This window comes from Halonotius roseus (assembly GCF_006861655.1).
Taxonomy (GTDB): Archaea; Halobacteriota; Halobacteria; order Halobacteriales; family Haloferacaceae; genus Halonotius; species Halonotius roseus.
In genome coordinates this window covers 688,418-784,635 of record NZ_SESI01000002.1, presented here as the reverse complement: position 1 = coordinate 784,635, position 96,218 = coordinate 688,418, and the positions used below count along the sequence as shown (strand labels likewise).

Sequence of the window (96,218 nt, the reverse complement as noted above, 5' to 3'; positions counted from 1 at the left end):
GTAGGGCCCGGAATCTTGTCTCAGATTCCGTCTCCGGGCTCTGACTCTCATCACCCGTACCGATTACTGGCACGGTGGGCCGTTACCCCACCGTCTACCTAATCGGCCGCAGCCGCATCCTTCAGCGGTATCTTTCGTAAACACCGCATTCCAGCTGGTGTTTCGTATCAGCTATTAGCCTCAGTTTCCCGAGGGTATCGCTGACTGAAGGGTAGCTTGGCCACGTGTTACTGAGCTATGCGCCGCGAGTCTAAACTCGCTCGACTAGCATGGCTAAATCGAATCCCAATAGCAATGTCCTCCGGCAGGATCAACCGGAATGTATCCAACTGTCTCGGAGAGACAGTTGGGGGTTGGCGGGAACGATCCTCTGACGAGGATCGGTCACCAAATGTGTCTCATTGCATGGTCTGTGTTCGGGGCCACGCGAGCGATCGGGTGGCACCGAACTACCAAGGCTAACGTCGGATCCCATCTGTACGGCGTACCGCAGGGGTGGGATCCCCATTGTGTCGGATCTGAACGTATCCGACTGGGCCGTATAAGCCCGTCGGATCAGTTGTGGTCGACTCGCGTCGACCACGCGTTCTGACCCATGCGAGTGCTGACCGATTCGAACGGTCGGCGGCTCGCGGTGTGTTTTGCTGCATTCCAGTTGAACGCCCTGTTATACTTAAGGGCGTTGTTTTGAACTGGGAGCCGTCCGGCGATTCCGGACGACCATGGTGGCGCGCGTTTCCGCACACGACCAGTGCATCCTATCGAAGACGAGGTTTATACAAAAGGCCGTCGAAGCGAACCCGCCACGTCATGCGGTTTCATGCGCCGAACCCACATGGAGAACCACGGAGGACGGAAATGAGAGTAACGGGAACGGTGAAGCGGTTTCGAGGGCGTTAAGCGACTCTCATCGACACGAGGAACAAGTCAAACGAAGGATGTAGCGCGGCTGGAGGTCGAACGGTCATCCCCTGTATCGCACAGACGGTCGCGCCGGATGATTGCCGCGCAAGCGGACGGTCAGTGTGAGCGAGACAAAACGCTACCGAAACCGACAGCCATCGAAAGAACACGAGGCCGCCACGTCGGTAACGCCGATCACTCGTCGAGGTGTTCGATGCCTTCTTTGGAGACGTTTGCCTCGGTGATCTCATCTGGCATCCAGTCGGGTGAGTTGTCAGGGGCTGTCTCCTCCCAGGCCCAGCCCTCGTATTTGTGTACCTTGTCGGTGCCTTTCTCACGGAGTTCGAGCGATACCCGATCGGCAGCCGCTTCCGAAGGGGCTGGGTCGAGCCGCCGGGCCGCCTTCAGGGCGGCCTGCCGGGGGGTGTTCCCCGAAAAGACACTGTCTTCGGTCCCGTCCGCCTCGCGGAGTGCAAAGTTTCGCTTACCGTCTTCACGTACCATGGTTTGTGGCTCCATGCCAACCGAGGACATGCATTGATATAAATATATCGGGGATTTGAACACTCAACGAGCGATCCTTTAAATACGATCACACGCGGGCCGGGAGTTCTGGTCGGTGGTTCTGACAGCGACACGATCCAAACAACGGCGGCGGCAGCATCGGCGAACACCCGATGGATAAAGCGGTAACAACAGTTATATGGAGTCTGTGGCGAATGGGGATAGACACCGGCGATGGTTCGGAAAAAGAAGCTGAGTCCAAGTGGGGCCAAAGACGACGACGGTGAGTACCACAACGTCCACGTCAATCTACACGAAGACGAGCTTGCGGTCGCCGGCATGGAGATCGGCGACGAGGTCTTCGTGCGGGTGCGCGAGGACAAGATCATCATCCAGAAGGCCGACCCTGACACCGTCGAACACGACTTCTAACCCGGAGCCAGCCACTCGGTTTCAGCGTCCGAGGGGAGACGAACACCAACCGACCAGCCCAACGAGCGGTTCGTCGGATTGATAGCGGTCGATCCCGGTAGCACACCTAATGACCCTCTATGAGATGGCGAAACCGGCACTTTTCGCTCTCCCGCCGGAGACCGCCCACACCGCGGTTCACCGACTTCTGAGAGCCGTTCAGGACACCCCGATCGCGGACAGCCTCCGAAACCGCTACCGTGTCGACGACGACCACCTCCGACAATCCGTGTTCGGTCTCGATTTTCAAACCCCGGTCGGCGTCGCCGCCGGCTTCGACAAAAACGCCGAGATCCCGCGAGTGTTGGCCGATCTCGGCTTCGGCCACGTCGAGGTCGGCGGCGTCACCGCCGAGAAACAGCCCGGCAACCCCAAGCCGCGCATGTTCCGACTCCCCGAAGACAACGCGCTCATCAACCGAATGGGATTCAACAACGAGGGTGCCGACCGGATCGGCCAGCGACTCGACAGTGAGCCACAGCCCGACGTACCGCTCGGTGTCAACATCGGGAAGTCGAAATCAACACCACTAGAGGAGGCAGCCGACGACTATCTGTACACCTACGAGCGTGTCGCCGACACGGGCGACTACTTCGCGGTCAACGTCTCCAGTCCGAACACGCCGGGGCTGCGCTCGCTACAGAACCGCGAGTCGTTGGAGGAAATTCTGGGAACGCTACAGGATGCGGGAGCCAGCCCGTTGTTGGTCAAGCTCTCGCCGGATCTCCCGGACGGCGCGGTCGAAGACGCGCTGGGGGTCGTCGACGATCTCGGACTCGACGGCGTCATTGCGACCAACACGACGACGAGCCGGCCGGAGAGTCTCCAAAATCCGAACAAGGCCGAAACCGGCGGGCTCTCCGGCAAGCCAATCGAAAGCGAGGCGACCGATCAGATCCGCTTTATCGCCGAGCGCACCGACGTACCGATCATCGGCGTCGGCGGCGTCAGCGATGCGGCAGGAGCGTACGAGAAGATACGCGCGGGCGCGAGCCTCGTCCAGTTGTACACCGGCCTCGTCTTCGAAGGGCCGAGCATCGCCCGCGACATCAACGAAGGACTGCTCGATCTGCTGGAACGCGACGGCTTCGACTCCGTCGACGAAGCAGTCGGTGTCGACCTGGGGTAACCCGAAACGCGCGTTTGAGCGTCCACAAACTATTCTTGCGGATCGGTTGTGAGCCCCGATATGGACAGACGACGGTTCCTCGCGTCGGCGGCGATCCCGCTTGGAATCACGACAGCCGGCTGTTCGTTCGGTACCCAAACCGTCGAACTCGACGCGGAAACCGAACGACAGGACGAGGGTCGCCAAAACGAGACGTATCTCGTCTACCAACACGACGGTGAGGAGGTTCGGGTTGTCGGGTTCAGTCAGGGCGCGTTCCCGGCGTCGCTGGACGAGCAGTTCGGACTCGGACTATTCATCGAGTACGACGAGGCAACGACACTGGAGTCATTCCGGTTCGATCTCCGCGCGCCGCCGACCGGGGAGCCAGCCGACATCTATCTCGGCTCGCCCGCCGGAGAAGCGTGGCCGTATCTAACGTACGGGCAGGTCGACGGTGAGGAGTCGATACGGATCGCACTGGCGGACGCAGTCGACAGCGTCGACGAAACAGTGTTTATCAACACGGTTATCGACCCGAGGGCGGCTCCGGTCGAAGCGATCACTATCGACATCGGGATCGAACTCACCGCCGAAGGCACCGGAACGACCTACCGCGCGGAAACAACAACGACGTTCGAGCCGGAAACGCGAGCGGACGCACAGCCAACGGACGAGAGCGGCGAAAACGCCTCGAACAGCTGACTACACCTCGGAAACGATCACGATAGCGTCGCCAGCTTCGAGCATCTCACCCTCGCCAGCGTAGCGTCGCTCGCGGTTGACCTCGAAGAAGTCCGGGCCGAGTTCCTCGCCGGCGACGTGGAGTTCGTCGTCGGTGAGGTCGTAGTCGCCAGCCTCGATCCCGTCTTCCAGATCAGGAACCTGGGAGCCGTACTCAGGGCCGACCTTCGAGTAATCAAGGCTGATATCGGCGATGACGGATTCGATTTCGGGCTCGCTGTCGAGGACGGTCAACTCCTCGACGTGCATCACGCCGCGGATGTCGTCCTCGAATCCCTCGATCGGCCCGTAGACCTCGACGGCCGACAGCGCGGCGTTGAGCGGGAGCTGCTGGTCGCTCTTGTATTTCCGGAGCGCGCCGACGACCGCCATCGCGGCGGCCCCACCCTCGCGGTCAGCGTCGATGCCGAGCGGTTCGGGCCACACCGACTGGTGGATGCTCGCGTCGGCGTCGTACATGTCGCGGTAGAGCTCCTCGGTGACGTGCGAGAGGAGGGGGGCAAACAGTTTGAGGAACCGCTCGTGAGCCGTCCGAAGCGTGTAGGCCGCCGACTGATCGCCACCCTCGTCGAGTCGCTGTTTGGCGATTTCGAGATAGTCGTCACAGAAGGTGTTCCAGAAGAAGGTGCGGAGACCGTCGCGGGCTTTCGAGAACTCGCGGTTTGCGAGCAGGTCGGTCAGTTCCTCGATTTCGGCGTCGAGTTCCGCCAGCAGCCAGCGGTCGAGGGCGGCGAGGTCGTCGGGCCGGTCGACCGGCTCAGGCGCGAGCGAGTCGACGAGCTTCGAGGCGTTCCAGAGCTTCCGGATCAGTTTCTCGCCCGCGCGCAGGCCCTTCTCCTGATACGGCAGGTCGTCGCCGATCGCGCTGCCGGCCGCCCAGAACCGCGCGGCGTCGACCGGATACTCGTCGAGGACGGCGTCGGGATCGACGACGTTCCCTTTCGATTTCGACATCTTTTCTCGATTCTCGTCGAGCACCATCCCGTTGATCATCGTCGTGTCGAACGGCACCTCGCCGGTGTGTTCGTAACACTTGATGACGGTGTGGAACAACCAGAAGGAAATGATGTCGTGGCCCTGCGGCCGGAGATCCATCGGGTAGATCTCGGGTCGATCCATCGTGAATTCTTCATTTTCTTCGTCCCAGTCCCAGCCGGCGTTGATGAGGGGTGTCAGCGACGACGTGGCCCACGTGTCGAAGACGTCGTCCTCGGGGACGAGTTCATCGTGGCCACACTCAGGACAGCTATCGACCGGCGGATCGTCCGAAAGCGGATCGACCGGGAGGTCGCTTTTTTCTGCGATAACCTCGTGATCGCAGTCGGCGCAGTACCACACCGGGAACGGGATGCCCGAGGATCGCTGCCGGGAGATACACCAGTCCCACTCCAGACCGTCGATCCAGTGCTGATAGCGGGTAAACATCTTCTCGGGGAACCACTCCATCTCGCGGCCGGCGTCAAGGTACTCCTCGCGTTTGTCCAGCACCTCGACGTACCACTGCTCGGTGACGCGATACTCGACGGGCACGTCGTCGCGCTCGTGAACCTGCACGACGTGGTCGATCTCCCAGCGGTCGCGGAGTTGCCCGGCGTCGTCGATATCCTCGACGATGGCCTCGCGGGCTTCCTCGGTGCTCATCCCTTCGTAGTCGCCGGCGAGGTCGGTCATCGTCGCCGACTCGTCGATGGCGACCCGGAGGTCGAGGTCGTGGGCTTGGTACCACTCGATATCAGTCTGGTCGCCGAAGGTACAGCACATCACGACGCCGGTTCCCTTCTCTCGGTCGACGCGGTCGTCCTCGTAGATCGGGATCTCGTGGCCGAACAGCGGGACGCGAGCCGTGCCGCCGACGAGGTGGGCGTTGCGGTCGTCGTCGGGGTGGACGAACATCGAGACGCACGCCGGGATGAGTTCTGGGCGGGTCGTCGAGATGACGATGTCGTCGCCCGGTTCGGTCGGCGTCGGGTACTCGTAGTCCTCGTCGCTGACGGCGTCAGAGTCCGGCTCGCTACCGCTCTCGACGAGTTCGAAGGCGATATCGTTGAAATAGGATTGCTCCTCGTGGTCTTCGGTTTCGACCTGCGAGATGGCGGTTTCGCAGTCGGGACACCAGATCGCCGGAGCCTTCTTGCGGTATTCGCGGCCCTGATCGTAGAGATCGATAAAGGAGAGCTGGGAGACGCGCTGGACTTCGGGCGAGATGGTCTGATAGGTGTTGTTCCAGTCGATGGAGGTGCCCATCGCCTGCATCTTCTCCGTAAACTCTTCCTCGTAGTCGGCACAGACTTCGCGGCATTTCTCCTGGAACTCGTAGCGGTCGAAGTCCTGATGGCGGATGCCGAGTTCAGATTCGGTGAGACGTTCGGAGGCAATCCCATTGTCGTCGTAGCCGAAGGGGTAGAACACGTCGTGGCCCTGCATGCGCTCGAAGCGGGCGACGATATCCTGGAGGATGGAGCCGTAGACGTGGCCCCAGTGGAGGCTGCCCGAGACGGTCGGCGGTGGGGTGTCGATAGCGAACGTCGTGTTCGGGTCGGTCGCGTCGTCGGGGTAGGCGTACGTTTCGTCGTCGAGCCACTGCTGTTGCCATTTGGGCTCGACGGCGTCGGGGTCGTACTCTCCGGTTGGCATTGCGGGAGGGAACTCGCCGCGGGGACTAAGGTTAATCGACTTCCGAACGCGCGGTCGACCGATAGCGACCATCCGTCAGGATCAGCCAGCCGATCAACCGCCTTCCTGGCGGACTGAAAGGGCGAGGCACTCTCGACGAACCCCGGCGATGCAAGCACCGCAGCGAACGCAGTGAGTGAGGAGCGAAGCGAGCCGCGGGAGTCGAGAGAGCCGAGGGCTTTCTCTGTTTCAGCCGTTGTTTCGGTTGCGTCTTCGATTACTGCGTATCGACACGAATCCTTATGCGACGAGAGGCCAATACCCCAGTCAGTGTTGAGCGCGTTTTCGTGGCCGGCGGCCGCCTCGCTGGCCTCTGGGCTGCTCTCGGTGGGGTTTATCGCGTTCGTTTGGCCCTACCGCGAGGAGGACGGCGCGAGGCTGTTCATGGCGATGATCGGGGCCATCACGCTGTGGGCGGTGTCCTACGGCGTCGCGCTGCTCGTTTTCGATCCGACGCTCCGCTTTTTGCTTGAGATTCCGATCTGGCTGGGTACCTGTTTCACGAGCCTGCTGTTTCTGGCGTTCGCCCTCGAATATACCGGGCGGAAGGACGCGGTGCGGTCGCCGGCGATGGGCGCGCTCGTCGCGCTGATGGTCGGCTTTGTCGCCCTGATCGCAACGAATCCACGGCATCAACTCGTCTGGCAAAACTACCGGATCGAGCCAACGCTCGGTGCGGCGACGGTCGCCCACACGACCGAGGCGTGGCTGTTGCTCATTTTGATGACGCTGATGATCCTCACGGCTGGTGCGGTACTCATCCTCATCGAGACGTTCATGAGTTACGGCCAACTGTATCGCTCCCAGACGCTCGCCCTTGCGCTGTCGCCGCTCCCGGTCATCCCCGGAATCCTGCTGTGGCTGTTCAACGTCGGCCCCGTCCCGAACCTTAATCTCGCGCCACTGCTGTTTCCGCTGCATCTCGGGCTCGACATGTACGCCTTCTTCCGGCGCAACATGTTCGAGTTGACGCCCGCGGCCCGTCGGACGGGCGATCAAACCGCTATCGACGATCTCGGGATCGGCATCATCATCGTCGACGACGACCAACGCGTCATCAACGCCAACGATGCGGCGACAGCGATCGTCGAGACACCGAAGCCGGATTTCCTCGGGAAATCACTCGATAGCATCGAACTCGAAATCGATCTCGCGGGCGACGACCAGCGCATTCGCCACGGCGACACCAGAACACGCGATTACGCCGTCACCGTCTCGCCGATCGAGGATTCGGCCGACAGCACGGTCGGCCACACGATCACCCTCCAAGACATCACGACCGAACGCCAACGCGAGCAGCGACTCGCCGTGCTCAACCGTATCCTCCGGCACAACCTCCGCAACGACCTCAATGTCGCCAGCGGCTATCTCGAAGTTGTCGCCGACGGCGTCGACGACGAGGGGTACGCCGACATGCTCGAAACCGCGAAACGCAACACCGACAGTGTGCTCGAACTCGGCGACAAGGCCCGGATGGTTGAGCGAACGCTGGAAACCGAGGACATGGGAACCGAGCCGATTCCAGTTGCCGATCTTGTCGACCACATCGCCGACCAGCTCGTCGCCGATCACGGCGGCAGCGTCGCCAACGAGGTGTCCAAGGCGTTCGCCGTCGAGACCAACCGCCAACTCCTCGAAAGCGTGCTGGCGAACCTCATCGAGAACGGCCTCGAACACGGCGGCTGCAGCGTCACCGTCTCAGCGACGACCACAGGATCGACCGCGCGGATCGAGGTGAGCGACAGCGGTGATGGTATTCCAGAGCACGAACTCAGCGTGATCGAGGAGGGCAAAGAGACAGATCTCGAACACGGCAGCGGGATCGGGCTGTGGCTCGTCGAGTGGGGCGCGACCGCACTCGGCGGGAACGTGAGCTACGAGATCGATGCGACAGGGACGACCGCGACCGTCGAACTCCCTGACGTTGTCGACAGCGAGTAAATCGAGTGGCTGGCGCAGTTACGCGTCGGGGAGCAGTTCGTTCGTGTAGAGGTCGGTCGTTGGCAACTCCTCGGCCGGGATCGGTTCCCCGTCGACCGTGGTGAGAATGTCGGTGTCGGCAAGCCATTCGACGAAGGCATCCCATCGGTCGTGGGTCATCGTCCCCCACCCCCCATCAGCGGTCAGATACGCGTCAGTGAGCTCGCGTTGGCTCTCGCGGAGGAAATCGGGGTCGCCGTTGTCCATTCCCTCGGCCGTCTCGCCGAGGATCTCGGCGGCCCGGTCGGGGTTGTCGACCGCGAACTGGTAGCCGCGGGCTGTCGCCGCGAGGAAGTCGCCGAGGGCGTCGCCGTCGTCGATCGTCTCTGGCCGAGCTAAGAGGAGAGGTGTGTAGCCGTACGGGACATCATACTCATCGAGATAGAAGGCGTTGAGATCGATCCCATCGCGGGCCGCGAGGACGCCCTCCCACGGCATGAACACCCAGGTCGCGTCCGCCTCGCCGTCAAGCAGGGTGTTCCAGATGCCGAGTTTCGGCGGCGTACTGATGTCGATATCGCCGTCGCCGCCGTCGTTGCGGACGAGTTGGCGGACGATGTGATCCTCGAAGCGGGCGTCGTAGGAGGCATAGCGGTGACCGTCGAGCTCGGCCGGCCGGTCGAGGCCGCTGTCGCCGAGGGTGACGATCGCGCTTTTGTCTTCCTGGCAGACCGCCGCGACAGCCGTCAGCGAGGGGTAGTCGGGGTGGGTCTGGTAGCTGATGACACTCTCGGAGGGCGCGATCGCTAGTGTCACCTCACCGGTGGCGACCTGCTTTGCCGGCGTCGTCTCGTAGTCGTCGTCGGCCGGCGAATGGATCGACACGTCGAGGCCGCGGTCGGCGTAGTAGCCCTCCGCGAGCGCGACGTAGAATCCGGTGTGGTTCGTGTTCGGTGTCCAGTCGAGTGCAAGGTCGATCGCGGTCATTTGTCGGTGGTACGACCGGGCGATGAAAAAGATCGGTGGTCAGGCAGGCAGTCAATCACTCGGTCAGGCAGCGTCGTTGCCGGTGGCAGTGTCGTTATCGGCGTCATCGGCAGCCGCCGCCAGCAGTCGTTCGTAGACCGGCCACGAGGAATCGCCAGCCGGCGGCTCGGTCGGCTCGCCATCGTGGACGACACCGCTTCCCGACTCGGTGCCACCAGACTCAACATTCCCGATCACGGCCGCGGTCGTTCCGCGGTCGCGGAGGGCTGCGAGGACGTCGTCGGTCGCGTCAGGGTCGACCGCGAGCAGCAGCGACCCCGAGCTGGTGGCGCGCCAAGGATCCATCTCAAGGGTCGAACACACCGCGGCCACATCGTCGTCGATCGGAACCTGGTCGGTGTCGACGCGGAACTGAACGTCGGCACCGGCGGCCATCTCGTGGCACGCGCCGAGCAGCCCGCCTTCGGTGATATCGTGCATCGCCGACACACCGTCGATCCCGGCGATAGCGCGGGTATCGCGGACAACACCGAGCTCGTCGAGCATCGCCGCCACGCGAGCAAGGCGGTCGTCGTCGCAGTCGATCACGTCGGGGAACAGCGAGGCAAATAGCGCGGCGGCTTCGACCGCGGGGCCGGTCGTGATGATGAGGTCATCGCCGACGCGAGCCCCATCCGGGCGGACGATCGCGTCGTGGTCGCCGACGGCCATCGCGGTCGCCGCGCCGACCCACGGGAACGAACAGCCGGCATAGCGGGCGGTGTGGCCGGTGACGATGTCGACGCCGAGTGCTTCGCATTCGTCGTGGATCGCCCCCCAGACCGCGGCAAAATCGTCGTCGCTGAGATCGGGTGGGAGCGTGAAGCCGACCGCGAGATGTGAGGGATCAAGGCCGGAAACGGCGACATCCGCCAGCACGATCCGGACGGCAAACCGGCCAGCCCGTTCGAAGCCGAGCCCAGGCAGGATCGAAACCGGATCGGTGGCGACAGCGAGAGCCTGCCCGCCGATATCGAGGACGCCGAAGTCGACGCCGTGCTGGGGGCCGAGGGCAGTCTCCGCGCGGTCGGCCCCGAGCTGTGGGTCGATATGCTCCCGGAAGAACGCCCGCGAGATCTTGCCGGTTCGGGGCATTACTGCAGCGCGTCAAGCCGGAACTCGAAGGCGGCGACCGGGAGTTCCAGATCGTGTTCGACCAACACCGCGGGATGAACCTCGCCGATGACGCCGACCGTCTGGCCGTCAATCACCACGTCAGCAACCCGGCCGTCGATGAACGTCGGGTGGTCGGTCGGTGGCGTTTCGAGGTTGACACCGAAGTCGTCGCAGAGGGCAGCGAGTCGCGCTTTGGCGTCCTCGTAGGTCGCATCGTTGCGCGCCAGCACCGCGCTGATCGAGCGTCGCTCGGCGACGTTCGTGTTCTCGCTCTCGTCGACCTCGGCGGCGAGGCCGATCTCCGCGAGATCCTGGGGGTAGGCGCGGTGAGTGTTGTTCTCCAAGACCATGAGCAGCGACGGCAACACCCAGGTGCGGAGTTGGGTGTAGTCCTCGCTGTAAGGGCCGGTGATCTCGACGGCCTCGCCCGCGCCGACGAGCCGGCGGTCGGTGTCGTCGATAGTCGCGCCGGGCTCGATGTTGAGCCGGTCGTAGTTCGCCTCCGCGGAGATCATATGGAAGTTCAGCAGATCCTCGAAGCCGAGGCCGACGAGGCTCGCCCGGGTCGCGTCTTCGAGTCGCGTGCGGTCGTGGCGACCGCCGACGGTGCCGATATCGGGGTACCGCGGCTCCAACTCGTTGAACCCGTAGGCCCGACCGAGGTCGTCGATGAGGTCGATCGGGTGGAGCACGTCGACGCGGTAGGGCGGGATCTCGACGGCGTAGACGACGCCGTCGGTAGCGTCAGCACCGTCGTCCACGTCACCAACATCAGCAACAGCGTCCACATCATCAGCGTCGTCAACGACCGACGCCGACAGGCCCGCGCGTGCGAAGAGATCGACTACCTCGCGCTGCTCGAAGTCGACACCGAGGATCGTCTCGATGCGGTCGTGGGCGACGTGTTTGGTGTCGATCCCGAAATCCGGGCGGACGAGTTCGCCACCGACATCCTCGTAGGGGCCGGTCGCGGTCGGGTAGTCGATTTCGACCTCCTCGATGGTGCCGCCGCGAGCTGAGAGCGCGTAGCAGATGATATTGCAGATGTGGTCGATTGTCCACTGGTCGGTGCCAGTGAGTTCGATCAGCAGATCCCGGGACTCGGCTTCGACCTCGGTCCGGCGGCCGTTGATCACCGGCGGGAACGAAAACAGCCCGAGATCGTCGTAGATCGCGGGATAGCGGTCGAACCCATCGAGGAGGTCGCCGAACTTGTCGCCGATCGGGTGATCGGTGAGCACCTCGGCGGGTGTCATCTCGCTGTCGGCATCAAGTGGAACAAACCGGTCGCCGTCGGGGTCGATCCCGCGGTAGGTGATCGAGTGGCCGCTATCGTCGTCGCCGAGGCCCGAACCCTTCAGCATCGTCAGATCGTGGATGCCGATGGCCGCCTTCGCGCGTTTGCGACCCATCGTCGCGTGCAGTTTCTCCTGGAGTTGGATCAGCGATTCCAGCACGTCCTCGGTCATGTTCACGTCGCGGACGATGGCTCCCGTGACGTAGGGGCGACCCTCGGGGACGGTGTCTTCGACTTCGTACGTCCAGTCGGGGTCGTTCGTGTCGGGGACGTAGACGCCGGTGTCGTCGCCGTACTGATACCGCAGCGAGCGGGCGACACCCTCGACGGAGAGCCGATCAAGTCGGTCGGGCGCGAATTCAAGTTGGAGTTCACCCTCGTCGGTTTCGCCCTCGAATTCGAGGCCGAGGTTGAACAGATCGTCCTTGAGTTCGTCGTCCGATTTCTCGTCGTGGCCGGTGAGTTCCCGCAGTTCGTCGGGGTCGACATCAACGACGGGCATTATTGGAGCACCTCCGTTTCCCGCAGCAGTTCAAGATCACACAGCGTCCCGTGGACATCGCGGATGTCCTCGAAGCCATACATCAGCATGAGCAGCCGTTCGAGCGCGAGCCCCCACGCCATCACGTCGGCTTCGATGCCGAGGGGTTCGAGCACCTCAGGGCGGAACAACCCGGAGTTGCCGATCTCGACGATCTCACCCGTTGTGGGGTGGGTGCCGAATAGCTCGAAGGATGGCTCCGTGTAGGGGTTGTAGTGGGGTTTGAATTTGATATCGGTGATCCCGAACTGAGCGTAGAACTCCTCGAAAGTGCCCATCAGATCCCGAACGGAGAGATCCTCAGCCAGCACCCAGCCCTCGATCTGGAAGAATTCGAGGAGGTGGGTCGGATCGAGCGTGTCGTTGCGGTAGACCTTCTCGACCGAGAAGTATCGCTGCGGCGGCTCGATGTCCGCGCCAGCGAAGCCGGAGAGATAGCGCATCGACAGTGACGTGGTATGGCCCCGGAGGGCGACTGCTTCGGCGAAATCCCGATCCCACGGCGAGTGGTAGCCGTCGCCATCGTCGCCAACACCCTCGCGGTGGGCGGACTCAACGCGATCGACGAGTTGGTCGGGGAGGTCTTGGATCGGCGGTACGTCAAGGGCGAAGCGATCCCAGTGGGTTCGGGCCGGGTGATCCTGCGGCATGAACAGGCAGTCGTTGATCCAGAAGTCGGCGTCGGCGTGGGGGCCGTCCATCTCCTGAAAGCCCATCCCGACGAGCACGTCCTTCGCGCGGTCGGCCGTTTGGCGGAGAATGTGTTTGCGGCCGCCCTCGATTTCGGGGGCGTCGGCTTCGACGTTGTACTTGCTGAATTCCACGTCTTCCCACTCGCCGCTGGTCAGCATCTCCGGCGTGAGTCGGTCGATCGTTTCGGCGGTCTCGATGCCGGCCATCAGCGCGTCGACGGCGTCGTCGGTGAGCGTGATCTCCCGGACGGTGTGTTCGTGCTGGACGAGCAGATCGCGGCGTTCGAGTTGGTCGAGGAGGTCGGCGTCATCGACGCTGCCGCCGTCGGCGAGCGTGGCGAGCGCGTCGGCTTCGGGATCGCTGTCGGGATCAGCGTCGAGATCGGCGGTGACGCTGCCCGAGTCGATTTGGCCGTACCCCTTGCGTGCGAAATTGGCCAGCGCGATGTCGACTTCGGGGCCTTCCAGCCCGGCCGCGCCGATGAGTTGGCCCAGTTCGACGGCCTCGTCGTCGGCCCCGGCGTCGATGGCCGCGCGATAGAGCCGGATTTCGGGGAGGCCATCAGCGAGATAATCGTGGGCCTCGTCGGTGAGATCGGCAGTGGTTTCGGTGCGTTCCGTGATCGTGACCAGCCCGTCGTCGCGGAGATCGAAGGCCGCGCGGGTGACGGATTCCGGCTTCAGGTCGGTGGTATCGGCCAGCCGGTCGACGGCTGTCGCTTCGGTCGCCGAGGCGGCTTCCAACACCGCGAGTTGTGAGTCCGGGAGTCGCATACAGTTGTTGTCGGGTGTCGGTGGGGTCGTCAGTTAGCAGTTGCGAAGACAGCGGAGGCCGTCGCGGCGAAACCGAGATCAGGAGAAGCAAAGAAAGCGGATTATTCCTCGGGTTTCGCGTCGGCCGTCTCACCATCGGGAGCCGGTTCATCGCCATCGGCAACGTCGCCCTCGGCGGTCTCGGCAGTCTCCGCGGCCTCGTTTCGGGTTTGTTTGAGCGCGTCGACAGCGGAATCGGTTGATTTGACCCGGGTTTCGGTCGCGCCGTTGGGGTCGAGTTTCGGTTCCTCGCTTGGCGTGTCGTCGGTCTCTGCGTCGGCTTCGCTGGCGGCGTCGCCGCCGAAGCCGAGCCACGATTTGAGTGTTGCAAGCAGTCCCATCGTTAGTAGTGTTTAAACAGGGTCGCGCGAACGTCGTCTTTGGTGCGGGCCGATTCAACGCTGCCGTCCGGGAGTTCGACCTCATAGCGGGCGTCGCCATCGGCCGAGTGCCACTTGTCGCTGTGGGTGTCGAGCAGGCTCAACATCGCGTTGAGTTGGCCGTCGTCACCGGCCTCGCCGTCGGCATCGCTACCGTCGTCGCCAACGGAATTATCGCCGTCAACGTCACTCTCGGTGTCGTCGTCGCTGTCAGTATCGACAGCGTCTGTGGCGTCGTGGTCGGCCGCCGACTCTGCGTCGCTGTCCGGGTCGGGAAAGTCGACATCGACGGGCGCGAGCGGATCGGTGTAGCGGCGTTCGGTCGCGTCGAGGATCGCCGTCACGAGTTCCTGTTTGGTCATGTTGCTGCGGCCAGAGATGTTGTACTCGGCGGCGATGGTGTAGAGATCCATCGGGGTCTCGACATCGTCGTCGCTGTGCTGGCGGTTCCGCTCGTTGAGGCGCGCTTCGAGTTTGTCGCGCGGGAACGGGTCGGCGTCGCCGTCGTCAGCGGCGGCCGCAACGTCGGCCTGTCGTTCGGGATCATCGACAGCGTCGGCGAGATCGAGCAGATAGGCCAGGGTATCCGACAGCGTGACCGAGGTGTAGCTGTCGGCGTGGGCGTCGGCGAGTTCCTCGCGCAACGCGGTGATGCGGTCGTGGTGGTCGTCGGTGATATCGAGTGATGGCATATCAGGAATCCTCGTGGAACCGCTGGAGGGCGTCCTCCCAGCTCTCGACGGCTCGCGGCTCGCCGGAGTGGTCGGCCTCAACGCCGACGTAGCCGCAGGCCTCGCAGGTGAAGGCCTCGACATCCGACAGCGCGAACGTCGTCAGGGCCTCGCCACACCGTGGGCAGTCCGGTTCCACTGTTGCTCGGTTTGTACTCGTCGCCGGAGAGCTAAAGTACTGGGGTCGGGGGAACAATGATTACAGTCGGGCTGAAAGCTCTCCCTATGAGTGAGGCGACCGACTCGAACCAACTCCTCCACTACTACCGGCAGTATATCGGCGATCCCGACCGCACGGTTGACGTCTACGCCGGCTTCGGACTCTTCTTCCTCGGCTTGGGACTCGGCATCGCCGGCATCCTCGTGTTCCTCTACAGCGCGACGCTGAGCGGAACGGCCTACGGCCTCCGACAGGTCGCCATCGTCAGCGGCGCGGTCGGCGCGCCCGCGCTGTTGGGTGGGATCGTCGTGTTACTCCCCGTCGACCGGCGGATGCTGCTGGTCGCCGCGAGCGGGAGCGTGATCTGTGCGGCCGGGATCGTCAGATTCGTCGGCGTCTATCCGAACGATTTCAACGTCTCCGTCGGGCCGGATTACGCCCCGCAAGTCGTCGGTATCTACAGCGTCGGCATCGTCGTCGTGATCGCGGCGACGGCCGCCGCACTCGTCGCCCACCAGGTCGAACGGGCGGCCGGCACAGTCGCCACCGACAGCGAGGCCGACGGCGACGACGCAGACGACAAGGAGACCGTCACCGACGAGCAGGTTCGGGCCGACATCGACGGCGCGCTCGACGACGCCGAACTCTCGTGGGGTGGCGTCGCCAAAACGGAGACACGAACCCTCAACCTCGATACGAGTGCCATCGACGACATCGACAGCTCGAACATGCCGGATTCGGGGAACGAAACCCGCACCGCCGACGGCAGCGTCAACGACGCCGTCTCACAGCTCAAAGGCCTCCAAGGCGGCGAAGTCGAAACCGCCAGCGGCGAGGGCACCGACGATCAGGCGGCCGCGTTACGTGAACTCCGCGAACAGCAGCGCGAGGACGAAGCGGCCGCGGCAGCCGAGGGCGGCATCGTGGATCGGATTCGCGGGCTGTTCTGATCTCGAATCTACAGGTTATGCTGATCTCGAACCCGCAGCCTGTGCTGACGCCGCCGCAACGACGCCGAGCCGGTGGAAACCAAACCCGTCAAAATCAGCCACAGCGACCGCAGAACCCCTGCTCGCGTCAGCGACATATACCCCCTACGAAAACTTATGTGGATCGGCTTTGAAGCTCATCTATGGCAAAAGGACTGGACGTTGGCACCATGAATATTCTCTCCGCGCGGCAGGAAGGCGCGGAAACTGTCTTCGTACAACAGCGGAACTCGTTCGTCGAGATCGAGTACAGCGATATGGCCGAGCAGATGCTCTCCCGCAGCGAGGTGCTCCACATCCGAAAGGACGACCAGGTGTACGTCGTCGGTGACGACGCGCTCAACTTTGCGAACATCTTCAACGAGGAGACCCGCCGGCCGATGCAGCACGGCATCCTCTCCAGCGACGAGTCCTCGGCGATCCCGATGATCAAACTCATCACCGAACAGGTCGTCGGCGAGCCCTCGAAACACGACGAGCGGCTCTACTATTCGAGCCCGGCTGACCCCATCGACTCGGAACTCTCGACGCTGTACCACGAGAAAACGCTGGAATCGATGCTCGGCGACATGGGGTATAATCCCGAGCCGATCAACGAGGGGATGGCCGTCATCTACTCCGAACTCGCCGACAACAACTTCACCGGGCTGGGGATCAGCTTCGGCGCGGGGATGACCAACGTCTGTCTGGCCTACTACGCGGTGCCGGTGATGAAGTTCTCCATTGCCCGCGGGGGCGACTGGGTCGACGAGCAGACCGCCCAAGCGACGGGGACGCCAGTCGACAAGGTGACCTCGATCAAAGAAGACGACTTCGAGTTGGACTTCCAGACCGATGTCGGCGGCGTCGAGGGCGCGCTCGCCATCTACTACGAGAACCTGCTGGACTACGTGATCGAGAACATCACCAACGAGGTCGACGAGGAAGACGTCGAAGAGGGCCTCGACGTGCCGGTCGTCGTCACGGGCGGCACCTCCAGCCCCAACGGGTTCGAGGATCTGTTCGCCGACCACCTCAAAGACGCGAACATCCCGTTCTCGATCAGCGGCGTCCACTCACCCGACGAGCCGATGTACAGCGTCGCCAGCGGTGCTCTCGTGGCCGCCCGCTCAGAGGAGGAAGAGGAAGGCGAAGCGGGCGACGACAACGGCGGCGACGGCGAGGAGTAACGCTCACGGCGACAACAGCACCAGCGATTTTTATTAACGTTCCAGTCGAAACAACAGTTCTATTTGGAGAAACGCTAGACGAAAACGGGTCGGATTGCTAATCAAACCCAGATCATTTCGAGTGGAACTCGACAGAAGAGTGAACAAAAACGGGCGGAGCGGCCGCGGAACCACATAGAGAAACCATTGCCGGGATACTGCGAATTAATTCCGACCATGTCATTGGTTGATATTTGTTAAGGTGGCTACTTGACCAGATGTGCCAGCGCGGTGTTATTCGGATCAATCTCCTCGATGAACCGAAGCAGCCGCTGTAGTGCTCCAGGGTCTTCCTCAATGTTCGTTAGATAGTGAGCCATTCCCTGAAGGGCTCGATTCTGTTTGTGATAGTCCCACAGCTGCAATCGCTGTGCGAGTTGCTCGTCAGTGAGAACGTTGACATCCGCTTCCCTCAGCTCTGTGATCGCGTCGTCGGATGCAGACCGACAGATAGCGACAACGATAGTCGTTGCATTCTCCGCCAACTCCATCATCGATCCCAACTCGCTTTCGACGTTTTGGCCATCGATGGCTCGATCTTTGACTTCCACAGAGAGCACGAGATCCGGCCCTTGATAGCCGTCGATGTCCCCGTAGCGGTTTTGTCGAGAGGAGCCAGTTCGAACTTTGCTTGCTTCCAGCGAGAGATGCGGCCACATCGCTGTCACGTACCCATACGCCCATGCTTGGTAGGTCAAGCCACCCTCCTCGTCCGGATGGCTTCTGTCGTACTCATGAAGCACTGCCTCAAACGGCGAAGGGAACGGTGGTTCCCGCTGGGTGATGTCTTTTCTTTCCAACTGTTCGAGACCGTAATCGAACAGCCGCTGGGTTGCGATGTACCGACCATCACGGGAGAGTTGAAACGCCATCGCTAACAGATCCGTGTACCGTTCCCACTCGCCGGTATGGTGGCCGGGAGAACTCGGGAAGTTCGTGCGTTTCAAATCCTCACGAAACAGGTCGATGACGGCGTTTTGGACGGGGCGAATCGCGTACTTTTCACCATCATGCGTGATCGTCAATGTCGATTTGACGCTCGCCTGATCGTAGCGGGACAAAATATCATCAGCACCGACATCAGGATCGAAACCCGAAACCCATTCGTCGGTCTGGGAAAGCTGCTCGGCGATCATCAAGAAGTCTATCGCAAGTCCGAGTGTCCCTTTCGAACTGACGAACTCGGATTGCTCCGCCGCGATCAGTTGCTCGATCACGGCCAGTTCTTCGTCTGAAATGGTCGAGTCGTCCGGTTCTGTCTGTTGTGAAATCGATTTCTCGTCTATATACTCACGCGGAAAGTAGTCAGACAGAAACCGAGTAATCGCCTCTCGTTCGGATGGTGTGCGTTCAGTCATTCTCTCCCTCTTCGTACTCGTCAAGCAGTGTTGCGACCGTTTCGCCGTGTTCCGTGAGTCGGTACAGCCGAGTTCGTGAATCAGTCCCGTAAGCAGATACGACATCCCTATCCGCTAACTCGCCGAGACCACGGCTGACGTGTGAGACGTGTATATCGTGCGTCTCAGCGATTTTCGTCGGGTTGGATGGGCCTGATGAGAGTTCACTGACGATCAGTCGTCGGTACCGCGAACCAACGATATAGGCCAGCGTATCATATGGATCAGTCCCGTCAGTGTCTTCGGAGTTCAATCTCAAATCCACTCAATAGCCAGCAGAATACCAAGAATAAAGTATCTATTTACCATATATTTACCAACGCGAGCGGTGGCATGATACGAATCATTAAATACGGAATCGACAAAGAGTGTAGTAAATGGACGAGTCCAAACTGACATACGTCGATCTGTTCGCCGGGGCTGGCGGGCTGTCTGTTGGTCTCGAAAACGCCGGCTACGAACTCGTCCACGCTGTCGAGATCGATGAAGACGCGAGAGAAACGTTTGCTGCGAACCGAAACAGCATTTCAACAGCTGACCTCACAGGCGACATTCGAGATGTCGAGTCGGACGATATTACCGAGGAAGTAGGGACGGAATCAGTCGACTTAGTCGCTGGAGGGCCACCGTGTCAAGGGTTTTCAGAAGTCGTGAGTCCCGACGGTTCCGACGAGCGAAATCATCTTTTTACCCACTTTATCGACTGGGTAGACAAGCTCAGTCCGAAAGCAGCCCTCTTCGAGAATGTCCGTGGGATGGAGAACACTGCAGACGGAAAATTCCTCGACGCAGTAAAGAAATCCTTCGGCAGCATCGGTTACAACGTCACAACTCGAATCGTTACGTCATCTGATTTCGGCGTTCCCCAGCATCGACGCCGACTTGTTGTACTCGCATACAAACAGCCTCGACTCACCCACCCGCTGGAAGGGTTCGAACTTGACCCAGTGGAGACGGCAAGCGTGATAGACGGTATCGGTGATCTCCCGAACGTGGCTCCGGGAGAGGAGATCACTGAGTACGATCAAATACCCGAAACCGTGCTACAGGAAGATCTTCGTGGTGACAGTGAAACCCTGACCGGGCACGAAGCAGCCAGACACTCCGACGAGATGGTCGAGATGATTTCACACATCCCCGACGGTGGAAACAGAACTGCGATTCCTGACGAACTACAACCCTCTTCTGGCTACCACAATTCATACTCCCGACTCGATTCAACTGAGCCAGCGGTTGCGATCACCTCGAATATGTCGAAGCCGTCTAGTGCCCGTTGTATCCATCCGTTCGAGGATCGGGGGCTGACGCCACGGGAAGGAGCCCGACTCCAAACGTTCCCGGATAAGTACGAGTTCCACGGCGGATTGGTCGCTCGCCGCCAGCAGATCGGAAACGCAGTCCCACCCTATCTTGCCGAAGCTTTCGGTTACTATCTCAAACAGGCCGTCTTCGACGTAGAGCTAAGCGAATCGGATCACGAACGGATTCAGTTGCTGCGAAGCGGCGCGATGGCACCGTCGGAGTTCCGCAACAGAAAGAGCGAGATCAGTGGGCCGAAGCAGCAAGCAACGTTCGGAAAAATCAACTGAGCCTGCAGTAGCAGACGAGGAACATCGATCTCAGTGTGAGCCGCCCGGGCCTTTCCGGTCAGAGTCGAGAACGATATCGAGGTCATCGAGCAGTTCCCGTGCTTCCTCGCGTTTCTCTTGGTGCTCTTTCAGGAACTCCTCCATCAGCGTCGCCGCCTGTTCCTTGCAGTCGCCACAGAGTCGCTCACCGCCGACACATTCCTCGTAGACCTCCTCGACTAATCCATCGTCATCGTTGGCGAGTAGGTAGGCGTACAGCTCATAGACCGGACAGTCGTCGGCCTCGCCGCCGAGCTCGCGCTGTTTTTCGGCTGTCTCGCGGCCGCCCGTCGTCGCGGATTTCACCTTGTCGTAGCCGTCTTCGGGATCATCGAGCAGGCTGATGTGGCTGGCCGGGATCGACGACGACATCTTGCCGCCGGTCAGGCCGGTCATGAAGCGGTGGTAAATGGAGGAAGGCTGGATGAAGCCGTAGCCGCCGTTGTCGACTTCGACCTCACGGGCGAGTTCTTCAGCCGCCTCAAAATCGAGGTCGAAGGCGTCGATGTGGCCCTCGTAGACGCGCTTTTCGCCCTCGATGGCATCGATCATCGCCTCGAAGGCGTCGTCGGGGCCGTGGCGGTGGAAGAACCGGACGCGCGGACGAACCGGCTCCTTGCCAGCCTCACTCAGCTTGTCGATCGCTGAATTTCTGGCAGTCGTAAGTTCAGGGTCGACATCGTGGCCGTCCAGCCAGTCGGCGGCGTCCGCACAGCGAACCATTTCGTCGCTGTCGAGGTCGGCCACGAGGGCGTCGTAGGCGCGACCGATCAACTCCCGTTCGGCGGCGTCGGCCTCGAAACTTGCGTAGGCCTCGCTGACTTTGAAGAATCGCATTCGAACCGCGAGATCCCGAGCGAGACGAACGTGGGGATCTTGGTCGGGGCCGACCGGGATCACCGTCGGCTTAGGACCGTCGACCAACTGCGGGTAGAGCATGTCGGCCATCTGGGTGACAACGCTCTGCATGTGAGAGACACTGGTCTCGCCGCCGAAGCCGTAGATCGAACCGAACTCCGCAAAGCGGGCGTTCGAGCCGAGTTCGAAGGCGAGATCCTGAAGCTCTCGATTTTGGGATTGGCGGTAGAGCGTTCCCTCCTCGGCATCGAATCCGAGGGCAAGCAGACTCAGCAGATAGCTCTCGGTGTGTTCGTCGATCTCGTCCCACGTCATCCCGCGGGCGGAGTGAGCCTCCAGATCGGCGATCAGGGCGTAGGCGTCGGCACCCTGCTGTTGATGCCAGATGATCTCATCGAAGACGAGTTTGTGGCCGATATGCGGATCGCCGGTCGGCATAAAGCCCGAGAGCGCGGCGGCGGGCTCGTCGTTGGCGAGGGCCTCAACGACGGGCGAGTAATCGCGGTGGCCGAAGATGACCCCGCGGCGCATGAGGTAATGCGGGTTCGGCACGTCGCCGAGCAGATTCTCAAACTCCTCGATGCCGAACTCCTCGAAGAGCTTGCGGTAGTCGGCGATCGTTGACGATCCCCACGGGTCGATGGTCGTCTCCTCAACGCCGCCGTCGGTTGTGGCGACCGGGTCGGTCGCGCCGGCTCCGGGCGTTCCATCGTCGTCGTGAGGGGTATCGTCGGTCATGGTGTCAGGCGGCTCACCGCAAGCCAGTCTATCTCCCCGTTCGCGCCGGTCAGCGCAAAAACCATTCGTTTCCGAACCCCGCCGGCGAGCCGCACATCGAGAGACAGCTCGCGGGGATCGAAGGCGTGATCGGCCCCAACAACGCGAACGAGTCGCTCGGAGTGTGGAAGGTCATCGACTGATTCGACTGTGTTGTAGGTGCGGAAATCCGCGCCGAATTTGTAGCCTGTTTTCGGCACCACGTCCTGCTGGCGGAGCCGGCGGTAGACCGCCAGCCGGCGATCGAACCGCTCGCCTTCGACCCGCCGGCCCTGTTCGCGGATCGCGGTGTAGCTGGCCGGCGTATCGGCGGAGCCATCGGTGTCGTCCACGTCATCGAGTACCAGCTGTCCCTCGACAGCGAGGGCGGCGGCCTCGACGAGTGAGAGTTGAACCGCGCTGTCGATGATCGCCTCCCGCGCCTCAAGCGGTTGCCCATAGAAGCCGTGCTCGTAGAACCCATCGGGAGCATCCCAGACGATAACACGATCACCGATGAGCGAGCCGGCGATGCCGGCCGGCGGGCTGTAGGTCGTCCCGCCGTCGAACTCGGGTGTGGTGGTTTCGAGATAGCTGATCTCACTTTCCTCGTCGACGACCGCGAGGGTGAGATTCGCAAGCTCGTCGGCCGGGAGCGACTCGCGCTCCCCGACGACGGCGATTCGGTAGGCGGGTTCGCCGTCTCCGGGTTTTGTGCCCCGAGGGGGGACGATCAGATCGATCAGATCGTCGTCGACCGCGTTGCCGTCGGCCGTGTCGACGCCGCTGGCGACCGGGTCGACACCGGGCCAGCCCGCGCGGGCGGGCGTGAGATAGAATCCTCGATCGCGGAGGTCGGCGTAGACGAGAAACCGGAGGGCAAACCGCTCGGCGGCCGCCGCGGAGGCGACGAAAAAATCCTCGAAGGAGAGGCGACCGGCGGAGCCGTCGTGGTCGACGACAGCCGTGAGGTCGCCACGGAGCAGGAGGTGGGCGGCCTCAACGCGGGCCAGGCGGATCTCGTTGCCGTCGGCCGGCCGGCCGTAACCGCGGGCGTCGTGGAACTGCTGGCGGGCGTTGCCGCCGACCTCGACGACGCCGTTGCGAAGATGTCCGTCCATACCGAAGGGGGCGGCGGCGAGGCCAAAGGGACACCGATCCAAGAACGAGTGGTGCCGCCGCCAGCGGCGGAGTCGCTACACGAGCGGAGCCGTTACACAAGCGGGAACACGCCGAGCCAGCGAAGAAAGGCGAACAGCAGGTCGCCGTAAGTGAAGGCGACAAGGAGGCCGGCAAACATCGGGACGACGAATGGAAGCCCCGGCGAGACCCAAACCGTCTCGTCGTCAGTTGTCGCCAGCAGTTCGAGGCCGTCGCGGAGTTGTTCCGGGTCGGTGCCGTAGGTCGACCGATCGATCGACTCGAAAAACTGGTCGACACCCCACGGGTCATCAAGATTCTCGGCGGTAGCGTCGCCATCGACTGTCGGGACAGCGTCGGCATCGTCCCAGTCAAGATCGTCGTCGATGTCGCTACGGCCGTCGGTCGGCTCGCCGGTCGCCTCGATACTGGCCGGATCGCGGGCGACATCGGGGGCCGCCCGGAGCGCGGCTAAGGGAAGGCCGCGCCAGCGAAGATACATCCGGAGGGCATCAAGATCAAGCCCGCTGTGAGTGAACCCATCCGGCGTTTCGAACAGTCGTCCGTGACGACTCGGCAAGGAGTCGATTCGGACTGGTCGCGCCAAAACCATGACCGCAGGCTCGATTCGCCCGCGGAGTAGATTCCCGAGGCCCAAGCCGATCGGCGCGACCACCGCGAGGATCACCGCGTTTGTGAGCACCGTCAACGAAAACACGCCGATCGTCGTGTCGACGATAGGGAGTTCCAGCCCGCCGAGGGCGTAGGTCGGGAACGTCGGGAGGAGAACGGCGAGGGCGATCATCGCCTTCGCGTCAGCCGCGCCGAACGCACCGAACCACCAGAAGGCGTAGCCAAGCGGGGCGACAAACAGGAGGCTGATCCCGGCACGGATCAGGAAGGCTTGGCCGCCGGGATCGCCAAACACGAACAGTTGGGCGGCTTCCCAGACGAGCAGGAGGCCGCCAAGGATGACCAGCGGTGGCCACACCCGATTCGGGATCCGGCGGGTGTGGATGTCGCGCCAGGCGGCCCACCCCAAGACCGGAATCACGAGGAGTCGAAGCAGATCCGGCAACGTTGCAACCATTACCACAGTTCGGAACCGCATCACCCATAGGTGTTTAGGTGTCAGATAGCGGCTCCGGGTGCGGCTCACGAGTGACGATCCCTGTGGCGGTGTTCAGATAAGAACAATCAACCAGGCGGGTCGGGTGACCGACCAGCCGACTTCCTGGTGGACTGAAAGGGCGAGGCTCTCTCGGCGAACCCGGACGACGCAAGCACCGCAGGAGTGAGCAACGCGAACGACGAGGAGCGCAGCGAGGCCCGGGAGCCGAGAGAGCCGAGGGCTTTCTACACCTGCTGCGCTCACACGACTGCCTATCTGAACAGTACCGATCAGTGTCGCCCTGAATTTTATGCGGGTAGATGTGATATACGATCACATGGATGTCCGGGACGCCGTCGAGGAGGACGCCGAGTCGATCGCGGCACTGGCCGACGTGCCGGCGGATGTCGTCCGGAACCTTGTGCACGATCGCAGCGTCCGGGTCGCCGAGCGGAAACAGGCCGGCAACGATCCCAACGCCGATACCGACGCACTCGAATCCGAGCTGTTGGGGTTCGTGAGCTTCGATGTCCACGATCAGACCGTCCACGTCACACAAGTCGGCGGAACGAAGGAGGCCTGTGAGCGACTGCTGAGCGAGCCGGTTCGGTTCGCCGCCAGCGAAGGACTGGATGTGGAGCTGTTAGTCGAACAGACCGCGACCGATCTCCAGACAGCCGCCCAGGCCGCGGGATTTCAGGAGGCCGGCGACGGGCCCGTCTTCCGTGGGTCGGCGACGATCCGGTACTACCAGGAGCCCTGATCGGGGAAACAGAAAGGAATCCTGATCGGGGCGGAAACAGGACGATTGCTTACACCTCGCTCACGCGAACTTTCGAACCGTCATATCGAGTGTGTCGAGATCGACGATCGGAGCGTGGGCCACGTCGGGGTCGATGTTGACCTTCTTTTGGAAGGCGGTTTGGGCCTGCCAGCAGCCGCTGTTGACAGCGAGGACGTTGTGGTATTTGCCCCAGCCGAGTTTGTGAACGTGGCCGGTGTGGAAGATGTCGGGCACCGTGTCGATTGTGAGATAGTCCTTTGTTTCGGGTGCAAGTCGCATCTTGCCGCCGTACTGAGGGGCGACGTGGCGTTTTTTCAGGAGAGAGTACATCGCCTTGTGTGGCTCGTCGTAGCTGGCTTTGTCCTCGGGATGTTCGGCGATCACCTCATCCAGCGAGACGCCGTGATACATCAGCACGGAGACGCCCTCGATGGTGACCGTCGAGGGGTTGCCCGTGATCTTCGGATCGTGGGCCGACATGATGTTTCGGAGCTCCTCGTCGAAGCCAGGTTGGGGTTCGGCCAGCCGGACGGCGTCGTGGTTGCCGGGGATCATCACGATCTCCATGTCGCCGGGGACGGCTTTGAGATGCTCCGAGAACGCTTCGTACTGATCGAAGATATCGATGATGTCGAGCTCCTCGTCCTGATCGGGGTAGACGCCGACGCCTTCGACCATGTCGCCGGCGATCAGGAGGTATTCCACAGCCTCGGCGTCCTCGGTGTGGAGCCAGTCGGCAAAGCGGTTCCAGGCGTCGGCCATGAACTCCTGGCTGCCGACGTGGACATCCGAGATGAGCGCGGCCTGAACGTGGCGGTCGGCCGTACTCGGGCGGAAGGTGCGGGGCACGTCGGGGAAGTGAATCGAGTCGGTGAACAGGATGCCCGAATCGTCAGCGAGGGTGCCCTGTACCGCGATACACTCATCGAGAAGGAGTTCGTCGACCAGCTCGGCGATCGGCCTGTCTTTCATCACGAGCGCGGGAAAGGTTCCGGTTGTGTCTTCGAGTTCGATCAGCCAGTGGCCGCTGGCCGTCGAGCGGATGTCGTTGACGAGGCCGATCATCTCCGCGTCGCTGCCGCCCGGCATGTCGGCGATGGCCGTTGCCGGGCGGTGATTGACGCGGCTTTTGAGGAGCTTTGAGAGCTGTTCGTAGCGATCCCGGAACGTCGTCACGAACTGGCTGTACTCGCCGGTGCCGGTGCTGCGACCGGTGATGTCGCCGGTGATCTCGGCGGGTGTCGGGTTCCGATTTTGGGTGTGGTCGGCGGTTCCTGTTGGTTCGGCAACCACTTCTTTACGCCCGGTCGATTTCGACCCCTCTGTTTCGTGTGGAGATTCGGACGTAGTCGGTTGGTTTTCCTGTGTTGTGGTTGGAGTCGAAGATGTGGTGTTTGGGCGTGCGTTTTGGGGGTTTTCAGGCTGTGAGTCGGTGGTTTCGGGTGTCTCTGCAGGAGTGGATTGAGCAACGGCCGCGCCGGTAGCAACGGCGTTGCTGTCGAGACAGGCCCGGACATCGCTGCTCGTGATGCGGAGGGTGTCGTCGCCGGCCGCCGAGACGACGGCCTCGATAGCGGCAGCTGGATCGCCCGCGCGGGCGAGCAGGGTGACCGCCTCGCGGTCGGCGTTGTAGCCGTGGCGGGCCAGCGTCTGGACGATCCGGGAGGGCGTCTCGGATGGCACTGTCGGCATCTCGGGATCACCGGGCAAAAACATGCCGGGAGGCGGAGCCACCGATGGGCCGAACAGAGAGCTGGCAGGTCGATGATCGACGGGTCAGAAGTTTCAAACGCGGTGCGGGTGAAGTGACTGGCAATGAGTGATGGTGATCGGCAGCCGGCTGCCGAGTCGGAACCCGACGAGGAGTCGTGGTTCCAGCGGCTCCGCGGGGCCGACGACGGGCCGCTGTTGTTCCTTCGGGAACTACTGCTCAGCCTCTCGATCGTGGCCGCCATCGGGCTCGTGCTCTTTGCGGCGACCGGGGTCTGGCCGCCGATGGTCGCCGTCGAGAGCAACAGTATGGATCCCAACATCAACAAATACGACCTCGTCGTTGTCAGCGAGCCGGGTCGGTTTGCGCCGGGGGAAGCCAACGATCAGGGGCTCGTGATGGGTGAAACAACCGACACCAGCTACGAGTCGTTCAACGAACCGGGGAGTGTGATCGTCTATGACTACCCCGGCCGTGTCGGCTCGCCGATCATCCACCGAGTGCGGTTTCAGGTCGAGGATGGCGAAAACTGGCACCATCGGGCATCGTCTGACGCGATCGATGCCGAAAGCTGTGCGGAGTTGACAAACTGTCCGGCCCCCCATGCGGGCTACATCACGAAAGGCGACAACAACCGGCGGTACGATCAGGCAAACGGGGTTGCGCCCGTGGTGAAACCGGAGTGGGTCAACGGGGTGGCGCGGTTCCGGATCCCGTATCTCGGTCGACTCCGATTGGCGTTGCTCGGAACGGCACACAGTGGTGGGATTAGTGGGACGGTCTCCCCTGGTAGCGGGATGATCAGCGGTGGCGGGATGATCAGCGGTGGCGGGATGATCAGCGGTGGCGGGACAGTCGGGTCGGTTGCGGGATAGCAGTCGACGGATAGTTTTGCGATAACGACGACGGGGGTGAGAAGGGGACTCAGTTTTGCTACGGCTCAGTTGTCGAAGCGGGCTTGCACAAACGGTTGCACGTCGTCGATGTTGCCAAGTCGGGAGTCAGACAGCAACACAGCCTCGGTTTCCTCAAGCGGCACCGAGAGGCTCATCTCCTTCGTGCGCCCGTAGCGACCCTTCGAGACGACGACCGCGTTGACGATGCCGAGCATGTCGAGTTCGCTGATGAGGTCGGTGACACGGCGTTGGGTCAGCACGTCGGCGTCGATCTCCTCACAGAGGCGTTTGTAGATGTTGAACACCTCGCCGGTGTTGATGTTGTGGACGCCGTTCTGTTCCAGCAGAATGATCGAAAACAGGACGATCTTGCTTTGCGTCGGGAGCGTGCGGACGACCTCGACGACACGATCGAGTTCGATCTTATCCTGGGCCTGCCGGACGTGTTCTTCCTCAACGATGTCGGCCTGGCTCCGCTCGGCGAGTTCGCCGGCCGTCCGAAGGAGGTCGAGTGCGCGGCGGGCATCGCCGTGTTCCTGGGCCGCAAACGCCGAACACAGCGGGATCACGTCGCCGGTGAGCGCGTCGGGTTTGAACGCGACCTCGGCGCGGTGTTGGAGGATATCGCCGAGTTGGGTGGCGTCATACGGGGGGAAGACGATCTCCTCCTCGCCAAGCGAGGATTTGACGCGGGGATCGAGGAAATCGGTGAACTTGAGATCGTTCGAGATCCCCATAATCGAGATCCGGGAGTTCGTCAGCTCGTTGTTCATCCGCGAGAGATTGTAGAGGGTGTCGTCACCGCTTTTCTCGACGAGTTTGTCGATCTCGTCGAGCATGATGACGACGACGCGCTCGTTGTAGTCGACGGCCTCGAAGAAGGTGCTGTAGACGCGGTCGGTCGGCCAGCCGGTCATCGGGACGGGCTCCATCTCCTCGGCGTCGGCCTCCAGTGCCTCGATGCGCTCGTCGACGGCGTCGACCGAGGTGTACTGCTCGGTGGCGATCGGGAGACTCCCCTCGGGAGCCGCCTCGGCGTCGGTTTCGGCATCCGGGATCGAGACCGTCGTGTCGTCGGCGTTGGTGTCGCTGACGGCGGCTGTGGTGTCGGAGCCACCCTCGGCGAGCTCCTCGCGGACGGTTTCGAGTGCGTCGATCCGGGACTCGATGAGCGCGACGTTCTTTTCGATGAACTTGTTGGCGAGCTGTGCGAGCACGCGGTACTGGGTGTCAGTAACCTCGCAGTTGATATACTCGACCTCACAGGGAACGTCGTATTTTTCGGAGGTCGACTCCAGCTCCTGGCTGACGTACTTTGCGCTCGCGGTTTTGCCGGTGCCAGTTTTCCCGTAGATCAGGATGTTAGAGGGCGTGTCACCGCGAAGCGCGGAGACGAGGATCGTCGCCATCTGGTTGATCTGGTCGTTGCGGTGGGGGAGCTCACGCGGGGTGTAGGATGGGCGAAGAACCTCCTTGTTCTCGAAGATCGGTTCCCCGGAGAGCAGATCGTCGAACAACCCCTCGCTGTCGTCGGCGTCGTCCGGATCGGGATCGAGATCGAAATCCAGATCGGTTGAGGCGGTCGATCGGTCACGGCTCCAATCGGCGTCGGCAAGGTCGAGGTCGTCAAGCGATCGATCGGCTGACGGGATCGGATCCGATGCCAACACCGACGACGGGTCGGTTGCGGAGTCGTCGATGTCCGCCTCAGACGGGTTTGGCGTTGTGTCCGATTCAGACGGGTTCAGCGTTGCATCCGACTCAGCGGCGTCTTCTTCGGGCGTGTGGTCAGCTTCATCGTCTGTGGAGGTCGCCTCTAGTTCAGCCTCTGTGGAGGTCGCCTCTGGTTCAGCCTCTGCGGAGGTCGCCCCCGCTTCAGCTGTGCCCGGCGAATCAGACGGCGATGTCGACTCGGCGTCAGGTGTCGACTCGGTGTCTACTGCCGGCTCAGTATCCGGTGTCGACTCAGTATTCGATGTCGACTCGGTGTCGCTCAGTTTATCGTGTTGTGTGTGATCGTCCGTCATTGATCCCGTCCCATCGTCTTGTGTTCCGTCTTCTACCCTTTGTTTCACGTGGAATCGTCAACAGGAACACCCGAAATCGGCTGAAAAACGGCGGAGAGCGTCGTTTTTGCCGGATCGGGGACTGATGACGTGTTCAAATGATGCAGGCGAAACAGAGGGAGACATAGTACAAAAACGTTCTCACTTTGGATACTATTTGCCGATATCTCATGTCAGAGTCTCCACGATGGTGAGCTCAGTAGCGAAGATGGGTCGGTAGCGACATCGAGATCTGACCACGGGGGTGTCGTTCGGAGCCTCGGTACATTATGAGCCTCGGTGTCGATACTGACTGAGAGGCAAACTCGGCATTGTTCAGACTGCTATCGATTGTTCAGACCACTGTTCAGACCACTAATCTACCAGCTGTTTACACCCCCACCCCTTCGTTTCGAGTGGAACACGGTGGTAGGGTGTCGACTCATTCGTCTGTTTATTTTTTGTAGTTTATCTAGTGTCTAATACAACTAACTAACCAAATAAAATAATTTTATTTCTGCGCAGTACGGGTATTGTTTCTCAGTATACTATATGAATATTTTGGTGCTAGATACCAGTCTCAGACCCCCTTCGTGATTGTAGTTCCACCCGAAACAAAGGGGTGGGGGGCTAGGCAAGAGGCAAGATAACGGTTGGCAGGATCGATGCGTTCTCACCGAAACGGGCTCCCACCACGTCAGCTTCACCAAAACGGGTTCTTACCCGATTACGGGCAGCCACCGAATCACAGGTACACACCATCGAACAGTATCGCAATACAACACAACAGCATCGCCTACCAGCTCTCCAACCAAATCTCTCCCTTCCCCAGCGAACGCTCTCAGACAGAGCCACCCCTTGTCGGTTGAATCCGGCCGCTCACCCCTGTCTGACGCAGTGTTTAAGTGTTCCCGGGCTGCAAGATGCGTCATACGCCCTTCCACGCGAAACAGGGGAGGTGCGGGAGTGTCAGGATGGGTCTACTCACAAATCTCAGGGACAGCGTCTCGCGGGTCACCGACCGGCTGTTCGCGTCCGACGATCCGAAACGGATCGGGATCTACGGACCGCCGAACGCCGGAAAGACGACCCTCGCAAACCGTATCGCACGTGACTGGACTGGCGACGCCATCGGCCCCGAAAGCCACGTTCCACACGAAACACGCCGGGCACGACGCAAGGAAGGCGTCGATATCGAGCGCAACGGCCGCTCGGTCACCATCGACATCGTCGACACACCGGGTGTCGCCACCAAGGTCGATTACAAGGAGTTCCTCGATCACGACATCGAGAAGGACGACGCGATCCGTCGCTCCCGAGAGGCGACCGAAGGCGTCGCCGAAGCCATGCACTGGCTCCGGGAGGACGTCGACGGCGTCATCTACGTCCTCGATTCGACGACCGATCCCTTTACGCAGGTGAACACGATGCTTATCGGCATCATTGAGAGCCGCGATCTCCCGGTGCTCATCTTCGCCAACAAGATCGACCTTGACGAGGCCGATATCAAACGCGTCGCCGACGCCTTCCCCCAACATGAGACCGTCCCACTGTCGGCCCTTGAGGGCGACAACATGGACGAGGTGTACGACAAAATCGCGGAGTACTTCGGATAATGCCTGAAGCAACACCCTCGGATTCCACGACGGAATCGCAAAACGGTGTCCAGATCGACCTGATTAGCGGGTCGCGGATGGAGGGGCTTCGGAGCATGGAGAAGATCCGACTCATCCTTGATGGCGTCCGCGATGGCAACATTGTCATCCTCGAAGAGGGTCTTTCGCCCGACGAGGAGTCGAAGCTCATCGAGGTGACGATGACCGAGATCAGCCCCGACGAGTTCAGCGGGATCGAGATCGAGAGCTACCCCCACGAGGAGGCGGCCGACCAGAGCTTCCTCGACCGCCTCATGGGTCGGGAATCCACAAAGAAGCTGACCGTGATCGGCCCCGCAAACCAGATCGAAACACTGCATAAGGACGACCAACTCATTAGCGCGCTGGTCTCCCGGAAGTAGCGTCATGCCCCACCAGTGTACCAACTGCGGCCATGTCTTCCCCGATGGCTCCAAGGAGATGCTCTCAGGGTGCCCGGACTGCGGCGGCAACAAGTTCCAGTTCAAACAGGGCGCGGTCGACGATGTCGGTGACGACGCCGACGAGCAGCAGATAACGATCGACGATTCCGCCGCGGGCGACGATTCTGCCGCGCCCGATGATTCTGCCGCGGCCGATGATTCCGTGACACCCAACCCGGAGCCGGCCACAGAACCCACTGGCACGACCGATGCAGATTCCGCTGGGACGAGCGATACGACCGACCCAACCGACGCCGAAGTCCTCGATGACGACCGCTCGCCGGGCGGCGAATCACCGGCCCAATCGAGTGCCCGCTCGGATATCGTCTCCGACGACGAACTCCCCGATTCCCCGCCGCCGGCTGACGATTCGGCGGCAACACCAACTGACTCGCAGCAACCGACAGATCAGTCTACCTCCGACGCTGGCGACGTAGGTGAAGCGACGGCCGACGAGGCGACATCGTCGAGTCTCGACCAACTTCGACAGGAACTCAACGACCAGTTCGAAAGCATTCGGATCGTCAGCCCCGGCCAGTACGAACTGAACCTGATGGAGCTCTATGACCGCAACGAGTACATCATCTCGCTGCGCGAGGACGGCCGCTACGTCATCGAAGTCCCCGACGGCTGGGGTGCTGACGAGCCAACGTAACGACCGCAAAAAATCGTTTTTACGTCTACGCCAACGGCGTTCGCTCGACGACCGTCCCATCGACGGTCGGGTACTGCTCGACGATCTCGCCTTCGCTCACGTCGCCGTCTTCGACCATCTCTTCGAGCAGCCACCAGGCCAACTCGACGTGGTCGGATTTGACGGTGTAGAACTCCTCGGGAACCCCCAATTCTTCCAGTCGAGCCTCCGGCTCCCACGTCTTCCCGTAGACGAGCGTGCCGTCGTCGGTGATCTCGTCGAACTCGCGGCCGATGACGCGGGCCATCCGCTTCAGTCGGTTGCGGTGCTGGGCGGCGTCCTTGAACACGCTCGTACAGAAATAGACGCGTTCGTGATCGCCCATCGTCTCCAGAATCTCCTCCTTCGAGCCGTCGACGGCGGACATGTGACCGTCTTGGAGTTCGTAGCCCTGCTCCTGCATCCGGCGGTAGTTGCCGTCGCTCATCTCGAACTCGTTGATATTGCAGAACTCCGCCGCGCCCTCATTGAGGAATTCAAGGAACTCCTCCTCGGCACGAATCCCCGGAATCTCGAAGGCGGGCGTCATCCCTTCTTCGCGGGCGATATGGAGGATTTCCTCCCACTCGGTTCCATGTAGGTCGCCCCACTGTTCGTACGGTGGGTGGAACCGAATCTCGTCGAGCCCGGCTTCCGAGAGCCGCCGCATGTTCTCGCGGCCACCCGTAATACCGGTGTAAAGGTGGGTGTGGTGATCCTCGCCGAACTCGTCTTTCAGCAAGCGGAGGTAGCGACAGGTCTTCTCCATCGCTTCTTGCGGTTCGCCACCGGTAATCGAGGTGCCCAGCGCGTCCATCCGGTGGGCCTCCTCGATGATGTCCTCGTCGTCCTCGACGAGGCGTTCGTTGGCGTAGACGTCGGTGACGTTCTTGCGGTTTTCCCCAAGCGGACAGTAGAAACAGTCCCGCTGGTCACAGTAGCCGTAGACGAAAAGCACCATCTTCCCGCCTTTGGCGCACTGTTCGCAGCCTTTGGAGATCATCAGTTACCCACCCTATCGCTCCCCGCCACAAAAACCGTCCGAAACGTCGATAGCGCAACCGAAACCGGTGTCATACTGGCTTTGTGCTTCTTGTGTCCGCTAGCTTCCCCTGCCGTTTATCCGCCATCCCGCCCACTACCAACCATGGATTCCACACGTCGCCGTCTCCTCGCAGGTTCCGCCACCTTCGGTCTCGCCTCGCTGGCCGGCTGCTCCGCTCTCGATTTCGCCCTCGGCAACGAGTCGCTCAGTTTCGAATCCGATGCCGCCGTCGTCGCCGAGGCAACGCTCTCCGAAAGCCCGTATCAGGAGTCGAATCGCACCTCGGATACGATCACCCGCACCTTCGAGGCCGGCGGCCAGAGCCGCGAGGTCGAGGTCACCAATCAGATCGCCGAGTACGACCGCGGGTTTTCGATCCTCGGTCAGGAGTACCGCTGGGCGATGTTCACCGTCCTCTCGACACCGCAGGTCGAGGTGTTCGGCGAGGCGTTCAACCCTGTCGCCGATATGTCGACCGACGACCTCGTCGCCATGATTCAGGATCGCTACGACCAACTCGGCAACATCGAACGCGACAGCACCCGCTCGGTCGATCACCTTGGCGAGTCCGTCGAGGTCGTCCGTTACCGCGCCGAGGGGCGGTTCACCGAGGCCGACATCGAACTCGATCTCACGCTGCATATCACCACCGCCGTTCCAGTCGGTGAGGATTTCGTCGTCTGTTTCGGCGTTCACCCTCGGCAAGTCGACGAAACCGATTCGATCAACACCCTCCTTGACGGCGTCGAACACACCGCCTAACCCGGTGGCAACCCGCGGCGTTCGCTTACGGGAGTACGAAAAAAAGCCCGTGCTTTAGCGCGGATAAATCCGACACTCAACGACACAAACCACCGTTGACAGTACGGCTTGATATTCCAACAGATACTTGTTACAGCATATTTGATTACATATGTAATGGTCACGGTGACTGTCACCGCGAAGTTCCATAACCCATCCCTCTCACGACGGAAAGAGTGGCAACACGCCGCTCGACTCTACCGTGACACCAAACAGTTCTGTATCGACGGATGGGAGAACGGCGACTTCGGGAAGTCCGTGACCACAGCCAGCATCGACAACGACCTCTACTCGGCTATCCAGAACCAAGCCATCCGAGAGGCCAAATCCGACCACAGTGAGGATGGAGATGTTCGCTACCGAGAGAGTCAGCCGTTCGCCGTCAACAACCAGAACTGGGAGATCGACACGACAGAGAATGGTACGGTTGTCGTTGGACTCCCGTGCATCTCTCAGTGGTGGTACACCCCAATCGAAGTGTACGACGACATTTCAGACGACGTTCAACGGCTCGTTGACGGTGACGCCGACAAGAGTCGTCTACAAGTCTACCGTCGCGGAGACAACTGGTACTGTACGTTCAACATGGAATACGATGCCGATACGTCGGGCGAGACGCCAATCGGTGTCGATATTGGCGAACGGCATATCCTCGCGGTGACGGCCTACGGCGAAAACGAGTCGATGCTGGTGTCTGGTGGTGAGGCGAAGTACGTTCGACGCAAATATCGTTCCCTACGCGAGTCGCTTCAACAAGCGGGTGCGCTTCGCGCACGAAACCGTGTGGGTGACAAAGAACAGCGTCGAATTACGGACTTGAACCACAACCTCTCCCGCCGTCTCATCACGTTCGCGGAACAGTTTGAGAACCCTGTCCTTCGGATGGAAGATCTCGAAGGCATCCGCGAGAACAGCTCGTGGTCGGGCGTTCACTCGTGGCACTTCCACCAACTCCAACAGTTCATCACGTACAAGGCCGAACGTGCTGGTATCCGCGTCGAGAAGGTTGACCCATACGATACCAGCCAGCGGTGTTCGGAGTGCGGTTCAATGGGAACTCGTGATGGCGATCACTTTTCATGTTCGGAGTGCGGTCGTGGACGCCACGCCGACCTGAACGCTTCGGAGAATATCGCACAACGGGAAGGAGAACCATGCACGGCGTAGCAGTCCGGCTGACGCGACCCGTGCTACCTCGCTGGCTGAACAACCAGTCGTCTTTGACGCCCGCTGTACGCGGGGAGGAAGGCCCCATTGACAGGGCTGTACGCGCTGGAAAGCACACCGTTGGTCACAACTCGGTGGCGACCGTCGACGTTCCACGCGAAAGCGTCCCTGAGAACCGAGGAAACGCGCAACCTGAATATCCCCTTCGGGGAATCCTCGCCCTTTAGCGCGGGGAGGATGTCAACCCCAGAAAAGCCTTAACCGATCGCTCGCGTACCTTCGTATGCATGCTGCTCGTCCTCTGTATCGACCTCGATGATGATGTCGGCCGGAAAACCGACATCGAAACCCCGGTCGTCGGCAGCGATGCGGTTCGGGAGGCCGCCATCGCCCTGGCGACCGTCGATCCGGAGGACTCCGATCTCAACGTCATGTTCCAGGGGCTCTCGACATACGATTCGCTGCAGGCCGAGGACGACGAGGCCGTCGAGGTCGCTGTCGTCACCGGTGTCGAGGGCAACGATGTCACCGCCAACCGCACCATCGGCGACGAGATCGACACGGTGCTGGCGGGCCTCCAGACCGGCGAGGAGGTCAGCGCGATCGTCATCACCGATGGAGCCCAAGACGAGTCGGTGATCCCGATCATCCGCTCGCGGATGCCGATCGACGGCGTCCAGCGCGTCGTCGTCCGGCAGGCCCAGAACCTCGAATCGATGTACTACACCATCAAGCAGGTGTTGGCCGATCCCGAGACCCGCGGGACGATCCTTGTGCCGCTCGGGGTGCTCCTGTTGATCTACCCGATGGTCGTTATCGCCGGCGTGTTCGATGTTGCCGGCGCGGTCGTCCTCGGCCTCCTGTCGGCTCTCTTGGGCCTCTACACCCTGTTCCGCGGTCTCGGTCTGGAGGACAGCATCGACGCGACCGCCGACCGGATTCGCAACGGGCTGTACGCCGGCCGGGCGACACTGATCACCTACGTCGTCGCCCTCGCGCTCGTCATCGTCGGCGGCGTCCAGGGCGTCTCACTCGTCGAGACCGTCACGGCAGCCGGCGACGATGCGGGTGCCATCGTCACCACCGCCGCGGCCTTCGTCCACGGCTCGGTGCAGTGGTTTGCGGCCGCCGGGATCACCAGCAGTCTCGGCCAGGTCACCGACGAGTATCTCGCCGATCGCTTCCGATGGCGGTATCTCAACGCGCCGTTTTATGTCGTCGCTATCGCCATCGTCCTCTACGGGCTGTCGGGCTTTCTGCTCCCGGATATCGCGGGGATCGCCGCCTTTACCCTCCCGGATCTGGCGATCGCGCTCACCGTCGGGACGCTGTTGGGCGTCCTCAGCACGCTCACCTTCGCGGTTGTCGAATCCCGGTATCCGGCGACGCCGGAACCAGCCTGATCAGCCATTTGCGACCGCTGTCGGCTACCGATCGGCCAGCAGCTCGCTCGCGGTCACGAGCGCGTCGAGTTCGAGATCATGCTCGGCCAACGCCTCGGCCGCGCCCTCTTCGCGGTCAACGACGACGAGCACGCGGTTTACGACCGCGCCGGCCTCGCGCAACGCTTCGGCGGCCTCGACCGCCGAGGTGCCGGTCGTAGCGATATCCTCCAGTACGACGACCTCCTCGCCCTCGTCCAGCCGGCCCTCAATTCGGTTACCCGTTCCATACTCCTTGGCCTGCTTGCGGGCGATCACGTAGGGTCGACCGGTTTCGACGGCGGTCACCGCGACCAGCGGCACCGCCCCGAGGGCGACGCCGGCGAGCTTCGGTTCGTCGATTTCGGCGGCAAAGGCCTCCGCAATCAGTTCCAGACACTCCGGGTTGGTCTCGAAGAGGTATTTGTCGACGTAGTAGTCGCTGGTGCCGCCGTGGGAGAGTTCGAACTCGCCGTACTGCACCGCGTCGGCGTCGCGTAAGGCATCGATGAGTGCCTGATTGGTCATACGCGCACTCGGCCAGCCGGCGGCTTAAACGGGGTGGATCTCCGTGTTCCCCCGCAGCTGCGACCTACTCCGCCCGCTCATCCAAAACGTGAACGTGTCGCACCAGCGATCCGTGCACCCGTCGCTTGAACCGTTTCTCGACAGTCCAGCCCGCTTTTTCTGCGGCATCATCCCACGCTCGATCGGCGACGACAACCGCTCGCGGTGCGATCCGCCGGGCCTCCCGGAGCGCGCCACCGACCAGCTCATCCAACTCGTGGCGGGCGATCTTTGATTGGCGGCCGTAGGGGGCGTCGAAGACGACCGCGTCGGCAACATCGTCGATCAGGGCGAGCGCGGTCGCGTCGCCGCGGAGGACGCTCACGTTGCCGTCGAATCCCTTGTCGGTCTCCTCGCGCAGCCCCGCCAGATTCTCCCGGCTCCCGCGGGCCATCTTCCACTGGGCGTCGATGCCGATCACGTCGCTGCCGACGAGGCCGGCCTCCAACAGCAGCCCGCCGGTGCCGCACATCGGGTCGACGACCGTGGTTTCCGGGCCGGCTCCCGCGATGTTCACGAGCGCACGCGCATCGAGCGGGGCCATACTCCCGGGCTGGACAAAGGGGCGATCCGTGGGTCGTCGCTCGCCGTAGTCCCGCCGGCTCTCGACAGCGAGCCAGCCGATGAGGCAGCAGTTGTCGTTGTCATCGTCTGCGCCGTTATTGTCATCACCGTCTGCGCCGTCATTGCCGTCACCGTCTGCGTCGTCATCGTCCACGCCGTCATCGCCCGCAAACAACACCCGCAGTTCGTGGTCGGGATTGTCGAGATCGACCGCAAAGCCACGGTCGACGAGGACACCGCCGAGCTGCCGTTCGGCCGCTTGCGTGCTCACGCCTGTTTGGCTTCGCACATCACGGGCTCGCACGGCAACCGACCCCTCGCGGTCGATCTTCGCTGCTCGGAGCGCGGCCGCCGCGGCCTCGATATCGGCGTCGGTTGTGGCAATGAGCTCGCTGGCGGCATGCGTGTAGGCGAGTCGCCGGACGCCCTCGGTGTCGATCCCGCGGGCGGTCGCCACCCCGCCGGCAACGACATCGACTGCACTCGCGGCCGAGCCGGCCTCGTAGGCCGCAAACGCGTCCTCGTCGCCGGCGAGTTCCAGACAGTACACGCCTCGGTACAGTCGTAGATCGCGTTTCAGCGTGTCGATTCTGGGGCCCGCAGCTATCGCCCAATTCGGTGTCAGCCATCGTCCAACCCGGTGTTCTCTTGTCGGTTCGCCCGTCACTCGGTGTATGGTGCTCCCCGCTGTCGACCTCGGATGGTGGTTGCTTGCGGTGCTCTGCTATGGGGTCGGTGACTACGTGACAACGGTCGTCGCTGTCCGGCGGTATGCGGTTGTTGAGGCAAACCCGGTCGTCAGCCGACTGCTCTCGCGGCAGCCCGGGCCGATCGGCTTTGCCGCCCTCAAATTCGCCACGCTGGCGGTCACGTTTGCGGGCTATCTTCTCATCGCCGACAGCCCGATCGCGGTCGGGGTTCCGATCGCTGTCGCGGCCATCGGCGTCGTTGTAACCGTCTCGAACCTCCGGGCGATCAGGGGGAGCCGTCGGCTGGATGAGCGGGTCAACTGAGTCGATCGCTGCTCTTGTCGTCGCGTTGCCAAACGACAGATTCGACATCCCCCGGGGTCTGTATCTAAGTATGTCGGTGGCTGGATCGTCGTTGTCGGCCGCACTCACCCTGCAAGCAGCCCCGAGCCCGACGGCCATCCTCGGCACCGTCGGGCTGTTGGCACTCTTTTTGTCGATCACAGCCCACCTTGCAGCCCGGAACGTCCTCGGCGATGTCGCCGTCATCAAGGCACTCGGTGTCGGCGTCGGCCCCGCGGTTGTCTCGACCGGAACGGCGTTGCTGTCGCTGCCGGGCCCGCTTGGGATCCTTCTCGCCCTCGCTGTCGACGCGGTGGCGATCCAGCTGCTCTATCGGCAACCACGCCGAACAACCGGGTTGATCACCGCGATCCACGCGATCATCACGGTCATCCTCGGCACGGTCGTCGGCGGAGCGGTGATCCTCTATATGAGCGCGCCGGGCTGATCTCACTGCCCAAACTGTCCCGCAGCTATTCGACGAGGCGTTCGATCTCGGTCACCAAAATCCCGGTCGCGCCCGCGGCCTTCAGATCGTTGATGACCTCGAAGACCTCGCGTTCGTCGACGACGACGTGAACCGCCAGGTCGTCGCTGCCGGCGACATCCATCACCGTCGGCCCGCCGAGTCCTGGGATCACATCTTTGACGGCCTCTAGATCCTCGCTGGCGACGTTCATCATCAGGTACCGCTTGTCGTCGGCTGCCAGCACGGACTCAAACGCCGTCACGAGCTGTTCGACCTTCTCGTCGTCGGCTGTCTCGGGGCGAGCGAACAGCCGCACCGAGCTGTTCAACACCTCGTCGATGATCGCCAGTCGGTTGACCGCGAGCGTCGTTCCCGTCGAGGTAATATCGACGATGGCGTCGGCCATCTCGACGTGCGGCGTCAACTCAGTCGCGCCCGTGACCTCGACGATCTCGGTGTCGATGTCCTGTTCGTCGAAATACTCGCGGGTGACGCGCGGGAACTCGGTGGCGACGGTTTTGCCCTCCAACTGTTCGGGCTCAGTGATCTCACCGTCCTCAGGAGCCGCCAAGACGAGCCGGCACTGGCCGAACTCAAGATCGACCAGTTCGTCGAGGTCGGTGCCGGACTCCCGTTCCTGATCGACCCCGGTAATCCCGACGGCGGCCGCGCCGTCGGCGACGTACTCCGGGATGTCGGCGGCGCGGGCGAACAGCACGGTCACGTCGGGATCGACCGTCTCGGCGTAGAGCTTCCGCTCGGCCCCATTTTCGATCCGTAACCCGGCGCGTTCGAGTAGTTTCACCGTCGGCTCGTGGAGACGCCCCTTGTTGGGCACGGCGATGCGCATACTCGCTTCTCTCGGTGACAGGGCAACTGTCTTTCCCTCTATACGTGACAGTCTTTGACTGCGCAGTTGTATCAAAAACGTAGATGTAGAAAGCCCTCGGCACTCTCGACTCCCGCGGCTCGCTGCGCTCCTCACTCGCGTTGCTCGTTGCGGTGCTTACGTCGCCGGGGTTCGTCGAGAGTGCCTCGCCCTTTCAGTCCGCCAGGAAGTCGGTTACTCGGCTGGTCGAGCGGGAATGTGGAGCGGAACCGCTATGGGGCCGTCGGCCGCAGTCGGATGTATGATTGCTGCGGCCGCCATCCCGCTACAGGCCACCATCGATCCGTTGTGGTTTGTCGTCGCCGCCGTCGTCCTGTTTCTGGCGTTGGCCGCCCTCGGCCCACGGGTGTCGCTGTCGCTTCGGGAGACGCGGTCGCCAACGACCGACGAGCAGGAGAGTCTCGATGCGTTGCTCGCGGCGGTCGATATCGATCCGACGGCGATCCACATCTCCGAGACGGCCGATCCGTCGTCGATCAAGATCTCGCTTCACGGGCTGCCGGGTCGCCGCCAGCTGTTGCTTACGGAGGGATTTTTTGACAGCCTCGATGACGCGACGGCGACCGCGTTGCTGACGGCCGAAGCCCAGCGCGGCCGCCTGTTGTATCTCGAATACCGCGCGTTTGCCGCCGCGGTCGTCATCGGTGTCGCCACCGCGATGTTCGGCGGCTTGATCGCGTTTTCAAACGGGCTGTTCGTCATCGCGGCTGCCGCGCTCGTCCTCTTCTGGATCGGTCGGCAACTCCAGTTCCGCGCGGATCGAGCGGCCGCCGACCGCGTCGGTGCCGACGCGCTGGCCGACGCCTTCGAGGCGGTCGCCGATCACCGTGGCGTCGAGCCCGAGGGGGCGACGTGGCAGACGTATTTCGAGGTGCAGCCGCCGCTCGGCCAGCGGATCGACCGGCTGCGCGCGGGCGAGTGACCCACTGTTCCGCCGGATAGTCGGCCTACTCCCCGTCTCCGACAGCCTGCCAGAGTGAGTCAGTCCGCGTGCGGACGCCATTGACGACGAGTTTGAGAACAGCTTCGAATTTGCTCGACCACGTCCGATTCTCACCGGGCGTCGCGGCATCCGGTGGCGGATGGAAGTGATCCCGGTCGTTGTGCTCGTTCGGATGTCGATCCCATCGCTGAGACCACGTTCGATCCGGCCAGTCTTCCTGATAGTGAATCCTGAAATCGCCGTTCGTGTACCAGCGAATATCCAGAAACCGACGGTCGATCCGAGTGGGTGTGGCTGCCGCGGTCAGTGGTGCCTTCAGTTCCGTCTGTCCGTCAGCAATGACGATTTCCGCGGTCTCGATCTGTGGCGCGGTACGAAGCCGATCCTGAATCGCTTCGAGGACAGCACGGTCGACCTCGGGGACACGCTCCTCGCCAGTCATTGCCGAACCGGCGGACTCGAATCACCCGCTTGGAGCTGTCGGGCTTGTTCGTGTCGCCGAAGTTCCGAGCGCGCCGTTTGCCAGTCGGTCAGCTCCGCGAACGCGGTTTCTGTCGAAATATCGCCCGGTGGGGTCAACGTATCCACCTCGGTCGGATTGTCGGCATCGTACCGCTGCTCGTACGTTTCAATCTGTTCGGTCAGCGACTGCACCTGCGATTGCAGCTCCGCAGCCGGTTTGCTCGCAAGCTCATTGATCCGACGCCACTCGAAGTACCGATCATTGCGCTCGTAGGTCGGTGGCTCGCCATCGTGTTCCGTGACAACGCCGAGCTTCGCGAACCACGCCAGATACTTCCGGGCGGTCTTGGGATCGCAGTCGGCGTCGTCGGCCACGGTCTGGGCTGTTGTCGGCTCGCGGGTCTGGATGACGGTGTTATACACGCGCTCCTCGGCGGAGGTCGCCGTATCGAAGGGGTTCTCGAAGGGTGGCGGCGCGTCACCGCTGTTGCTCATGGCTGGTGATTCCGTCTGCAGAGATATAATTCTTTGTCACAGATTTATTTCCTTTCGCCGCCAAGTCGCCCCGATTAAGAGACCGGCCCCGCAATCGCCGGTATGACCGATGCAGCCGACACCGTCGTCATCGAGGGCGGGCATGTCCTCACACCCGACTTCGAGGTGCGCGAGGCCGACGTACTGATCGACCGCGCGGCCGGCGAGGTGATCGCTGTCGACGATGATCTCGGTGGCGACGAAACGCTGGATGCGACCGACTCGCTGGTGATGCCGGGGCTCGTCAACGCCCACACCCACGTCGCCATGACGCTGCTCCGCGGCTACGCCGACGACAAGCCCTTGGATTCCTGGCTCCAGGAGGACATCTGGCCGGTCGAAGCCGAGTTGACGCCGGAGGACATCCGTGTCGGCACCGAACTCGGCCTCGTCGAGTTCATCAAGAGCGGGATCACCGGCTTCGCCGACAGCTACTTCGAAGTCCCCGAAATCGCCGCCGCGACCGAGCAGTCGGGTCTCCGCGCCAACCTCTGTCACGCGTTCATCAGCGTCGGCAAGGACGACGAAGGAGCCCGCGCCGACGCGCAGGAGGGCCTCGATATCGCCCGCGAATTCGACAGCGCGGCCGACGGCCGGATCACGACCGCGCTGATGCCGCACTCGCTGACGACCGTCGAAACCGAGTATCTGGAGGAGTTCGTCCCGCAGGCCCGCGAGGCCGGCGTTCCGCTGCACTTCCACGCCAACGAGACCGAAAACGAGGTCGACCCCATCGTTGACGACCACGGCGTCCGCCCGCTCGAATACGCCGACGACCTCGGGATGCTCACCGAGGACGACTTCCTCGCCCACTGCGTCCACGTCGACGAGACCGAGATCGACCTGCTGGCCGAAACCGGGGCGAGTGTGATCCACTGCCCCGCATCCAACATGAAACTCGCAAGCGGGATCGCCCCAATTCAGGAGCTGCTTGACGCCGGTGTCAACGTCGGCCTCGGCACCGACGGCGCGGCCTCGAACAACGACCTCGATCTGTTCGACGAGATTCGGGACGCGGCGATGCTCGGCAAACTCGCCCGCGGCGACGCCCGCGATGTCGCCGCGGAGTCAGCGGTGCGGATGGCGACCGAGGGCAGCGCGTCGGCCATCGGCCTCCCGGTCGGCGAACTCGAAGCCGGCGGGACGGCCGACATCGCTGTCGTCGATTTCGACGCGCCGCACCTGACGCCGGTTCACGACCACGTGAGCCACCTCGCCTACGCGGTTCGCGGCTCGGATGTTCGCCACACGATCTGCGACGGCGAGATCCTGATGGAAGACCGCGAGGTCAAGACGCTGGACGAAGCGGCGATCCGCGAGAAGGCGAGCGAACACGCCGCCGACCTCGTTGGGCGCGCCGAGTAATTCGTTCGCGCCGAGTAACCGGCTTCGGTACCGTTTTCACCGCCTGACGTGATGAACGCGTATGAGCACATCAGCGTATCCACCGGTCGCGTCCCACCTCGACGACCCCGAGGACGCGGCGTCCGAAGGTCGCCGCAAGATGGACTGGGCGCTCCAGCATATGCCCATCCTCCAGTCGCTCCGCGAGGAGTTCGAAGCCGAGCAACCGCTCGCCGGCGAAACCGTCGGGATGGCGATGCACGTCGAAGCCAAGACGGCCAACCTCGTCGAACTCCTGGCACTTGGCGGTGCGGAGGTCGCCATCACCGGCTGTAATCCCCTCTCAACGCACGACGACGTGAGCGCGGCCCTCGACACCCACGAGAACATCACCTCCTACGCCGTCCGCGGCGTCGACGACGAGGACTACTATGCGGCCATCGACGCCGTCATCGACCACGAGCCGACGATCACCGTCGACGACGGGATGGACATGATCGCGGCGATCCACGAGGATCACCCCGACCTCATCGACACCATCGTCGGCGGCTGTGAGGAGACGACGACCGGCGTCCACCGCCTGCGCGCGATGGACGACGACGACGCGCTCGAATACCCGGTCTTCGCGGTCAACGACACGCCGATGAAGACGCTGTTCGACAACGTCCACGGCACCGGCGAATCCTCGCTGGCGACGATTGCGATGACGACGAACCTCTCCTTCGCTGGCAAGAACGTCGTCGTCGCCGGCTACGGCTACTGCGGGAAGGGCGTCGCCAAGAAAGCCTCGGGCCAGAACGCGAACGTCGTCGTCACCGAAGTCGACCCCCGGAAAGCCCTCGAAGCCCACATGGAAGGCTACGACGTGAAACCGATGGAAGAAGCGGCCGCCGACGCCGACCTCATCCTGACGACCACCGGCAACCGCGATGTCGTCGTCGACAAGCACTTCGACGTGATGCCTGACGGCGTTCTGCTGGCGAACGCAGGCCACTTCGATATCGAGATCGATCTCGTTGCCCTCGAAGAGAAGGCCGTCGATGTCTACGAGGCCCGCGACGGCGTTGAGGCCTACGAGCTGCCTGATGGCCGCCGGCTCAACGTGCTGGCGGAGGGTCGACTCGTCAACCTCGCCGCGCCGATCGCCCTCGGCCATCCCGTCGAGGTGATGGATCAGAGCTTCGGCGTGCAGGCGGTCTGTGTTCGGGAACTCGCAGCCAACGGTGCGGCCTACGATGCGGGCGTCCACGACGTGCCTGACGACCTCGATCGGGAGATCGCCGAGATCAAACTCGATGCCGAGGGCGTCGCCCACGACTCGCTGAGCGACGAGCAACGCGAGTATCTCGACAGCTGGGATCACGGAACGTAGTCGGCGGGACGCCGTCGCCCGCGGCTCGCCGCTGGAACCGTCGCACTTTTGGCCTCGCTCGCAGCACTACAGGTATGAATGTCGGTTGGGCGTATCTCGGGCTGGCCGCCATCTGCGTGATCGTCGGCGCGTATATGGCGATGATCCAAGGTCGACTGCTCGGTGATATCGTGATGCTCGTCTCTCTCCCGTTGATCTACATCGGATCGACGACCCTCGCCGCCGGCGATGTCGCCGAGAAACTGAGCGAAAACGCCATCGGGAGTAGCACGGGGTCAACCGACGAGTCCGACGAGCCGTGAGCCGACGGCCGTATCCTTTTGCGTTCACCCGACTATTCCTGGGTATGTACCACCCCCGACGACTGCCGGCGACGACCTCTGACCACCAACAATGAGTGCCAACCGCAAGGGCGATCGCCGGGAACGCGAACTTGTGAACCAACTCGATGAGGCCGGCTTCGCCGTGATGCGCGCACCCGCAAGCGGGAGTGCGACCGACCGCGACCTCCCGGACGTGTTGGCCGGCAACGACGGCCGATTTTACGCGATCGAGGCCAAATCCTCCAGCGGCGATCCGATCTACCTCTCCGGCGAGGAGGTCGAAGCCCTGATCTACTTCGCCCAGAACTTCGGCGCGAAGGCCCGGATCGCCGTTCGCTTCGATCGGGAGGACTGGTATTTCTTCCATCCCGGCGATCTCTACACGACCGACGGCGGCAACTACCGCGTGAAAAAGGAGACCGCCCTCGCCGATGGCACCGATTTCGATGAGCTTGTCGGCCACAGCGAGCGGACGACGCTTGACGATCTCTGATCGCCCGGCGACGAACCCCCGGCCGGATCGGGACGGCCGTTCCGCCCGTCGCTGTCGGCGGTTTCGAAGCCCTTTTGCGCCGGCCTATAGAATCCGGGGTATGGAAATCGACGCGGAACTCCGCCGGCAGATCATCGCGTCGCTGTTTGCCGTCGGACTGTTCCTCGTGAGTCTTGTCGCCATCGGCGTCGTGTTCAACGGGGCCGACGGCTTCGATCCAACCGGCGGCTTCGCGCTTGTCGGCGCGCTCGCCGGCTTTGTCCTGTTGATGGCCGCCGTCGGCTTCGGCCTCGCCCGCGCCGACGACTGATCGACCCCTATTCCTTTACTCGCTGTCGACCCCTGCTGTTTGCTCTCGCCAGTCGACAAGCCCCTCGCCGGTCGCCTCCAGTCGCTGTTGGTAGTACGCCAGCGGATGGCCGGCGACCTTCCAGTGGTCGTCCTCGTTGTGACAGATCCCGTAGGTGCTCAGCGTTTCACAGGATGGCGGCGGGTACTGTGTGCCGCGGTCGGCCTGCAGATACTCGATCTGGTAGCGGATCCCCTCGGGATCGAGTGAGGATTCGCCACAGAAGGCGACGATCTCGTCGGCATCCATCCCGATCCCGGTGAGAAACGCCATCAGCGTGAACTGCTCGATCGGTTCGAGTTCGATCCCCTCCTCGGCCTTCTGTAGCAGGTTCTCGATACACGGCGGGAACAGCTCGCGGGCGACGAAATCGATCTCGCCGACCGTCGGGCGTTCCGACAGCAGCCGCCGGAGCTCCGTGAGCTCCCCCGCCAGCTCAGCGGCGATCCCCTCATCCTCGTCGAGGCCCTCGAAGGGCAACCCCTCGGCGACACGCCGGCGGATCGCCGCCCGTAGCAGCCGAAACAGCTCCGCGCGGTCGACCCGTACCTGCCCGTCGCTGAGCTCGCGGTTGACCAGCCGCCAGTCGTCGCCCAGGCCAGTTGCAAGATCGAGATACGTCCCAACCCCGATCTGAAACCACTCCGGGGCGGCCGCCGGCTGCGGCGTGTCGGCTTCGGGCGTGATCGCCCCATCGAGTCCGAGCTCGCTAATCAGCGTTGCCCGATCAAGGCTAGCGTCTGGCGTACTCCGGAGCTCGCTGCCGGCGGCGTCGAGATCCGCCTTGAGCCGCTCGATCGCTGTCTTCGCCTCCGCGGCGGCGTACTTTTCGATCGCTGCCGGTGAGTCGAGCAGCGAGACAAGAATGCGAGCGATCGGATACGACAACAGCTCATCTTCGAGCCGCCACTCGTCGGGTGTTTCGGTGTCGACACGGCCGGACAGCAGCGCGCGTTCGACCCGCTCGCGGCCGCGGTCGACGGCCGGCTCGTCGTTGGCGACGAGCGTTCCCAGATCGACACCCGTCTCCGTGACGGTCTCCCGGGCCGCAGCGAGAAACGGATACCGGGCGTCTCGTGGGGTGATCGCCATCGTACGCCGTCTTCACAAGCGGGGTGAATAAGCCCGACGGTCAGCGTCGTTGGGAGACTGTTCTGGTACGACATTGCGCGAGGGTAGAAAGCCCTCGGCTCTCTCGACCACCGAAAGCCTCGCTCCGCTCGGCTTTCGAGGTTCTGCTCGCTCACGCTCGCAGAACTCCCGGGACTCGCTGCGCTCCTCGTCGTTCGCAGTGCTCACTCCTGCGGTGCTTGCATCGTCCGGGTTCGTCGAGAGAGCCTCGCCCTTTCAGTCCGCCAGGAAGTCGGTTGTTCGATTGGCCGATCCACCTGTTTGCTCTTCGTATTTACACGCCACCGCCACCGGTGACGTAAACTATAATCACCGCGCGCCGAACTATCGGTCGTGCCGCGTTTCAGCTACCCCTGTCCCGGCTGTCGGACGACAAACAGCCTCCATGAGCCCGACTGCCGGTTTGAGGGGACGCCGTGGCCCACGATCGAGAAGGCCTACATCGATTCGCTCGCCGTTTTGACCGCCGAGGAGCTCACCGAGGAGGAGCTTCGGGCGACCGTCGACAGCGAGTGGAGCGACCGCCATACCGCCGCGCTGGCGACGCTCAAATCGCTCAACCGGATCGAGCAGGCCGACGATGGCACCCTCCGGCTGCTGACGGCCGCCGAGTACGCCGAACAAGTTTCGGAACCCTCGATCGAGCCGATGGCGACGATCTACGAACACGGCTCGGTGCCGGGCTGTCACGACAACGCCGTCTTTGCGATGATCGCGTGGTACGAGATGGTCGATCTCTCGTGGCCGGAGACAAAGGAGAACGTCGTCACGTGGCTCCGGGAGTCCGGCGCGTGGGATCGCGGCGGCTTTGAGGAGTCCTCGCCGGAGGAACTCGTTGAGAGCAAACGCCACGTCTACGAATCGGGCTACGGCTGGAAACAGGCCGGCCAGGAGGCCAAAGCCGTCATCGACCGCCATCTCGGGTAGCGCTGTCTCGCCACGCTGTGCTGTGGTCCCAGTCAAATCTCCAGTCGAAGCGGGGCCGAAGGAAACGCCTTTGATCGCCCAACCCCCGACACCAGTTAATGAGGCATCCCGCCGGTGAGTCGCCGTGAAGGTCGTCGACGCGATCCCGGAGTTCGCCGACGCCTTCGGCTTCGAGGAGTTCAACCGGATGCAGCGGGAGGCACTGCCGGTCATCTTAGAGACCGACGACAACGTCGTCGCCAGCGCGCCGACCGCCGCCGGCAAAACCGCGCTGGCCGAGCTGGCGATCTGTCGCTGCCTCCGGGACGGTGGCACCGCGCTGTTTGTCGCACCGATGCGCGCGCTCACGAACGAGAAGGAAGCCGAGTGGGATCGCTTTGAGGAGCTCGGCTACTCCGTCTACGTCGTCACCGGCGAGCGCGATCTCAATCCCCGACGCGCCGAACGCGCCGACATCCTCGTCATGACACCCGAAAAGACGGATTCCGCGACCCGCAAACATGACTCCCCGCGCTATTCCTTTATCACCGATGTCGACTGCGTCGTCATCGACGAGGTACACCTGCTTGACTCGGAGGGTCGCGGCGGCGTTCTTGAGGTGACGATCTCGCGGCTCCGGCGGCTCTGCGCGCCCCGGATCGTCGCGCTGTCGGCGACGATGCCGAACATCGAGGACGTGGCCGGCTGGCTTGACGCCCCGCCGGAGGCAACCTTCGAGTTCGGCGAGGAGTATCGTCCGGTCGAACTCCACACCGATGTGCAGACCTACAGCCACGGCGATAACGCCTTCGCCGACAAATACCGCCGGCTCTACGCCGCTCTCGATAAGGTCGAGCCACATCTCCGCGAAGACGGCCAAGCCATCGTCTTCGTCTCCTCCCGGCAGGATGCGGTGCGGGCGGCCGCGAAAGCCCGCGATGAGATCGCTGACCGCGACATCCCGATGGGTGCCCGCGGAGACTACGATTTCCACAACGACGCCAAAGAACTCAATAACGACAGCCTCCGGAAGGGCGCGCCTGACGGTGTCGCCTTCCACCACGCCGGCCTCGCCAAAGACGACCGCAACAAGATCGAGGAGTGGTTCAAGGACGGCAAGATCCAGCTCCTGTTTTCGACGTCGACGCTGGCGTGGGGCGTCAACCTCCCGGCCCGCTGTGTCGTGATCCGCGATACCAAATACCACGACCCGCTGGAGGGCGAAGTCGACATCAGCCCACTCGACATTCTCCAGATGCTCGGCCGCGCCGGCCGGCCCGACTACGACGACGTGGGCTACGGCTGGGTGATCTGCGACCGCGACGACGCCGACAAATACCGGCGACTGCTTCGGGAGGGCAAGGAGATCGAGTCCCGCTTGGCCGACGATCTCGACGCCCATCTCAACGCCGAGATCGCGCTGGGGACGATCCGCGATCTCGACGACGTGATGAGCTGGCTCGAAACGACGTTCTACTACCAGCGGGCCCACGCCGATCCCGACGCCTACGACCCTGAGGGGCTCCGCGAGCGCGTGCGGTCGACGCTGGAAACGCTTGTCGACCGCGGCTTTGTTGACACCGACAGCGATCTCGGTGTGGAGGGCACGCAACTCGGCCGCCTCGCCTCAAACTTCTACCTCCGATTGTCGACGGCCGTCCGGTTTGCCGATCTCGTTGAGCGCGATCGCCTCTCGGTCGATGCCGTCCTCGACGCCGTCGCCCGCGCCGAGGAGTTCGACAGCGTCTCCGCCCGACAGGCCGAAACCGATGCCATCGACGAGGTGCTCGGCGACACCGATACCGACCTCGAAAACGGTCACCGGAAAGTCCTCGCTATCTTGCAGGCGAGCATGGACGATCGAGTTCCCTCCGGCCTCCGTAGCGACGCGTGGGTGATCAAACAGAACGCCCTCAGACTGCTCGCCGCACTCCACGCCTTCGCCGACCGGTTTGCCGGCCCCCGAGCCGCTAATCTCGTCCGGCGAATCGAAGCCCGCGTTGAACACGGTGTCTCCCGCGAAGCAGTCGGCCTGACCGCCATCGACGGCGTCGGCGCGGGCCGCGCGGAAACCCTCGCCACCGGTGGGCTGACGACCCCCGGCGAGATCGTCGCCGCGGGCGTCGATGAACTCACACGAGCGGGCCTCACGGCCGGCGTCGCCGAACGCGTCGTTGACGCGGCCGGCGAGTTGCCACGGATCACCGTTGAGTGGGGCGAGTTCCCGAGCACTATCGCCCGCGGCGACAACGAGATGTGCGAAATTACTGTGCGGACGACTGCCGGGAGCGCGGCCGTCGGGGTTCGCGTGACGGTCAACGGCGTCGAGATGAACGAAAAGCGGTGTTATCTGAGCGACGAAACGGCGGTACCGGTGGGTGTGTTCGGGGCCGACGAGGATCTGGAGTTCACCGTCGAGGTGACGTTCCCCGATCTGCCGTTGCCGCCGGTGCGGGCGAGTCGGTCGGTGACCGTGGAGTAATCGGTTGGTGACGGGGAGTCCGGTTAGCGGCCGTCTTCACAGCGATCTGGTGTCGTATGATTGTTGGAGTAATACTTTTCTTGTATTACACCGTATGTTCAATTACTCATGCCTCGCGTTACCACGAAAGGCCAAGTCACGATACCTAAGGATATCCGGGAGGCTCTCGGCATCGAACCGGGTGACGAGATCACGTTTGAGGAAAAAGAATCGGGGTACACGATACGGAAAGACCCCCCGACGACGGCCGATGGTGATGATCCGTTCACCAAACACCGTGGTCGTGCCGACAGTGCCGACTCGATGCCCGAGCGGATGCGTCGACTCCGCGGTGAGTACCCTCGTGACGTGAGCGATGCTGAATCCGGGGGCGACACGTGATCACCGCGGTCGATACGAACGCGCTGCTCGCCCTGCTGTACGACGACGAACACGCCGACGCCAGCGAGTCGGTTCTGCGCCGCGCCTATCAGGATGGTCGGGTCGTGATTTCGCCGATCGTCTACGCCGAACTCGCTGCCGACGGCCATTTCGAATCATCTACGGCCCTCGACGAGTTCTGCGACGACCTTCGATTGCAACTTGACGAGCCGTCACAAGAAGCCCTGTTCCGTGCCGGCGTAGCCTTTCAGGAGTACACTGACCGCCGACCGGACGGGTTGCAGTGTCCGACGTGCGGGTTCGACCAGACGGTTCCCTGCACGGAGTGTGGCACCGCGCTCGCTCCGCGGCAGCATATCGCCGCCGACTTTCTCATCGGCGCCCACGCTGTTGTCGACTGCGACCGCCTGCTTACATTCGATACCGCGTTCTACGATACGTATTTCCCGGCCGTCACCGTCAGACCCGAGTAGTTACACGCGGCCTATCCCCCGACTCCCGTCCGGCGTCGGATCTCAGTGCGAAGCTCTTCGACCCCATCGACACCGACATCGGCCGCCGAGAGGTCGGTGTCGTCGTTCGGGCCGCTCCGGTAGGCGATCACCGTCATACCGGCTCGCTTCCCGGCCTCGACGCCGTTTTTCGAGTCCTCGACGACGAGGCAGTCAGCCGGATCGATGCCGAGGACGCCGGCCGCGTGCTCGTAGACATCGGGAGCCGGCTTCCCCTCGCCGTCGATATCCTCCGCGCTGATCGTCGCATCGACCGCGATGTCGAACCGGTCGGTGACGATCTCGTGCCACGCCGGCGGCGCGGAGGTGACGATAGCGACGGTGACGCCGGTGGCTCCGAGTTCCCCGCGGAGATCCTGAAACCCATCGAGTAGCGAGACGCGCTCGCGGTAGATCTCGCGGGCCGTCTCATCGAAGATATCGATGAACTCCTCCTTGCTGACCTTGGTCTCGTAATTCGCGTCGAGATAGTCGTAGATCTCCTTGTAATTCATCCCGGTCGTCTCGTCGAGATCCGGATACGTGCCGGCGAGCGTCGCCGGAAAGATGTGTTCCGGCTGGGCCTCGTGCCAGTACCGCTCGGAGTCGACGATCACGCCGTCCATATCGAACAACACGGCCCGGCTCCTGCGTTCGGAATCGCTCATGGTGGCCCGTCATCGCCTTCACCTAAAGACTCTCGCCCGTATCTTTAGGGCCGAAGCCGCGGCCACGCCGGCCCATGGCCGACCGCACCCGCATCCTGACCGGCGACTGCACCGTCGAGTTCGAAGGCAGCCGCGACCGCACCCAACGCGGCCACGTGGTCATCTTGGTCAAACCCGACCGAACGGTGCTCGTCCACGACGCCGACGGCTACCAGCCCGTCGCGTGGCTCACCCGCCCTGACGAGGTCACCGTCGAACACGACAGCGAGGGGTTCAGCCTCACCGCCGCGGCCGACGGTCAACAGCTCTCGGTTAGCTCCCACGACGTTGCTGGCGTCGAGTCGTTCCCGGTCTCCGAAGCCGGCGTTCCCGTCGGCGACTGCCCGCTCTGCACCGGCCAACTCGTCCGCACGCGCGGCGAGGTTCGGTGTCTCGACTGCGCCGAGCAGTACGGCCTGCCGTCGGGGGCAACCGTGCTGGATTCGGCCTGTCCAGACTGCGGCCTCCCACAGATCCGCGTCGAACGCGGGGAGGCCTTCGATCTCTGTGTCGATTACGCCTGTGAGTCGCTGTCGGCGGCCGTCCGCGAGCGGTTCGACGAGGCCTACGACTGCCCGGACTGTGGCGCGCCGCTGCGCGTTCGTAGCCCGGACGGCCGGCTGTTTTTCGGCTGTGACGACTACCCGGACTGCGAAACGTCGTTTTCGTTCCCGGCCGGCGTTGTCACCGACACCTGCGAGTGTGGACTCCCGCGGTTCCGCACCGCCTCCGGCGAGCGGTGTCTCGACGGCACCTGTGAGCATGATCGCCCGGCCTCGGAGACAGCGTCTGCCTGAGCGGCCCACGGCTCGCCAACCACTGTCCTCGTCACTCGCTGCCGTCGAGATCGCTCTCAGCCAGCGGTCGCGCCGACTCCCAGTACCGACCGTGTCGATCCGCCGCCCAACTCTCGACTGCTGGGTCGTCGGTGTCGACGGCGGCCTGTAGTCGCCCGTTCTCGTCCCGCAACAACAGACTCACCGTGTCGTCGGCAACCGTCACCGCCAGCGGAATCGCGCCCTCGACGACACGAATCGTCGCGCCGTCGGCGGCATGCAGCTGTTGGAGCTGCCCGCGCAGCCCGGTCTCGTGGGCGACCGCATCGATCGCCGACGCGGCAAACACCCCTTCGAACTCCCCGCCATCGGCGACCCACTCCGCGACCGCGGCCAGCGTCTGCTCGTTAAACGCATGCGAGAAGATCCGCACGCGGTGTGCCGCCTCGATCAGCTCGATCACCCGACTGATCGGCGCGCTCGGCCGGGTTTGGGTTGGCGTCGTAATCGTTGCCTCGCCCAGTCGTTTCAGGTCAAAACCGAGGTCGTCGGCCGGCAGCCACTCGCTGATCTCCCGGAGGTGGAGCTCGGCGGCAAGGCTCTCGGAGAGTTCGGTCAACCCCGCGGCGACGAGCCGGCCGGTCGCCGTCGCCGTGTAGCCGGCCTCGGTCGCCCGTACCCAGTTCCGTTTCTCAAAGTCTCGGAGAATCCGACCGAGCGTTGGCTGTGAAGCACCGGTCTCAGCCGCCAACGACTGCCGATCGTGTGGGGCCTCGGCTACCAGCGTCAGCACGTCGCCGCGGTTGGCTGACCGCGCAAGAAACTCCATCTCTTCGAAGACCCGATCCATACTCCGTCTTCCCTCCCTGGTCGCAAGTCGGTTTCGGCTCTCTTTCATACCGTGAAAATATCTCTCTGTGTGCGCCGACTGCACGCTACGGTTGGCCGTCACGACCCAACCGATTGTCCCGCCGTGCAGCGGTTTCTGGATTGGTTTATGCCTGTTCGACCCCTCCGTTTGGGTATGAGCGATCTTATCTCTTCCACGCTATCTCTCCGCCCGGTTGCCGGATCGGAGGCCCGATGAAACTGGATACTCACCGCTGGACGGCGGCCTTCCTCGCGGTCAGCGTCCTGTTTGGCGGCACGTTCGTCGCGGCGAAGGCTGGCCTGGCTGACGTGCCGCCGTTGCTACTCGTTGCGGTGCGGTTCGATCTCGCCGCGCTCGTTCTCGGTGGCTACGTCCTCTACACCCACGATGTGCGCGATCTCGTTCCGCGAACCCGCGGCGACATCGCGGGGATTCTCGCCGCCGGTGTCTTTGCGATCGGCCTCGCCAACGGGCTGTTGTTCCTCGGCCAGGGGTCGGTCACCAGCGGCGTCGGCGCGATCCTCTTCGCGCTCGTGCCGATCTTCACGCCGCTGTTCGCCGGCGGCCTACTCAGCGACGAACGGCTCTCGACGACCGGCGCGGTCGGCACGCTCGTTGGCCTCGTCGGCGTCGGTATGGTCATCGAGCTCACGCCGGCGACGTTGCGGGCGACGCTGTCGGGCGGCGCGGCGATCGTGCTGGCGGGCGCGGTCAGCCTCGCGCTCGGCACGGTGTTGATCCGCCGCTCCGCGCCGCGGCTGTCGAGTACGGTTCGCACCGCGTGGGCCCTCCCGGTCAGCGCGGCGTTGCTCCACGCGCTCAGCCTCGGTGCTGGCGAGTCGGTCGCGGCAGCAACGTGGACGCCATCGGCACTCCTCTCGGTGGCCTACCTCGGCGTCTTCGCGGGCGCGCTCGCCTACATCCTGCATTTCAATCTGCTCGATGCCGTCGGCGCCACCCGATCGAGTCTCGTCTTCTACGTCAGTCCGGTCGTCGCCACGCTCGGCGGCTGGCTCCTCCTTGGGGAGTCGCTGTCGGCGATGACGGTCGCCGGCTTCGGCGTGATCGTCGTCGGCTTCGGGATCATCGGTGCGCCGGAGTTGGCCCCGCTGGCCCGCCGGGGTCGCCACCGCCTCGCCGAGTGGCGGCGGACTCACGGCTACGGCCGCGTCGACAAGGGTCGCTACAGCGGCGAGTAGGGAACCCGCCGACAGCCCGCGCGCCGGCGGCGGGGCGACGGGAAAGGCCTATTCACCTTGCCGCGTTGAGTCCTCCCAATGACCGACCACGTAGACGTTGATTTCGGCGACAACGGGCTTGTCCCGGCGGTCGCCCAGGACGCCGACTCGAAGGACGTGCTCATGCTCGCGTACGTCTCACCCGAAGCCCTCGACAAAACGATCGAGACCGGCCGGGCCCACTACTACTCCCGGAGCCGCGATGAGCTCTGGGAGAAGGGCGCGACCAGCGGCCACACCCAACAGATTCGAGAGGTGCGAGTCGACTGCGACGCCGACACGCTGCTGTATCTCGTCGAGCAAGAGGGCGGGGCGTGTCACACCGGCCACGAGAGCTGTTTCTACCGCACCATCGACGGCGAGAACGTCGGCGAAACTGTCTTCGATCCCGACGCAGTCTACGAATAAGATGGCTCCAACCGAGATCGAATCCCCGCCGGCTGTCGCCGAGGAGCTTCGCGCGGCTGCCGACCGCGTGGCGGCCGCCGAAGCCGCCATCGCCGACCACGGCGAGGACAGCGTCGAGGCCGCCGCGGACGCCTACCGGAACGCGACACGGCTGCTTGATAACTACGAGGACAGCGCGACCGGCACCGGCGATTTCGGTGCCTATCTCCAGTTCCAAACCGAGATCCTGACGCTCGTCGATTCGCTGCCCGACGACACCTTCGCGGCCGATGCCTTCCAGCGCGTCAGCGATCGCCTCGACAAACGCCGGCTGAACGAGGCGGATTTCGAGTTTGCCCGCGAACAGATCGAGACTGCCGGCGAGGCCGTCGAGCTGCTGGAGGAACGGGAGGCCGCGATCGACGCCTATCGGACAGCCCGTGGCGACGCCGAGAAACGGCTGTCTGAGCTCCGCGAGGAGGCTGACCGGCTCCGCGACCTCCAACGCCTCGCCGACGTTGATCTCGAGGTCTCTACGGAACCGCTGCGGGAGCGCGTCGATGAGTACAACACGGCCGTTCGAACCGCCTTCGAGCAATTCCGCGACACTCGTCCGGCCCGTGAGCTGTTCGAGCTCCTCGGCGACGCGGCTGACCGTCCGCTGGTCGGCGTCGACCGTCCGCCCCGGGATCTTGTCGAGTATATCGACACCAAACCTGTCGGGGCCGAGCCGCTGGCCGAACTCGTCGAGTACGCCGACTACTCCCCATCAAAACTGGAGCATTACGTCGATGATCCCGGCGCGCTCCGCACCAGCGTCGCCGTCCACCAAACCTACCTCGACCGGCTTGATGCCGAGGCCTTCTGTGTCGGGTGGCCGCCCGCCGAGGCTGCGACGTTGCGCACTCGGCTTGATGAGTTGGCACCGTTTGTTCGCCGGCTTGAGTCTGTGTTCGCGGACGACGACAGCGGCGGTGATGCTGTTGACGACAGCGACGATCTCGACGATGCCGATGACACCACCCCGAACATCGAGGCCGCCCGCCGCCGCCTCGCCCGCTTTACGCGCCGCGACGAGTACGAGCGGCTCCGCGAGGTCGCCGTCGCCGAACACGAGCTGGATGATGATGAGTACGACCGGGTTGCAAGCGGGGCCGTCGACGACGATCTCGCGGCTGTCACCGACGCGATCAGCAAGATCGACGCCGCACTCGATGAGACCGCGATCGACTGATCGCCACCCTGGACTCAGTCCTCGCGGCTGCCGTCGTCCGGCTCCGGCTGTTCTGGCTGTTCGTCATGGGAGTGGTCATGATCCTGGCCATGATTTTTGTCGTCGCTGGCTGTCACAGCCGCCGCATCGTCGGCTGTCGGCTCCCACTCGATCCGGACGCGCTGCACCCGTGTTTGGCCCGCCTCAACGACAGTAAGGACGACCCCGCCGATTTCGACTCGGTCGTCGGATCGCGGCAACCGGCCCAGCTGGTGGGACAACAGCCCGGCGATCGTCTCGAAACTTCCTGCTGTCGGGAGTTCGATCCCCAGGCTGTCGTTGACGGAGCCGACGGCCGCCCAGCCGGCGACGATCGCGCTTCCGTCGTCGACGACGCGGACGGGATCGGTTTCGGTGTGGTCGACAAGCTCGCCGACGACCTCCTCGATGACATCCTCCAGCGTTGCGAGCCCGACGACCGTCCCGAACTCGTCGACGACGACCACCATCCGATGGCCGTCCCGTTGCATCTCGGCCAACAGCTCGTCGACCGGCTTCGTTGTCGGGACGAAGACGGGATCGGTGAGGATCGATGCCAGTGATCGTCCCTCGGCGCGGGCCGCCAGCGCGGCCCGGAGGTCGACGATCCCGCGTACGTCGTCGCGGCTCTCGCCGACGACCGGAACCCGATCGACGCCCTTCCCCCAGCAGGTCTCGATGACCGTATCGAGGCTTGCGGTCTCCGGCACCGAGATGATCCGCGTCCGGGGCACCATCACCGCCTGGACGATCGTTGTTTCGAGATCGAGGACGCTTCGGATCATCGCGCCCTCATCGGTATCCAACACGCCTGTCGCCTCGCCGCTGCGGACGATCCCTTCGATCTCCTCACGGGAGAGATAGGATTCGAACCCGGCGTCGCCGCCTGTCAGGCGGTTGACCACGCCGGTCGTCGCCTCGAACACATACAGCAGTGGCCGGAGGAGTCGCTGGATGGCGACGACCGGGCGGGCGACCCGGAGGGCGTGGCGTTCGGCGTTGGCGACCGCGTAGGATTTCGGCGCGATCTCGCCGAAGACGATGATAAAAAAGCTGGTGACGACGGTCGATCCCGTCGCCGCCTGGCCGGCCGGCAGAAACTGCACCAACACCGCGGTGGCGACGCTGGCGGCGGCGATGTTGGCGATGTTGTTGCTGACGAGTGCGGTCACCAGAAACCGGTGGGGGTTCGACCGCAACGCGGCAAGGGCGTCGCCGCCGGGTCGGCCCTCGTCGACGATGGCATCGATCCGGTGGCTGGCGACCGAAAACACCGCGAGTTCGCTGCTCGAAAAGAAGGCGCTGATCGCCGTCAGGATCACGATGGCGGTGACCCCGAATAAGACGAGTGTGAGACTCATACCTCACCTGTCGCCGACAGGGTGGAAAAACTGTCCGGCGGCTGTGGGATACTCACCGTCGCATGTGTGGGCGCACCCTCGGCATACGGAATGTCTGGGAGTAATCAAACCCCAGATTTTTATTACGTGACAGCAGGGAGTAATTAACCTTTAATCTTTCACGGACAATAATGAAACTGCGTATGAAGAAACTCATCAACGACTCCGACGACGTTGTCGACGAAATGCTCGATGGAATGACCGCCGCCTACCCGGATATGCGGCGGCTCCCCGACACACAGGTACTTGTTCGGGATGACGCCCCCGTCGACGGCAAGGTCGGCGTCGTCTCCGGCGGCGGCAGCGGCCACGAGCCGACCCACGGCGGCTATATCGGCGACGGGATGCTCGACGGCGCGGCCGCCGGCGACGTGTTCTCCTCGCCGACCGCCGACGAGTTCGAGGCTCTGCTTGAGGCCACCGACAGCGGCGAGGGGGTGCTCGCCGTGATCAAAAACTACGAGGGCGACGTGATGAACTTTGAGACCGCCATCGAGATGGTCGAGATGGAGGGTGCCAACGTTGCCACGGTTGTCGTCAACGACGACGTTGCCGTCGAGGACTCCCTGTACACCTCCGGCCGCCGTGGGGTCTGTGGGACGATCCTCGTCCACAAGGCCGCCGGCGCGAAAGCCGCCGAAGGCGCGGATCTCGACGAAGTCCAGCGGGTCGCCCAGAAGGTCGTCGACAACGTGGGGACAATGGGGATGGCACTCACCTCCTGTGTGACGCCGGAAAAGGGCGAAGCGACCTTTGATCTGCCGGACGACGAGATCGAACTCGGGATCGGGATCCACGGCGAGCCGGGCACCGAGCGAACCGACGTGATGTCGGCCGACGAGATCACCGAGGAACTCACCGAGGGCGTCCTCGACGATCTTGATCTCGACGAGGGCCAGGAGGTCGTCACCATCGTCAACGGGATGGGCGGGACGCCGCTGATGGAGCTGTTCGTCGTCAACCGCAAGCTCCAGGAGCTCATCGGCGACCACGGCCTCGAAACGTGGGACGCCTGGGTCGGCGACTACATGACCTCCCTGGATATGGAGGGGGCGTCGATCACGGTCTGTGCGGTCGACGACGAGCTCAAGGAGCTGCTCGCCGCGCCGGCCGACACGCCGGGTCTGACAGTCCAATGAGCGGGGACGCTGCCGCTGTCGTCGCCGCCGTCGAAGCCGTTGCCGACCGGATTCAGGCCGAGCGGGAGCATCTGACCGACCTCGACTCCGCGATCGGCGACGCCGACCACGGCGGCAACATGGCCCGCGGCTGGGCCGAAGCTGCCGACACCGTCGCCGAGCTCGACGACCCGGACGTGCAAACCGTGGTCAAAACTGCGGGCAAGACGGTGCTCTCGGAGGTCGGCGGCGCGTCGGGGCCGCTGTACGGTGGTTCGCTCGTCTTTGCCAGCCAGGAGCTCGAGGGCGGGCTCACGCCGGAAACCGCGGTCGCCTTCGCCGAGACCTACCTCGAAAAGGTCCAAGACCGCGGCGACGCCAGCGTCGGCGACCAGACGATGGTCGACGCGCTGACGCCCGCTGTCCACACGTTCAAGAAATCCGTCGAAACCGACGACCTGCCCGTGCTGGAAGCGTTCGCCAAGGCGGTCGCCGCCGCCGAGATCGGTGTCCAGTTCACGGTGCCGATCCGGGCGAGCAAGGGCCGGGCGTCCTATCTCGGCTGGCGGTCGGTCGGCCACCAGGATCCCGGCGCGACGAGCACGCTCTATATCATGGAGGAACTGCTGGAGACGGCGGCCGACGAACTTGACAGCGAGGTACCCGATGTCGACGCGTCGTCGCCGACGATCCCGGATGCGGAGGCCGCGGAGAACTGATGGTCGGACTCGTCGTTGTCTCCCATAGCGCGAAAGCCGCCGAAGGCATCGTCGAAGTTGCCGCCGAGATGGGCGGTGAGACGGCGATCGAAGCCGCCGGCGGCGACGACGGTGAGATCGGCACCGATGTCGACCGCATCAGCGACGCGCTGGCTGCCGCCGACGATGGCGACGGCGTCGTCGTCCTCGTCGATCTCGGCAGCGCGGTGATGAACGCCGAGGTCGCCATCGAGATGCACGACGGCGAGGCGGTCATCGCCGACGCGCCGGTGCTCGAAGGCGCGGTCAACGCCGCTGTCGCCGCGACCGATCCGAAGGCGACCCTGGAGTCGGTGGTCGAACAGGCCGAGGCCGCCGCCGACATCAGCAAAACCTGAGCGACTCGTTGTCGGCTCCGTTTTTTTTTTAAACGCCGGGGATCCCGAACGCGCCGATCCCGAGGCTGAGGAGGCTGTTTGCGACAAAGATGATGCCCAGCGCGGCGAGCCATGCGATCAGGCCGATGGCTCCGGCGGTACCCCAGCCGCCGGGGTACCGCCAGTTGATGACGCCGATCCAGACCACGAGGGCGATGAGTGGCCCGATCAGTGGCACCCAGGAGGTGAGCCCCCAGGCGATCGCGCCGAGAAGCGCGGTGATGACCGCGTGACCGTAGTCGTCGACGTCGACGATGGAACGCGCGCTGATGAAGATCGCCAGGCCGCCGATGAGGAGGGCGATCACAAACGAGATGAGGCCGCCGATAACAGGAACCATACCTAATGGTTCGCTCGCGGGCGTATGTATGTGTGCACTGGGTGGTCGTGTTCAGAGAAGCCGAGGAAACTGGAACCATCTCGAAAGCCCCCGGCGTCTCGGCTCCCAGGACTCGCTGCGCGCTTCGTCGCTCGCTACACTCGCTCCTGCAGTGCTTTCGTCGTCCGGGTTCGCCGAGACGCCGGCCCCTTTCAGTCCCACCCGACTGCGGCTGCCTGATTCACTGACGCGGGTGGGACTGCTCGGCCGATATATAAAACCAGACGAATCGGTGCTGGCTGGTTCGGATAGATCCGTGATAACACGACCCACGAAAGTTGACGACCCTGCCGCTTGCTGTGTGTTTTTCGAAGCCGGCTGCGATCCATTCGCTCGCCGCTCGCGCCAGCGAACAACACATTTATATAGAATCACAAACAATCAACCGATGAATCATGAGTCAGCGCATGCAGCAGGGCCAACCAATGATCATTCTCGGAGAGGACTCTCAGCGCGTCCAGGATAAGGACGCCCAGCAGTACAACATCTCGGCCGCCCGGGCGGTCGCCGACTCCGTTCGGTCGACACTCGGGCCGAAAGGGATGGACAAGATGCTCGTCAGCTCGACGGGCGATGTCACCGTCACCAACGACGGTGTCACCATCCTCACCGAGATGGATATCGACAACCCGACCGCCGAGATGATCGTCGAGGTCGCCGAAACCCAAGAGGACGAGGCCGGCGACGGGACGACCACCGCGGTCGCCATCGCGGGTGAGCTCCTGAAAAACGCCGAGGATCTGCTCGACCAGGAGATCCACCCGACGGCGATCATCAAGGGCTTCCACCTCGCCAGCGAGCAGGCCCGCGACGAGGTCGACAACATCGCCGAACCCGTCGACCCCGACGACGAAGCCCTCCTGAAGAAGGTCGCCGAGACCTCGATGACCGGCAAGGGCGCGGAGCTCGAAAAGGACGTGCTCGCCGATCTCGTCGTCCGCGCTGTCCAGCAGATCACGGTCGAAGCCGACGACGGCTCCCACGTCGTCGACCTCCAGAACCTCAACATCGAAACCCAGACCGGTCGCTCCGCGGGCGACAGTGAGCTTCTCGTCGGTGCTGTCATCGACAAAGACCCCGTCGTCGACGACATGCCGACCGAGATCGATGACGCCGATACGCTGCTGCTCAACGAGGCCATCGAGATCGAGGAGGCCGACGTTGACACGCAGGTCTCGATCGAATCGCCCGACCAGCTCCAGAACTTCCTCGATCAGGAGGAAGAACAGCTCAAGGCAAAGGTCGACAAAATCGTCGAGAGCGGTGCTGACGTGGTCTTCTGTCAGAAGGGCATCGACGACCTCGCCCAGCACTACCTCGCCAAGGAGGGCGTGCTGGCGATCCGCCGAACGAAAAAGTCCGACATCAAATTCTTGAAGAACGTCCTCGGTGGCAGCGTCGTCTCCGATATCGACTCCCTGACGACTGCCGACCTCGGCAGCGGCTCGATCAGCCGCGATGAGGAAGACGAGCTGTTCTACGTCGAAGGCAGCGGCGACGGGGTACACGGCGTCACGCTCCTGCTGCGCGGCTCGACCGACCACGTTGTCGACGAGCTCGAACGCGGCATCAGCGACGCGATCGATGTTGTCTCGACGACGGTCTCCGATGGCCGCGTGCTCGCCGGCGGCGGCGCGCCCGAGGTCGAACTCGCTTCCCGGCTCCGCGATTACGCCGACAGCATCGAGGGCCGCGAACAGCTCGCCGTCGAGGCCTTCGCCGACTCGCTGGAGCTCGTTCCCCGCGTCCTCGCCGAAAACGCCGGGCTGGACTCGATCGACCTGCTGGTCGATCTCCGTGCCGCCCACGAAGGCGGCGACACCCACGCCGGGCTGAACGCCTTCACCGGCGATGTTGAGGACACCTACGACGCCGGCGTCGTTGAACCGGCCCACGCCAAAGAGCAGGCCCTCGCCTCCGCTGCTGAGGCCGCGAACCTCGTGCTCAAGATCGACGACATCATCTCCGCCGGTGATCTCTCGACGGACAAAGGGGACGACCAGGGCGGCCCCGGCGGTGCTGGCGGGATGGGCGGCATGGGCGGTATGGGTGGCATGGGCGGCGCGATGTAAGTCCGGTAAACTGTCACTTTACGCCCGCTTCGACCGTTGTCTCGGCTGTCAACTGACGGATTCTCGATTTTTTGTTGATGCCAAACAAGCGAGATCTATCTTCGTGCTGGTAGTTCGAAAGGTACGAGATATAGAGACTGAATGCAGCACGGTAGATGAACTAAAATGGGATGAACGGCCTGATTTTTGTATGACCAATGAATCGGACGACGATGATGACACGTACACAAAAGTGGGATACAACAGACGAGCCGCGTGGTTCGACCGGACACGGGACGAGCGAACCGGCGAAGGTAACGCGCTAACTCCCGGTGGGTCAGATTCTACTCACTTAGAGATAGAAGTGAAATCCAACTATATTAACGCCAATTTTCTCTCGACTATCATCACCGCGAGTAGTGTGATTGAGGGGATGCTGTTCCGGCAGGTGATTCAATGTGATCCTGACCGAAGACAGGAACAGCACACCCTTCACGGCGTGTTCAACTTGGCGACAAAGTACGATGTTATTAGTGAAGATGTAACCGATGCGTTCAATTCTCTCAATGAAATTCGTGATCTCCGTAATGGTGTTGTCCACTACCGCGAAGGACACGAGGACGATGCTCTCGTCGCCCAACATCATATGGAGAATATGATGGAAACGCACCCGAATAAGTACGGGAAGGAACATGCCGAGAAGATGCTGAAGGCGATGTTCGATATCAAAGCGAAATGTGCAGAGAATCGGCGGAAGTTTTGGGATCATGAGGGGCCGCTGAGACAGGGAATAAACACGATTAAGACCGGCAAGGAAGCGTACTGCGACACCTGCGGAGCCGCACTGAAGGATACAAAACTGAACTACGAGGCAGAATGGAACGGGGGTCAGGTTGTGAGTGAGTACGCAGAATGCCACGAGTGTGGAGAGAACGTCATCTCCGTATTCACCGATTCATGACAGTGAATCTCCGACGGTAATACAGTTCGCTAGGTTGAAAATATTGTTTTGTGAGAATTTCCCGTGGTCGTACTGAATAGAGATTCTGTACTGACTGACCTGAGTAGTTGGTTTTCCGTTTTCTCCCGTGCAAGACTCGCGTGTTCTATTTTGCACGCCAACTATTACCAATATATTTGAATTGATATTTGTAGCAACCGAGCACTTCCCTGAACCCACGCCGTCGGCGACGAAGCCCAACCCAACCGTTACTACCCCCGACTCAAATCAGTAGCCATGCAGACGCTCTTGCTCGACAGCGACGACGTACGGGCGAACGCGCCGCTGCCGGCCGTGATCGACGCCGTCGAAGCCGCCTTCGGGGCCTACGAACGCGGCACCGCCCAGATGCCGGCGAAATCCTACATCGACCTCCCGCAGTACAACGGCGACTTCCGCTCGATGCCGGCCTACCTCTCGGTCGACGCCGACGCGCCCGAAGCCACCGCGAGCGAGGACTGGGACGCCGCGGGCATCAAATGGGTTAACGTCCACACCGACAACGCCGAGCGCGGCCTGCCGACCGTGCTGGGGACGATGATCTACTCCGACCCCGAAACCGCGTTCCCGCTGGCGATCATGGACGGCCGCGAACTCACGATGCTGCGCACCGGCGCGGCCGCCGCCGTCGCCACCGACCATCTCGCAGTCGAGGGCGCAACCTCGCTGGGGATCGTCGGCGCGGGCGTCCAATCCTACACGCAACTCGACGCTATCGCCGCGGTTCGGTCGATCGAGGAGGTCGTCATCGCCGACCGCAACGCCGAGCGCGTCGCCGACTTTCTCGATCACTTTGCGGATCGCTTCGATGTGCGGGCCGGCGAGATCAGCGAGGCCGCCGCCTGCGACGTGCTTTCCACCGTCACACCGGTCGAATCACCCATCGTCGATCGCGCCGACGTGGGCGATCACACCCACATCAACGCCATCGGCGCGGATGCGGCGGGCAAACACGAACTGAGCGACGAGATCCTGCTGGACGCGAAACTCGTCATCGACGACTACGAGCAGACGACCCACTCCGGGGAGATCAACGTCCCCTACAGCGCGGGGACGCTGACCGACAGCGACATCTACGGCGCGCTCGGCGAGATCGTCATCGGCGAGAAGGAGGGGCGGACACCCGCCGACGGTCTCACCGTCTTCGACTCAACGGGGTTGGCGATTCAGGACGTTGCTGCCGCTCGCGTCGTCTACACGGCCGCCAACGAGGCCGGCAACGGCACCGCCTTCGACCTGCTCGGTCTCAGTGACGTTGAGCCGTAGCTACGCTGATTGGGTTTGGGATCGCACCGCCGAAATCGCCTTGCCGATGAGGACGACCCCGAGAAACAGCGGGATCAGCGGGAACAACAGCGTCAGTATTCCCAGCACCATGATCCAGCCGATTACGTCCATGCTGGTGTCCTCATGGCTGCCGTAGCCGGGCGTGACGGTTCGGTACACTGGCTCAAGGAGACCACTATCCGACGATGTGGAAGACATACAGTAACTACGGTTCGACAGCAGATAAGCAGACGGTCGGATGGGGGAGCGATCCCGCTACTCGATGTGGATCGCCGGTCGGAACGGCACCGCGTTCGACGCTTTCCCGCCCGGATCGTCGATCCCCTCGTCGTCCTCGGCGTAGACCGCCACCTCGGCGTCGTGTTCGCGTTCGAGGAAGTCGACCGCGGTCTCGTAGGTCGACCGCTCGTCGATCTTGCTCATCGCCGCCAGCGTGTCGTCGTCGACACCGCGGACGAGTTCCACAAGATCCTGTACGAGGTCGTTGACAGCGTCGCCACGCTCCCGGAGGTCGGGATCCTGCATGACCTCGCCCATGACCTGCCCCACGTCGGTGCCGACTTCTCGAACTGTTTCGAAGACCTCGCGTTTCCAGTCGGCGGCGACGTACACCCGGATCGTTTCGGGGTTCTGCTCGGTGACGGTGAGGATGTCCTGTACGTCGTCGGCTAGGCGTTCGATCTGTCGCTCCTCGGTTTCGGTGCGGGGTGACTGCCAGCCCTCGTCGACCTCGGGCCACGGCGCGTCCTCGGCGGGCGTGCCGGTCAACTGCTCGTGGAGTTCGTTCGTGAGGAATGGGACGAACGGCGCGAGCAGGCGCAGCCGGGTTTCAAGTACGTGCCGGAGCGTCCACACGGCTCCATCGCGGTCGAGATCTGCCCGGCGACGATACCACTTCAGATCCTCCTCGAAGCCGTAGAAGGCGGCTTGGGAGGCGGTTCGAGTTTCGGCGTTGTCGAGGGCGGCTGTTACGTCGTCGATGGTGGTCTGGAGTTTCGACAGCAGCCAGCGGTCGATGTGTTCGAGGTCGCCCTCGGGATCGACATTGGCGGCTGCGTCGGCTGCGTCGTCGCCGATGAGCTCTTGGGCGCGGTTCCAGAACCGCCGAAGTTGGTCTTCGACGCCTTCGACTTGGTCGGCTCGCCAGTCGTAATCCTGCCACGGCTCCGCGGAGTTCAGCAGGAAGAAACGGACGGTGTCCGCGCCGTAGTTCTCGATTGCCTTGCCGGGGAGAACGACGTGGCCCTTCGAGGACGACATCTTTTCGCCCTCAAGCAGGCCCATTCCCATGATCGTGATGCCCTCGGGCCACTGGGCCTCGTCGAACAGTTCGGCGTGGTGGAACAGGAAGAAGGTGAGGTGATTCGAGATGAGATCGTTGGCCGAAAACCGCTGGCTGACGGGGTACCAGTACTGCCACTCTGCGCGGAGGTCAAGAGCACGTTCGTCCGCATCGCCGTCGACGGCGTCGTCGCCGTAAAACAGCGCGTCGAAAAAGTCGCCGTCGAGATCCTCGACTGGGATTTCCTCCAGCCGATGGGCGATGGTGTAGTAGGCCATGTAGATCGTCGAGTCCGACAGCGGTTCGATGACGAACTCGTCGTCCCACGGCAGCCGTGTGCCCAGCCCATAGTTCCGGATGCAGGGCCACTCGTTGAGCCAGTCGATGGTGTGGGTGTACTCCCCGCGGGTGTTTTCGGGCGTCGTATCGAGTCGCTCGACGGCGCGTTTGGCGGCGTCCTTCCAGTCCTCGTCGTTGTAGGTGAGGAACCACGTGTCTTGGTAGGCGACGACGACCTTCCCGCCGGCCCGCGAAACGACCGGCTCGGGGAAGTCGTACATCGCGCCGAAGGCACCCTGCTCGCGGTAGTTCGTGGCCAACTCGTCGCGCACATCTTCGATCACTTCGCCGGCGTACTCGCCGTACTCCTCGTGGAGTGTTCCGGTGTGGAACTCCGCGTTGTACACGTCCTGGGTGACCTCCTCCAGTTCGGGGTCGGTACTGTCGGTGATTTCCGCGGATTCGACGGCGTCTTTGGCGGGAATCTCGCCGTAGCCCTCGACATCGAGGATCGGCACCGGCTCGATAGCATCGACCTCGGCGGGGTCGATGCCGTAGGATTCGAGTCGATCCGGGTCGGCTTTCGCCTCCTGGAGTGCGAGGTAGTCGTCGGGGCTGTGGGCCGGCACCGACATGACGACGCCGGTGGCGTTGTCGGGGTCGACAAACTCGGCGGGCAGGATGATGATCTCGTCGCCGGTCACCGGGTTGGTGACGGTGTCGCCGACGACTTCGCTACCGGCGAACTCGCGGCGGATCTCGACCTCGTGGTCCTGGAGTTCGAGTTTTTCGGCGGCCTCAGCGGAGACGAGCCATGTTTCGCCATCGACAGCAGCCTCGACGTAGGTTGCGTCGGTGTTGATGTAGGCGTTGGTGACGCCACGCACCGTTTCGGGGCGGAGCGTCGCCATCGGGACGACCGTTTCGCCCTGTTCGAATTTGATCAGGGTGTACTCCTGATACTCCACGTCCTCGCCTTCCAGCAGGTCGTGGGTCGTCACCGGGTTTTCCTGCTCGGTGCAGTACTTGACGGGGTGGAGGCCCTTTTCGAGTCGGTCGCGCTCTTTCAGTGTCTCGTACTGCCACGTGATGAACTTCGAGTAGCGGTCGTCGTTGGTCGTAAACTCGCGCCGCCAGTCGATAGAGAGCCCCAGCGAGCGCATTCCCTTCTTGTAGTGCTCCTCGATGAAGTGGTGGGCATACCCCATCGGCGTTTCGAGGTCTTCGAGCACGTCGTCGGAGACGTTGTAGGTGTCCTGCAGCACCGACATTTGAGACTCCTCGCGTTTCTGGAGGCGTTCGACCGCGCCGATGATCGGCGTGCCGGTGACGTGCCATGCCATCGGGAACAGCACCTCGTCGCCCTGCTGGCGGCGGTATCGGGCGTAGACATCGGGCACGGTGTAGGTTCGAGCGTGGCCGATGTGCATGCCGCCGCTGGGATAGGGATAGGGAACCGTGATAAACGTCGTCTCCTCGTCTTCCGGGGCTGCCGCGTCGGTGGGATCGGGCTCATAGCGGTTTTCGGCGTCCCACCGCGCCCGCCACTCGGCTTCGAGTTCCTGCGGGTCGTAGTCCATACGGGCCTCTCTGTGGGTGTCGCGTAAAATAGCATCTATCCGGGCGCACACGACTCGGCTGTCGCTACTGACTCTTATCCTCAATTCGAACTGGATACTGTCCAGAGTAGCATGATTGGATCGGGAACACCTCGAAAGCCCCGAGTCGCTGGAGTCGGGGGGCTCGCTGCGATCCTCGGCCTCCGGCCTGCGGTTCTTGCGTCGCCCGCCTTCCTCCAGCGACTCGCCCCTTTCAGTCCCACCCGATTGCGGCTGCTTGGCCTGCAAACGGGGTGGGACTGAAAGGGGCGGCGGGTCGGCGAACCCGGACGTTGACGAGAGCGAAGCTCTCGTCCGCACACCAGAAATCGGAGATTTCTGGGGACGACGCAAGCACCGCAGGAGTGAGCAACGCGAACGACGAGGAGCGCAGCGAGTCCCGGGAGCCGAGCCGCCGGGGGCTTTCGAGGTGAGTCCAATTCTTCGGCTAATCTGGCGATTTCGAACTGACACCCACGAACTTAGGATTGCCCGCACCAACCCGATATCAATGAGTTCCACGTCGCCACGGGTGATCGCTCATCGCGGCTACGCCGCCGACAATCCCGAAAACACGGTCGCCGCGATGCGGGCCGCCGCGGCCGACGACCGAACGGACGCCGTCGAAATCGACGCCCGGCTGACGGCCGACGACCGCGTGATCGTCTTCCACGATGACGACCTCTCGCGGCTGACCGACGCCCCACCAGCCGTCAGCGACACGCCGGTCTGGGAACTATCGTACGACGAGATCAGCAGCTACACCGTCGGCGACAGCGACGAGCTGATCCCGTTGCTGGCCGAGGTGTTGGCGGCGATTCCTCCGTCGATCACGGTGAATCTCGAACTCAAACACCCCGGCTGCGAGGGCCTGCAGTTCGGTGCGGTCGACGCCGCCGCCCGCGAGGCCGCCGCCGACCGCTGGCGACCGTTCGTCGAGCGTGCCCTCGACATTGCGACCGCGACCGATCACGACCTGCTCGTCTCCTCGTTTTACGAGGGCGCGTTGGCGGCGACTCGCGCTGTCGATCCTGCGGTTCCCGTCGCACCACTCGTTGTCGACGACGTGGAGCCGGGCCTCACTCTCGCCGATCGCTACGATGCCGCCGTGATCCATCCGCCGCTGGATCTGGTGGTCGAGTCCGACTTCGTCGCTCGGGCACACGCTGCCGGCTATCGTGTCAACGCGTGGACGGTGACGACGCCTGCCGAGGCGACCGCGCTCGCTGCCGCCGGCGTCGATGGACTCATCGCCGATACCCCTGGCGTGCTTTCGGAGCTGTCGTAATCGCAGGCCTGTGTGGTGGTGATCGGATCTACCTAACCAGTCTGGTAGTTACTTTTTATTTACTCCCCACATAACATAGTATGGATTATGGTTGGATACACACCAGGATCGGAAGGATTGTTCCTTTGGATCGGCACCGCGGGAATGGCCCTCGGACTGCTGTACTTCCTCGGCCGAGGGTGGGGCGTTACAGACACAAAACTCAAGCAGTTCTATGCGATCAACATCTTCGTCACGACCATCGCGTTCAGCATGTACTTCGCGATGGCAACCGGCTTCGGTGTGGCGAATGTATCGCTTGCAGGCGGTGACGAGCTACCGATATATTGGGCGAGATACGCCGACTGGCTGTTTACCACACCGTTGCTCCTGTTGGACATCGCGTTGCTGGCCAACGCCGACCGTGAGACGATCTACACGTTGATCGGCCTCGACGTGTTCATGATCGCAACCGGGCTCATCGGCGCGTTCGCCGCCCAACCAGTCTACCGGATCGCCTGGTGGGGAATCAGCACGGCCGCGCTGCTCGTCTTGCTGTACGTGCTTGTTGGCACGCTGAAGGCGGCGGCACCGAGCCAGTCCGATGCGGCCCGCAGCCTGACGAATACGCTGAAAAACATGCTGATCGTGCTGTGGCTCGCCTACCCGGTGGTCTGGATCCTCGGCACCGAAGGCACCCTTGAGTTCATCCCGCTGTACACCGAGACGGCCGCCTTCATGGTGCTTGATCTCACCGCGAAGGTTGGCTTCGGTGCGTACCTGCTCAAGAACCACGACGTACTCACCAGCATCGGTGGCGGTGCGAGCGCGGGCAGTGCTCAGCCGGCCGACTGATCGACATCCCGTCGAAACGAACCTGCGACTCATTTTTTCGAGCGAACTGAAAAGATTAACACCGTGGCCGCCAACAGTCCGGTAAGCGATGGCTGAGGACGTTAAACCGACACGGAAGAACCTGATGGCGATCGAGGATCGCATCGAGCTCTCCGAGCGTGGCCACGACACGCTCGAACAGAAGCGCGACGGGCTGATCATGGAGTTCATGGATATCCTCGATCAGGCCCAGGACGTACGCAGCGATCTGAGCGAGGATTACGAAACCGCCCAGCGGAAGCTCAACATGGCGCGGGCGATGGAGGGCGATGTGGCGGTGCGTGGTGCGGCCGCCGCGCTCAAGGAACACCCCGAGATCACGATCCAATCGAAGAACATCATGGGCGTCGTCGTCCCACAGATCGAATCCTCGAAGGTGAAAAAATCACTCGACGAGCGCGGCTACGGGCTGCTTGGCTCCTCGGCCCGCATCGACGAGGCCGCCGATGCCTACGAGGAACTGCTGGAGACGATCATCCTCGCCGCTGAGGTCGAAACGGCGATGAAAAAGATGCTCACCGAGATCGAGACCACCAAACGCCGTGTCAACGCCCTTGAGTTCAAGCTCCTCCCCGATCTCTACGAGAACCAGGAGTATATCGAGCAGAAACTCGAAGAGCAGGAGCGTGAGGAGATCTTCCGGATGAAGAAGATCAAAGAAAAGAAAGAGGAAGCCGAGGCCGAGGAGGCTGCGGCCGCCGCGGAGGCCGAAGCCGCTGCCGACGCCGCAACCGTCACCGCCGACGAGTAGCTCAACCCCCTTCCCAGCCGGTATCTTTATTATCCCCAGCACACAATCAGTTGGTACCGTCTGGTGTCTCGGTTCTCAGTGTTGAACATGGTACGCCTGACTGTTGACACCAGACGGCTACTCTTGCCTGCACACCCTACCTGACCGACCTTTCCGGGTCTTTTTATCTCGCCGATCGATCACCGTGAGCGTGTCGCGTGCGGTTGGCGGTTGGTTCAGTTTCGAGCAGCGCGCCCAGTTTAGCAGCGTGCTCAGTTTTGAGCAGCGTGCACAGCTTCGACCAGCACGCCGAGCCCCATCACGCGATCGACGATATGACATCATCCAGTTATTAAAATTGATTCTAGGGTCAGTATTTTTATTAGCCTTCTCCCAGTTGCGTTTAGATACCGTCTGTGAATGGTGGTATCACTGCAGACGGCTACCATGTTCAACACTGAGAATCGAGGCACCACTCAGCCTTGATTCGCTGACCCCCCCTTAACCCCCCTACCCATTATTGCCTGATCAAAACGAGCAGTGCCGAGCGTCTCATTGCTGTGCTCTTTGTCTCGCCAGTCGCCACAGTATCGATCTGTGACCGGTATCGTCGTCGGCTGTTTCGGCTACCGTCGTCGTCGCCGTGCTGCGGTCGTCTCCGTGCTGTGATCGTCATCGCGTTGCGGTTGTCGTCGCCGTGCTCTCGGCTACGCTTCTGATTCGTCCTTCGGCGTGCCGTCGAGGTGGTACTCCGCGGAGTTGTCCGTCGGCTCGTAATCAAGCACGCGTCGGGTGTTTTCGATGGAGTAGTATTTGCGGTCGTTGTCGGAGATGCCGTAGACGATCTCAAAGCCGTAGTCGGCGATGATACACCGCTCGAAGAGATGCGCACAATCTCGGTAGGAAAGCCACATCGCCTGGCCGCGCTCGTAGTTGCGTGGTGGATGGCCCTCGGTGAGATTCCCGATCCGGACACAGACGATCGACAGGTCGTGTTCGTCGTGGTAGTACCGCCCCAGCGTTTCGCCGGCGGCCTTCGAGACGCCATAGAGATTGCTGGGTCGCTGGAGTTCAGTGCCATCAAGAAGAAAATCGTCGTGGCTGCGGTAGAGATCGGGTTTCTTCGATTCGGTTTCGTAGTTGCCGACCGCGTGGTTTGAGGAGGCGAAGGCGACCTTCTCGACGCCGACATCAACAGCGGTCTGCAGTACCGATTGGGTGCCATCGATATTGTTGTGGAGGACGCTCTCCCAGGGGGCGTTCGGTCGTGGGTCGCCGGCGAGGTGGATGATAGCCTCACAGCCCTCGGCGGCGTTGCGCACCGCCTCCCGGTTGGTCACGTCGGCGACGTAGACATCGCTGTTGTCCACCCCATCGGGCAGTTTCGCCGCCGGAAGCGGCTCACGATCCAACAGCCGCCAGTCGTAGTCGGCACCGATATTCCGGAGGATGGCCTGCCCGACACGACCGCCGGCCCCAGTCAGCAGCACAGATCGCGCCATTCATTCGGCTAACAGCGGACGACACCTAAGTAACGCGCGGTTCCGCGCTGTCAGCGTTGTCGCCCCGGCCACGCCGCCCCTCCACCACCCCCGGCCACGCCGCGCTCCACCACCCCTCGGACACGCCGCCTCTCCACCATCCGTTTCGCGTCGCCTGCTTTCGCTGTCGCCGCCGACATAGCCCGACTGGAGCCGATACGTCTTAGCCGCCGGCGACTGAGCTACCTGTATGGCTACCGACACCGAACAGGCGTGTTTTGAGGCCGGTATCAAGTTCGGCTCGCTGTACCACCAGTTCGCCGGCACGCCGGTCAGCCCCGACAGCACCCGAAGCTTGGAGACGGCGATGGCCGAGGCGATCGAGAATCAACCCTTCTGCGAATCGGTCTCCGTCGCCATCGACGACGACCGCGTCGCCGACGCCATCGATCACGACAACGGCTACACCGAGCTGACCGGGAGCCTGATGACCGTCGAGATGCGGATCGAGTACGAGGGTGTGACCGCCCGGACGCGCATGGAGATGGATGATGGCTACCCGCTGATGAAGCTCGTCGCCGTCGACGACGAAGCCGGCGAGTGAGCCGACAGCACCGGGGATTTCACTTTCACTTTCGGGCTCGTTTTTAACCGCCCCCGGAACTATCATGAAGTATGAGTCAAGCCACCTTCGATGACGACGAGCTGTTCGGCGAGGCCGCCGCGGAGACCCGCGAGGATGTCGAACAGCATCTGTCGGCGGCCCGTGAGGCCCTGCCGACGGCCGACGATATCTGGGAGACCGACGCCGACAACGTCCTCGGCGTGCTCAACGGGCTGAAATCTGCCCTCGATGTCGGCGAGGCACCGGAACACCTCCGCCAAGCAAAGAAGTGGTACACCCTCGGCGAACGCGCCGATGCCTTCGAGGACGCCGAGGATCTGGAGGCCGACATAGAGGCCATCGAGGAACTGTTGGAAACGATTGAGGCCGCCCACGACGACGTGGGTGAGCTCACCGGCACCGTCCCACAGCTCCGGGGTTCTCTTCAGGATGCCCACGATGATGCCGGCGATGACAGCGACGACTGAGCCAACACCCCGTGCTGTCGACGGTGGTTCTGCTTAGCGGTCGCGGCTGTCAACAGCAGCCAACAGATCGGCCAACCCCTCGCCGCTGCGGGCGAGGAGTCGCTCACCGAGATCGGCGGTCGCCGTGGTCGGATCGCCAACAACGCCGTTGTCGGTGAACTCGTCGCTGTCGTGGGCGAGGTTGACGCCGGCGACCCACTCGCCCCAGCCCTCGCCCGCTCCCTCGCGGGCGGTTTCGAGTTCGGCCTCGCAGATCGCCTCGTCGTCGATGTGATAGAGGAGGCTCGTCTCTACGGGGCCAGCGTGGCCCATCTCTGCTTCGGTGTCGATGCTGTCGAACCAGGTGAAGGCGACCGCGTAGGCTGCGTCCTCGCGTGAAATTGCCCCCGTCACCTCGCGGAGCGCGTTGGTGTTGCCGCCGTGGCCGTTGACGATGACGACCCGATCGAAGCCGTGGTGGGCAAGGCTGGCGACGGTCTCCCGGACGTAGGCCCGAAAGGTATCGGGGCTGACCCACAGCGTCCCGTCGAAGGCACGGTGTTCGGCGGCGACGCCGATCGGGATCGTCGGCGCGATCGGCACGTCCGCGCCGGTTCGCTCGCGGTAGGTCTCGACGCCGGCCTCGGCGACAGCGGCGGAAGTTTTGGCGTCGGTGCCGAGCGGGGCGTGGGGGCCGTGCTGTTCGGTACTCCCGGTTGGGAGCACCGCGAGGTCGCTTTCACAGTCGCGTATCTCGGGCCACGTGGCCTCCGAAAGCTGCATACCGGGTGTGTGGGCCGATGGCTCTTCAACGCCCCGCTCGCCTCAGGCCGGGAGCTCGATCTCCTCGCCGTCGGCGTAGACCGTCGGTTCGCGGAGAATCCCATCGAGATGCAGCGGCGCGTCGGTCTCGCCGCCGATCGCGGCGTTGTCGCCGATAGCGAGATGGACGGTGCCGGCGGCCTTCTCGTCGAGCAGCACCGAGCCGACAAGCTCGTCGACGCCGACGTTGGTGCCGATCCCGAGTTCGGCAAGATTGTAGGCGTCGCGGCCGACCTCCTCGGCGGCCGTCTCGATCTGGCCCCGGATCGCGTCGTCGCTGATCTCGGTGACGTAGCCGTCTTCGACCTCGAAGGTGAGTTGCTGGCCCTCATCGAGCAGCCCATGGGGCCGCATCGTCCCATCGACGACGTAGGTGCCGTTTGCGCTCTCGGGGCTGACGAAGATCTCGCCGGCCGGCAGATTCGAGAAGCCGCCGGCGTCGTGGACAATGCCGGTGTCGAGCAGCCACTCGCGGTCGCCGATCTCGACGGTGATGTCGGTGCCCTGCGGCGAGGTGACTCGGATCTCGTCGGCGTCTGTGACCTGTTCGTGGAGGCTCTCGCTGTGGGCCGCGATCGCCTCGTAGTCGGCGTCGAGGCCGGTGACGAAGACCGATTCCGTGATCCCCGGGAGGGTCGCCCCGCGGGCTCCGTTCTCGCAGGCGTCGCCGCGAGCGCGGGTGTGGCTGATGCTTTTCGTCGTTGGTGCGAGAAACACGTCGGCCGCGTTGAGCGCGCCCGCGACGGGTTCTGGCGGTTCCGCGCCGTGTTGGGGCCCAGGCGGGTAGCGGACGATCACCGGATCGTCGGTGATCTTGCTGGCTTCCGCATACAGCGTTTCGCCGATCCGTTCGCGTTTGTCGTCGGTGACGATCAGACAGGTCTCCTCGCTCCCGAGGTTGAGACATTGGGTGAGCGCGGTCTTGGCGGCGTCCTGAAGCTCGCTGTCGCTCGGTTCGGTGTCGCCTGCGGCGTCGACGGTGGGCATACCGTGGCTTGCCGCTGCCGGGGGTTAGCCCTTACTCTGGTTGACTCGTACTGTTCAGTCGGGAATTTTACCGGGACAGCAAAGTATCGAAAGCCCTCGACGCGCTCGACTCCCTGGACTCGCTGCGCTCCTCGTTCGCTTCGCTCACTGCGGTGCTTGCGTCGTCCGGGTTCGCCGAGCGCGTCTCGCCCTTTCAGTCCGCCAGGGCTTGGTTTGGTTGGCCGGTCGACTCACCTGCTTGGCTGCTCGTCGCTGACCACCGGTGCTCGATTTACGCTCTCCACCTACTCAATGCGTTCGACCCGCTCATCGAGGTCGACATCGAGATCGCTGGCGGCCTCGGGTGTGAGATTCCAGATCCCGTCGAGCAGATTCGTGTGGTAGCTTGCCGGCCCATTGTATTCGTCGTCGGCAGCCCGTTCGCCGACGAGCCCGAAGGCCAGTGTCGCGTGGAGTGCTGCCGTCAGGGTGTCGTCGACACCGCCACAGAAGGTGGCGACCGCGCCGCCGAGCATACAGCCCGTGCCGACGACCTCGCCCATCATCTCGTGGCCGGCCTCGACGCGGTAGGCGGCGTCGGCGGTGGCGACGATGTCGGTTTCGCCGGAGGCGACGACAACGGTGTCGGCGGAGTCGGCGACCGCCTGTGCTGTCTGTTCGATCTCGTCGTACTCGCCGACGGATTCGACGCCGCGCACCTCGGCCTCCGCACCGGCGAGGGCGGTGATCTCGCCGTAGTTGCCCTTGATCGCCGCGAAGTCGACATCGGCGAGCAGCCGCTCGACGAGTTCGTTGCGCGTCGGTGTCGACCCCATCCCAACCGGGTCAAGCACAACTGGGACGCCGAGTTCGTTGGCCGCGAGTCCGGTCTCGTAGATCGCTTCGCTCAGCGAGTCGTTGACCTGGCCCGTGTTGAGCAACACCGCGCTCGCGCCGTGGGCCATCTCCGGGCCGTCGTTCGGCCCGTCGGCCATCACCGGCAGCGCGCCCCAGTGGAGGGTGCTGTTTGCCACATCGTTGATCGTCACCCGGTTGGTGAGATGCTGGATCAGCGGCTCGGTCTCCCGCAGCGTCGACAGCGACTCGGCGAGCGCGGCCGGCGACACGTCAGTCATCGGCGGCCACCTCCGCTTTCTCGGCCGTGGTGTCGACCGCCTCGCGCAGCGCGCGGGTGGCCGCGGCCGGATCGTCGGCGGCGGTGATCGCGCTGATGACCGCCACGCCGCTCGCGCCGGCCTGGATCGGCCCAGCCGCGTTCTCGGGTGTGATCCCGCCGATAGCGATGACCGGGATCGTCACCGCCTCGACGATCTTGGCGAGCTGGTCGACGCCGAGGCCGTCGTCGGCCGTTTCGGCGTCCGGCTTCGAGTCGGTGCCGTAGATCGCGCCGACGCCGAGATAGTCCGCGCCGCCGATCGCCGCCAGCCGGGCTTCCGAGACCGTCGACACCGAGACGCCGATCGTCGCCTCCGGGCCGAGGATCTCACGGGCCGTCGACACCGAGGGATCGGACTGGCCGAGATGGACGCCGTCGGCACCGATCGCGTAGGCGATATCGATGCGGTCGTTGACGATGAGGTCGACGCCGGCATCGCTCGTCAGCTCGCGGAGTCGCTCACCGAGTTCGATCCGGTGTTGCGCTGAGGTGTCCTTCTCACGGAGCTGGACGGCGTCGATGCCGCCCTCGATGGCCGCCTCGACGATGGTTTCCGTCGATCGGCCCGCAGAAAGCGACTGCTGTGTGACGAGGTAGGTGTGCCACTGATCGGGAGTCATAGGTGTGATTACCCCGTGATCGGTAAGCGGCTTACGGTTTTTCGACCGGTCTACCCCTCCTCCCGCGCTGAAAGCAATACACGCAAACCGACCGCTCTCAAAATGGGGCTGAATGGTCGATCTCTCCCGTCCGTTCACCGTCCTCGCCGCGCTGTTGGCCCGGCTGGGGATCATCGAGCGCGACCGGCTGACGGCGACGGTCGATCTCGCCTGGCCGCGGGTGATCACCGGCTTCGCCATCATGTCGAAACAGACCGCCGACCTTGCGATGGTCGGATCGGTGTTGGGCGCGCCAGCGGTCGCGGGGCTGGCCTTCGCCGGCGCGTACTGGACGGTCGGGAAGTTCGTCGCCATCGGGCTCGCCGGCGGAACCGTCGGGCTTGTCTCACAGAACTACGGCGGCGGCGAGTCCGCCCGTGCCGCGCTGTTGGTCAAACAGAGCGTCTGGGTCGCCCTTGCGTTGGCGGTGCCCGTGGTCGCCGGCTTCGTCGCCTTTGCCGACCAGCTTATCGCGCTGCTGAGCAACGACGCTGCGGCGGTCGGCTACGGCACCACGTATCTCGGGATCGTCGCGCCCGCGCTGGCCTTCGAGTTTCTGAACATGATCGCCAGCCGCACCTACGCCGGCGTCAGCGACACCTTTACTCCGATGGTGGTGCGGGCCGGCGGCGCGATCCTGAACGTCGCGCTCAGCGGGACGCTGATCTTCGGCTTCGGCTGGGGCGTCGCCGGCGCGGCGGTCGGTACCGCGGTGGCGACGGGCGTGGTGACACTGATCTTCTCGTGGGGGATGTTCGGCCGCGAGTACTTCGGCCGCGGTGCCAGCCCGGTTGCCCTCTCGCTTGCCGGCCCGCAGTTCGACCGCGAGCTCCTAACGCAGCTGCTCCGGGTGTCGACGCCGCTGATCGCCCGCCGGGTCTCCCAGGGGCTCGCCACCTTTCCGCTGTTGGCGATCACCGCCAGTTTCGGCTCGGCGACGGTGGCCGCGCTCGAAGTCGGCCGCCGGGTGCGAAATATCGCCAACAGCACGAGTTGGGGGCTGTCGATCGCCTCTAGCACCCTCGTCGGGCAGGAACTCGGTGCAGGCGAGGAGAGCGAGGCGACGGCCTACGGCAGCCAGATCATCACGCTCGCCGCCGTCGTCCACCTGTTCGTCGCCGCGGGTGTGATTCTGCTTGCCGAGCCGATTGCGACAGTCTTCGTCGACGACCCGACAGCGGTGGCGTTGTCGGCGACGTTTATCGCCGTCTCGGCGGTGAGCCTCGTCGCCATGGGCGTCGATGGCTCGGCGACAGGCGCGCTCCGCGGCGCGGGCGACACGCGGATCCCGTTTTATGCCTCGTTGGTCGGGCTCTACGTGTTCACCCTGCCGGTGGCGTATCTCGGGACGGTCACGGCCCTCGGTGAGACCGCGCTGTACGTCGCCTTAGTGCTTGAAACTGGGGTGCCTGCGGCGGTGACGCTGTGGCGGTTCCGCACCGGTAAATGGCGGGCGGTGAGTCGTGACTACCGGCCGAGGAGTGAGGACTGATATAAACAACTGGATGAAATATACTTATTGAGACATTATTTGGAATCAACGTGTCTAGCCAATCTAGTATATTCCAAGTCGCGTAAAATTGAACGGTCATTAGCTTCGTCACTGCTAATCAATCTATCAACAACCTCTTCAAGCCCTGTTTCAAGCGGCCCTCCAGAAGATACAAGATTATCAATTGAATGATCATGTCCTGCAATTGTTATATTCTGACGACTCGTTAGCTGCTGAATCTTTTTTGAAACAGGTGATTGAATATTTTCAATATATTCCTCCGCGTTAGACGTGTTAAAATTCATGTCCTCATTGTCTGCAATAGCTCTTAATATCTCTTCATTCTTCATCAAGTAATTGACCGACTCGAAAACAGAAATCATTCGACCGTTCAATTGATTTTTATAGAAATCCGATAAGCAATCTCCCAAGTCCTCTGAGTGTGCGATAATCCATTCTGCAGGTGGGAAATTATTATTAATTGAGCTTTGTGCCAAGAACTCACATTTCTCATCATTTAAGTCTAATTCTTCTCCCCTTTTTAACATTTTATAGATAACCTTTCGTGAAGAATAAAGCTCCCCACTAGAATTCCACTCTTTCACAGATAGAGAGAGACGTTTATTCAGGTCACTGTACCCTTCGGTGGTTACAATTTCGTCAATTGGTACTCCATCATCACTTGATGTTACTGATATGTCTAAGTTCTCAAGTTGGTCTGATGAAATACCAACCATACGACTGAGTCCTTGAAGAGCTTCGTTTATCTTATCATTGACCAAATCTTCACGACGTTCAATAATAACCCTATAATCCGAGTTGCGCATCAGCCGAGATTGTGAACCCTTACGAATATATGCAACACCCTTTTTTACTAATGTCCTGCTTCCTCCATCCGATTTTATTGAAGTATCAAATAAAACGGGGGGTGAATCTTCTCGTTCTATTTGTAACACGGCCGCTTTATTGTCATTATACTCGATCAGAGTTCGAGTTATTTCAGGCATCGGATCGAGGCTATCTGAAAGAAGATCTTGTACACGAGCTTCATCAACCTCAACAAGATGTTCCCCTCCTTTAGAATTCCAGTCACTTGCCCCGATGAATCCTCCTTCATCACTGAAACCAATGAATAAATATCTATAACGCTGCTCTCCGCGCGTGTTTGCAAGAGCACAAATGTGTTTTAATAGTTTAAATTCTCTTTCTTTTCCAACGTCACTTCCGTCTGTGTGGATGAATGCTTGTCTTTTATTGTCATATAATTTATTTTCACCGTCTGGTACTGTTTCATCTATGAATTCGACTATGTCATTAGAGGATGCTGATGCTGAAACGAGGAGTGTGTGAAGCGTTTCTGACCAATGGATCGAACCTGTTGAAGACACTATGGTGTTATTACAACCAATTAACAATAAGTGTGTGTAAATCAGGTACTTGCAACAACTTCTATACTTTCATGGTATGAAACGCACAATGTTCGGGGAGACAGATATATCGTAGCAATTTCACGACGTAGCACGATGCAACGCATACCAGACCAGCCCTGCGGCCAGTACCAACACGGGCAGCGTGGCGAGGAGAACGTCGAACCGGTAGCCGAGATTCCAGACAAGCACCAGCGTCTCGACCCACGCGAAGACGACGCCGAGAAAGAGGATCGAGGCGGTTTCGCCGCCGGGTGTGCTCGTCGTCGCGTCGGGTGCGAGTCGGACGAATGCGACGGTGGCAACCCCGAACAGCGGCAGCCCGAAGATCGCCAGCGGTTTCGCCACGGCGTTGTCCGGGGTGCCGGCGGCGTTCCAGTGGATCGCCATCTCGGCGGGCAGGGCGTCCCAGACCAGTAGTGCCGCGATGGCCGGGATCGCCATGAGGCCGACGGCGAGGAGGTCGACGCGGCGGTTGCGGTTCATGTATGGATACTGCTACCGATCCACACTTATGACTGCGGGTTCCTTAGATGGATTTTGCCGCCTCCATCGCGCCGGCGATCTCCTCGTCGCTCAGGCTCTCGCGTTCGGACGCCGGCAGCCAGAGCGCGACGAGCCACTCGCCGTCGGCTTGGCTGAGGACGAACCAGTCGGTGTCCGTTGCCGTTCCGATCGCCGTCGAGTACTGTACGTCCGCATGGATCTCGGCGGTCGTTTCGCCATCCTCGGTGATCTCTGTCGAGGTGACGCTCGCGCTGATGCCTTCGATCCCGCCGAAGGGCTCGAAATCCGCGGGTTTGAGTTCCGGTGCCTCGCTGTCGGGATGGAGCATCGCGTTCGCGCCGTCGATGTCATCGTCCCCGAACAGCGTGGTGTAGAACGTCTCGACGGTTGTGACACGCGGACTGTCCTCGCCGTTGCTGTCGCCGCTGTTGTTGCCGCCGGTACAGCCTGCAAGGCCGCCGATGCCAACCGCGGTCGCCGTTAGTATCTGTCTGCGTCGCATAACTAACGATTTTGCGTTAGTATAATAAATATTGGGGACAACACGAAATGGTGACACTATCAGCCGGCACACAGCCCCGACGGCCGGGATCGACGAACCGTCAGCCTTCCCGCCGGTATCCGGGTATACGACAGCTACAAGCCGCCCGATGCAGTAACAGGAACCGATGGAGGTAACGGATCGGGTTCACGTCGTCGCCCACGGCTGGGAGGTCGCCCGCGTCGTCGACCCGCTGTACGAACTCAAGGCCGACAAGATCGTGCTCATCCTCCCGCACAACGAGGCCTTTATCGCCGATTTCGAGTACGAGATGCTGGATGATCTCGAAGCCAACGACCGCATCGACGTGGAAACCCGGACGGCGAACCTCTACGATCTCGATAGCACACTCCAGACGGTCACACAGGCCGTCAAGGATCACGAGGACGACGAGGTGTTCATCAACGTCTCGACGGGCACCCAGATCGCCGCCATCGCGGGGATGATGGCTGCCCAGACCTCCGAGGCCACGCCGTTTTACGTCCAGATAACCCCTGACAACCCCGACGAAAGTGAGGTCTGGACGCCCGACGAGCCCATCTTTTCGACCTCCGGCGAGATCACTGAGCTTCCGGTGTTCGAGTTGCAGGGCCCCTCGGCCGAACAGCTCCAGATCCTCGGCTTCCTGCACGGCAACGACGGCGTGACGAAGAAGGAACTGATCGAACACGCCGAGGAGGCAGAGCTGCCGTTTATCATGAACACCGAAGCGAAATCCGACGAAGGCCGATACCGCGTCCTCGACTCCCACATCATCACCCCGCTCACGGAAAACGAGTACATCGTCGTCGAGAAAGCCGGCCGTGAGAAGCAGGTCTCGATCACCCAACGCGGGATCGACGCGCTGGCGGCGTTCCCGCTGGATTCGGAGACGATGGACGCCGTCGAAAGCGGCCCGGATCACGCCCTCCGTGAGCGGCGGGCAAAGGCGTCAAACCCCGACTTCGAATCGATGACGAGTCGGGACGGTGATGGGCCGTCCAGGCCGGCCGACATGCACAACGCGAACTCAAATTCGAGTTCGAATCAGTGACGAGTCGGAACTGAGTCGACGCTCGTCGTGGCTGCTTCTAGCAGATATGATGCTCCCAGCCAGCAGCAGCACTAGTCGCTGTCTCGAATGAGCACTGCAGCGGTGTCGGAGGAAACTAATACTAACACAACTTCGTTAGTGATGGGAATTTATATACTAGGCCCCTGCATTGTGGATTGTATCAATGGAACTGACACGACGGGATGCCGTCACAGCCCTCACGGCTGCCGGCATTACGGCGACCACAGGCTGTTCGGGGCTCGCTGGCGACACCACCGGTGACGCCGAGCCGATGGACACGCTGGTCGGCCTCGCCGAGGTGCTGTACCCCTCGGACGTAGAACCGACCGCTGAGTTCATCGAGACGTTCATGTACGGCCGGATCTCCGACGAGGAGTCCTACCGCGAGGAGTTGGCTGCTGGCATCGAGACGCTGAACACGCTGGCAGCCGACGAGCAGGGCGGCGCGTTCCACACGCTGAGTGCCGACCAGCGGCGGAGCGTCATCGAGAACACCGACCTGCGGTCGGGGCCGTCGGAACCGGATGGCAGCGACGTGGCGCGGGTGAACTACTACCTACTCGACGAGCTACTGTTCGCGTTTTACTCCTCGCCGACCGGCGGCGAACTGATCGGTAACAGCAACCCCAGAGGATACCCTGGCGGCTTCGGCTACAGCCCACCCCTCGAACAATGAGCACGAACGAATCCACGACGAACGAATCCACGACGATGACGGATAGAACGCCCGTTGACGACGCCGACGTGTGCGTGATTGGTGCCGGCCCGGCTGGCGCATTGCTCTCCTACTCGCTGGCGAACCGCGGCCACGACGTGGTCATCCTTGAAGCCGGCCCGCGCTTCGATAAGGAGGCCCGCGTCGACCGAATGAAAGACCAGCTCCACCCGACCCACTCGGACAACGAGATCTGGGATATGGGTGGCGAGCGCGACGAGTATTCCACCTCGGGCGAGCACTCCTGGCCGATAAATCAGCGGCGCGTCAAGGGCGTCGGCGGCACCAGTCTCCACTGGGGGTCGGTCGTGCCGCGATTATATGAAAAGGATTTCGAGATGCAGAGTCGCCACGGCATCGCCCGCGACTGGCCGATCAGCTACGAGGATCTGCGGCCCTATTACGCCCAGGTCGAACAGGAGATCGGCGTCGCCGGCGACGACGAGACGCCGTTCCTGCCGCGGCGGGAGGAGTCCTACCCGATGGATCCGCTGCCGCTGAGCTACTCGGATAAGCTGTTCAAACAGGCCGGCGAGGAACTCGGGGTGACCGTCCACTCGATGCCGATGGCGATCAACACCGGCGCGTATGATCGCAACGCGTGTCAGGGGTACGGCACCTGCCAGTTCGTCTGCCCCTCCGGCGGGAAGTACAGTGCCGATATTCACGTCCGCAAGGCCGAAGAGCTCGGTGCGACCGTCATCGACGAGGCCCCGGTTCAGCGGCTGAATCACGGCCCTGCTGGCGAGGAGATCACCGAAGCAGTGTATCGGACGCCAGATGGCGAAACCCACCGCCAGACGGCCGACACTTTCGTTGCCGCCGCAGGGGCCTACGAGACCCCGCGACTACTCTTCCTCTCGGAGTCGGCAGAATACCCCAACGGCCTCGCCAACTCCAGCGGCACGCTCGGCAAATACTTCATGGGCCACCCACCGGCCGGCGTGCTCGGTATCGTGCCCGGCGAGAACACCCATCAGGACGAGTACGGCCCTGTCGTCTCCGGCGGGATCCACCAGTTCTACGAGTACGACAACCCCGACGATCCCCAGCGGGCCAGCGTCAACATGTTCACGATCAACGCCGCCGGCCCCTCGCCAGCGACGATGGCGATGGAGAGCGACGCCATCGGCGACAGCCTGCTCGATCAGGTCGACACGCAGTTCGGCTCGACCGTCGGCATCAACATGAGTATCGAGATGTTGCCACGGGAGGACAACCAGATCGGGATCGACGAGTCGACGACCGACAACCACGGCAACCCCGTCCCCGATGTCGACATCACGCCGGGCGAGTTCGCTCGTAAGGGCCAAGAGAAGGGCCTACAGGTCGGCAGCGACCTCATCGAGGAGATGGGCGGCAACGTCGTCTACGCGCAGGGCACACAGACGACCGAGCACGACTCGCTGGGGCCGCTCGGCAAGGGTGGCTACCACCCGCTTGGCGGGACGCGCATGGGCAGCGACCCGGCCGAGAGCGTCGTCGATCCGACGCTGAAGACCCACGATCTGGACAATCTCTACATCTCCAGCGGCGGCGTCTTCGTCACCAGCGGTGCATCCAATCCCACGCTGACGATCATGGCCCTCTCGCTGAAAGCAGCCGATCACATCCACGACGACCTCCAAGCGTAGAGTCGTCGCCGGATTGCTGTCATTTTAGCATCACGTTTTACGTAGCTGCCTGAGAGTGTGGCGAGCATGCCATCCACCGCTGACGCCGCCGGTACTGCCGAGACCGCCGAGCAGACTGACGCCGCCGACCCGACCGACACCGCCACCGACGACACAGCTGACGACTGGTATGCCACTCGCTGGGGGCGGATCTTCTACTGGACGGTTCTCGCGGCGACGCTGCTGGCGGTCGTCATCTCGGCGAGTCAGGTCGGGATCGCTATGCAGATTCCGGTGTCCGTCTATCTGTTCGGCTTTCTCGGAGCGGCGGTCTACGCATTTGCTCACTTTGCCAAACAGTTCGAGCGAGCGGGTCGCTACCGGCTGAAAATCCTGAGTCGGACAGTCGCTGTGTTGCCGCTGTCGGCCGGCGTCTTCCTGCTGGCCGGCGTCTTCGTCGATCCGGCCGGTTCGGAGGTGGCACTCGGCGAGTCAGCACTGAGTTCGACCGAGCGGCTCGTCGGCGGGCTGGTGTTCGTCGCCGTCATTCCCTCTTTTTTGTCGCTGACAGCCGCACACTCGGGTTCACTCGCACGTTTTGCGTACCGGATGGCTCTCCCATCGAACCACTAACAACCCCACGCGATAGAGTACATCCATGACCGAGGCAGATGCCGACGACACCGAGCTTGATGGGCTCGCCATCGAGCGCGCGGTCGACATCGTCGGTACGGCCGACGCCGATCCCGGTGAGCTGCGGGAAACGCTGGCGATCGTCGCGGAAGACGGGGTCGTTAGCCGAGCCGCTGTCGACGACGCGCTGGCGAACGCCTCGATGGTGGTAACGACCGCCGAGACGCGGGTCGAACTCGCGGGCGACAAGCTTGATAATGCACGGGCGACAGCTCCCTCAACCTCCGATCTGGCGTTCGTCTCTGACCGCGTTGACAACTTCGACACACGGCTCGCCCATATCGAAACCCGAGCGGACGATCTCGGTGAGGCACTTCAGGAGGTGCTTTCGATGAAAGCAGACGGTGATCTCTACGAGATCGCCCGCCGAATTCGACGACTGACCAACGCCGCAACCGAGGTGCAACAGGCCGCCGACGATCTACAGCTCGAACTCGACACCTTCGAGTCGTGGCTCACTGACGCTGATCGACGCGTCGACGAACTCACCGCCGATATCGACGCGCTTGCCGACTCGCTGAGCGAACTTAGCGACGTTGTCGACCAGCTTGAAGCTCGCGGCACTGGCGACGATAGCGACGCTGGCGACGACGCTGACGACGCTGAGAACGATCCCGAAAGCGAGGCCGCGAGCAGGTGGGCCGCAGCGAGGGTTCGCCACCGCGTGCTGTCGTTGATGCTCACCGATCTCCACGCGGAGTTGACAGCCGTGCAAACGTGGGCCGAGCGTGAGGCTGTCACGTCGCCGTCAGAGATCGAACCCAGACTCGATGAGATTCAGGACAGCCATACCGCGCTCGGCGAACGTCTCACCGCGTGCGCTGATCCGGAGTGGACGGCGCGGTTCGACGAGCAGCTGACCGCTCTCGACGAGGCACTCACCGAGATGGAGCCACCGGTGGTCTGGGCCGATGTTGACGCCGTCGTCGCGGAACACCGACCCGCGATCGAGTGAGCCAACCGCTTACAGATCGATGTTTTCCGCACGGATTGCGGTTCTCGCAGCCACATCGGCGATGCCGCAGCTACAGTTGGCTGCTCGCCGCAGGTGCGTGAGGGTGGTCGATAGCGCGACGGCCGCGGGTACCGAATCCGATACCGACTCCTCGTAGAGTCGCTGTTCGACCGCGTCAATCTGTTCGATGGCGTCAGCAGATCGCTCCCTTGCCTGTTGTGCCGTCGTCAGCTCCCCGTTGAGGACGGCGGTTACCGCGTCGTCAACGGCGCGGGCAACATCGTCGACGACGGCGCGGACAGCCGCGGCCGCCTCCGCCGAGGGTGGCTCAGGAAGCTCTTCGCTCGTGGTTGCGATCCGGACGGCCTGCTCGGTGACGGTTTCGAGCCGGGTAGCGATCTCGTAGTAGGCGAACAGCTCCGATCGGGAGACGCCAAGTGAGTCAAGCTCGGCATACGAGACCAGTGACCGGGAGAAATGCCGGGTGATCATCTCCGCGGAGCGACGCGCCTCGGCCGCGCGGTCACAAACCCGTGTCTGCGTGTCGGCGGCGTCACCGAACGCCTCGGCTGCATCACGGAGCAGCGAGACAACCACGTACTGGAGTTGGATGACCGACTGCCGAACGGAGGCCGACGACGTATCCAACAGGTGGCCGATCGTGATCTCGGCGTCGGACTCGGTGAGGATATCCGTCCCGACCAACTCTCGAACCGTTGACCGGACGGCCTCGCGCTCGGCCTCGGTGAACGCCCCGCGTCGACGCAGCGTGATCGTCTCGAAGCCGACCGTGTGTGCCGTTCGAACCGCACGAGCGGCGGCCTCGGGGTCGCCGGCGTCGGGGTCGACACCGTCAGAGTTGTTGCCGTCGGAATCGTCGCCGTCGTGGTTGTCGCCGTCGGGGTCGCCGGCGTCGGGGTCGCCGGCGTCGAGATCGACCGTCGCATCCGCCAACCACCCGACCTCAGCCTCCGAGGATCTGATGAGGATCGATCCGTCGCGGTGGGTGTACAGCCGCAGCTCCATCCCGGCCTCGAAGCCGTGATCGCTCGTCCACGCCTTCGGGAGCGAGACGGTGAAGGTGCCGCCGCCGACCTCCTGGATCTTTCTCGTCTCCATCGTTAGTAGATCAGCTCAGGGCTCCCCTCGTCCATATACAGCGTCCGGGCAGCGATGTTGACGGCATGGTCGCCGACCCGCTCCAGATCACGGATCGTCAGCAACAGCCGGGAAACGCCGTCAAGCCGTTGTTCGATCTCCCATCCATCGGGGTCGCTGGCAATCAGCTCCCGGACGACGGCCTCGCTGGCGGTCTGACACGACGTATCGAGCTCGTCGTCGTGGCCGGCGATCGCCCGACAGGCGTCGGCGTCGCCCGCGACGTACGCGTCGACGGCCGCCCGAACCTGCTCCACAGCGGTTTCGCCGATCTCCTGAATCCGAACGTCGGAGACGATCGCCGAGATGTCGGCGAGGGCGTACCGCGCGAGGTTCGTTGCGAGATCGGCGATCCGCTCCAGATCAGTCAGGATCTTAAACGACGCAACGACGAAACGAAGGTCGGAGGCGACGGGCTGCTGGAGGGCGATCAGATCGACACAGTCGCTTTCGAGATCGAGGTACTGTTGATTGATGTGGTCATCGCCGTCGATCACCGTTCGGGCCAGCGTGTGGTCGTCGCCGTCGAGCGCGTCAAGAGCGTGCTGAAGTTGTTTCAAGACATCTTCGGCCATCGACTCGACGTTCGCCCGCAGGTCGTCCAGCGACGCACGATAATCCTCACGCGGCACCGCGATCACCCGAACTTCCCGCTGATGTAGTCTTCGACCCGCTGGCTTTCGGGGTTCTCGAAGATCTTCTCGGTGTCGTCGTACTCGACGAGTTCGCCGCCGGTCAGGAAGACGGCGGTCTGATCGGAGACGCGGGCGGCCTGCTGCATGCTGTGGGTGACGACGACGACCGTGTAATCTTCTGCGAGATCTTCGATGAGGTCTTCGATCTTCGAGGTGGCGATGGGGTCGAGTGCCGATGCCGGCTCGTCCATGAGGATGACATCCGGATCGACGGCCAGACACCGGGCGATACAGAGGCGTTGTTGCTGGCCGCCGGACAGCCCGAGGGCGTTGTCGTCGAGTCGGTCGCGTACCTCCTCCCACAGCGCGGCGCGTTCGAGCGACTGTTCGACGAGTGCCTCCTCGCGGCCGGGGTCGGCGCGGCCGGTCAGCCTGGCGAGCAGGCCCGTCTCGATATCACCGTGTTTCCGAGGGCCGTAGGAGACGTTCTCGCGGATCGATTTGGGGAAGGGGTTGGGGCTCTGAAAGACCATCCCGACCCGCTTTCGCAGTTCGACGAGGTCGACGCCGTCCTGATAGATGTTCTCACCGTCGAGCGTCACTGTGCCGTCGACGCTGGCGGCGCGGATGCGGTCGTTCATCCGGTTGAGACACCGGAGGAACGTCGATTTGCCGCAGCCCGACGGGCCGATGAGTGCGGTCACGCTCTCTTCGGGGATGTCCATCGAAACGCCCTTCAGCGCGTGGTCGCTGCCGTAGTGGACATCGAGGTCATCGACGGCGAGTTTCGTTTCGCCGCCGCCCTCGTAGGTCGTCCACTCGGCCTGCGTCTCCTCGACGGTTTCGCCGGTCGTCGTCGAAACGGATTGGCTCTCAGTGCGGTTCGTCCTCGTCTCTGCGGTATCTGTCTGACTCATTGGTGGAGTTTCCGTCTGAAGTAGTAGCGCGTCCCGATGCCTATCGCGTAGAAGACCAACACGACAAGCAGTAGCGTCAGTGCCAGCCCCCACGCGTACTCCTGTGGGTTCTGGATGTTGCCGCTCAGCCCTGCGGTGATGAGCGCGTAGAGCTGATACGGCAGCGCGCTCGTCGCCTCCAACAGCGCGGGGTTGCTGACGAACGGCGGCGACGCGCTCAGCTGGAACCCGCCCAACACGTTGGGCGCGGCCGATTTCGCCGGGAGGACGCCGCCGCCCATCGTCAGGAGGATCGGCGCGGTCTCGCCGGCGATGCGGCCGACGCCGAGGATGACGCCGGTGGTGACGCCCGGGATCGCTGCAGGTAGAACGACGCTGCGGATCGTCTGCCATTTCGAGACGCCGAGGGCCGCGCTGGCGTCGCGGTACTCGTCGGGTACCGCGAGGATCGCCTCCCGACTCGTGATCAACACCAGCGGCAACAGCATGAAGCCGAGCGTCAGCATCCCGGCGATCAACGATTTCTGATTGCCGAACCGCGGGATCAGGAAGGCGGCACCGAACAGGCCGAAGACGATACTCGGCGTACTCCAGAGGCCGTTTGTTGCCACCTCAACAGCCCCGGTAAAGCGGCCCTGTTCGGCGTACTCGCTGAGGAAGACAGCGGCACCGACGCCGGTCGGAACGGCGAAGAGCACGGCCCCGATGACCAGCCAGACCGTGCCTAACAGCGCGGGGAAGACACCCGCGATGTCGGCCAACAAGCCGGCTCCGTTGGTGAGGAACGGCCAACTGAGGAGGCCGGCCCCGCCGACGCTGAACCCGTTGAACAAGCCGGGGAGGCCCCGCACCGTGACGAAGGCGACGAGGCCAACGAGGACAGCGAGAATCGAGCCGACGACGAGGTAGGTGAGCACGTACGCGCCGACGTTGCGCCCGCGAGCCCCGAACCCGCCGTAGGCTTTCGCGGCACTCCAGCCGGTCACCAGCGAGGCGAACAACACGACCGCGGGAACGACGGTGTCACCGAACAGCGTCGCGTTGTAGCCGGCGAGAGCCTGCTCCCAGCCGGGGCCGACGACGCCGGTGACGAGCGCGAGCCCACAGAGGACGGCGACAGCCCCGGCGGGCATTGTCGAGCCGATGTCCTCCCGCGGGAAGGCGGTCGTTGCGAAGGCGGCCGCGCCGAGGAACACCCCGACGCCGAGCTGGCCGACCGTGCCGAGGCCGGCCGCACCGGAGACGGCTGCACCGACCGCAAGCCAGATCGCCGTGAACGCGGCCGCGGCGACGATTCCCGCGCTTGGCTGGGCACCTGTCTCGACGTAGTCAAACCGTGAGGCGACGCCGAAGCCAACGGTCGTGGCTCCAAGGCCGAGCAGGACGACGCCGAACAGCACGGAGAGTTCGAGGCCAGCGACGGGGTCGTCGATGGCGACGATGTTCAGGAGGGCCGCCAAGCCGGTGACGAAGGCGACGCCGGAGAGGCCGACCGCGAGGCCAGCAGCCGCCTCGTACAGCGTGCGGTCGTCGCGGACGAGTGCGGTCTGAGTGACGCGGCTCATTCGGCACCTCCGAGCCGGCGACGCATGCGCGCCTCAATGTACTGTGAGCCGATGCTGAGACACAACACGGTCACAAACAGGACGACGCCGGCGGCGAACAGCGCGCTTTCGTGGACGCCGTTCGCGCTGCCGTAGCCACGGGCGATCAGCGAGGTGAGCGTCTCATACCCGTAAAAAACGTTGACGAGCGGCTCGCTGATCCGCGGGACGCCGGCCAACATGACCGTTGCGGCCATGGTTTCGCCGATGGCCCGCCCGACGCCGAGGAGGACGGCCGCCGACACGCCGGAGAAGGCCGCCGGCAGCGTGATCGAGGTCATCGACTGCCAGTCGGTCGCCCCAAGGGCGAGCGAGCCGTTTTTCATCACGTCGGGCACGCTCGTGAGCGCGTCCTCGGCGACGGAGACGACCGTCGGCAACGCCATCAGTCCGACGACCATCCCGACGAACAGGTACGTCGAGCCGCCGTTGAGCGCGAACGCCCCGCTTGCCCACGGGTTGATGACGGTAAAGCCGATGAAGCCGTAGACAATCGAGGGGATACCCGCCAGTATCTCGATACCGGGTTTGACGAGTTCACGGACGCGTGGCGGCGCGATCTCGGCGATGAACAGCGCGGCAGCGACGCCGAGCGGCGCGGCGACGAGCGTTGCAATGGTGGTCACCATCACGGTGCCGTGGATCATCGGGAGCAGCGAGTAGCGAACCGGTTCGGAGACGGCGTCCCAGCGGGCCTGTGCGAACATGCCGAACCCCGGGACGGAGACGCCGAAAACGGTCGTCGTTTCGTACTGAAAGGCCGGAATCGACTCGGCGAAAATGAAGACGACGATGAGCCCGAGCGTGATGAGCGTCACCGTCGTCATCGCGAAGGTGACCGCGCGAGCGAGGAGGGCTTGATGGCGCGCCCAGCCGTAGCCAGTAGCGATCAAAAACGCGCCGAGCGGGACGGCAGTCCACGCTGACGCCAGCAGGAACCCGACGAAGGCAGCCAGCAGCGACCCCATCGAGACGAGGACGACCGCCAGTGCGTCCGGGTCGGTGTCGTCGACGAACGCCCGCGTGTGGGTCAGCCGTCGCTCGATGCTCGCGCGCCAATCTGTTTGAAGCGTAGTGAATGACATGTACTGGAATCAGAGCTGAAAGCAAGCGGCAGCGCGGCTACAGCGTTAGGCCTGATCGGGGAGCTTCGCGCGTTCGGCCTCGATATCCGAGGTCGGCAGCGTGATGTAGTTGACGTCCTCGACGAAGACCTGCTGGCCGAACTCGGTCAGGAACATGTTGAGGAACGCCGCCTCGCGCATGTCCGTCCCGTCGGGCGTTTCCTCGTTGATCCGGGTGTACATGTGCAGATCCCGGTTCAGCGGGTACTCGGAGTCGAAAATGGTGTTTTCGGCGTCGGGATCCGGCTGGAAGACGGTGCCCTCGAAGTCGATGGCGATCGCCTGAATGCCCGAGCCCGAGAACGCCAGTGCCATGTAGCCGATGGCGTTGTCGTTGTCCTGCAGCACCTGCTGAACCTGCTGGTTCTGGCCAAGGCGCGTGTCGACATCCATCGGCGCGTCGGCGTCGCCGAGCATGTTGAGTCGGAACGACGTGTCGGTGCCGGAGCCCTCGGCGCGGCCGACCACGAAGATCTCCTGATCCGGGCCGCCGACCTCGCTCCAGTTGGTGATATCGCCCTGATAGATACCGCGGATCTGGTCGCCGGTAAGCTGGTCGACGCCGGCATCGTAGATCGCCTGACTGACGAACACGGGCTGGCCGTCGCGGCCGACGACGTGGTCGACGTAGTTCTCGTCGCGCTGTTCCTCGCTGATATCGAGTTCGGCCGTGATCGGGCCGGAAGAGTTCCCGATATCGACGAGGCCGTCTCGAACCGCCTCACAGCCGGTTCCCGAGTGGCTCAGTGCGACGCGGGTGGCGAACGGCGGGTTCGATCGCTCGCCGCTCGGCTCGAAGCCATAGAGGCTGGCGAAGTAGTCGGCGATGTTCATGTCGGTGTCGAGCTGATCCCAGCCCGGCACCGACGACTCGTCGTTGGCACCCCAGTACTCGCCGTCGCTGGCCGGCGAGTTCGAGTTCCAGTAGGAACTCCCCTTGTTCGAGATGGGGTACACCGTCGAGGAGCCTTCGGCGGTCACCGTCGATGGGCCGGAGGAACCGGATTCGACGGTGTTGCTGCCGTCTTCGCTGCCACCATCGCCGTCGCCGCTACCGCCGCTACAGCCGGCAAGGCCTGCCGTCCCGACGGCAGCCGTCCCGACCAGATATTTTCGACGTGATACGTTGCTCGCCTGACGCCCTGCGTCGCGTGACATCACCTACTGGTATCCGGAATTGTACTAAAGCGGTTTATAATACCCAACTATACGGCTACGCACCACCAACGTGTCCCCAATATCGCTACCTAATTTACTACCAGTATGTAGTGATATATAGACTACCGAGTAGAATGGTCACTTTCTCACTCAGCTCTGCTCAGTTCTCGACCGCACTCGCCGCCCGGATGATCGTCTCCTCGCCGAACTTTGGGCCGATAAGCTGGCAGCCGACCGGCAGGCCGTCCACGTCGCCAGCAGGGACGGAGATCGCGGGGAGGTTGGCGAGGTTCACGGGCACCGTATTCGCGTCCATCAGGTAGAGCTGAAGCGGATCGTCAAGGCTTTCGCCGAGTTTTGGCGGCACCACGGGCATCGTCGGCGACGCCAGCACGTCCACATCCTCGAAAGCCGAATCGAAATCCTGTTTCACCCACGCTCGGGCGTCCTGGGCCTTCTTGTAGTATTTGTCGTGATAGCCCGCTGAGAGCGCGTACGTCCCAAGGAGAATCCGGCGTTTGACCTCCGGGCCGAAGCCCTCCTCGCGGACAGCGGCGAACTGCTCGTTCCAGTTGCCCTCAGCGTCGGTGTCGGGGCCGTAGCGGACGCCGTCGAAGCGGGCGAGGTTCGAGGAGGCCTCCGACATGGCGATCACGTAGTAGGCCTGGACGGCATGTTCCAGCGAGTCCAGCGAGACCTCGGTGATCTCCGCGCCCTGGGCTTCGAGATCATCCAGCGAGGCCTGGAAGGTCTCGACCACGTCGTCGTCGGCACCCTCGATCAGATCGGTGATGACGCCGACCGTGAGGCCGTCAACGTCGCCGTCGGCGGCGGCCGCATAGTCGGAGTCGGCACCGCCGTCGTTGGTCGTTGCGTCGTTCGGATCAGGGCCGGAAATCACATCGAGCAGCAGGGCGGCATCTTCGACCGTGTTCGCCAGGGGGCCGACCTGTTCGAGGCTGTTGGCGTAGGCGACGATGCCGTACCGGGAGACGAGCCCATAGGTCGGTTTGATGCCGACGACGCCGCAGAAGGCGGCGGGGTTGCGCACCGAGCCGCCGGTGTCGCTGCCGAGTGCGAGGTCGGCTTCGCCGGCGGCGACCGCAGCCGCGGAGCCACCCGAGGAGCCGCCGGGCACGCGCCCCGGCGCGGCGGGGTTTTCGGTCGCGCCGAACGCCGAGGTTTCGGTCGTGCCGCCCATGGCGAACTCGTCCATGTTGGCCTTGCCGACCATCGTGGCTCCCGCGTTGAGGACGCGGTCGACAACGGTTGCGTTGTACGGCGGGACGTAGTCGTCCAACATGGCCGAGCCGCAGGTCGTTCTGACCCCGTCGGTCGACATGTTGTCCTTAATCGCTATTGTTCGGCCGGCCAACGGGCCGTCGTCGTCGCCCTCGATCCGGGCGTTGGTGACGAAGGCGTTGTGGTCGTCTTTGGGACTGTGGTCGCTGCTCATGAGACGCTCGGCCCCTTGAAGAAGCCGTCCTCGGTTTCGGGGGCGTTCCGGAGAGCCTCGTCCTGTGAGAGACCTTCCTCGACCTCATCGGCTCGCATCACGTTGACCAACTCGGGGTCGCTGTCGACCTCGGGTACCTCATCGAGAGCCTCGAAGTAGTCGAGGATGTCGGCGAACTGCGCGGCGAACTCGTCGGCGTCGCTGTCGTCGAGATCGACCCGCGCGAGGTCGGCGACGTGTTGTACCTCGTCGGCGTCGACGGGCGAATCGCTCATATCCGCCCCGAATCACGGCCTGAGAGTAAGGGTTTCGCTTCCCCGGTCACGCCGGTGTCGACACCGGGTGGCTGTCGCCATATCCGTTCACTCAATTGTCTGTTTGCCCTGTCACGAAGAGCCGGGCTATCGGGTACATTGTGGCCCTACAACCGGCACATCCATAATGATTCTTCATCCGCTTTGCGTCTAATTGTTTTCATAGTTTATTTAGTTGAAAATATAGGGTATTATTAAGTTGTTTCAGCCCGTGTCTATTGATGCACAAAACGGGTGTGACACCACGATCTCTCACACCGTTTCACCCATATCATGAGCGACAACGTTCGTACGTTTACCGACGAGCACACCCGGAGCCACAACCGGTCACCCGAGCAGTCGGAGTCGACCGACACCGAGGAGACCCTCCGCTGTCCGGAGTGTGACGGCCAACTGGCGACCGACACCGAACACGGCGAAACCGTCTGCCGTGACTGTGGGCTTGTCGTCGAGGAGGATGAGATCGACCACGGCCCCGAGTGGCGCGCCTTCGACAGCAACGAGAAGGATCAGAAATCCCGCGTCGGCGCGCCGACGACGAACATGATGCACGACAAGGGGCTGTCGACCAACATCGGCTGGCAGGACAAGGATGCCTACGGCAAATCCCTCTCGTCGCGGCAACGCCAGAAGATGCAGCGGTTGCGGACGTGGAACGAGCGGTTCCGTACCCGCGACAGCAAGGAGCGCAACCTCAAACAGGCCCTCGGCGAGATCGACCGCATGGCGAGTGCCCTCGGGCTGCCGGATGCCGTCCGGGAGACCGCCTCCGTCATCTATCGCCGCGCGCTCGACGAGGATCTCCTCCCCGGCCGCTCGATCGAGGGTGTCTCGACGGCCGCCCTGTATGCCGCCGCACGGCAGGCCGGCACGCCGCGCAGCCTCGACGAGCTCACGGGCGTCTCCAGAGTTGATAAGGACGAGATCGCCCGCACCTACCGGTATATCGCCCGCGAGCTCAACCTTGAGATCCAGCCGGCCGACCCCGAGCAGTACGTGCCCCGCTTTGCCTCGGATCTCGATCTCTCCGACGAGGCCGAACGCCGTGCCCGCGAGCTGCTGTCGACGGCGAAAGCACAGGGTGTCCACAGCGGAAAATCGCCGGTCGGTCTCGCCGCGGCGGCGATCTACGCCGCCTCGCTGCTGACCAATCAGAAAGTCACCCAAAATCAGGTCAGCGAGGTCGCCAACATCTCCGAGGTGACGATCCGGAACCGCTACCACGAACTGCTTGAGGCCGACGAACAGCAGTCCGTCGCCTAATCCGGCTCCTGTTTCGCTGCGTTTCGCAACCGCAAAGCCGCCGGCCCGCAAGCGACAGCTATGGAGACGACACGCCATTTCACTTCCACGGTCTATATCGTCAACGACGGCGCGACCGCACTCCACCGGCATGCGGGCCTCGGCATCCGGATCCCGCCGGGCGGTCATGTCGACCGCGACGAACTGCCCCACGAGGCGGGTCGCCGCGAAGTCCGCGAGGAAACCGGCCTCGACCCAACGCTCCACCG

General features: G+C 63.0%; 95 protein-coding genes and 1 rRNA gene (1 of these 96 cut by a window edge). 50 read left to right on the top strand and 46 right to left on the bottom strand.

The genetic code is table 11. The annotated features are described in order from the left end of the window. A 16S ribosomal RNA gene (locus EWF95_RS10015) occupies window positions 1-321 on the bottom strand; the annotation flags it as partial. 777 nt (window positions 322-1,098) lie between these two features. Further along, window positions 1,099-1,407, bottom strand: a complete 309-nt coding sequence (locus EWF95_RS10010) for a non-histone chromosomal MC1 family protein (RefSeq protein ID WP_142443944.1) — start codon at window positions 1,405-1,407, stop codon at window positions 1,099-1,101. Window positions 1,408-1,641: 234 nt separating this feature from the next. Here EWF95_RS10010 and EWF95_RS10005 point away from each other — a divergent pair, with 234 nt between their 5' ends. The 3 genes from EWF95_RS10005 (at window position 1,642) to EWF95_RS09995 (ending at window position 3,691) form a co-directional block, all read left to right on the top strand. Further along, window positions 1,642-1,839, top strand: coding sequence for an AbrB/MazE/SpoVT family DNA-binding domain-containing protein (locus tag EWF95_RS10005; RefSeq protein WP_142443911.1), 198 nt, complete (start codon window positions 1,642-1,644; stop codon window positions 1,837-1,839). Window positions 1,840-1,948: 109 nt separating this feature from the next. Next, window positions 1,949-3,007, top strand: a complete 1,059-nt coding sequence (locus tag EWF95_RS10000; protein ID WP_142443910.1) for a quinone-dependent dihydroorotate dehydrogenase — start codon at window positions 1,949-1,951, stop codon at window positions 3,005-3,007. Window positions 3,008-3,067: 60 nt separating this feature from the next. Further along, window positions 3,068-3,691: a hypothetical protein gene (locus EWF95_RS09995; RefSeq protein ID WP_142443909.1), complete on the top strand. Its 624-nt coding sequence runs from the start codon at window positions 3,068-3,070 to the stop codon at window positions 3,689-3,691. Here the strand turns inward: EWF95_RS09995 and EWF95_RS09990 are convergent, their stop codons facing one another. After that, complete coding sequence (locus tag EWF95_RS09990; protein WP_142443908.1) at window positions 3,692-6,364, bottom strand: valine--tRNA ligase; 2,673 nt, start codon at window positions 6,362-6,364, stop codon at window positions 3,692-3,694. Between the two features lie 312 nt (window positions 6,365-6,676). On the opposite strand from EWF95_RS09990, the gene EWF95_RS09985 reads away from it, so the two are divergent. Further along, window positions 6,677-8,344 carry a sensor histidine kinase gene (locus tag EWF95_RS09985; protein WP_185911758.1) on the top strand — a complete coding sequence of 556 codons (1,668 nt, stop codon included), beginning with the start codon at window positions 6,677-6,679 and terminating at the stop codon, window positions 8,342-8,344. An 18-nt stretch (window positions 8,345-8,362) separates the two neighbouring features. Here the strand turns inward: EWF95_RS09985 and EWF95_RS09980 are convergent, their stop codons facing one another. The 7 genes from EWF95_RS09980 to EWF95_RS09950 form a co-directional block, all read right to left on the bottom strand. After that, window positions 8,363-9,310 carry an ABC transporter substrate-binding protein gene (locus EWF95_RS09980; protein WP_142443906.1) on the bottom strand — a complete coding sequence of 316 codons (948 nt, stop codon included), beginning with the start codon at window positions 9,308-9,310 and terminating at the stop codon, window positions 8,363-8,365. A gap of 63 nt (window positions 9,311-9,373) precedes the next feature. Further along, window positions 9,374-10,444 (bottom strand): AIR synthase family protein, encoded by a 1,071-nt coding sequence (locus EWF95_RS09975; RefSeq protein ID WP_142443905.1) that lies wholly within the window; start codon window positions 10,442-10,444, stop codon window positions 9,374-9,376. Next, window positions 10,444-12,264: a phenylalanine--tRNA ligase subunit beta gene (gene pheT, locus EWF95_RS09970; protein WP_142443904.1), complete on the bottom strand. Its 1,821-nt coding sequence runs from the start codon at window positions 12,262-12,264 to the stop codon at window positions 10,444-10,446. The genes EWF95_RS09975 and pheT overlap by 1 nt, the downstream gene beginning before the upstream one ends. Further along, window positions 12,264-13,769 carry a phenylalanine--tRNA ligase subunit alpha gene (pheS, locus tag EWF95_RS09965; RefSeq protein WP_142443903.1) on the bottom strand — a complete coding sequence of 502 codons (1,506 nt, stop codon included), beginning with the start codon at window positions 13,767-13,769 and terminating at the stop codon, window positions 12,264-12,266. The genes pheT and pheS overlap by 1 nt, the downstream gene beginning before the upstream one ends. Window positions 13,770-13,870: 101 nt before the next feature. Then, window positions 13,871-14,149 carry a hypothetical protein gene (locus EWF95_RS09960; protein ID WP_142443902.1) on the bottom strand — a complete coding sequence of 93 codons (279 nt, stop codon included), beginning with the start codon at window positions 14,147-14,149 and terminating at the stop codon, window positions 13,871-13,873. Between the two features lie 2 nt (window positions 14,150-14,151). Then, window positions 14,152-14,880, bottom strand: coding sequence for a Rho termination factor N-terminal domain-containing protein (locus EWF95_RS09955; RefSeq protein WP_142443901.1), 729 nt, complete (start codon window positions 14,878-14,880; stop codon window positions 14,152-14,154). Between the two features lies 1 nt (window position 14,881). Beyond that, entirely contained in the window at window positions 14,882-15,058 is a 177-nt protein-coding gene (locus tag EWF95_RS09950; RefSeq protein ID WP_142443900.1) for a TFIIB-type zinc ribbon-containing protein, read from the bottom strand. Between the two features lie 86 nt (window positions 15,059-15,144). Between EWF95_RS09950 and EWF95_RS09945 the strand changes: the two genes are divergently transcribed. Both EWF95_RS09945 and EWF95_RS09940 read left to right on the top strand, forming a co-directional pair. Then, complete coding sequence (locus EWF95_RS09945; protein WP_142443899.1) at window positions 15,145-16,029, top strand: DUF7139 domain-containing protein; 885 nt, start codon at window positions 15,145-15,147, stop codon at window positions 16,027-16,029. 182 nt (window positions 16,030-16,211) lie between these two features. Next, window positions 16,212-17,237 (top strand): hypothetical protein, encoded by a 1,026-nt coding sequence (locus EWF95_RS09940; protein ID WP_142443898.1) that lies wholly within the window; start codon window positions 16,212-16,214, stop codon window positions 17,235-17,237. Window positions 17,238-17,482: 245 nt separating this feature from the next. Here the strand turns inward: EWF95_RS09940 and EWF95_RS09935 are convergent, their stop codons facing one another. Both EWF95_RS09935 and EWF95_RS13920 read right to left on the bottom strand, forming a co-directional pair. Beyond that, a complete protein-coding gene (locus EWF95_RS09935) occupies window positions 17,483-18,658 on the bottom strand; it encodes a hypothetical protein (protein ID WP_246055670.1) in 1,176 nt (391 codons plus the stop codon). Continuing rightward, window positions 18,627-18,938 (bottom strand): winged helix-turn-helix domain-containing protein, encoded by a 312-nt coding sequence (locus EWF95_RS13920; RefSeq protein WP_449271741.1) that lies wholly within the window; start codon window positions 18,936-18,938, stop codon window positions 18,627-18,629. The genes EWF95_RS09935 and EWF95_RS13920 overlap by 32 nt, the downstream gene beginning before the upstream one ends. Before the next feature lie 112 nt (window positions 18,939-19,050). Here EWF95_RS13920 and EWF95_RS09930 point away from each other — a divergent pair, with 112 nt between their 5' ends. Continuing rightward, window positions 19,051-20,262 carry a DNA cytosine methyltransferase gene (locus tag EWF95_RS09930; RefSeq protein ID WP_142443897.1) on the top strand — a complete coding sequence of 404 codons (1,212 nt, stop codon included), beginning with the start codon at window positions 19,051-19,053 and terminating at the stop codon, window positions 20,260-20,262. Between the two features lie 30 nt (window positions 20,263-20,292). Here EWF95_RS09930 and EWF95_RS09925 read toward each other — a convergent pair whose 3' ends face one another. The 3 genes from EWF95_RS09925 to EWF95_RS09915 form a co-directional block, all read right to left on the bottom strand. Beyond that, window positions 20,293-21,897, bottom strand: a complete 1,605-nt coding sequence (locus EWF95_RS09925; protein WP_142443896.1) for a tryptophan--tRNA ligase — start codon at window positions 21,895-21,897, stop codon at window positions 20,293-20,295. Beyond that, the gene (gene endA / locus EWF95_RS09920; protein ID WP_142443895.1) at window positions 21,894-23,036 is read right to left on the bottom strand and encodes a tRNA-intron lyase; all 1,143 of its coding nucleotides are present in this window, start codon (window positions 23,034-23,036) and stop codon (window positions 21,894-21,896) included. Before endA ends, EWF95_RS09925 begins: the two co-directional genes overlap by 4 nt. Before the next feature lie 92 nt (window positions 23,037-23,128). Beyond that, on the bottom strand, window positions 23,129-24,145 hold the full coding sequence (locus EWF95_RS09915; RefSeq protein WP_142443894.1) for an A24 family peptidase: 1,017 nt from the start codon (window positions 24,143-24,145) through the stop codon (window positions 23,129-23,131). Window positions 24,146-24,503: 358 nt separating this feature from the next. Here EWF95_RS09915 and EWF95_RS09910 point away from each other — a divergent pair, with 358 nt between their 5' ends. After that, a complete protein-coding gene (locus EWF95_RS09910; RefSeq protein ID WP_142443893.1) occupies window positions 24,504-24,929 on the top strand; it encodes a hypothetical protein in 426 nt (141 codons plus the stop codon). Between the two features lie 60 nt (window positions 24,930-24,989). Here EWF95_RS09910 and EWF95_RS09905 read toward each other — a convergent pair whose 3' ends face one another. Next, entirely contained in the window at window positions 24,990-26,642 is a 1,653-nt protein-coding gene (locus EWF95_RS09905) for a DNA-directed DNA polymerase II small subunit (protein ID WP_394348584.1), read from the bottom strand. Window positions 26,643-26,765: 123 nt separating this feature from the next. On the opposite strand from EWF95_RS09905, the gene EWF95_RS09900 reads away from it, so the two are divergent. After that, the gene (locus tag EWF95_RS09900; RefSeq protein ID WP_142443891.1) at window positions 26,766-27,536 is read left to right on the top strand and encodes a S26 family signal peptidase; all 771 of its coding nucleotides are present in this window, start codon (window positions 26,766-26,768) and stop codon (window positions 27,534-27,536) included. 65 nt (window positions 27,537-27,601) lie between these two features. Here EWF95_RS09900 and EWF95_RS09895 read toward each other — a convergent pair whose 3' ends face one another. Beyond that, window positions 27,602-29,584 carry a Cdc6/Cdc18 family protein gene (locus tag EWF95_RS09895; RefSeq protein ID WP_142443890.1) on the bottom strand — a complete coding sequence of 661 codons (1,983 nt, stop codon included), beginning with the start codon at window positions 29,582-29,584 and terminating at the stop codon, window positions 27,602-27,604. Window positions 29,585-30,576: 992 nt separating this feature from the next. Here EWF95_RS09895 and EWF95_RS09890 point away from each other — a divergent pair. From EWF95_RS09890 to EWF95_RS09880, 3 genes are read left to right on the top strand one after another with little or no spacing between them, the layout of a single operon-like run. Next, window positions 30,577-31,218, top strand: a complete 642-nt coding sequence (locus EWF95_RS09890; RefSeq protein WP_142443889.1) for an Era-like GTP-binding protein — start codon at window positions 30,577-30,579, stop codon at window positions 31,216-31,218. Further along, the gene (locus EWF95_RS09885; protein WP_142443888.1) at window positions 31,218-31,619 is read left to right on the top strand and encodes a DUF2073 domain-containing protein; all 402 of its coding nucleotides are present in this window, start codon (window positions 31,218-31,220) and stop codon (window positions 31,617-31,619) included. The genes EWF95_RS09890 and EWF95_RS09885 overlap by 1 nt, the downstream gene beginning before the upstream one ends. Before the next feature lie 4 nt (window positions 31,620-31,623). Continuing rightward, on the top strand, window positions 31,624-32,334 hold the full coding sequence (locus tag EWF95_RS09880; RefSeq protein WP_142443887.1) for an OapC/ArvC family zinc-ribbon domain-containing protein: 711 nt from the start codon (window positions 31,624-31,626) through the stop codon (window positions 32,332-32,334). 25 nt (window positions 32,335-32,359) lie between these two features. Here EWF95_RS09880 and EWF95_RS09875 read toward each other — a convergent pair whose 3' ends face one another. Continuing rightward, window positions 32,360-33,355: a radical SAM protein gene (locus tag EWF95_RS09875; RefSeq protein WP_142443886.1), complete on the bottom strand. Its 996-nt coding sequence runs from the start codon at window positions 33,353-33,355 to the stop codon at window positions 32,360-32,362. Between the two features lie 144 nt (window positions 33,356-33,499). Here EWF95_RS09875 and EWF95_RS09870 point away from each other — a divergent pair, with 144 nt between their 5' ends. The 3 genes from EWF95_RS09870 (at window position 33,500) to EWF95_RS09855 (ending at window position 36,768) form a co-directional block, all read left to right on the top strand. After that, window positions 33,500-34,159, top strand: coding sequence for a DUF6517 family protein (locus EWF95_RS09870; protein WP_142443885.1), 660 nt, complete (start codon window positions 33,500-33,502; stop codon window positions 34,157-34,159). Window positions 34,160-34,315: 156 nt separating this feature from the next. Then, window positions 34,316-35,365, top strand: a complete 1,050-nt coding sequence (locus EWF95_RS09865) for an RNA-guided endonuclease TnpB family protein (protein WP_142443942.1) — start codon at window positions 34,316-34,318, stop codon at window positions 35,363-35,365. A 287-nt stretch (window positions 35,366-35,652) separates the two neighbouring features. Further along, window positions 35,653-36,768, top strand: a complete 1,116-nt coding sequence (locus EWF95_RS09855) for a DUF373 family protein (protein ID WP_142443884.1) — start codon at window positions 35,653-35,655, stop codon at window positions 36,766-36,768. 24 nt (window positions 36,769-36,792) lie between these two features. Here EWF95_RS09855 and pyrE read toward each other — a convergent pair whose 3' ends face one another. Together pyrE and EWF95_RS09845 are read right to left on the bottom strand one after the other, a co-directional pair. Beyond that, window positions 36,793-37,314, bottom strand: a complete 522-nt coding sequence (gene pyrE, locus EWF95_RS09850) for an orotate phosphoribosyltransferase (RefSeq protein WP_142443883.1) — start codon at window positions 37,312-37,314, stop codon at window positions 36,793-36,795. Window positions 37,315-37,378: 64 nt separating this feature from the next. After that, window positions 37,379-38,467 carry a THUMP domain-containing protein gene (locus EWF95_RS09845; protein WP_142443882.1) on the bottom strand — a complete coding sequence of 363 codons (1,089 nt, stop codon included), beginning with the start codon at window positions 38,465-38,467 and terminating at the stop codon, window positions 37,379-37,381. Between the two features lie 124 nt (window positions 38,468-38,591). Here EWF95_RS09845 and EWF95_RS09840 point away from each other — a divergent pair, with 124 nt between their 5' ends. Together EWF95_RS09840 and EWF95_RS09835 are read left to right on the top strand one after the other, a co-directional pair. Next, on the top strand, window positions 38,592-38,930 hold the full coding sequence (locus tag EWF95_RS09840; protein WP_142443881.1) for a DUF5658 family protein: 339 nt from the start codon (window positions 38,592-38,594) through the stop codon (window positions 38,928-38,930). 70 nt (window positions 38,931-39,000) lie between these two features. Beyond that, on the top strand, window positions 39,001-39,396 hold the full coding sequence (locus EWF95_RS09835) for a DUF7473 family protein (RefSeq protein WP_142443880.1): 396 nt from the start codon (window positions 39,001-39,003) through the stop codon (window positions 39,394-39,396). Between the two features lie 25 nt (window positions 39,397-39,421). On the opposite strand, the gene hisG is transcribed toward EWF95_RS09835, so the two are convergent. Continuing rightward, complete coding sequence (gene hisG, locus EWF95_RS09830) at window positions 39,422-40,267, bottom strand: ATP phosphoribosyltransferase (RefSeq protein WP_142443879.1); 846 nt, start codon at window positions 40,265-40,267, stop codon at window positions 39,422-39,424. Window positions 40,268-40,547: 280 nt separating this feature from the next. Between hisG and EWF95_RS09825 the strand changes: the two genes are divergently transcribed. Next, window positions 40,548-41,228 carry a peptidase gene (locus EWF95_RS09825; protein ID WP_142443878.1) on the top strand — a complete coding sequence of 227 codons (681 nt, stop codon included), beginning with the start codon at window positions 40,548-40,550 and terminating at the stop codon, window positions 41,226-41,228. Between the two features lie 25 nt (window positions 41,229-41,253). On the opposite strand, the gene EWF95_RS09820 is transcribed toward EWF95_RS09825, so the two are convergent. Then, on the bottom strand, window positions 41,254-41,691 hold the full coding sequence (locus EWF95_RS09820) for a hypothetical protein (RefSeq protein WP_142443877.1): 438 nt from the start codon (window positions 41,689-41,691) through the stop codon (window positions 41,254-41,256). After that, the gene (locus EWF95_RS09815; RefSeq protein ID WP_142443876.1) at window positions 41,688-42,206 is read right to left on the bottom strand and encodes a DUF7342 family protein; all 519 of its coding nucleotides are present in this window, start codon (window positions 42,204-42,206) and stop codon (window positions 41,688-41,690) included. The genes EWF95_RS09820 and EWF95_RS09815 overlap by 4 nt, the downstream gene beginning before the upstream one ends. Before the next feature lie 102 nt (window positions 42,207-42,308). On the opposite strand from EWF95_RS09815, the gene EWF95_RS09810 reads away from it, so the two are divergent. The 5 genes from EWF95_RS09810 (at window position 42,309) to EWF95_RS09790 (ending at window position 46,087) form a co-directional block, all read left to right on the top strand. Next, the gene (locus tag EWF95_RS09810; RefSeq protein WP_142443875.1) at window positions 42,309-43,610 is read left to right on the top strand and encodes an amidohydrolase; all 1,302 of its coding nucleotides are present in this window, start codon (window positions 42,309-42,311) and stop codon (window positions 43,608-43,610) included. A gap of 61 nt (window positions 43,611-43,671) precedes the next feature. After that, complete coding sequence (locus tag EWF95_RS09805) at window positions 43,672-44,961, top strand: adenosylhomocysteinase (protein ID WP_142443874.1); 1,290 nt, start codon at window positions 43,672-43,674, stop codon at window positions 44,959-44,961. A gap of 74 nt (window positions 44,962-45,035) precedes the next feature. Continuing rightward, the gene (locus tag EWF95_RS09800; protein WP_142443873.1) at window positions 45,036-45,263 is read left to right on the top strand and encodes a hypothetical protein; all 228 of its coding nucleotides are present in this window, start codon (window positions 45,036-45,038) and stop codon (window positions 45,261-45,263) included. Between the two features lie 91 nt (window positions 45,264-45,354). Beyond that, window positions 45,355-45,777 (top strand): Holliday junction resolvase Hjc, encoded by a 423-nt coding sequence (gene hjc / locus EWF95_RS09795; RefSeq protein ID WP_142443872.1) that lies wholly within the window; start codon window positions 45,355-45,357, stop codon window positions 45,775-45,777. A 100-nt stretch (window positions 45,778-45,877) separates the two neighbouring features. Further along, complete coding sequence (locus EWF95_RS09790; RefSeq protein WP_142443871.1) at window positions 45,878-46,087, top strand: DUF7472 family protein; 210 nt, start codon at window positions 45,878-45,880, stop codon at window positions 46,085-46,087. Between the two features lie 15 nt (window positions 46,088-46,102). On the opposite strand, the gene EWF95_RS09785 is transcribed toward EWF95_RS09790, so the two are convergent. After that, the gene (locus EWF95_RS09785; protein WP_142443941.1) at window positions 46,103-47,212 is read right to left on the bottom strand and encodes a DNA primase large subunit PriL; all 1,110 of its coding nucleotides are present in this window, start codon (window positions 47,210-47,212) and stop codon (window positions 46,103-46,105) included. Window positions 47,213-47,590: 378 nt separating this feature from the next. Here EWF95_RS09785 and EWF95_RS09780 point away from each other — a divergent pair, with 378 nt between their 5' ends. The 4 genes from EWF95_RS09780 to EWF95_RS09765 all read left to right on the top strand — a co-directional run bounded on the left by EWF95_RS09780 (window position 47,591) and on the right by EWF95_RS09765 (window position 51,499). Beyond that, window positions 47,591-48,184: a DUF7474 family protein gene (locus tag EWF95_RS09780; protein ID WP_142443870.1), complete on the top strand. Its 594-nt coding sequence runs from the start codon at window positions 47,591-47,593 to the stop codon at window positions 48,182-48,184. Between the two features lie 124 nt (window positions 48,185-48,308). Continuing rightward, a complete protein-coding gene (locus EWF95_RS09775) occupies window positions 48,309-50,645 on the top strand; it encodes a DEAD/DEAH box helicase (protein ID WP_142443869.1) in 2,337 nt (778 codons plus the stop codon). A gap of 108 nt (window positions 50,646-50,753) precedes the next feature. Continuing rightward, a complete protein-coding gene (locus EWF95_RS09770) occupies window positions 50,754-51,026 on the top strand; it encodes an AbrB/MazE/SpoVT family DNA-binding domain-containing protein (RefSeq protein WP_142443868.1) in 273 nt (90 codons plus the stop codon). Beyond that, complete coding sequence (locus EWF95_RS09765) at window positions 51,023-51,499, top strand: type II toxin-antitoxin system VapC family toxin (protein ID WP_142443867.1); 477 nt, start codon at window positions 51,023-51,025, stop codon at window positions 51,497-51,499. Before EWF95_RS09770 ends, EWF95_RS09765 begins: the two co-directional genes overlap by 4 nt. 11 nt (window positions 51,500-51,510) lie before the next feature. Here EWF95_RS09765 and EWF95_RS09760 read toward each other — a convergent pair whose 3' ends face one another. Next, entirely contained in the window at window positions 51,511-52,185 is a 675-nt protein-coding gene (locus EWF95_RS09760; RefSeq protein ID WP_142443866.1) for an HAD family hydrolase, read from the bottom strand. A 74-nt stretch (window positions 52,186-52,259) separates the two neighbouring features. Between EWF95_RS09760 and EWF95_RS09755 the strand changes: the two genes are divergently transcribed. Then, entirely contained in the window at window positions 52,260-53,021 is a 762-nt protein-coding gene (locus tag EWF95_RS09755; protein ID WP_142443865.1) for a topoisomerase DNA-binding C4 zinc finger domain-containing protein, read from the top strand. 31 nt (window positions 53,022-53,052) lie between these two features. Here the strand turns inward: EWF95_RS09755 and EWF95_RS09750 are convergent, their stop codons facing one another. Next, window positions 53,053-53,850, bottom strand: a complete 798-nt coding sequence (locus EWF95_RS09750; RefSeq protein ID WP_142443864.1) for a helix-turn-helix transcriptional regulator — start codon at window positions 53,848-53,850, stop codon at window positions 53,053-53,055. 233 nt (window positions 53,851-54,083) lie between these two features. Between EWF95_RS09750 and EWF95_RS09745 the strand changes: the two genes are divergently transcribed. The 3 genes from EWF95_RS09745 to EWF95_RS09735 all read left to right on the top strand — a co-directional run bounded on the left by EWF95_RS09745 (window position 54,084) and on the right by EWF95_RS09735 (window position 56,730). Further along, entirely contained in the window at window positions 54,084-55,070 is a 987-nt protein-coding gene (locus EWF95_RS09745) for a DMT family transporter (RefSeq protein ID WP_142443863.1), read from the top strand. A gap of 78 nt (window positions 55,071-55,148) precedes the next feature. Beyond that, window positions 55,149-55,517 carry a phosphoribosyl-AMP cyclohydrolase gene (gene hisI / locus EWF95_RS09740; RefSeq protein ID WP_142443862.1) on the top strand — a complete coding sequence of 123 codons (369 nt, stop codon included), beginning with the start codon at window positions 55,149-55,151 and terminating at the stop codon, window positions 55,515-55,517. 1 nt (window position 55,518) lies between these two features. Further along, window positions 55,519-56,730: a DUF7118 family protein gene (locus EWF95_RS09735; RefSeq protein ID WP_142443861.1), complete on the top strand. Its 1,212-nt coding sequence runs from the start codon at window positions 55,519-55,521 to the stop codon at window positions 56,728-56,730. A gap of 14 nt (window positions 56,731-56,744) precedes the next feature. Here the strand turns inward: EWF95_RS09735 and EWF95_RS09730 are convergent, their stop codons facing one another. After that, window positions 56,745-58,109, bottom strand: coding sequence for a hemolysin family protein (locus EWF95_RS09730; RefSeq protein WP_142443860.1), 1,365 nt, complete (start codon window positions 58,107-58,109; stop codon window positions 56,745-56,747). 182 nt (window positions 58,110-58,291) lie between these two features. Here EWF95_RS09730 and dhaK point away from each other — a divergent pair, with 182 nt between their 5' ends. The 3 genes from dhaK to dhaM are packed head-to-tail and all read left to right on the top strand — an operon-like array spanning window position 58,292 to window position 60,362. Continuing rightward, on the top strand, window positions 58,292-59,287 hold the full coding sequence (gene dhaK / locus EWF95_RS09725; protein ID WP_142443859.1) for a dihydroxyacetone kinase subunit DhaK: 996 nt from the start codon (window positions 58,292-58,294) through the stop codon (window positions 59,285-59,287). Beyond that, complete coding sequence (gene dhaL / locus EWF95_RS09720) at window positions 59,284-59,985, top strand: dihydroxyacetone kinase subunit DhaL (RefSeq protein ID WP_142443858.1); 702 nt, start codon at window positions 59,284-59,286, stop codon at window positions 59,983-59,985. Before dhaK ends, dhaL begins: the two co-directional genes overlap by 4 nt. After that, entirely contained in the window at window positions 59,985-60,362 is a 378-nt protein-coding gene (dhaM, locus tag EWF95_RS09715; protein WP_142443857.1) for a dihydroxyacetone kinase phosphoryl donor subunit DhaM, read from the top strand. The genes dhaL and dhaM overlap by 1 nt, the downstream gene beginning before the upstream one ends. A 28-nt stretch (window positions 60,363-60,390) precedes the next feature. On the opposite strand, the gene EWF95_RS09710 is transcribed toward dhaM, so the two are convergent. Next, entirely contained in the window at window positions 60,391-60,741 is a 351-nt protein-coding gene (locus EWF95_RS09710) for a hypothetical protein (RefSeq protein WP_142443856.1), read from the bottom strand. A gap of 464 nt (window positions 60,742-61,205) precedes the next feature. On the opposite strand from EWF95_RS09710, the gene thsB reads away from it, so the two are divergent. From thsB to EWF95_RS09695, 3 genes are all read left to right on the top strand, one after another. Further along, window positions 61,206-62,852 (top strand): thermosome subunit beta, encoded by a 1,647-nt coding sequence (gene thsB, locus EWF95_RS09705; RefSeq protein WP_142443940.1) that lies wholly within the window; start codon window positions 61,206-61,208, stop codon window positions 62,850-62,852. Between the two features lie 190 nt (window positions 62,853-63,042). Then, window positions 63,043-63,792 (top strand): hypothetical protein, encoded by a 750-nt coding sequence (locus EWF95_RS09700; RefSeq protein ID WP_142443855.1) that lies wholly within the window; start codon window positions 63,043-63,045, stop codon window positions 63,790-63,792. A gap of 276 nt (window positions 63,793-64,068) precedes the next feature. After that, window positions 64,069-65,097 (top strand): ornithine cyclodeaminase family protein, encoded by a 1,029-nt coding sequence (locus EWF95_RS09695; protein WP_142443854.1) that lies wholly within the window; start codon window positions 64,069-64,071, stop codon window positions 65,095-65,097. Here the strand turns inward: EWF95_RS09695 and EWF95_RS09690 are convergent, their stop codons facing one another. Both EWF95_RS09690 and leuS read right to left on the bottom strand, forming a co-directional pair. Continuing rightward, a complete protein-coding gene (locus tag EWF95_RS09690) occupies window positions 65,098-65,316 on the bottom strand; it encodes a DUF7535 family protein (protein ID WP_142443853.1) in 219 nt (72 codons plus the stop codon). 57 nt (window positions 65,317-65,373) lie between these two features. Further along, entirely contained in the window at window positions 65,374-68,259 is a 2,886-nt protein-coding gene (gene leuS, locus EWF95_RS09685; protein WP_142443852.1) for a leucine--tRNA ligase, read from the bottom strand. A 529-nt stretch (window positions 68,260-68,788) separates the two neighbouring features. On the opposite strand from leuS, the gene EWF95_RS09675 reads away from it, so the two are divergent. The 3 genes from EWF95_RS09675 to EWF95_RS09665 all read left to right on the top strand — a co-directional run bounded on the left by EWF95_RS09675 (window position 68,789) and on the right by EWF95_RS09665 (window position 71,189). Continuing rightward, window positions 68,789-69,565 carry a glycerophosphodiester phosphodiesterase gene (locus tag EWF95_RS09675; protein WP_142443850.1) on the top strand — a complete coding sequence of 259 codons (777 nt, stop codon included), beginning with the start codon at window positions 68,789-68,791 and terminating at the stop codon, window positions 69,563-69,565. A gap of 87 nt (window positions 69,566-69,652) precedes the next feature. Next, window positions 69,653-70,399, top strand: a complete 747-nt coding sequence (locus EWF95_RS09670) for a bacteriorhodopsin (protein ID WP_142443849.1) — start codon at window positions 69,653-69,655, stop codon at window positions 70,397-70,399. Window positions 70,400-70,487: 88 nt separating this feature from the next. Then, entirely contained in the window at window positions 70,488-71,189 is a 702-nt protein-coding gene (locus tag EWF95_RS09665) for a V-type ATP synthase subunit D (RefSeq protein ID WP_142443848.1), read from the top strand. Window positions 71,190-71,875: 686 nt separating this feature from the next. Here the strand turns inward: EWF95_RS09665 and azf are convergent. Then, window positions 71,876-72,670: an NAD-dependent glucose-6-phosphate dehydrogenase Azf gene (gene azf / locus EWF95_RS09660; protein WP_142443847.1), complete on the bottom strand. Its 795-nt coding sequence runs from the start codon at window positions 72,668-72,670 to the stop codon at window positions 71,876-71,878. A 229-nt stretch (window positions 72,671-72,899) separates the two neighbouring features. Between azf and EWF95_RS09655 the strand changes: the two genes are divergently transcribed. Next, a complete protein-coding gene (locus tag EWF95_RS09655) occupies window positions 72,900-73,253 on the top strand; it encodes a dihydroneopterin aldolase family protein (protein ID WP_142443846.1) in 354 nt (117 codons plus the stop codon). A gap of 71 nt (window positions 73,254-73,324) precedes the next feature. Continuing rightward, a complete protein-coding gene (locus tag EWF95_RS09650) occupies window positions 73,325-73,741 on the top strand; it encodes a DUF5790 family protein (protein WP_142443845.1) in 417 nt (138 codons plus the stop codon). Between the two features lie 33 nt (window positions 73,742-73,774). Here EWF95_RS09650 and EWF95_RS09645 read toward each other — a convergent pair whose 3' ends face one another. The 4 genes from EWF95_RS09645 to thiE all read right to left on the bottom strand — a co-directional run bounded on the left by EWF95_RS09645 (window position 73,775) and on the right by thiE (window position 77,305). Further along, on the bottom strand, window positions 73,775-74,503 hold the full coding sequence (locus EWF95_RS09645; RefSeq protein WP_142443844.1) for a creatininase family protein: 729 nt from the start codon (window positions 74,501-74,503) through the stop codon (window positions 73,775-73,777). Window positions 74,504-74,545: 42 nt separating this feature from the next. Beyond that, window positions 74,546-75,529 (bottom strand): aminopeptidase, encoded by a 984-nt coding sequence (locus tag EWF95_RS09640; RefSeq protein ID WP_142443843.1) that lies wholly within the window; start codon window positions 75,527-75,529, stop codon window positions 74,546-74,548. Between the two features lie 284 nt (window positions 75,530-75,813). After that, window positions 75,814-76,644, bottom strand: a complete 831-nt coding sequence (gene thiM, locus EWF95_RS09635) for a hydroxyethylthiazole kinase (RefSeq protein WP_142443842.1) — start codon at window positions 76,642-76,644, stop codon at window positions 75,814-75,816. After that, the gene (thiE, locus tag EWF95_RS09630) at window positions 76,637-77,305 is read right to left on the bottom strand and encodes a thiamine phosphate synthase (RefSeq protein WP_142443841.1); all 669 of its coding nucleotides are present in this window, start codon (window positions 77,303-77,305) and stop codon (window positions 76,637-76,639) included. Before thiE ends, thiM begins: the two co-directional genes overlap by 8 nt. Before the next feature lie 112 nt (window positions 77,306-77,417). Between thiE and EWF95_RS09625 the strand changes: the two genes are divergently transcribed. After that, on the top strand, window positions 77,418-78,836 hold the full coding sequence (locus tag EWF95_RS09625; protein ID WP_142443840.1) for an MATE family efflux transporter: 1,419 nt from the start codon (window positions 77,418-77,420) through the stop codon (window positions 78,834-78,836). 35 nt (window positions 78,837-78,871) lie between these two features. Here EWF95_RS09625 and EWF95_RS09620 read toward each other — a convergent pair whose 3' ends face one another. The 3 genes from EWF95_RS09620 to EWF95_RS09610 all read right to left on the bottom strand — a co-directional run bounded on the left by EWF95_RS09620 (window position 78,872) and on the right by EWF95_RS09610 (window position 81,272). Then, on the bottom strand, window positions 78,872-80,224 hold the full coding sequence (locus EWF95_RS09620; protein ID WP_142443839.1) for an AlbA family DNA-binding domain-containing protein: 1,353 nt from the start codon (window positions 80,222-80,224) through the stop codon (window positions 78,872-78,874). A 120-nt stretch (window positions 80,225-80,344) separates the two neighbouring features. Next, window positions 80,345-80,749, bottom strand: a complete 405-nt coding sequence (locus EWF95_RS09615) for a DUF1648 domain-containing protein (protein ID WP_142443838.1) — start codon at window positions 80,747-80,749, stop codon at window positions 80,345-80,347. 43 nt (window positions 80,750-80,792) lie between these two features. After that, a complete protein-coding gene (locus EWF95_RS09610) occupies window positions 80,793-81,272 on the bottom strand; it encodes a hypothetical protein (RefSeq protein ID WP_142443837.1) in 480 nt (159 codons plus the stop codon). 166 nt (window positions 81,273-81,438) lie between these two features. Between EWF95_RS09610 and EWF95_RS09605 the strand changes: the two genes are divergently transcribed. The 5 genes from EWF95_RS09605 to EWF95_RS09585 all read left to right on the top strand — a co-directional run bounded on the left by EWF95_RS09605 (window position 81,439) and on the right by EWF95_RS09585 (window position 86,341). Next, window positions 81,439-82,344 (top strand): HFX_2341 family transcriptional regulator domain-containing protein, encoded by a 906-nt coding sequence (locus EWF95_RS09605; protein WP_142443836.1) that lies wholly within the window; start codon window positions 81,439-81,441, stop codon window positions 82,342-82,344. 184 nt (window positions 82,345-82,528) lie between these two features. Next, window positions 82,529-83,041 carry a gluconate 2-dehydrogenase subunit 3 family protein gene (locus EWF95_RS09600; protein ID WP_142443835.1) on the top strand — a complete coding sequence of 171 codons (513 nt, stop codon included), beginning with the start codon at window positions 82,529-82,531 and terminating at the stop codon, window positions 83,039-83,041. A 35-nt stretch (window positions 83,042-83,076) separates the two neighbouring features. Further along, window positions 83,077-84,714, top strand: a complete 1,638-nt coding sequence (locus EWF95_RS09595) for a GMC family oxidoreductase (RefSeq protein WP_221886637.1) — start codon at window positions 83,077-83,079, stop codon at window positions 84,712-84,714. Window positions 84,715-84,780: 66 nt separating this feature from the next. Next, on the top strand, window positions 84,781-85,326 hold the full coding sequence (locus tag EWF95_RS09590) for a hypothetical protein (RefSeq protein WP_142443833.1): 546 nt from the start codon (window positions 84,781-84,783) through the stop codon (window positions 85,324-85,326). A gap of 25 nt (window positions 85,327-85,351) precedes the next feature. Next, window positions 85,352-86,341, top strand: coding sequence for a halo transducer protein (locus EWF95_RS09585; protein WP_142443832.1), 990 nt, complete (start codon window positions 85,352-85,354; stop codon window positions 86,339-86,341). Between the two features lie 9 nt (window positions 86,342-86,350). On the opposite strand, the gene EWF95_RS09580 is transcribed toward EWF95_RS09585, so the two are convergent. From EWF95_RS09580 to gatC, 8 genes are all read right to left on the bottom strand, one after another. Beyond that, complete coding sequence (locus EWF95_RS09580) at window positions 86,351-87,460, bottom strand: AbrB/MazE/SpoVT family DNA-binding domain-containing protein (RefSeq protein ID WP_142443831.1); 1,110 nt, start codon at window positions 87,458-87,460, stop codon at window positions 86,351-86,353. 2 nt (window positions 87,461-87,462) lie between these two features. Further along, entirely contained in the window at window positions 87,463-88,131 is a 669-nt protein-coding gene (gene phoU / locus EWF95_RS09575; protein WP_142443830.1) for a phosphate signaling complex protein PhoU, read from the bottom strand. A gap of 5 nt (window positions 88,132-88,136) precedes the next feature. Continuing rightward, the gene (gene pstB, locus EWF95_RS09570; protein WP_142443829.1) at window positions 88,137-89,051 is read right to left on the bottom strand and encodes a phosphate ABC transporter ATP-binding protein PstB; all 915 of its coding nucleotides are present in this window, start codon (window positions 89,049-89,051) and stop codon (window positions 88,137-88,139) included. Next, on the bottom strand, window positions 89,048-90,616 hold the full coding sequence (gene pstA, locus EWF95_RS09565; protein WP_142443828.1) for a phosphate ABC transporter permease PstA: 1,569 nt from the start codon (window positions 90,614-90,616) through the stop codon (window positions 89,048-89,050). Before pstA ends, pstB begins: the two co-directional genes overlap by 4 nt. Continuing rightward, the gene (pstC, locus tag EWF95_RS09560) at window positions 90,613-91,740 is read right to left on the bottom strand and encodes a phosphate ABC transporter permease subunit PstC (RefSeq protein ID WP_142443827.1); all 1,128 of its coding nucleotides are present in this window, start codon (window positions 91,738-91,740) and stop codon (window positions 90,613-90,615) included. Before pstC ends, pstA begins: the two co-directional genes overlap by 4 nt. A 45-nt stretch (window positions 91,741-91,785) precedes the next feature. Next, on the bottom strand, window positions 91,786-92,937 hold the full coding sequence (locus EWF95_RS09555; RefSeq protein WP_185911757.1) for a substrate-binding domain-containing protein: 1,152 nt from the start codon (window positions 92,935-92,937) through the stop codon (window positions 91,786-91,788). A 160-nt stretch (window positions 92,938-93,097) separates the two neighbouring features. Next, entirely contained in the window at window positions 93,098-94,393 is a 1,296-nt protein-coding gene (gene gatA, locus EWF95_RS09550; protein ID WP_142443826.1) for an Asp-tRNA(Asn)/Glu-tRNA(Gln) amidotransferase subunit GatA, read from the bottom strand. Then, entirely contained in the window at window positions 94,390-94,668 is a 279-nt protein-coding gene (gene gatC / locus EWF95_RS09545; protein ID WP_142443825.1) for an Asp-tRNA(Asn)/Glu-tRNA(Gln) amidotransferase subunit GatC, read from the bottom strand. Before gatC ends, gatA begins: the two co-directional genes overlap by 4 nt. A gap of 312 nt (window positions 94,669-94,980) precedes the next feature. Here gatC and EWF95_RS09540 point away from each other — a divergent pair, with 312 nt between their 5' ends. Together EWF95_RS09540 and EWF95_RS09535 are read left to right on the top strand one after the other, a co-directional pair. Continuing rightward, window positions 94,981-95,970: a transcription initiation factor IIB gene (locus EWF95_RS09540; protein WP_142443824.1), complete on the top strand. Its 990-nt coding sequence runs from the start codon at window positions 94,981-94,983 to the stop codon at window positions 95,968-95,970. A 60-nt stretch (window positions 95,971-96,030) separates the two neighbouring features. Beyond that, window positions 96,031-96,218, top strand: partial view of an NUDIX hydrolase gene (locus tag EWF95_RS09535; RefSeq protein ID WP_142443823.1) — the beginning only. The gene runs 289 nt beyond the window's last position; only the first 188 of its 477 coding nucleotides appear in the window; it begins with the start codon at window positions 96,031-96,033; its stop codon lies off the right edge, out of view.

Coding starts and splice junctions, on each gene's coding strand:
- EWF95_RS09735 (WP_142443861.1), top strand. CDS start 55,519: ATGGCTCCAACCGAGATCGAATCCCCGCCGGCTGTCGCCGAGGAGCTT.
- EWF95_RS09925 (WP_142443896.1), bottom strand. CDS start 21,897: ATGACCGACGATACCCCTCACGACGACGATGGAACGCCCGGAGCCGGC.
- dhaL (WP_142443858.1), top strand. CDS start 59,284: ATGAGCGGGGACGCTGCCGCTGTCGTCGCCGCCGTCGAAGCCGTTGCC.
- dhaK (WP_142443859.1), top strand. CDS start 58,292: ATGAAGAAACTCATCAACGACTCCGACGACGTTGTCGACGAAATGCTC.
- EWF95_RS09870 (WP_142443885.1), top strand. CDS start 33,500: ATGGATTCCACACGTCGCCGTCTCCTCGCAGGTTCCGCCACCTTCGGT.
- EWF95_RS09835 (WP_142443880.1), top strand. CDS start 39,001: ATGTCGGTGGCTGGATCGTCGTTGTCGGCCGCACTCACCCTGCAAGCA.
- EWF95_RS09900 (WP_142443891.1), top strand. CDS start 26,766: ATGAGTGATGGTGATCGGCAGCCGGCTGCCGAGTCGGAACCCGACGAG.
- EWF95_RS09915 (WP_142443894.1), bottom strand. CDS start 24,145: ATGGTTGCAACGTTGCCGGATCTGCTTCGACTCCTCGTGATTCCGGTC.
- EWF95_RS09875 (WP_142443886.1), bottom strand. CDS start 33,355: ATGATCTCCAAAGGCTGCGAACAGTGCGCCAAAGGCGGGAAGATGGTG.
- pheT (WP_142443904.1), bottom strand. CDS start 12,264: ATGCCCGTCGTTGATGTCGACCCCGACGAACTGCGGGAACTCACCGGC.
- EWF95_RS09910 (WP_142443893.1), top strand. CDS start 24,504: ATGGATGTCCGGGACGCCGTCGAGGAGGACGCCGAGTCGATCGCGGCA.
- EWF95_RS09890 (WP_142443889.1), top strand. CDS start 30,577: ATGGGTCTACTCACAAATCTCAGGGACAGCGTCTCGCGGGTCACCGAC.
- EWF95_RS09805 (WP_142443874.1), top strand. CDS start 43,672: ATGAGCACATCAGCGTATCCACCGGTCGCGTCCCACCTCGACGACCCC.
- EWF95_RS09865 (WP_142443942.1), top strand. CDS start 34,316: ATGGTCACGGTGACTGTCACCGCGAAGTTCCATAACCCATCCCTCTCA.
- EWF95_RS09625 (WP_142443840.1), top strand. CDS start 77,418: ATGGTCGATCTCTCCCGTCCGTTCACCGTCCTCGCCGCGCTGTTGGCC.
- EWF95_RS09810 (WP_142443875.1), top strand. CDS start 42,309: ATGACCGATGCAGCCGACACCGTCGTCATCGAGGGCGGGCATGTCCTC.
- EWF95_RS09885 (WP_142443888.1), top strand. CDS start 31,218: ATGCCTGAAGCAACACCCTCGGATTCCACGACGGAATCGCAAAACGGT.
- EWF95_RS09825 (WP_142443878.1), top strand. CDS start 40,548: ATGATTGCTGCGGCCGCCATCCCGCTACAGGCCACCATCGATCCGTTG.
- EWF95_RS09555 (WP_185911757.1), bottom strand. CDS start 92,937: ATGTCACGCGACGCAGGGCGTCAGGCGAGCAACGTATCACGTCGAAAA.
- EWF95_RS09710 (WP_142443856.1), bottom strand. CDS start 60,741: ATGGTTCCTGTTATCGGCGGCCTCATCTCGTTTGTGATCGCCCTCCTC.
- EWF95_RS09745 (WP_142443863.1), top strand. CDS start 54,084: ATGAAACTGGATACTCACCGCTGGACGGCGGCCTTCCTCGCGGTCAGC.
- EWF95_RS09760 (WP_142443866.1), bottom strand. CDS start 52,185: ATGAGCGATTCCGAACGCAGGAGCCGGGCCGTGTTGTTCGATATGGAC.
- EWF95_RS09605 (WP_142443836.1), top strand. CDS start 81,439: ATGGAGGTAACGGATCGGGTTCACGTCGTCGCCCACGGCTGGGAGGTC.
- thsB (WP_142443940.1), top strand. CDS start 61,206: ATGATCATTCTCGGAGAGGACTCTCAGCGCGTCCAGGATAAGGACGCC.
- thiM (WP_142443842.1), bottom strand. CDS start 76,644: ATGACTGACGTGTCGCCGGCCGCGCTCGCCGAGTCGCTGTCGACGCTG.
- EWF95_RS09815 (WP_142443876.1), bottom strand. CDS start 42,206: ATGAGCAACAGCGGTGACGCGCCGCCACCCTTCGAGAACCCCTTCGAT.
- EWF95_RS09930 (WP_142443897.1), top strand. CDS start 19,051: ATGGACGAGTCCAAACTGACATACGTCGATCTGTTCGCCGGGGCTGGC.
- EWF95_RS09730 (WP_142443860.1), bottom strand. CDS start 58,109: ATGAGTCTCACACTCGTCTTATTCGGGGTCACCGCCATCGTGATCCTG.
- pstB (WP_142443829.1), bottom strand. CDS start 89,051: ATGAGTCAGACAGATACCGCAGAGACGAGGACGAACCGCACTGAGAGC.
- EWF95_RS10000 (WP_142443910.1), top strand. CDS start 1,949: ATGACCCTCTATGAGATGGCGAAACCGGCACTTTTCGCTCTCCCGCCG.
- EWF95_RS09955 (WP_142443901.1), bottom strand. CDS start 14,880: ATGCCATCACTCGATATCACCGACGACCACCACGACCGCATCACCGCG.
- EWF95_RS09540 (WP_142443824.1), top strand. CDS start 94,981: ATGAGCGACAACGTTCGTACGTTTACCGACGAGCACACCCGGAGCCAC.
- EWF95_RS09690 (WP_142443853.1), bottom strand. CDS start 65,316: ATGTCTTCCACATCGTCGGATAGTGGTCTCCTTGAGCCAGTGTACCGA.
- EWF95_RS09975 (WP_142443905.1), bottom strand. CDS start 10,444: ATGCCCCGAACCGGCAAGATCTCGCGGGCGTTCTTCCGGGAGCATATC.
- pstA (WP_142443828.1), bottom strand. CDS start 90,616: ATGAGCCGCGTCACTCAGACCGCACTCGTCCGCGACGACCGCACGCTG.
- EWF95_RS10005 (WP_142443911.1), top strand. CDS start 1,642: ATGGTTCGGAAAAAGAAGCTGAGTCCAAGTGGGGCCAAAGACGACGAC.
- EWF95_RS09960 (WP_142443902.1), bottom strand. CDS start 14,149: ATGGGACTGCTTGCAACACTCAAATCGTGGCTCGGCTTCGGCGGCGAC.
- EWF95_RS09645 (WP_142443844.1), bottom strand. CDS start 74,503: ATGCAGCTTTCGGAGGCCACGTGGCCCGAGATACGCGACTGTGAAAGC.
- EWF95_RS09790 (WP_142443871.1), top strand. CDS start 45,878: ATGGAAATCGACGCGGAACTCCGCCGGCAGATCATCGCGTCGCTGTTT.
- pstC (WP_142443827.1), bottom strand. CDS start 91,740: ATGTCATTCACTACGCTTCAAACAGATTGGCGCGCGAGCATCGAGCGA.
- EWF95_RS09990 (WP_142443908.1), bottom strand. CDS start 6,364: ATGCCAACCGGAGAGTACGACCCCGACGCCGTCGAGCCCAAATGGCAA.
- EWF95_RS09600 (WP_142443835.1), top strand. CDS start 82,529: ATGGAACTGACACGACGGGATGCCGTCACAGCCCTCACGGCTGCCGGC.
- gatA (WP_142443826.1), bottom strand. CDS start 94,393: ATGAGCAGCGACCACAGTCCCAAAGACGACCACAACGCCTTCGTCACC.
- endA (WP_142443895.1), bottom strand. CDS start 23,036: ATGGACGGACATCTTCGCAACGGCGTCGTCGAGGTCGGCGGCAACGCC.
- EWF95_RS09670 (WP_142443849.1), top strand. CDS start 69,653: ATGGTTGGATACACACCAGGATCGGAAGGATTGTTCCTTTGGATCGGC.
- EWF95_RS09770 (WP_142443868.1), top strand. CDS start 50,754: ATGCCTCGCGTTACCACGAAAGGCCAAGTCACGATACCTAAGGATATC.
- EWF95_RS09820 (WP_142443877.1), bottom strand. CDS start 41,691: ATGACTGGCGAGGAGCGTGTCCCCGAGGTCGACCGTGCTGTCCTCGAA.
- dhaM (WP_142443857.1), top strand. CDS start 59,985: ATGGTCGGACTCGTCGTTGTCTCCCATAGCGCGAAAGCCGCCGAAGGC.
- EWF95_RS09695 (WP_142443854.1), top strand. CDS start 64,069: ATGCAGACGCTCTTGCTCGACAGCGACGACGTACGGGCGAACGCGCCG.
- EWF95_RS09590 (WP_142443833.1), top strand. CDS start 84,781: ATGCCATCCACCGCTGACGCCGCCGGTACTGCCGAGACCGCCGAGCAG.
- EWF95_RS09980 (WP_142443906.1), bottom strand. CDS start 9,310: ATGACCGCGATCGACCTTGCACTCGACTGGACACCGAACACGAACCAC.
- EWF95_RS09895 (WP_142443890.1), bottom strand. CDS start 29,584: ATGACGGACGATCACACACAACACGATAAACTGAGCGACACCGAGTCG.
- hisG (WP_142443879.1), bottom strand. CDS start 40,267: ATGCGCATCGCCGTGCCCAACAAGGGGCGTCTCCACGAGCCGACGGTG.
- EWF95_RS09610 (WP_142443837.1), bottom strand. CDS start 81,272: ATGCGACGCAGACAGATACTAACGGCGACCGCGGTTGGCATCGGCGGC.
- EWF95_RS09995 (WP_142443909.1), top strand. CDS start 3,068: ATGGACAGACGACGGTTCCTCGCGTCGGCGGCGATCCCGCTTGGAATC.
- azf (WP_142443847.1), bottom strand. CDS start 72,670: ATGGCGCGATCTGTGCTGCTGACTGGGGCCGGCGGTCGTGTCGGGCAG.
- gatC (WP_142443825.1), bottom strand. CDS start 94,668: ATGAGCGATTCGCCCGTCGACGCCGACGAGGTACAACACGTCGCCGAC.
- thiE (WP_142443841.1), bottom strand. CDS start 77,305: ATGACTCCCGATCAGTGGCACACCTACCTCGTCACACAGCAGTCGCTT.
- EWF95_RS10010 (WP_142443944.1), bottom strand. CDS start 1,407: ATGGTACGTGAAGACGGTAAGCGAAACTTTGCACTCCGCGAGGCGGAC.
- leuS (WP_142443852.1), bottom strand. CDS start 68,259: ATGGACTACGACCCGCAGGAACTCGAAGCCGAGTGGCGGGCGCGGTGG.
- EWF95_RS09700 (WP_142443855.1), top strand. CDS start 63,043: ATGACCAATGAATCGGACGACGATGATGACACGTACACAAAAGTGGGA.
- EWF95_RS09840 (WP_142443881.1), top strand. CDS start 38,592: ATGGTGCTCCCCGCTGTCGACCTCGGATGGTGGTTGCTTGCGGTGCTC.
- EWF95_RS09880 (WP_142443887.1), top strand. CDS start 31,624: ATGCCCCACCAGTGTACCAACTGCGGCCATGTCTTCCCCGATGGCTCC.
- EWF95_RS09675 (WP_142443850.1), top strand. CDS start 68,789: ATGAGTTCCACGTCGCCACGGGTGATCGCTCATCGCGGCTACGCCGCC.
- pheS (WP_142443903.1), bottom strand. CDS start 13,769: ATGCGACTCCCGGACTCACAACTCGCGGTGTTGGAAGCCGCCTCGGCG.
- EWF95_RS09905 (WP_394348584.1), bottom strand. CDS start 26,642: ATGCCGACAGTGCCATCCGAGACGCCCTCCCGGATCGTCCAGACGCTG.
- hisI (WP_142443862.1), top strand. CDS start 55,149: ATGACCGACCACGTAGACGTTGATTTCGGCGACAACGGGCTTGTCCCG.
- EWF95_RS09940 (WP_142443898.1), top strand. CDS start 16,212: ATGGCAAAAGGACTGGACGTTGGCACCATGAATATTCTCTCCGCGCGG.
- EWF95_RS09650 (WP_142443845.1), top strand. CDS start 73,325: ATGAGTCAAGCCACCTTCGATGACGACGAGCTGTTCGGCGAGGCCGCC.
- EWF95_RS09800 (WP_142443873.1), top strand. CDS start 45,036: ATGAATGTCGGTTGGGCGTATCTCGGGCTGGCCGCCATCTGCGTGATC.
- EWF95_RS09655 (WP_142443846.1), top strand. CDS start 72,900: ATGGCTACCGACACCGAACAGGCGTGTTTTGAGGCCGGTATCAAGTTC.
- EWF95_RS09945 (WP_142443899.1), top strand. CDS start 15,145: ATGAGTGAGGCGACCGACTCGAACCAACTCCTCCACTACTACCGGCAG.
- EWF95_RS09755 (WP_142443865.1), top strand. CDS start 52,260: ATGGCCGACCGCACCCGCATCCTGACCGGCGACTGCACCGTCGAGTTC.
- EWF95_RS09640 (WP_142443843.1), bottom strand. CDS start 75,529: ATGCCCACCGTCGACGCCGCAGGCGACACCGAACCGAGCGACAGCGAG.
- EWF95_RS09595 (WP_221886637.1), top strand. CDS start 83,077: ATGACGGATAGAACGCCCGTTGACGACGCCGACGTGTGCGTGATTGGT.
- EWF95_RS09585 (WP_142443832.1), top strand. CDS start 85,352: ATGACCGAGGCAGATGCCGACGACACCGAGCTTGATGGGCTCGCCATC.
- EWF95_RS09855 (WP_142443884.1), top strand. CDS start 35,653: ATGCTGCTCGTCCTCTGTATCGACCTCGATGATGATGTCGGCCGGAAA.
- hjc (WP_142443872.1), top strand. CDS start 45,355: ATGAGTGCCAACCGCAAGGGCGATCGCCGGGAACGCGAACTTGTGAAC.
- EWF95_RS09665 (WP_142443848.1), top strand. CDS start 70,488: ATGGCTGAGGACGTTAAACCGACACGGAAGAACCTGATGGCGATCGAG.
- pyrE (WP_142443883.1), bottom strand. CDS start 37,314: ATGACCAATCAGGCACTCATCGATGCCTTACGCGACGCCGACGCGGTG.
- EWF95_RS09750 (WP_142443864.1), bottom strand. CDS start 53,850: ATGGATCGGGTCTTCGAAGAGATGGAGTTTCTTGCGCGGTCAGCCAAC.
- EWF95_RS09580 (WP_142443831.1), bottom strand. CDS start 87,460: ATGGAGACGAGAAAGATCCAGGAGGTCGGCGGCGGCACCTTCACCGTC.
- EWF95_RS09615 (WP_142443838.1), bottom strand. CDS start 80,749: ATGAACCGCAACCGCCGCGTCGACCTCCTCGCCGTCGGCCTCATGGCG.